This is a genomic window from Streptomyces sp. NPDC001068 (assembly GCF_042897315.1).
Lineage (GTDB): Bacteria > Actinomycetota > Actinomycetes > Streptomycetales > Streptomycetaceae > Streptomyces.
On record NZ_JBIAYD010000005.1, the window covers coordinates 23,560 to 137,737 of the forward strand.

Annotated in this window: 103 protein-coding genes (1 of these 103 cut by a window edge); 57 read left to right on the forward strand and 46 right to left on the reverse strand. The window is 72.5% G+C overall.

Annotation, left to right across the window (positions count from 1 at the left end; translation table 11 throughout):
• Positions 1-284: 284 nt before the first annotated feature.
• The gene (locus ACFY3I_RS15235; protein ID WP_390860924.1) at positions 285-1,610 is read left to right on the forward strand and encodes an MFS transporter; all 1,326 of its coding nucleotides are present in this window, start codon (positions 285-287) and stop codon (positions 1,608-1,610) included.
• 75 nt (positions 1,611-1,685) lie between these two features.
• On the opposite strand, the gene ACFY3I_RS15240 is transcribed toward ACFY3I_RS15235, so the two are convergent.
• Positions 1,686-2,462 carry a DUF2690 domain-containing protein gene (locus ACFY3I_RS15240; protein ID WP_390860925.1) on the reverse strand — a complete coding sequence of 259 codons (777 nt, stop codon included), beginning with the start codon at positions 2,460-2,462 and terminating at the stop codon, positions 1,686-1,688.
• Positions 2,463-2,655: 193 nt separating this feature from the next.
• Complete coding sequence (locus ACFY3I_RS15245; protein WP_390860926.1) at positions 2,656-3,063, reverse strand: SH3 domain-containing protein; 408 nt, start codon at positions 3,061-3,063, stop codon at positions 2,656-2,658.
• Between the two features lie 372 nt (positions 3,064-3,435).
• Between ACFY3I_RS15245 and ACFY3I_RS15250 the strand changes: the two genes are divergently transcribed.
• From ACFY3I_RS15250 to ACFY3I_RS15265, 4 genes are all read left to right on the forward strand, one after another.
• Positions 3,436-3,957, forward strand: coding sequence for a MarR family winged helix-turn-helix transcriptional regulator (locus tag ACFY3I_RS15250; RefSeq protein WP_390860927.1), 522 nt, complete (start codon positions 3,436-3,438; stop codon positions 3,955-3,957).
• Positions 3,958-4,041: 84 nt separating this feature from the next.
• On the forward strand, positions 4,042-4,431 hold the full coding sequence (locus tag ACFY3I_RS15255; RefSeq protein WP_390860928.1) for a hypothetical protein: 390 nt from the start codon (positions 4,042-4,044) through the stop codon (positions 4,429-4,431).
• The gene (locus ACFY3I_RS15260; protein WP_390860929.1) at positions 4,432-4,899 is read left to right on the forward strand and encodes a peroxiredoxin; all 468 of its coding nucleotides are present in this window, start codon (positions 4,432-4,434) and stop codon (positions 4,897-4,899) included.
• Positions 4,900-4,953: 54 nt separating this feature from the next.
• Positions 4,954-7,311, forward strand: a complete 2,358-nt coding sequence (locus ACFY3I_RS15265) for a SpoIIE family protein phosphatase (protein WP_390860930.1) — start codon at positions 4,954-4,956, stop codon at positions 7,309-7,311.
• 47 nt (positions 7,312-7,358) lie between these two features.
• Here the strand turns inward: ACFY3I_RS15265 and ACFY3I_RS15270 are convergent, their stop codons facing one another.
• Positions 7,359-8,234, reverse strand: a complete 876-nt coding sequence (locus ACFY3I_RS15270; RefSeq protein ID WP_390860931.1) for an oxidoreductase — start codon at positions 8,232-8,234, stop codon at positions 7,359-7,361.
• Positions 8,235-8,390: 156 nt separating this feature from the next.
• On the opposite strand from ACFY3I_RS15270, the gene ACFY3I_RS15275 reads away from it, so the two are divergent.
• Entirely contained in the window at positions 8,391-9,266 is an 876-nt protein-coding gene (locus ACFY3I_RS15275; RefSeq protein ID WP_390860932.1) for a helix-turn-helix domain-containing protein, read from the forward strand.
• Positions 9,267-9,312: 46 nt separating this feature from the next.
• Here the strand turns inward: ACFY3I_RS15275 and ACFY3I_RS15280 are convergent, their stop codons facing one another.
• Together ACFY3I_RS15280 and ACFY3I_RS15285 are read right to left on the reverse strand one after the other, a co-directional pair.
• A complete protein-coding gene (locus ACFY3I_RS15280; protein ID WP_390860933.1) occupies positions 9,313-11,136 on the reverse strand; it encodes a stealth conserved region 3 domain-containing protein in 1,824 nt (607 codons plus the stop codon).
• Positions 11,137-11,151: 15 nt separating this feature from the next.
• Entirely contained in the window at positions 11,152-12,849 is a 1,698-nt protein-coding gene (locus ACFY3I_RS15285) for a stealth family protein (protein WP_365294777.1), read from the reverse strand.
• Positions 12,850-13,231: 382 nt separating this feature from the next.
• Between ACFY3I_RS15285 and ACFY3I_RS15290 the strand changes: the two genes are divergently transcribed.
• Complete coding sequence (locus ACFY3I_RS15290) at positions 13,232-14,206, forward strand: TauD/TfdA dioxygenase family protein (RefSeq protein WP_390860934.1); 975 nt, start codon at positions 13,232-13,234, stop codon at positions 14,204-14,206.
• Between the two features lies 1 nt (position 14,207).
• Here ACFY3I_RS15290 and ACFY3I_RS15295 read toward each other — a convergent pair whose 3' ends face one another.
• The 3 genes from ACFY3I_RS15295 to ACFY3I_RS15305 form a co-directional block, all read right to left on the reverse strand.
• Positions 14,208-15,242 carry an LLM class flavin-dependent oxidoreductase gene (locus ACFY3I_RS15295; protein ID WP_390860935.1) on the reverse strand — a complete coding sequence of 345 codons (1,035 nt, stop codon included), beginning with the start codon at positions 15,240-15,242 and terminating at the stop codon, positions 14,208-14,210.
• Positions 15,243-15,319: 77 nt separating this feature from the next.
• Positions 15,320-16,822, reverse strand: a complete 1,503-nt coding sequence (locus tag ACFY3I_RS15300; RefSeq protein WP_390860936.1) for a metallophosphoesterase family protein — start codon at positions 16,820-16,822, stop codon at positions 15,320-15,322.
• A gap of 213 nt (positions 16,823-17,035) precedes the next feature.
• Positions 17,036-17,686, reverse strand: a complete 651-nt coding sequence (locus ACFY3I_RS15305) for an NADPH-dependent F420 reductase (RefSeq protein ID WP_390860937.1) — start codon at positions 17,684-17,686, stop codon at positions 17,036-17,038.
• A gap of 417 nt (positions 17,687-18,103) precedes the next feature.
• Here ACFY3I_RS15305 and ACFY3I_RS15310 point away from each other — a divergent pair, with 417 nt between their 5' ends.
• Positions 18,104-20,503 carry a M4 family metallopeptidase gene (locus ACFY3I_RS15310; RefSeq protein ID WP_390860938.1) on the forward strand — a complete coding sequence of 800 codons (2,400 nt, stop codon included), beginning with the start codon at positions 18,104-18,106 and terminating at the stop codon, positions 20,501-20,503.
• Between the two features lie 57 nt (positions 20,504-20,560).
• Here the strand turns inward: ACFY3I_RS15310 and ACFY3I_RS15315 are convergent, their stop codons facing one another.
• The 3 genes from ACFY3I_RS15315 to ACFY3I_RS15325 form a co-directional block, all read right to left on the reverse strand.
• Entirely contained in the window at positions 20,561-21,760 is a 1,200-nt protein-coding gene (locus ACFY3I_RS15315) for a glycoside hydrolase family 64 protein (RefSeq protein ID WP_390860939.1), read from the reverse strand.
• A 158-nt stretch (positions 21,761-21,918) separates the two neighbouring features.
• A complete protein-coding gene (locus ACFY3I_RS15320) occupies positions 21,919-22,674 on the reverse strand; it encodes a dienelactone hydrolase family protein (RefSeq protein WP_390860941.1) in 756 nt (251 codons plus the stop codon).
• A gap of 112 nt (positions 22,675-22,786) precedes the next feature.
• Positions 22,787-23,407, reverse strand: coding sequence for an L-threonylcarbamoyladenylate synthase (locus tag ACFY3I_RS15325; protein WP_390860942.1), 621 nt, complete (start codon positions 23,405-23,407; stop codon positions 22,787-22,789).
• A gap of 351 nt (positions 23,408-23,758) precedes the next feature.
• Between ACFY3I_RS15325 and ACFY3I_RS15330 the strand changes: the two genes are divergently transcribed.
• Positions 23,759-25,288: a helix-turn-helix domain-containing protein gene (locus ACFY3I_RS15330; protein ID WP_390860943.1), complete on the forward strand. Its 1,530-nt coding sequence runs from the start codon at positions 23,759-23,761 to the stop codon at positions 25,286-25,288.
• 136 nt (positions 25,289-25,424) lie between these two features.
• Here ACFY3I_RS15330 and ACFY3I_RS15335 read toward each other — a convergent pair whose 3' ends face one another.
• The 7 genes from ACFY3I_RS15335 to ACFY3I_RS15365 all read right to left on the reverse strand — a co-directional run bounded on the left by ACFY3I_RS15335 (position 25,425) and on the right by ACFY3I_RS15365 (position 31,428).
• Positions 25,425-26,657, reverse strand: coding sequence for a cytochrome P450 (locus ACFY3I_RS15335; protein WP_390860944.1), 1,233 nt, complete (start codon positions 26,655-26,657; stop codon positions 25,425-25,427).
• A complete protein-coding gene (locus ACFY3I_RS15340) occupies positions 26,654-27,880 on the reverse strand; it encodes a cytochrome P450 (RefSeq protein ID WP_390860945.1) in 1,227 nt (408 codons plus the stop codon). The genes ACFY3I_RS15335 and ACFY3I_RS15340 overlap by 4 nt, the downstream gene beginning before the upstream one ends.
• A complete protein-coding gene (locus ACFY3I_RS15345) occupies positions 27,877-28,500 on the reverse strand; it encodes an ATP/GTP-binding protein (protein ID WP_390860946.1) in 624 nt (207 codons plus the stop codon). The genes ACFY3I_RS15340 and ACFY3I_RS15345 overlap by 4 nt, the downstream gene beginning before the upstream one ends.
• Positions 28,472-28,834, reverse strand: coding sequence for a DUF742 domain-containing protein (locus ACFY3I_RS15350; RefSeq protein ID WP_365294799.1), 363 nt, complete (start codon positions 28,832-28,834; stop codon positions 28,472-28,474). The genes ACFY3I_RS15345 and ACFY3I_RS15350 overlap by 29 nt, the downstream gene beginning before the upstream one ends.
• Positions 28,831-29,253 carry a roadblock/LC7 domain-containing protein gene (locus tag ACFY3I_RS15355; protein WP_365294800.1) on the reverse strand — a complete coding sequence of 141 codons (423 nt, stop codon included), beginning with the start codon at positions 29,251-29,253 and terminating at the stop codon, positions 28,831-28,833. The genes ACFY3I_RS15350 and ACFY3I_RS15355 overlap by 4 nt, the downstream gene beginning before the upstream one ends.
• Complete coding sequence (locus ACFY3I_RS15360; RefSeq protein WP_390860947.1) at positions 29,250-30,722, reverse strand: ATP-binding protein; 1,473 nt, start codon at positions 30,720-30,722, stop codon at positions 29,250-29,252. The genes ACFY3I_RS15355 and ACFY3I_RS15360 overlap by 4 nt, the downstream gene beginning before the upstream one ends.
• 238 nt (positions 30,723-30,960) lie before the next feature.
• Positions 30,961-31,428 carry a hypothetical protein gene (locus tag ACFY3I_RS15365; protein WP_365294859.1) on the reverse strand — a complete coding sequence of 156 codons (468 nt, stop codon included), beginning with the start codon at positions 31,426-31,428 and terminating at the stop codon, positions 30,961-30,963.
• Between the two features lie 335 nt (positions 31,429-31,763).
• Here ACFY3I_RS15365 and ACFY3I_RS15370 point away from each other — a divergent pair, with 335 nt between their 5' ends.
• Entirely contained in the window at positions 31,764-33,113 is a 1,350-nt protein-coding gene (locus ACFY3I_RS15370; protein WP_390860948.1) for a transaminase, read from the forward strand.
• Between the two features lie 19 nt (positions 33,114-33,132).
• Positions 33,133-33,573, forward strand: a complete 441-nt coding sequence (locus ACFY3I_RS15375) for an Lrp/AsnC family transcriptional regulator (protein WP_365294861.1) — start codon at positions 33,133-33,135, stop codon at positions 33,571-33,573.
• A gap of 31 nt (positions 33,574-33,604) precedes the next feature.
• On the opposite strand, the gene ACFY3I_RS15380 is transcribed toward ACFY3I_RS15375, so the two are convergent.
• Positions 33,605-34,702 carry a PP2C family protein-serine/threonine phosphatase gene (locus ACFY3I_RS15380; protein WP_390860949.1) on the reverse strand — a complete coding sequence of 366 codons (1,098 nt, stop codon included), beginning with the start codon at positions 34,700-34,702 and terminating at the stop codon, positions 33,605-33,607.
• A 246-nt stretch (positions 34,703-34,948) separates the two neighbouring features.
• On the opposite strand from ACFY3I_RS15380, the gene ACFY3I_RS15385 reads away from it, so the two are divergent.
• Positions 34,949-35,875 (forward strand): GNAT family N-acetyltransferase, encoded by a 927-nt coding sequence (locus ACFY3I_RS15385; RefSeq protein WP_390860950.1) that lies wholly within the window; start codon positions 34,949-34,951, stop codon positions 35,873-35,875.
• Between the two features lie 103 nt (positions 35,876-35,978).
• Here ACFY3I_RS15385 and ACFY3I_RS15390 read toward each other — a convergent pair whose 3' ends face one another.
• From ACFY3I_RS15390 to ACFY3I_RS15415, 6 genes are all read right to left on the reverse strand, one after another.
• Positions 35,979-36,866, reverse strand: coding sequence for a Gfo/Idh/MocA family oxidoreductase (locus tag ACFY3I_RS15390; RefSeq protein ID WP_365294808.1), 888 nt, complete (start codon positions 36,864-36,866; stop codon positions 35,979-35,981).
• 47 nt (positions 36,867-36,913) lie between these two features.
• Positions 36,914-37,897, reverse strand: a complete 984-nt coding sequence (tgmB, locus tag ACFY3I_RS15395; RefSeq protein WP_365294809.1) for an ATP-grasp ribosomal peptide maturase — start codon at positions 37,895-37,897, stop codon at positions 36,914-36,916.
• Between the two features lie 15 nt (positions 37,898-37,912).
• The gene (gene tgmA / locus ACFY3I_RS15400) at positions 37,913-38,104 is read right to left on the reverse strand and encodes a putative ATP-grasp-modified RiPP (protein WP_133024031.1); all 192 of its coding nucleotides are present in this window, start codon (positions 38,102-38,104) and stop codon (positions 37,913-37,915) included.
• Between the two features lie 176 nt (positions 38,105-38,280).
• The gene (locus tag ACFY3I_RS15405; RefSeq protein ID WP_390860951.1) at positions 38,281-39,144 is read right to left on the reverse strand and encodes a fructosamine kinase family protein; all 864 of its coding nucleotides are present in this window, start codon (positions 39,142-39,144) and stop codon (positions 38,281-38,283) included.
• A gap of 27 nt (positions 39,145-39,171) precedes the next feature.
• Entirely contained in the window at positions 39,172-39,639 is a 468-nt protein-coding gene (locus tag ACFY3I_RS15410) for a hypothetical protein (protein ID WP_365294813.1), read from the reverse strand.
• A gap of 109 nt (positions 39,640-39,748) precedes the next feature.
• Positions 39,749-40,756 (reverse strand): hypothetical protein, encoded by a 1,008-nt coding sequence (locus ACFY3I_RS15415; protein ID WP_390860952.1) that lies wholly within the window; start codon positions 40,754-40,756, stop codon positions 39,749-39,751.
• A gap of 154 nt (positions 40,757-40,910) precedes the next feature.
• On the opposite strand from ACFY3I_RS15415, the gene ACFY3I_RS15420 reads away from it, so the two are divergent.
• The 3 genes from ACFY3I_RS15420 (at position 40,911) to ACFY3I_RS15430 (ending at position 42,760) form a co-directional block, all read left to right on the forward strand.
• Entirely contained in the window at positions 40,911-41,231 is a 321-nt protein-coding gene (locus tag ACFY3I_RS15420) for an AbfB domain-containing protein (RefSeq protein ID WP_390861355.1), read from the forward strand.
• A gap of 235 nt (positions 41,232-41,466) precedes the next feature.
• On the forward strand, positions 41,467-41,979 hold the full coding sequence (locus ACFY3I_RS15425; protein ID WP_390860953.1) for a hypothetical protein: 513 nt from the start codon (positions 41,467-41,469) through the stop codon (positions 41,977-41,979).
• A gap of 91 nt (positions 41,980-42,070) precedes the next feature.
• Positions 42,071-42,760 (forward strand): class F sortase, encoded by a 690-nt coding sequence (locus ACFY3I_RS15430; protein ID WP_390860954.1) that lies wholly within the window; start codon positions 42,071-42,073, stop codon positions 42,758-42,760.
• 30 nt (positions 42,761-42,790) lie between these two features.
• Here the strand turns inward: ACFY3I_RS15430 and ACFY3I_RS15435 are convergent, their stop codons facing one another.
• Both ACFY3I_RS15435 and ACFY3I_RS15440 read right to left on the reverse strand, forming a co-directional pair.
• Positions 42,791-44,236: a glyceraldehyde-3-phosphate dehydrogenase gene (locus ACFY3I_RS15435; protein ID WP_365294821.1), complete on the reverse strand. Its 1,446-nt coding sequence runs from the start codon at positions 44,234-44,236 to the stop codon at positions 42,791-42,793.
• A 196-nt stretch (positions 44,237-44,432) separates the two neighbouring features.
• Positions 44,433-44,747, reverse strand: a complete 315-nt coding sequence (locus ACFY3I_RS15440; RefSeq protein ID WP_390860955.1) for a hypothetical protein — start codon at positions 44,745-44,747, stop codon at positions 44,433-44,435.
• A 324-nt stretch (positions 44,748-45,071) separates the two neighbouring features.
• Here ACFY3I_RS15440 and ACFY3I_RS15445 point away from each other — a divergent pair, with 324 nt between their 5' ends.
• The 5 genes from ACFY3I_RS15445 to ACFY3I_RS15465 all read left to right on the forward strand — a co-directional run bounded on the left by ACFY3I_RS15445 (position 45,072) and on the right by ACFY3I_RS15465 (position 50,580).
• The gene (locus ACFY3I_RS15445) at positions 45,072-46,058 is read left to right on the forward strand and encodes a GNAT family N-acetyltransferase (RefSeq protein ID WP_390860956.1); all 987 of its coding nucleotides are present in this window, start codon (positions 45,072-45,074) and stop codon (positions 46,056-46,058) included.
• On the forward strand, positions 46,055-47,371 hold the full coding sequence (locus tag ACFY3I_RS15450) for an ABC transporter substrate-binding protein (protein WP_390860957.1): 1,317 nt from the start codon (positions 46,055-46,057) through the stop codon (positions 47,369-47,371). The genes ACFY3I_RS15445 and ACFY3I_RS15450 overlap by 4 nt, the downstream gene beginning before the upstream one ends.
• Entirely contained in the window at positions 47,365-48,330 is a 966-nt protein-coding gene (locus ACFY3I_RS15455; protein WP_390860958.1) for a carbohydrate ABC transporter permease, read from the forward strand. Before ACFY3I_RS15450 ends, ACFY3I_RS15455 begins: the two co-directional genes overlap by 7 nt.
• Positions 48,327-49,196, forward strand: coding sequence for a carbohydrate ABC transporter permease (locus ACFY3I_RS15460; RefSeq protein WP_390860959.1), 870 nt, complete (start codon positions 48,327-48,329; stop codon positions 49,194-49,196). Before ACFY3I_RS15455 ends, ACFY3I_RS15460 begins: the two co-directional genes overlap by 4 nt.
• A 139-nt stretch (positions 49,197-49,335) precedes the next feature.
• Positions 49,336-50,580 carry a ThuA domain-containing protein gene (locus ACFY3I_RS15465; protein ID WP_390860960.1) on the forward strand — a complete coding sequence of 415 codons (1,245 nt, stop codon included), beginning with the start codon at positions 49,336-49,338 and terminating at the stop codon, positions 50,578-50,580.
• Between the two features lie 61 nt (positions 50,581-50,641).
• Here ACFY3I_RS15465 and ACFY3I_RS15470 read toward each other — a convergent pair whose 3' ends face one another.
• Positions 50,642-51,583, reverse strand: a complete 942-nt coding sequence (locus tag ACFY3I_RS15470; protein WP_390860961.1) for a D-2-hydroxyacid dehydrogenase family protein — start codon at positions 51,581-51,583, stop codon at positions 50,642-50,644.
• A 255-nt stretch (positions 51,584-51,838) separates the two neighbouring features.
• Positions 51,839-52,444: a GPP34 family phosphoprotein gene (locus tag ACFY3I_RS15475; RefSeq protein ID WP_390860962.1), complete on the reverse strand. Its 606-nt coding sequence runs from the start codon at positions 52,442-52,444 to the stop codon at positions 51,839-51,841.
• A 276-nt stretch (positions 52,445-52,720) separates the two neighbouring features.
• Between ACFY3I_RS15475 and ACFY3I_RS15480 the strand changes: the two genes are divergently transcribed.
• The gene (locus ACFY3I_RS15480; protein WP_390860963.1) at positions 52,721-53,575 is read left to right on the forward strand and encodes a PaaX family transcriptional regulator C-terminal domain-containing protein; all 855 of its coding nucleotides are present in this window, start codon (positions 52,721-52,723) and stop codon (positions 53,573-53,575) included.
• A 182-nt stretch (positions 53,576-53,757) separates the two neighbouring features.
• On the opposite strand, the gene ACFY3I_RS15485 is transcribed toward ACFY3I_RS15480, so the two are convergent.
• Positions 53,758-54,171, reverse strand: coding sequence for a RidA family protein (locus ACFY3I_RS15485; protein ID WP_390860964.1), 414 nt, complete (start codon positions 54,169-54,171; stop codon positions 53,758-53,760).
• A 125-nt stretch (positions 54,172-54,296) separates the two neighbouring features.
• Here ACFY3I_RS15485 and ACFY3I_RS15490 point away from each other — a divergent pair, with 125 nt between their 5' ends.
• From ACFY3I_RS15490 to ACFY3I_RS15510, 5 genes are all read left to right on the forward strand, one after another.
• Positions 54,297-54,779 carry a cupin domain-containing protein gene (locus ACFY3I_RS15490; RefSeq protein WP_365294841.1) on the forward strand — a complete coding sequence of 161 codons (483 nt, stop codon included), beginning with the start codon at positions 54,297-54,299 and terminating at the stop codon, positions 54,777-54,779.
• On the forward strand, positions 54,776-55,675 hold the full coding sequence (locus tag ACFY3I_RS15495) for an acyl-CoA thioesterase (RefSeq protein WP_390860965.1): 900 nt from the start codon (positions 54,776-54,778) through the stop codon (positions 55,673-55,675). The genes ACFY3I_RS15490 and ACFY3I_RS15495 overlap by 4 nt, the downstream gene beginning before the upstream one ends.
• 45 nt (positions 55,676-55,720) lie before the next feature.
• The gene (locus ACFY3I_RS15500) at positions 55,721-57,361 is read left to right on the forward strand and encodes an AMP-binding protein (protein ID WP_390860966.1); all 1,641 of its coding nucleotides are present in this window, start codon (positions 55,721-55,723) and stop codon (positions 57,359-57,361) included.
• An 11-nt stretch (positions 57,362-57,372) separates the two neighbouring features.
• Positions 57,373-59,757, forward strand: coding sequence for a bifunctional salicylyl-CoA 5-hydroxylase/oxidoreductase (locus ACFY3I_RS15505; protein WP_390860967.1), 2,385 nt, complete (start codon positions 57,373-57,375; stop codon positions 59,755-59,757).
• Positions 59,758-60,165: 408 nt separating this feature from the next.
• Positions 60,166-60,672 carry a transglycosylase SLT domain-containing protein gene (locus ACFY3I_RS15510; protein ID WP_390861356.1) on the forward strand — a complete coding sequence of 169 codons (507 nt, stop codon included), beginning with the start codon at positions 60,166-60,168 and terminating at the stop codon, positions 60,670-60,672.
• A gap of 89 nt (positions 60,673-60,761) precedes the next feature.
• Here ACFY3I_RS15510 and ACFY3I_RS15515 read toward each other — a convergent pair whose 3' ends face one another.
• Positions 60,762-62,213, reverse strand: a complete 1,452-nt coding sequence (locus ACFY3I_RS15515) for a cytosine permease (protein WP_365294848.1) — start codon at positions 62,211-62,213, stop codon at positions 60,762-60,764.
• Positions 62,214-62,469: 256 nt separating this feature from the next.
• On the opposite strand from ACFY3I_RS15515, the gene ACFY3I_RS15520 reads away from it, so the two are divergent.
• Together ACFY3I_RS15520 and ACFY3I_RS15525 are read left to right on the forward strand one after the other, a co-directional pair.
• Positions 62,470-63,273, forward strand: a complete 804-nt coding sequence (locus tag ACFY3I_RS15520; RefSeq protein WP_390860968.1) for a serine hydrolase — start codon at positions 62,470-62,472, stop codon at positions 63,271-63,273.
• A 108-nt stretch (positions 63,274-63,381) separates the two neighbouring features.
• Positions 63,382-64,557: an AI-2E family transporter gene (locus ACFY3I_RS15525; protein WP_390860969.1), complete on the forward strand. Its 1,176-nt coding sequence runs from the start codon at positions 63,382-63,384 to the stop codon at positions 64,555-64,557.
• A 13-nt stretch (positions 64,558-64,570) separates the two neighbouring features.
• Here the strand turns inward: ACFY3I_RS15525 and ACFY3I_RS15530 are convergent, their stop codons facing one another.
• Positions 64,571-66,913, reverse strand: coding sequence for a nitrate- and nitrite sensing domain-containing protein (locus ACFY3I_RS15530; RefSeq protein ID WP_390860970.1), 2,343 nt, complete (start codon positions 66,911-66,913; stop codon positions 64,571-64,573).
• Positions 66,914-67,250: 337 nt separating this feature from the next.
• Here ACFY3I_RS15530 and ACFY3I_RS15535 point away from each other — a divergent pair, with 337 nt between their 5' ends.
• The gene (locus ACFY3I_RS15535; RefSeq protein WP_390860972.1) at positions 67,251-68,123 is read left to right on the forward strand and encodes a methylenetetrahydrofolate reductase; all 873 of its coding nucleotides are present in this window, start codon (positions 67,251-67,253) and stop codon (positions 68,121-68,123) included.
• Positions 68,124-68,168: 45 nt separating this feature from the next.
• Here ACFY3I_RS15535 and ACFY3I_RS15540 read toward each other — a convergent pair whose 3' ends face one another.
• Together ACFY3I_RS15540 and ACFY3I_RS15545 are read right to left on the reverse strand one after the other, a co-directional pair.
• Positions 68,169-68,654, reverse strand: coding sequence for a DUF5990 family protein (locus ACFY3I_RS15540; RefSeq protein WP_365291729.1), 486 nt, complete (start codon positions 68,652-68,654; stop codon positions 68,169-68,171).
• An 86-nt stretch (positions 68,655-68,740) separates the two neighbouring features.
• Complete coding sequence (locus ACFY3I_RS15545; RefSeq protein ID WP_390860973.1) at positions 68,741-70,078, reverse strand: jacalin-like lectin; 1,338 nt, start codon at positions 70,076-70,078, stop codon at positions 68,741-68,743.
• Positions 70,079-70,576: 498 nt separating this feature from the next.
• On the opposite strand from ACFY3I_RS15545, the gene ACFY3I_RS15550 reads away from it, so the two are divergent.
• Complete coding sequence (locus ACFY3I_RS15550) at positions 70,577-71,176, forward strand: lamin tail domain-containing protein (protein ID WP_390860974.1); 600 nt, start codon at positions 70,577-70,579, stop codon at positions 71,174-71,176.
• 61 nt (positions 71,177-71,237) lie between these two features.
• Here the strand turns inward: ACFY3I_RS15550 and ACFY3I_RS15555 are convergent, their stop codons facing one another.
• Entirely contained in the window at positions 71,238-72,191 is a 954-nt protein-coding gene (locus tag ACFY3I_RS15555) for a ScbA/BarX family gamma-butyrolactone biosynthesis protein (RefSeq protein WP_390860975.1), read from the reverse strand.
• A 391-nt stretch (positions 72,192-72,582) separates the two neighbouring features.
• Between ACFY3I_RS15555 and ACFY3I_RS15560 the strand changes: the two genes are divergently transcribed.
• The 5 genes from ACFY3I_RS15560 to ACFY3I_RS15580 all read left to right on the forward strand — a co-directional run bounded on the left by ACFY3I_RS15560 (position 72,583) and on the right by ACFY3I_RS15580 (position 76,695).
• Positions 72,583-73,314, forward strand: coding sequence for an HAD family phosphatase (locus tag ACFY3I_RS15560; protein WP_390860976.1), 732 nt, complete (start codon positions 72,583-72,585; stop codon positions 73,312-73,314).
• The gene (locus ACFY3I_RS15565; RefSeq protein WP_365291716.1) at positions 73,311-74,084 is read left to right on the forward strand and encodes a glucose 1-dehydrogenase; all 774 of its coding nucleotides are present in this window, start codon (positions 73,311-73,313) and stop codon (positions 74,082-74,084) included. Before ACFY3I_RS15560 ends, ACFY3I_RS15565 begins: the two co-directional genes overlap by 4 nt.
• Positions 74,085-74,225: 141 nt before the next feature.
• Positions 74,226-74,891 carry a ScbR family autoregulator-binding transcription factor gene (locus ACFY3I_RS15570; RefSeq protein ID WP_365291714.1) on the forward strand — a complete coding sequence of 222 codons (666 nt, stop codon included), beginning with the start codon at positions 74,226-74,228 and terminating at the stop codon, positions 74,889-74,891.
• A 230-nt stretch (positions 74,892-75,121) separates the two neighbouring features.
• Positions 75,122-75,736, forward strand: a complete 615-nt coding sequence (locus ACFY3I_RS15575; protein ID WP_390860977.1) for a ScbR family autoregulator-binding transcription factor — start codon at positions 75,122-75,124, stop codon at positions 75,734-75,736.
• Between the two features lie 122 nt (positions 75,737-75,858).
• A complete protein-coding gene (locus tag ACFY3I_RS15580) occupies positions 75,859-76,695 on the forward strand; it encodes a BTAD domain-containing putative transcriptional regulator (protein ID WP_390860978.1) in 837 nt (278 codons plus the stop codon).
• Between the two features lie 157 nt (positions 76,696-76,852).
• Here ACFY3I_RS15580 and ACFY3I_RS15585 read toward each other — a convergent pair whose 3' ends face one another.
• Together ACFY3I_RS15585 and ACFY3I_RS15590 are read right to left on the reverse strand one after the other, a co-directional pair.
• A complete protein-coding gene (locus ACFY3I_RS15585; protein ID WP_390860979.1) occupies positions 76,853-78,124 on the reverse strand; it encodes an FAD-dependent oxidoreductase in 1,272 nt (423 codons plus the stop codon).
• A 319-nt stretch (positions 78,125-78,443) separates the two neighbouring features.
• The gene (locus tag ACFY3I_RS15590; RefSeq protein WP_390860980.1) at positions 78,444-78,899 is read right to left on the reverse strand and encodes a DUF4279 domain-containing protein; all 456 of its coding nucleotides are present in this window, start codon (positions 78,897-78,899) and stop codon (positions 78,444-78,446) included.
• A 416-nt stretch (positions 78,900-79,315) separates the two neighbouring features.
• On the opposite strand from ACFY3I_RS15590, the gene ACFY3I_RS15595 reads away from it, so the two are divergent.
• Entirely contained in the window at positions 79,316-80,170 is an 855-nt protein-coding gene (locus ACFY3I_RS15595) for a BTAD domain-containing putative transcriptional regulator (RefSeq protein ID WP_390860981.1), read from the forward strand.
• Positions 80,171-80,286: 116 nt separating this feature from the next.
• On the opposite strand, the gene ACFY3I_RS15600 is transcribed toward ACFY3I_RS15595, so the two are convergent.
• Both ACFY3I_RS15600 and ACFY3I_RS15605 read right to left on the reverse strand, forming a co-directional pair.
• Positions 80,287-82,200: a glycoside hydrolase family 5 protein gene (locus ACFY3I_RS15600; RefSeq protein ID WP_390860982.1), complete on the reverse strand. Its 1,914-nt coding sequence runs from the start codon at positions 82,198-82,200 to the stop codon at positions 80,287-80,289.
• Positions 82,201-82,256: 56 nt separating this feature from the next.
• Positions 82,257-83,021 carry an alpha/beta family hydrolase gene (locus tag ACFY3I_RS15605; protein ID WP_390860983.1) on the reverse strand — a complete coding sequence of 255 codons (765 nt, stop codon included), beginning with the start codon at positions 83,019-83,021 and terminating at the stop codon, positions 82,257-82,259.
• A gap of 191 nt (positions 83,022-83,212) precedes the next feature.
• On the opposite strand from ACFY3I_RS15605, the gene ACFY3I_RS15610 reads away from it, so the two are divergent.
• Entirely contained in the window at positions 83,213-83,902 is a 690-nt protein-coding gene (locus ACFY3I_RS15610; RefSeq protein ID WP_390860984.1) for a DUF6215 domain-containing protein, read from the forward strand.
• 81 nt (positions 83,903-83,983) lie between these two features.
• Here the strand turns inward: ACFY3I_RS15610 and ACFY3I_RS15615 are convergent, their stop codons facing one another.
• Entirely contained in the window at positions 83,984-84,550 is a 567-nt protein-coding gene (locus tag ACFY3I_RS15615; RefSeq protein ID WP_390860985.1) for a hypothetical protein, read from the reverse strand.
• Positions 84,551-84,977: 427 nt separating this feature from the next.
• Positions 84,978-87,011 (reverse strand): NAD(+) synthase, encoded by a 2,034-nt coding sequence (locus tag ACFY3I_RS15620; RefSeq protein WP_390861357.1) that lies wholly within the window; start codon positions 87,009-87,011, stop codon positions 84,978-84,980.
• 343 nt (positions 87,012-87,354) lie between these two features.
• Between ACFY3I_RS15620 and ACFY3I_RS15625 the strand changes: the two genes are divergently transcribed.
• The 3 genes from ACFY3I_RS15625 to ACFY3I_RS15635 all read left to right on the forward strand — a co-directional run bounded on the left by ACFY3I_RS15625 (position 87,355) and on the right by ACFY3I_RS15635 (position 93,223).
• Complete coding sequence (locus ACFY3I_RS15625; RefSeq protein ID WP_390860987.1) at positions 87,355-90,144, forward strand: hypothetical protein; 2,790 nt, start codon at positions 87,355-87,357, stop codon at positions 90,142-90,144.
• A 98-nt stretch (positions 90,145-90,242) separates the two neighbouring features.
• Positions 90,243-92,612 (forward strand): ATP-binding cassette domain-containing protein, encoded by a 2,370-nt coding sequence (locus ACFY3I_RS15630; RefSeq protein WP_390860988.1) that lies wholly within the window; start codon positions 90,243-90,245, stop codon positions 92,610-92,612.
• A gap of 104 nt (positions 92,613-92,716) precedes the next feature.
• On the forward strand, positions 92,717-93,223 hold the full coding sequence (locus ACFY3I_RS15635) for a MarR family winged helix-turn-helix transcriptional regulator (RefSeq protein WP_390860989.1): 507 nt from the start codon (positions 92,717-92,719) through the stop codon (positions 93,221-93,223).
• Positions 93,224-93,261: 38 nt separating this feature from the next.
• On the opposite strand, the gene ACFY3I_RS15640 is transcribed toward ACFY3I_RS15635, so the two are convergent.
• Positions 93,262-93,699, reverse strand: coding sequence for a universal stress protein (locus tag ACFY3I_RS15640; RefSeq protein WP_390860990.1), 438 nt, complete (start codon positions 93,697-93,699; stop codon positions 93,262-93,264).
• Positions 93,700-93,925: 226 nt separating this feature from the next.
• The gene (locus tag ACFY3I_RS15645) at positions 93,926-95,152 is read right to left on the reverse strand and encodes a glycoside hydrolase family 88 protein (protein WP_390860991.1); all 1,227 of its coding nucleotides are present in this window, start codon (positions 95,150-95,152) and stop codon (positions 93,926-93,928) included.
• 308 nt (positions 95,153-95,460) lie between these two features.
• Between ACFY3I_RS15645 and ACFY3I_RS15650 the strand changes: the two genes are divergently transcribed.
• Together ACFY3I_RS15650 and ACFY3I_RS15655 are read left to right on the forward strand one after the other, a co-directional pair.
• On the forward strand, positions 95,461-96,873 hold the full coding sequence (locus ACFY3I_RS15650) for a DEAD/DEAH box helicase (RefSeq protein ID WP_390860993.1): 1,413 nt from the start codon (positions 95,461-95,463) through the stop codon (positions 96,871-96,873).
• 67 nt (positions 96,874-96,940) lie between these two features.
• A complete protein-coding gene (locus ACFY3I_RS15655; RefSeq protein WP_390860995.1) occupies positions 96,941-97,222 on the forward strand; it encodes a DUF5302 domain-containing protein in 282 nt (93 codons plus the stop codon).
• A 122-nt stretch (positions 97,223-97,344) separates the two neighbouring features.
• Here ACFY3I_RS15655 and ACFY3I_RS15660 read toward each other — a convergent pair whose 3' ends face one another.
• The 3 genes from ACFY3I_RS15660 to ACFY3I_RS15670 form a co-directional block, all read right to left on the reverse strand.
• On the reverse strand, positions 97,345-97,638 hold the full coding sequence (locus ACFY3I_RS15660) for a hypothetical protein (RefSeq protein ID WP_390860996.1): 294 nt from the start codon (positions 97,636-97,638) through the stop codon (positions 97,345-97,347).
• Positions 97,639-97,653: 15 nt separating this feature from the next.
• Positions 97,654-98,679 (reverse strand): glycoside hydrolase family 25 protein, encoded by a 1,026-nt coding sequence (locus ACFY3I_RS15665; RefSeq protein ID WP_390860997.1) that lies wholly within the window; start codon positions 98,677-98,679, stop codon positions 97,654-97,656.
• A gap of 131 nt (positions 98,680-98,810) precedes the next feature.
• The gene (locus tag ACFY3I_RS15670) at positions 98,811-99,644 is read right to left on the reverse strand and encodes a BTAD domain-containing putative transcriptional regulator (protein WP_390860998.1); all 834 of its coding nucleotides are present in this window, start codon (positions 99,642-99,644) and stop codon (positions 98,811-98,813) included.
• A 225-nt stretch (positions 99,645-99,869) separates the two neighbouring features.
• Between ACFY3I_RS15670 and ACFY3I_RS15675 the strand changes: the two genes are divergently transcribed.
• The 15 genes from ACFY3I_RS15675 to ACFY3I_RS15745 all read left to right on the forward strand — a co-directional run.
• Positions 99,870-100,646, forward strand: coding sequence for a LuxR C-terminal-related transcriptional regulator (locus ACFY3I_RS15675; RefSeq protein ID WP_390860999.1), 777 nt, complete (start codon positions 99,870-99,872; stop codon positions 100,644-100,646).
• A 240-nt stretch (positions 100,647-100,886) separates the two neighbouring features.
• Entirely contained in the window at positions 100,887-101,159 is a 273-nt protein-coding gene (locus tag ACFY3I_RS15680; protein WP_390861000.1) for a hypothetical protein, read from the forward strand.
• Positions 101,160-101,199: 40 nt separating this feature from the next.
• Positions 101,200-103,143 (forward strand): phage tail sheath family protein, encoded by a 1,944-nt coding sequence (locus tag ACFY3I_RS15685; protein WP_390861001.1) that lies wholly within the window; start codon positions 101,200-101,202, stop codon positions 103,141-103,143.
• A 31-nt stretch (positions 103,144-103,174) separates the two neighbouring features.
• Positions 103,175-103,675 (forward strand): phage tail protein, encoded by a 501-nt coding sequence (locus tag ACFY3I_RS15690; RefSeq protein WP_365291670.1) that lies wholly within the window; start codon positions 103,175-103,177, stop codon positions 103,673-103,675.
• 10 nt (positions 103,676-103,685) lie between these two features.
• Entirely contained in the window at positions 103,686-104,546 is an 861-nt protein-coding gene (locus ACFY3I_RS15695; RefSeq protein WP_390861002.1) for a hypothetical protein, read from the forward strand.
• Positions 104,536-105,777 (forward strand): hypothetical protein, encoded by a 1,242-nt coding sequence (locus ACFY3I_RS15700; RefSeq protein WP_390861003.1) that lies wholly within the window; start codon positions 104,536-104,538, stop codon positions 105,775-105,777. Before ACFY3I_RS15695 ends, ACFY3I_RS15700 begins: the two co-directional genes overlap by 11 nt.
• Positions 105,778-105,790: 13 nt before the next feature.
• Positions 105,791-106,630 carry a DUF4255 domain-containing protein gene (locus ACFY3I_RS15705; RefSeq protein WP_390861004.1) on the forward strand — a complete coding sequence of 280 codons (840 nt, stop codon included), beginning with the start codon at positions 105,791-105,793 and terminating at the stop codon, positions 106,628-106,630.
• Entirely contained in the window at positions 106,627-108,777 is a 2,151-nt protein-coding gene (locus tag ACFY3I_RS15710; protein WP_390861005.1) for an ATP-binding protein, read from the forward strand. Before ACFY3I_RS15705 ends, ACFY3I_RS15710 begins: the two co-directional genes overlap by 4 nt.
• Positions 108,774-109,493, forward strand: coding sequence for a hypothetical protein (locus tag ACFY3I_RS15715; RefSeq protein ID WP_390861006.1), 720 nt, complete (start codon positions 108,774-108,776; stop codon positions 109,491-109,493). The genes ACFY3I_RS15710 and ACFY3I_RS15715 overlap by 4 nt, the downstream gene beginning before the upstream one ends.
• A gap of 6 nt (positions 109,494-109,499) precedes the next feature.
• Positions 109,500-110,060 (forward strand): hypothetical protein, encoded by a 561-nt coding sequence (locus tag ACFY3I_RS15720; RefSeq protein WP_390861007.1) that lies wholly within the window; start codon positions 109,500-109,502, stop codon positions 110,058-110,060.
• 11 nt (positions 110,061-110,071) lie between these two features.
• On the forward strand, positions 110,072-111,154 hold the full coding sequence (locus tag ACFY3I_RS15725) for a phage late control D family protein (protein WP_390861008.1): 1,083 nt from the start codon (positions 110,072-110,074) through the stop codon (positions 111,152-111,154).
• On the forward strand, positions 111,151-111,798 hold the full coding sequence (locus ACFY3I_RS15730) for a phage baseplate assembly protein V (protein ID WP_390861009.1): 648 nt from the start codon (positions 111,151-111,153) through the stop codon (positions 111,796-111,798). Before ACFY3I_RS15725 ends, ACFY3I_RS15730 begins: the two co-directional genes overlap by 4 nt.
• 3 nt (positions 111,799-111,801) lie before the next feature.
• Complete coding sequence (locus ACFY3I_RS15735; protein WP_390861010.1) at positions 111,802-112,308, forward strand: hypothetical protein; 507 nt, start codon at positions 111,802-111,804, stop codon at positions 112,306-112,308.
• Between the two features lie 12 nt (positions 112,309-112,320).
• The gene (locus ACFY3I_RS15740) at positions 112,321-112,680 is read left to right on the forward strand and encodes a GPW/gp25 family protein (RefSeq protein ID WP_365291654.1); all 360 of its coding nucleotides are present in this window, start codon (positions 112,321-112,323) and stop codon (positions 112,678-112,680) included.
• 10 nt (positions 112,681-112,690) lie between these two features.
• On the forward strand, positions 112,691-114,178 hold the 5' portion of the coding sequence (locus ACFY3I_RS15745) for a baseplate J/gp47 family protein (RefSeq protein ID WP_390861011.1). Its footprint extends 75 nt past the window's final position; only the first 1,488 of its 1,563 coding nucleotides appear in the window; the start codon lies at positions 112,691-112,693; its stop codon lies off the right edge, out of view.

Below are 114,178 nucleotides of genomic sequence, written 5' to 3' on the forward strand. Positions count from 1 at the left end.
GGCCGGGGTTGGCCGTGCCGCCCCGGGGGGCGCCCCACGCCCGGGGGGGGGGGCGGGACCCCACCCCCGCCCCCCCCCCGGGGGGGGGGGCGCCGGGCCGCCGCCCCCCCCCCACCCCCTCACCGTCCGCCGCCCCTTGCCCGACAAGATTGTTGACAAAAACGTTGACATATTTGGCTTCCGGTCCCTAGCGTCTACGCACCACGGGTCCGCCGCACGAGCCGCGTCGACCCCTTCACCGCTTCCCCTCCAGGGAACGCCTCCTGGACGAGAGGAAAACGACGATGTCCTCCTCCCCCTCCCGGTCCGCCCGCGGCCGCAGACTGGCCCTGCTGGTCGTCGCCCTGTGCTGGCTGGCCGTGCTCTTCGACGGCCTCGACATGTTCATCTACGGCTCGGTGCTGCCCCACCTGCTGGAGACCAGGACCTTCGGTCTCACCGCCGACCAGGCCGGCGACCTCGGCTCCTACGCCACCTTCGGCATGCTGGTGGGCGCCCTGACCGCGGGCACCGTGGCCGACCGGATCGGCCGCAGGCGGCTGGTGGTCGGCTGCGTCACGCTGTTCTCGCTCGCCTCCGGCGTCTGCGCGGTCTCGGGCGGCGTCGCCGTCTTCGGCCTCGGCCGCACCCTGGCCGGCGTCGGACTCGGCGGCCTGCTGCCGACCGCGATCAGCATGGTCTCGGACTACGCCGGGGGCGGCCGGGTGGCGGTCACCATCGGCCTGCTGATGACCGCCCACCACGCGGGCGGCATCCTCTCCGCCTACGTCGCCAAGTGGCTTGTCGAACCGGTCGGCTGGCGCGCCGCCTTCTGGGTCTGCGTGCTTCCGCTGCTGTTCGTGCCCGTGCTGCTGAGGTTCCTGCCGGAGTCGCTGAGCTTCCTGGTGGCCAAGGGCCGCGGCGAGGAGGCCCGCGCGCTGGCCGAGCGCCATGACGTCGAACTGCCCGCCGCCACCGGCAGGGAGACCGCCGCCGACCGCTGGGACGCGCTGCTCGGCCTGTTCCGCGGCGGCGAGTGGATCCAGACCCTGCTGTACTGGGCGGCCTCCTTCGGCGGCCTGCTGCTGGTCTACGGCGTCGCCACCTGGCTGCCCACGCTGATGCGCGGCGAGGGCTACGAACTGGGCAGCGCACTGACCTTCGTCGTCGTCTTCAACCTCGGCGGCATCGTGGGCATGCTGGCCGCCGGCCGGGCCGCAGACCGCTTCGGGGCCCCGCGCATCTCCGCCGTCTGGTTCGCCCTGACCGCCGCCGGTGTCTACCTGCTGAGCGTCCACATGGCCACCGGCGTGACCATGGTGGTCGTCTTCCTCACCGGCGTCTTCCTCAACAGCGCCCAGACGATGATCTACGCGACCGTCTCGATCCGCTCCACCCCGGACAACCGGGCCACCGCCGTCGGCTGGACCTCGGGCGTGGGCCGCTTCGGCGCCGTCTTCGGTCCCTGGCTCGGCGGGCAGCTGCTCGCCGCGGGCGACGGCGACCGGGGCTTCACCGCCTTCGCGCTGGCCGGGGTCTCCTCCGCGGTGTTCATCGGCGCCGCCGCCCTGCGCTCCGCCCGGCAGCCGCGGCCGGACGCCGACCGGGAGGACCTGGCGGTCGCCCACTGACCCGCGACGCCGACGCCGACGGCATGGCACGGCACGGCACGGCGCCGCGCTCCCGCCACGGGCGCGGCGCCCTCCTCACTCCTCCAGGTCGCCGGGCTCCGCCTCCAGCCCGGTGCACGCCAGCTTCCCCTCGACGTCGGCGCACGCCTCCACCCCCCGGGGCGTCGGCACGGTGAGCATCGGGCTGGTGTAGCCGACGGAGTCCGCCGCGGGGTAGCTCGCGGAGAGCACGTCCTGGCCGGCCCGGACCGAGACCTCGCGGGCGTGCGGCGCGTGCATCCGTACCTCCGACCAGGCCGTGCCGCAGGCGGGGGAGTAGCGCAGCCGGACGTCGTAGGCGGAGCCGGTGACCCGGCTCTTGGTCTGCGCGTCCCGGGAGCACGCGGAGGTGTCGGGCAACTCGCCCTGGCAGGCCCGTCCGTGACAGCTCGGCGCCCCCGACACCGGTTGCGCGCCCTGGGCGGCCCGCCGGTCGGACACGCTCACGGCGGCCGCCGTCACCCCCGCCACGGCGAGCAGCGCGACCGCCGTCAGCGGCAGCCGCCAGAGCCGCCTAGTCCGTGGTGGGCGTGGTGTACCCGGCGCGGTCGCCGTGGCCGGCTGTTCCCCGGTGGCCTCGCACAGTGCCAGTACGGCCGCCGGGTCCACGCCGGCGAGCCGGGCCAGGGCCTCCACGGCCGGCCGTGGCGGTCGCTTGGCGCCGCTGAGATAGCGGTGCCAGGCGGACTTGCTGTACGGGGTGCGGGCGGCCAGCGCCGCCAGGCTCAGTCCCGTACGCTCCTTCAGCTCGCGCAGGTTCGCCGCCGGCGACTCGTGGGGTGGGCTGGTGGTCGCTCCTTCGGAGTGCCGCATGGTGCGTGCCTCAACTTCATTACGCTATGGGCGTTTCGCCCCTGTTGTCGGAATGGCTTCCCATGGATACCGGGGTCGCAATCGGAGAACCGGTGTGAAGACGGTGAATCAGGGGGTGCATGCCGAAGGCCTGTTCGGGAACCGGTTCCCGAACAGGCCTTCGGCGGTCAGGCGGTACGGCGGGACGGAACCGTCAGCACCACGGAACCGCGTGGCCGACCCGGACGTAGTGGGCGGAGATGTAGCCCTTGCGGTGCGGGAGCCGGTACCAGGTGTGGTTGCCGCGCACCGAACCGCCGTACGACTTGCAGGCCACCGGGACCAGCCGGTTGCTGTGCCGGTGGCCGACCACGCGGTAGCGGGTGCTCGGGCCGGAGCGGACGTTGAGGCGGACGTGGCGCGTGGTCACCCGGCCGAGGGTGCGGTAGTAGTGGTGACGCTGGGCCGCGGGGGCGGGCAGGACGGTGTACTCGAAGTTCTGGACGACGCCCTGCGGCGCGGGGACCGTGGCGGCGCTCGCGGTGGCGGCCCCGGCCGTGGGGAGGAACGCGAAGACCGCGACCGTGGCCAGCAGGCCGCTCTTCAGGATCCGACGGGACATGGAAACCTCCGTGCTGTCGTGCTCTCGACCACGAAACGTGATCACGATTCGGAGGATTGCCGCGGCCGGGTGCCGTCATGTCGTCCCCGCGTGCCCCGGGACGTGTGGGACGTCCCCGGGGACGGGGCCCGGTTCGGCCGGTCGTCGGCGCCGGGGTGTTCGATCGCCCTGCCCGTACCGGTGAAGGTCCGGCCGGCATGTCCCGACGGCCGCGCCCACGGGATCCCGGTGGGGTGTCCCCGGTGCCGTGGCACGGGCGGGGGCGGGGGGCGGGACGCCGGTGGTGTCGAACCGCTCCGGTCGTGCCGCAGCGTCCATGGCGCCCGCGGCGATTTACTTGAGTTACGCAATGAGATGCGTAAACTGGCCGGTATGTCCACGGAACCCCTGCCGGCCGCCCCCGCCGCCACACCGGAGGTCGTCGAGATCGAACGCGCGCTGACGCGCATCACCTATCTGAGCACCCGGGCCCGGCAGCACGAGCGGCTGATGGCCCTCGCCGGAGTCCCGCTGGACCGGGCCGCGGTGGCCCTCCTGCGCCAGGTCGCCGACTCCGAGCCGCTGCGCCCCGGGGAGCTCGCCCACCGGCTCGGCGTGGAGGCGTCCCACGTGACACGCACGGTGCAGCAGCTCCAGCGTTCGGGCCACGTCACCCGGGTCCCCGACCCCGACGACCGCCGCGCCCAGCGGATCGAACTCACCGACGCCGGACGGGAGGCCGTCGCCCGGGTCCGGGACGCCGGCGCACGCGGGATGCAGCTGGCCCTCCGCGACTGGGAGCCCGGGGAACTGCACCAGCTGGCCACGCTCTTCCACCGCATGGTCGACGACTTCCTGGCCCACTCCGTCGAGGACGAGCCCGGCGACACGGCGACCGCCGGCCGCGCGCTGTGACGGGCCGGCGGTACGCACGCCCCGGCGCCGAACGGACCGGTACCGCCCGGTAATATGCGGCGCCAGGTCTTCAGAGGAGGCGGCGTGGCCCGGTCCCAACGTTCACCCCTGCTGCTGGCGGGGCTGCTGGCCACCGCCGGAGTGGCCCACTTCGCAGTACCGAAGCCGTTCGACGCCACGATCCCGAAGGCACTGCCGGGCCCGCCCCGCAGCTGGACGTACGGCAGCGGGGCGGTGGAACTGGCGCTGGCCGCCGGGATCGCCCTGCCGCTCACCCGCAGGGCGGCGGCCCGGGCGGCGGCCGCCTTCTTCGTCGGCGTGTTCCCCGCCAACGTGCAGATGGCCGTCGACTGGCGGCGGCGGCCCGAGCCCCTCAGGAGCGCGGCACTGGTCCGCCTGCCGCTCCAGATCCCCCTGGTGCTGTGGGCGCGCGGTGTCGCGCACCACGCCGTCCGCGACGAGGAGGGCCGATAGATGGCGGGAACCGTGCAGGTCGGAGACACGGTCGAGGACTTCGCGCTGCCGGACGAGACCGGCACGACGCGCACGCTCACGGAACTGCTCGCCGACGGGCCGGTGGTCCTCTTCTTCTACCCGGCCGCCCTGTCGCCCGGCTGCACCACCGAGGCCTGCCACTTCAGGGATCTCGCCGCCGAGTTCGCCGCGGCGGGCGCCCGGCCGATCGGGATCAGCGGGGACAGCGTCGAGCGGCAGCAGGAGTTCGCCGGGAAGCACACGCTCGGCATGCCGCTGCTCTCCGACGTCGACGGCACCGTCCGCGAGCGGTTCGGTGTCAAACGCGGCATCGCGCTCGTCCCCACCAAACGGGCCACCTTCGTCATCGGCCGGGATCGCACCGTCCTGGAGGTGGTCCGCAGCGAGCTGCGCATGAACACGCACGCCGACCGGGCGCTCGCCGCGCTCCGCGCCCACCAGGGCTGAGACGGGCCCGCCCCGCGTTTGATGCGGTGGGGCACAGGTCCCATCCTGGGGCGTATGGAGCGTGTCGCGGCCGCGGCGATCGTCGACGCCCTGGGCAGGGTGACGGGGTGGAGCGAGGGTGCGCGGCTGCTCACCGGGCGCCCGGCGGAGCAGGTGGTGGGCCGGCCCGCCGCCGGACTGCTGGCCGAGACGGTCCCCGCGGCGGTGCTCGCCGCCCGCTCCGGGACCGTCGCCCTGCGTCACGCCGACGGCCACCGGACGGAGATCGCGCTGACCGCGTGCCCGGTCCTCGGCCCCGACGGCGAGGTCACCGGGTACGTCGTCACCGCCGACCCGCCGCCGGCCGCGCCCACCCTGGCCGAACAGGCCTTCCAGCAGGCCTCCATGCCCATGTCGGTCTTCGACGTCCGGCAGCGCTACCTCCGCGTCAACGACGAGGTCTGTCAGGCCATGGGGGTCTCCGAGGATGAGCTGCGCGGCCGTTTCCTCCTGGACACCGTCGAGAACGTCCCGCGCAGCCATGGCTTCCTGCGCCACCTCCGCCAGGTCGTCGAGACCGGCCGCCCCACCCGCTACGAAAGCCTCACCGGCGCCCCGGCCCTGAGCCGGGAGCACCACTGGAGCATCGAGATGTGGCCCCTGCACGACCCCGGGGGCGAGCTGACCGCCGTGGCCCTCGCCGCCTTCGACAGCACCGAGCAGTACCTGGCCCGGCTCCGGCTCGACCTGCTCAACGAGGCCGCCACCTCCATCGGCACCACCCTGGACGTGGTGCGCACCGCCGAGGAGGTCGTCGAGCTGATCGTCCCGCGCTACGCCGACTTCGCCAGCGTCGACCTGCTCGACTGGGTGCTCTCCGCCGAGGAACTGCCCACCCTCCCGAGGGGGGACATCGTGCTGCGGCGCGTCGCCCACGGGTCGGCCAACGAGGGCACCCCCGAAGCGGCGGTGAGTCTGGGTGAGACGGAAGTGCACCTGCCGTGGTCACCGCCGGCCCGGGCGCTGCGGGAAGGACGCGCGGTGGTCAGCCAGGCCGGCGAACCGGAGCTGCGCCGCTGGGTGGCGGAGCGCAACGCCCGTTCGCCCCGGGGACGCACGTACCGGCAGGGCGTCCACTCCATGATCGCCGTACCGCTGGCGGCCCGGGGCGTGCTGCTGGGCGTCGCCGTCGGCGTGCGCATGCGCCACCCCGACGACTACGCCGTCGACGACACCGTGTTCGCCGAGGAACTCGGCAGCCGCGCGGCCGTATGCATCGACAACGCCCGCCGCTTCGCCCGCGAGCGTTCCACGGCCCTCGCCCTCCAGCACAGCCTGCTGCCCAGCGACCTGCCGGGACAGGCCGCCGTCGAGGTGGTGCACCGCTATCTGCCCTGCGGATCGCTGGCCGGCATCGGCGGCGACTGGTTCGACGTGATCCCGCTCTCCGGCAGCCGGGTCGGCCTGGTCGTCGGCGACGTCGTCGGCCACGGCATCAGGTCCTCCGCGACCATGGGCCGGCTCCGCACGGCCGTGCGCACCCTCGCGGACGTCGACCTGCCGCCCGACGAACTCCTCACCCACCTCGACGACCTGGTCACCCACCTGGCCAGGGACGGCAGCGGCGAGGAGGTCGCCGAACTGGGCGCCACCTGCCTGTACGCCGTCTACGACCCCGTCTCCCGGCACCTGGCCCTCGCCGCCGCCGGTCATCCGGCGCCCGCCGTGGTGCTGCCCGGCGGCCGGGCCGAACTGATCCCGATGACCGCGGGACCGCCGCTCGGCGTCGGCGGTCTGCCCTTCGAGGCGGCGGAGCTCGACCTGCCCGAGGGCGCGGTCGTCGCCCTCTACACGGACGGCCTGATCGAGGACCGGGCGCGGGACGTGGACCGCACCACCGAGGAGATGTGCCGGGCGCTGAGCGAACCCGCCGACTCGCTGGACGACCTCGGCGACAACGTGCTCAGGGCGGTCCTGCCGGAACAGCCCGCCGACGACGTCGCCCTGCTGCTGGTCCGCACCCGCGCGCTCGGCGCCGACCGGGTCGCCACCTGGGACGTGCCGCCCGACCCCGCCGAGGTCGCGCGCTTCCGGCAGGAGGCCACCGAACGCCTCACCGCCTGGGGCCTGGACGAGGCCGCCTTCGTCACCGAACTCGTCGTCAGCGAACTCGTCACCAACGCCATCCGGTACGGCGAACCACCCGTCAGACTGCGCCTGATCCGCGACCGCGCCCTCATCTGCGAGGTGTCCGACGGCAGTTCCACCTCACCGCACCTGCGGCGCGCGCACGCCTTCGACGAGGGCGGCCGCGGTCTCCTCCTGGTCGCCCAGCTCACCCAGCGCTGGGGCAGCCGCCAGACCGGTGACGGCAAGACCATCTGGGCCGAACAGCCGCTGCCCGAAGGGCCGTTGCCGGTCGCCGAGGCCTGAAGGGCACCACGAGCGCGCGACGGCCCGGCCACCCGGCGCGCGTCGGGTCAGTCCACCGCGTGCTTCCCGATCCCGTCCAGTTCGGCGACCGCGTCCGCCGGCAGCACCAGGGAGGCGGCGGCGATGTTCTCCCGCAGGTGCTCCGGCGAGGAGGTGCCCGGGATCAGCGCGATGTTCGGGGACCGCTGGAGCAGCCAGGCCAGTGCCACCTGCTGCGCCGAGGCACCGAGCCGCTCCGCCACCTTCGCCAGCGCCTCCGACTGGAACGGGCTGAAGCCGCCCAGCGGGAAGTACGGCACGAAGGCGATGCCCTGGGCCGCGGTCCGCTCCACCAGTGTGTCGTCCCGGCGGTCGGCCAGGTTGTACAGGTTCTGCACGGTGACCACGGGGGCGATCGCCTGCGCCTCGGCCAGCTGCCCCGGCGTCACGCAGCTGAGCCCGAGGTGCCGGATCAGCCCCGCCTCGCGCAGCTCGGCCAGCGCCCCGAACTGGTCGGCGACCGGGTCCTCGTTCGGTGCCTCGGCGGTGCCCAGCCGCAGATTGACCACGTCCAGGGCGTCCACGCCCAGGTTCCGCAGGTTGTCGTACACCTGTGCCTTCAGGTCCTCGGGGTGCCGCATCATGACCCAGTCGCCCCCGGCGTCGCGCCGGGCGCCCACCTTGGTGACGATGTGCAGATCCGCCGGATAGGGGTGGAGGGCCTGCCTGATGAGTTCGTTGACGACCACCGGGCCGTAGAAGTCGGCGGTGTCGATGTGGGTGATGCCCGCGTCCACCGCGGCGCGCAGCACGGCGACGGCCCGCGCGCGGTCCCTCGGCGGGCCGAAGACGTGCGGGCCGGCCAGCTGCATGGCGCCGTAGCCGACGCGGGTCAGGGTCAGGCCGTCCGCCGGGGTCAGGGTCCCGGCGAGCTCTGCGGTCATGTCGTACCTCTCGGAAAGTCCCGGGGACACCGGTCCGCCCGGTGTCTCCTCCTCGGTGTCCACTGTGCGGCGACCGGACGGGAAGTGTCTGGGCCCCCGTGTTCCTGGGAGTGACGGGACCAGGAACGGGCCGGGGCCGGACCGTAGGCTGGGGGTGTGGACGGTTCGAACGCGCTCGGTGAGTTCCTGCGGGCCCGCCGGGCGCTGGTGCGGCCCGAGGACGTGGGGCTGCCCGGCGGTGGTCTGCGCCGGGTGCCTGGGCTGCGCCGCGAGGAGGTCGCGCTGCTCGCCGGCATCAGCTCGGACTACTACCTGCGGCTGGAGCAGGGCCGCGACCGCAACCCCTCGACCCAGGTCCTGGAAGCCCTGGCCCGGGTGCTCGGCCTGGACCGGGACGCCACCAGGTACCTCCTCGCCCTGACCCAGGACCGCCCCGCCGAGGTACGGCACGCGCGGCGCGACCGGGTCCCGCACGAGCCCGAGCAGGTGCCCGCGAGCATCCTCCAGCTGATCAGCGGCTGGCCCCGCAACCCCGCCTATGTCCAGAACCGCTACACCGACATCCTGGCCGTGAACGCGCTGTGCGCGGCTCTTTCCCCGAACTACGCCCCCGGGGTCAACCTGATGCGGGCCGTCTTCCTCGACCCGGCGGAGCGGGAACTGCGCCGCGACTGGGAGGACCTCACCGAGGAGGGGGTGGCCGCGCTGCGCGCCTACGCCGGCCCCGACAGCGACGACCCGAGGCTGCGGGACCTGGTCGGCGACCTGTCACTGCGCAGCGAGAGGTTCCGCACCCTGTGGGCCCGGCACGAGGTGCGGCCCCGGCGCGGCCGGACGAACCACCTGACCCATCCGCTGGTCGGAGACCTCGAACTGCGCTCCGACAAACTGTCCATGGACGCCACCGACGGCCTCACCCTGGTGGTCTGCCACGCGGAGCCCGGCAGCCGCAGCGCCGAACTGCTCGACATCCTCGGCAGCCTGTCCGCGACCGGTGCGCAGCGGACGGCTGCCGAGGAGCGGGAGGACTAGTGCTGCGACCGGCAAGGTTCACCGGCAGACCTTCCCGGTCGCAGCACTAGCGGGCCTTCGTGACGGTCCGGGGCCGGTGACGGGTCCGGTCGGCCGGCCCGCCGTGCGAGGGTGCCTCGAAGCGGCTCGGGAACGGGTACCTGCGTTCCAGGAAGGCGTGGATCGCGGCCTGGGCGGCCGCTCTGGCCTCCGCGGGCGTGTCCACGTCGTTGAGGCAGAAGAAGTCGACGTCCTCGCCGGCCGCGAGCCGGGCCAGGCGGCGGCGCATGTCCGGGGTGCCCAGCTGGACGTAGCGGAAACGGTAGTCGGCGGGGACGGCCCGGCCGGTCGCCATCGCCCAGTGGTGATGGAGCGTGGACGCGGGAGCCACGTCGGAGGTGGAACGGAACCGCGAGTAGGCGGTCCGTTCGAGCTCCTCGATTTCGAGGCTCTCCATCTCCCGCATCACGGACAGCAGTTGGGGATGCGGGGTGTGCAGTGACTTGTGGGTGATGTGCCTGCCGTGGAAGCGCCTGATCACCTCGCGGGTGTTCTTTCCTGCCGAGTTCGGGGCCGGTTCGAGGGGGTGCGGGGCGCCGACGCCGAGCTTCAGGGGGGACAGCGGGATCCGGGCGATCCCGTTGCCGTGGAAGAAGTGCCCTGGTCCGACCGGGCGGTTGATGAAGACGTCGTCGTTGAAGTAGAGGTAGTGCTCCGAAAGCCCGGGGATGCGGTGCAGGGCGCTTTCTATGGCGTGCGAGTTGAAGACGGGCAGCGCGTCGGCCGGGAGGATGTCCCGGTGGTCGACCACCGTCAGGCCCTGCGCGTCCGGGTCCAGCCAGTCGGGGATCTGGGAGTCGGTCACGAGATGGACGCGCCGCACGAACCCGGCGTACATCTCCAGGGAGCGCAGCGCGTACCGCAGTTCGTCGTGGCTGGTGTACCGGGAGGCGCCCGTCTCGCGCGGCGCGATGGCGTTGTCGCAGAGATCCTGGTGGGCGCGGCGCTTCTCGGTCATCGCCGGGTCGTCCCCGTCGACCCAGGTGTACACGGCGTCGACGGGGAACAGGACGTCGTCGATGCCCGGCTCGGAGAACGGGGCGAACGTCGGGACGGCCGGCCGGCGGCCCGCCGCCGGCTGCCGCGCGGCCACCGGCAGCACCTCCGTCACGGGGTTGCGGCGCGGGGCGACCAGCGCCGGACCGAAGACGTCCGGCAGCCGGCTGCCGGGCACGGTGAGCCAGGCGGGATCGGTGCCCGCCGCCGTACCGGGAGCGGTGCCCGCCGCCCTGTCCGGGACGGCGCCGAAGTCCCGGCCGAGCCGCCAGAACTCGATGTCGCACCCCGTTTCGAGGCCGCTGAGCACCTGCGCCTGCGGGCCGAGGCGCAGCACACCGGTACGGAGCACCGGGGCCCGCCGCAGGGCCCGCGGCAGCCTGCCGTCGGCCCACAGCACCGTGGCCGACACGGTGCCGTCCGCCCCGACGGCGCCGACGTACCCGCAGGTGCCCGCGAGTCGCCGGGCGGCGCCGGCGAGGACGGCGTCGCGGTACCGCTCCTCGACGCCCACCGCACTGCGCGGGGCGCCGTGCCCGTGGTCGGTGGGCACCAGGAAGTACGGGACGTGCAGGCCCTCCAGGAGGGTGCGGACGCGTTCGAGATCGGCTTCGACGGCGTCCGAGACGGTGTACGCGGCGACCGTACGGCCGTACAGCCGGGCCGGCCCGAGGGCGATCGCCCGCGCGCCGGGGTCGGCGGCCCGCAGGCGTCGCCTGGCCCGGGCCGCGCGCAGTGCCCTGAGCCTGGCCGAGACCCAGGTCCACAGGTGTGCCAGCAGCCTCCCGGCGGCGCGCAGTCCCGCGGGCGCCGTGCGGAGGTGACGGATGTCCATGCCCCCGGTCCCCCGTCAGTTCTGCTTCTCGAAGGGGCTGGGGAAGGGGAAGTAGTCCTCCAGGAACTCGTTCATCCGGGAGCCGACCTGTTCCCGCTCCTCGGGCGGGACGTCGACGTCGTTGAGGCAGAAGAAGTCGAAACGCCGGGTGCGGCGGAGATCGGCCAGGCGGGCCCCGGCGTCCGGACGGCTGATGTTGACGTAGCGGTATCCGAACCGGCTCGGCACGCCGTGGCCGGTCATCAGCGCGTACTGGTAGAGCAGCGGGGCGGTCACGGCGATGTCCTCGGGGGACCGGAAGCGGGACGCCGTGGTGCGGCGGATGTCGTCCGGGAAGAGCTCCTCCAGGGTCCGCAGCGTCTCCCGTCGCTGCGGCAGCGGAGTGTGCATGAAGTTGTTCGTGGTCATCCGCCCGAACCGCTCCAGCAGCAGCCGTCGGACGTTCTTGCTGGCGGAGTTGGTGGCCGTCTCCTCGGCGTGCGGCTTGCCGACGCCGATCTTGAGCGGGGACACCGGGATCTTCATCAGTCCGCTGCCGTGGAAGAAGTGCTCCGCGGTGACCCGGCGGCCCACGAACACGTCGTCGTTGAAGTAGAGGTAGTGGTCCGACAGGCCCGGGATGTGGTGCAGCCGGGTCTCGATGGCGTGCGAGTTGAACACCGGCAGGACGTCCGCGGGGAAGATGTCGCGGTGGTCGACGACCGTGATCCCCGGGACGCTGTCGTCGAGCCAGTGCGGCTTCTGGCCGTCGGTCACGAGGTAGATGTGGCGGACGAAGTCGGCGTACATGGCGAGCGAGCGCAGGGAGTACTTCAGCTCGTCGTGGCTGGTGTAGCGGGAGGCGTTGGTCTCCTTGTCCAGGATCTCGGCGGTGCCGCGCTCCTGGTACCGGGCGCGCTTGGCGCGCATCCGGGGCTCCTCGCCGTCCACCCAGGTGTAGACGACGTCGACCGGGAAGGTCACGTCGTTCACGGTGGGCCGGGTGAGCGCGTCGAAGCTCGGCAGCTCCCGTTCGCCGACCCGCACCACGGACGGCGTCTGCTCGGACGCAGGCAGGACGTCGGTGATGCCGTTGTTCCGCGGCGCGACCAGGGACTCCGCGAAGACGTCCTCGGACGCCTGCGGCTGGACTCCGGCCAGGCGCCGGGGGCCGTCGGCGGAGGCGAGGAGCGCCGCCCCGTCCTCCCAGAACTCGACGTCGCAGGCGAGCTCCGGGCCGGCGAGCAGCTGTCCCGCGGGGCCCAGGTGGTTCTCCCCGACGCGCAGGACCGGGGCCGTGCGCAGCGCGGCCGGCAGGACACCGTCCATGAACAGGGCGGGGTGCTTGAGCTTGCCGCCGGGCAGTGGTCTGCCGATGAAGACCGCCTTGCCCGCGTTGAGGCTCTCCAGGGCGGTGAGGAACCGCTCCCGGTCGAGGGCGTTCACGCCGACGACGTGCCGGGTGCGCGAGGCCGGCACCAGGAAGTGGGGGATGCCCTCCTGTTCCAGCGCCGCGAGGACCAGACCGAGGTTGGCGGCGGCGGCCTCGGCGGCGGTGAACCGGGTCACGACCCGTCCGTAGAGCTGCTGGCCGCGCACCGCGACCGGGCGGAGCACCGGGTCGGTGACCGCTGCCCTGCGGCGGCGGCGCAGGGTACGCAGCTGCCACACCTTCTCGGCGGCCTTCCGCTCGACTCGCGGTCGCACCCGCCGGGCAAAGGAACGTACGGTCACCTTCTGAGCTCCTCTGAGTAAACCTCTGTACACCCTGGTGTTAACCAGACAGACACCTAGGGTGAATGGTTGTAGAAGTTTTCGCGGAGAATTAAGGAAAACCTGATCTTGCACATGACCTGCGCTTACATGCGTGTGCTACAGGATCCGGACCGCGATGTCAGGGCGGGGGACCCGCGGCGCCGCGGATGACCGGATGCGGCGGCCGGGCGCGCCGACCACCGTCCGGGCGCGGCCCCCCACCCGTCCACCGCCGAAATCCGAGGTCCGCACACCGCGCCCGACGCCGGCCGGCGCCTCCGGTGAAGGTGGCGTCTGTCGCCGCGCGCCCCGGGCTGTCACGATCTTGGGGAGAGCGGTACCGGCGAGCATCGGAGCACGCATGACGACGGACAGGGGCACGGCGGAGCGGGCGGAGCACGTCACGGGGGCCGAGGTGAGACCGGCCGCCGGGCACATCGGGGCCGAGATCACGGGCGTCGACCTCGGCGGGGACCTCGACGACACGGTGGTCGCGCTGATCCGGGAGGCGGTGCTGCGCTGGAAGGTGGTCTTCTTCCGCGACCAGCGGCTCGACCACGCCGGCCATGTCGCCTTCGCCCGGCGGTTCGGCGAGCCGGTCGTGCTGCGACGGCGGGGCGGCGCGTCACCCGCCGGCTTCCCCGAGGTGGAGACCACCGCCGACCGACTGGAGCTGGGCGGCCGCTTCGGCATGGAACAGGAGGAGTGGCTCCGGCGGCGCCGGCACACCCTGCTGCGCGGCTGGCACTGCGACCACGGCGCGCGCGTCGACCCGCCCGCCGCGACCATCCTGCGCGCCGAGACCGTCCCGCCGTACGGCGGCGACACCACCTGGGCCAACCTCGCCGCCGCCTACGAGGGGCTCTCCGCGCCGGTGCGCGCCTTCGTCGACGGACTGCGCGCCGAACACCGCCTGGGCGTCGGCTACCAGGCACGGTCAGGCGACGACTCCTACCTCCGTCATCTCCTCGACCACCAGGTCGCCTCGGAGCACCCGCTGGTGCGCGTCCACCCGGAGACCGGCGAGCGGGTGCTGTACGTCAACGGCTACTACGTCGAGCAGATCAGCGGCGTCTCCCGGCCGGAGAGCGCCGCGCTCCTGGAGATGCTGCTCGAACAGGCGGTACGGCCCGAGTACACGGTCCGCTTCCGCTGGGAGCCCGGCAGCGTCGCCTTCTGGGACAACCGGGCCACCATCCATCTGGCGCCGAGCGACAACGCCCACCTGGACTTCCCGCGGGTCATGCACCGGGTGATGCTGCACGGCGAGGTGCCGGTCGGGGTGGACGGCAGGCCGTCGGAGCCGGTGACCGGCACGGAGGCGGGCCGCTGGTGACTCAGGCGGCGGTTCCCGGCCGCCAGCCGAGCGCGGGACCGAGGCTGGTGGCCATGTCCGTGAGGATCTGCACGTAGTCCTCGTGCCCGAACGTGAACGGCAGCGCGAAGGCCACCTCGTCGACCTCCCGGAACCCGGCGTGCGCGTGCAGCCGCTCGGCCAGCTCGGCGGAGGTGCCCACCAGGTCCGGCGCGAACAGCAGCCGTGCCGGCCCCTGCGGGCTCGTGGTGCGGGGCAGCCGCTGGGCCGCGTACGCCTCGTACCTGGCGCGCTGTTCGGGCGTGGCGGAGTCGGTGGGGATGACGACCAGGCCCTGGGAGACCCGGGCCGCCTCGCCGTCGGGGTGGTGGGCGCGGAACTCGCGGATGTGGGACTGCTGGATCTCCGCGAAGTCGTACGTGTCCCGCGGGTCGCCGGCCCGTACGACACTGCTGGTCAGGAAGTTCATGCCGTGCTCGCCCGCCCAGCGCGCCGAGCCGAGACTGCCGCCGCCGTACCAGAGCCGCCGGCCGAGGCCCGGGGAGTGCGGCTGGACGACGTCCGCGAACACCTCGAAGCCCTCGACGCCGCTGAAGTCGGTGGCGGGCTTGCCCCGTACCAGGTCCAGCAGCCGCCGCACGCGCTCGTAGCTGAAGTCCTCGGCGTCCGCGGTGTCCGGGTAGAGGGCCTCCTTGACCTGCTCGTAGTGCATGGGCGGGCCCACGCTCACGCCCGGGTTGAGGCGGCCGCCGGACAGTACGTCGACGGTCGCCAGGTCCTCGGCGAGCCGCAGCGGGTTCTCCCAGCCCAGCGGGATCACGGCGGTGCCCAGCTCGATGCGGCTGGTGCGCTGCGAGGCCGCCGCGAGGACGGCCACCGGGGAGGAGATGCCGTACTGGAGGTGCCGGTGGCGCACCCAGGCGCTGTCGAAGCCGAGCCGCTCGCCCAGCTCGATGATCTCCAGCGTGGACTCGTGTCCCTTGCCCGGATCCGCGCCGTCGAACAGGCCGATGGTGAGGAAGCCCAGTCTGCGCAGCGGGCGGGGGGTGGACGGCACGGGTCCTCCAGCGGTCGTACGTCAGTTCTGCCCCGATTGTCGCACCGGAATGTTGCGGGAGTGTGATCGGTTCCGGATCAGGTCAGCGGGATGGTGATCTCGTCCTCGACCGGCGGATCCAGTTCCTGCGGCCGGTTCCCGGTCGCCGCGAAACAGCGCAGCCGCACCGCCTGAGCGGTCACGTCCAGGCGCAGGAAGCACTTGAAGAAGGGCGGGCTGTAGGTGGCCGAGCCCGGGGAGAACAGCTGCGTGTAGATCTTCTTCACCGGCAGCCGGAAGCGCGAGGTGCGGTCCGGGCGGCCGCCGGCGCCGAGCAGGCTCGCGACCAGCCGGGTCCGGCGGGTGACCCGTGTGCCGGCGCCGGGCTCGCGGCTGGGCCTGATGCCGAGGCGTTCGGCGATCACGGCCGTCGCCTCCGCCGCGGTCAGCGTGAAGAACCGGGGCATGCGCAGCCGGCGGCCGTAGAGCCGGCTGTAGAAGGCCAGGGAGTCGCCGCGCAGCGGGTAGCAGCGGAAGTCGTCCTCGGTGACGTCGGCGACGGAGACCCGGGGGATGGTGTGGGTGGCGTGCATGAAGGCACCGCCGCCGCCCGCGACCACGTACTGGATGGTGCGGCCGTGCACGTCGACCGGGTAGCGCTGGTAGTTGTGGATGTCGCCGCCGATCGCCGCCACGTAGTGGTGGGCCGGGTCGCGGACGATGTCGTCGACCGTGCCGCCGCCGTCGATGGGGCACGGGTGGTGCTCGCCGTCCACGTACAGCGGGGACCCGGTGACCAGGATCTTCGGGCGCGGCCCCTGAGACACCTCCCGCAGCCAGGCGCCCTGTTCGGCGTCGAGGGTGCCGAGCAGGCCGGTGTCGATGCCGACGATCCGGACCGGGCCGGCGTCCATGGCCCAGTAGGGGCCGGGCTGCACGGCCCGCTGCTCCGGCGCCGACCGCAACGTCCGGGCCTGCGCGAGGAGTTGCTCGTCCGTGTGGCTCGGCCGGTGCCACAGCAGGGTGCGCCACCACGCGCGGGAGAGCGGCCGCGGCCTCGGCCCGGGCGGCAGCGGCGGGGCGTCGTCGCAGAAGACCCGCATGAACGCGCCGAGATCCTCGTACCAGTCGTGGTTGCCGGGTATCGCGTAGATCGGCGCGGGATAGTCCTGGTACGGGCGGAAGAACTTGGTGCCGTAGTCGTCGGCGGCGCCGACCGGGTAGATGACGTCGCTCGTGATCACGGCGAAGTCGGTGCCCTGACTCTCCTTCAGGAAGCCTGGCACGACCGCGTACTGGGAGTCGTCGCCCTCTCCGGTGTCGCCGATCACCATGAACGAGAACGCGTCGGCCGTCTCCCGCCGGATCACCTTGTCGGCCGGGGCCCCCGCGGCCGCCCGCTGTGCCACCCAGCGGCCGCGGGTCCGGCCGGTCGGATCGCCGAACCAGGACGCCAGAACGCCGTTGCGGGCGGCCCACATCGTCCTGGGGTCGAACCAGAACAGCTTCTCGACATGGCCGGGCATCAGTCGGCGGTAGGCGCCGCGTTCGGCCCCGCCCCAGCCGGCGCCTTCTGCGGTCTCGCGTGAGGAGTCAGACACGCGGGCACCGTAGCAACGATCAACGACGGAGCGCCGGGCAGGGGTTGGCGTCCTCGGCCGCGACTCACCACTCACAGGGGTTCGAAGGGGCACCGTACGGGCCCTCGCGGGAGCGCGACTCCCCGCAGGGTCACGGCTGTTGCGGGGAGGGGGCGAGGCACTGCGGGCGGGTCACCGGGTTTTCGGCCGCCCCGCGGGAGCCGCGGGCGGGGGTCAGGGGCCGACGATCTTGACCGCGCTCATCCAGCCGTGCCCGCCGGGACGGTTCTGCAGCGCCATGTGCAGCAGCTGGATGCCCTCCAGTTCACGGGCGTGGCGCAGTCCGCCGACCACCACCGGGTTGAGCCCGCCGGACGCGGCCAGCTCGGCCACCTGGTCGCGGGCCGCCGGGTCGTCACCCGCGATGAACACGTCCAGCGGCAGGCCGCCCGCCTCGCCCGCGACCAGCGGGCCCGCGAACGTGGTGTTGAAGGCCTTCACCACCCGGGCGCCCGGCGCGGCCGCCTCCGCGATCCGCTGGGCGCCCGAGCTGTCGGCGGGCACGGTGAGGGAGTCGAAGGTGGCGAAGTCCACCGGATTGGAGATGTCGACGACGGTCTTCCCCACGAGGTGGTCCCCGTACTCGACCACCACCTGCCTGGCCGCGTCGAACGGAACGGCCAGCACCACCACGTCCGCCGACCCCACCGCGTCCGGCACGGCGGGTGCCACGTCGGCGCCGGCGACGCGCTCGGCCAGGGCGTCGGCGAGGGTGGCGGCCTTGGCCGGATCGGTGCCGACCAGCCGGACCGTGTGCCCGCCCGCCAGCGCCCGGGTCGCGATACCGCCCGCCATGTTCCCCGTGCCGACGATGAAGACCTTCATGGGTGACCCCTTTCCAGGGGGGAGCCACAGTCCGAATAAACATGATAAATCGGTCGACCGGTCCCGGCTCGGGCTGGTCGTCGGGGCGCACCGCGCCGGGTGCCGGCCGGTCCGGGTACCGGGTGGGCGTGTACACGGTGCGCGTGCCGTCCCCGTGAGCCCCGCCGGACATCAACCGCCCCATGGAGCATAGGGAAAACCCTCGATTGACCTCGACGTGAATGACATGCGCGGGTCAAAGCTGGAATCCTCGCTCAGCACACGCTTTCTCCACGGCGTGCCCACGGATCACGGACCCCGTACGCCGGTCCCGCCGATCCCGGTCCCCGCACAGCTCAGCTCGTCCCGGACAGCACACCCCCGTCTGCCCGGTCTGTCACCGGCCGCGACCCGGCGGCCGCAGCAGGAGGAGTTCGAGTGAGACGTCTTCCCCACAGACGCGCCACGGTCGGAGCCGCCCTGGTCTCCACCGTGGCGTTGTTCGCCGTCGGCATCCAGTCGGTCCCGGCGAACGCCAGGCCCGCCGCCCCCCACCCCAGCCCCCTCCGCACCGGCGGCCTGGAGGCCGAACTCAGCCCGGCCCAGCACACGGCGCTGATGAAGAGCGCCCAGCAGCAGACCACCGCGACCGCCCGCACGATCGGCCTCGGCGCCAAGGAGAAGCTGGTCGTCAAGGACGTCGTCAAGGACAACGACGGTACCCTGCACACCCGTTACGAGCGCACCTACGCCGGTCTGCCGGTCCTCGGCGGCGACCTGGTCGTGCACACCCCGCCCGCGTCCCTGGCGGCCGGCACGGTCAGCACCACCTTCAACAACCAGCACGCCATCAAGGTGGCCTCCACCACCCCGGCGGTCGCCAGGTCCGCCGCCCAGGCCTCGGCGCTCAAGACCGCCAAGTCGCTGGCCGCCGAGAAGCCGGCCGCCGACAGCGCGCGCAAGGTGATCTGGGCCGGCAACGGCACCCCGAAGCTCGCCTGGGAGACCGTGGTCGGCGGCTTCCAGGACGACGGTACCCCGAGCCAGCTGCACGTCGTCACGGACGCCACCACCGGCAAGGAGCTGTACCGCTACCAGGCGGTCAAGTCCGGCACCGGCAACACCCAGTACAGCGGCACGGTCACGCTGAACACGACCCTGTCGGGTTCGACGTACCAGCTGTACGACACCACGCGCGGCGGCCACAAGACGTACAGCCTCAACAACGGCACGTCGGGCACCGGCACCCTGATGACCGACGCCGACGACGTCTGGGGCACCGGAGCCGGCTCCAACACCCAGACCGCCGGCGCCGACGCGGCCTACGGCGCCCAGGAGACCTGGGACTTCTACAAGAACACCTTCGGCCGCAGCGGCATCAAGAACAACGGCGTCGCGGCCTACTCCCGGGTCCACTACAGCAGCGGCTACGTCAACGCGTTCTGGGACGACTCCTGCTTCTGCATGACCTACGGCGACGGCTCCGGCAACACCCACGCCCTCACCTCGCTGGACGTGGCCGGCCACGAGATGAGCCACGGCGTCACCTCCAACACCGCGGGCCTCAACTACACGGGTGAGTCGGGTGGGTTGAACGAGGCGACCTCCGACATCTTCGGCACCGGCGTGGAGTTCTACGCCAACAACTCCTCCGACGTCGGTGACTACCTCATCGGCGAGAAGATCAACATCAACGGCGACGGCACGCCGCTGCGCTACATGGACAAGCCCAGCAAGGACGGCGGTTCGGCGGACAGCTGGTACTCCGGTGTCGGCAACCTCGACGTGCACTACTCGTCGGGCCCCGCGAACCACATGTTCTACCTGCTCTCCGAGGGCAGCGGCACCAAGACCATCAACGGCGTCACCTACAACAGCACCACCTCCGACGGCGTGGCCGTCGCCGGCATCGGCCGGGCCGCGGCGCTGCAGATCTGGTACAAGGCGCTGACGACGTACATGACGTCCAGCACCAACTACGCGGCCGCCAGGACCGCCGCGCTCAACGCCGCGACCGCGCTGTACGGCGCGAGCTCCGCCCAGTACGCGGGCGTGGCCAACGCCTTCGCGGGCATCAACGTCGGCAGCCACGTCACCCCGCCGACCTCGGGTGTCACGGTCACCAACCCGGGCAGCCAGTCCTCGACCGTGGGCACCGCGGTCAGCCTGCAGATCTCGGCCAGCAGCACCAACAGCGGCTCGCTGAGCTACGCGGCGACCGGACTGCCCGCCGGCCTGTCGATCAACGGCTCCACCGGCGCCGTCACCGGCACCCCGACGACGGCCGGTACCTACAGCACGACCGTCACGGTGACCGACTCCACCGGCGCCACCGGCACCGCTTCCTTCACCTGGACCGTCGGTTCCGGTGGCGGCGGCACCTGCACCGCAACCCAGCTCCTCGGCAACGCGGGCTTCGAGTCCGGCAACACCACCTGGACCGCCACCAGCGGGGTCATCACCACCGACACCGGTGAGGCGGCCCACGCGGGCTCGTACAAGGCGTGGCTGGACGGCTACGGATCGACCCACACCGACACGCTGTCCCAGTCGGTGACGATCCCGAGCGGCTGCACCAGCACCACGTTCACGTTCTACCTGCACATCGACACCGCCGAGACCACCAGCAGCACCGCCTACGACAAGCTGACGGTCACCGCCGGTTCGACCACCCTGGCCACCTACTCCAACCTCAACAAGGCCACCGGGTACGTGCAGAAGTCCTTCAGCCTCGGCTCCTTCGCGGGCAGCACCGTGACGCTGAAGTTCTCCGGCGTCGAGGACTCCTCGCTGCAGACCAGCTTCGTCGTCGACGACACCGCCGTGACGACCGGCTGAGACACCGTAAGTTGAGCGGCCCGTACCCGGACTCCGGGTACGGGCCGCTCGCGTGGGTCAGCTCAGCGGGTCCAGGGTGAGGTACGCCTGCTGCGGGCTGCCGTCGTTGACCAGCGACTCCTGGTTGCCGACGTCGTCGAAGGCGAAGGCGTAGGCCTTGCCGTCGGCCATCTGCGCGTGCACGGCGCGCGCGTACTGGTTGGTCACCGCGTCCTTGTAGAAGTCGGCCGGGTTGGTGTCCGGCTGGTTCGCGCTGGTGAGCAGCGTGGACCGGTTGAAGCCCGCGCACAGGGTGCGCGAGATCGGGCCGCGCACCTGGTCGTTGGGCGCGTCCAGCAGGTTGTGGCAGCCGAAGACGCTGCCCGAGTCGGGCTTCTGGAAGCTGGTCACCACCGCTCCCGCGGAGTTGGTGAAGTTCATGACGTTGCCCGAGACCCGGCCGAAGTACCTGGTGTTCGGCTGGTCGGCGAACGGCGTCACGGTCAGGGTCGTGGACGCGTACTTCGTCCAGACCCGGTTGACGTAGTCGCTCAGGACGCTGGCGGGCAGCGCCCCGGTCTCCACGCCGTACAGCGGGGAGAGCGCGCGGAGCACGGTGCCGTCCGACCGGGTCTGCACCAGGTTCGCCCAGCCGCCCGACTGTCCGCGCAGCGCGTTGAAGACCCCGTTGTAGCCGCCGGACCTGAGGTGCCCGGTGGTGGCCACCGAGCCGTCGGAGCGCTGCACCCCGACCGCGTACGGCGCCGAGAACATGTCGACCTGGGTGCTGTTGATCCACAGGCCCGCGTCGTTGAGCGTGTACTCGGACCAGTTGAAGAGGATGTTGCGGTTGGGGTCGCTCGGGTTCTGCACGGCGGGCTGCACCAGGCCGCCGGTGGTCAGCCGGAAGTCGAGCTTCTGGCCGTAGGAGAAGTAGATCCGGCCGGAGAACTTGGGGATCCGGATCGTCGCCGACTGTCCGGCCGCCGGGCCCGCGATCGAGGCGTCCGGCGCGGGCGTCGGCGGGTTGCCGCCGGCCGGCCAGGCGTGGAAGGTGCCGTTCGCGTCGGCCCAGCCCTGGCGGCCGGTGGAGAGCTGGGTGCCGAGGTCGTAGACGTACACCCGGTCGCCGCGGCCGGAGTTGTTGGTGATCTTGAGGGGGATGGTGTCCGGCACCGCCGCGTGGGCCGGCTGGGGGGCGCCCAGCGTGAGCGCCCCGCCGATCAGCGCCGCGGCGGCCGTCAGGGGCAGCGTCCGGCGTGCGAGTCCTGTGCGCACTCTCCACCTCCGTGTGGGGTCGGGGTCGTACGGATATTGGTCCGTACCAGCTTGAGAGCGCTCTCAGGTTGCCGTTGGGGCGCGTTCATGTCAATGAGTGGGACGGAATCGGGGGCCCGCCGGTGAACGGGCCCCCGGACCCCCGGAACGAGCCCGGATCAGAAGGTGCGCTTCAGCAGCCCCAGCAGCGCGTCCCAGTGCCGCTCGGCGGCCTCGGCGGAGTACGCGGGCGTGTCGGCCTGGGTGTAACCGTGCTCGGCGCCCGGGTAGACCTCGCAGGTGTTGCGGACACCGGCGGCGGTGAGCGCGGCCTCGAAGGTGCGGATCTGCTCCTCGGTCATCGACTGGTCCTGGTCCGCGAAGCCGAAGTAGAGCTCCGCCGTGATCCGGTCGGCCAGCAGGTGCGGGCTGTCCGCGTCCTCGGTGACCAGCCGGCCGCCGTGGAAGCCGCCCGCGGCCGCGACCCGGTCCGGGAACGCGGCCGCGGTCCGCACGGCCAGCCGGGCGCCCAGGCAGTAACCGGTGATCGCCACCGGCCCGTCCGCCACCAGCGGGCTCTTCTCGAACCAGTCCAGGTAGGCGGCCGAGTCCCGGTCGCTGAGCGCGGGCGTCAGCGACGACATGACCGGCATGATGCGCTGCCAGATCGTCGGGTCCTGGGACGGGTCGATGAACTCGGGGAGGTCGACGACCGGCGTGCGGCCACTGCGGTGGAAGACGTTCGGGAGCAGCACCGTGTAGCCCTCGCCGGCGAGCCGGTCCGCCATCGCCTTCAGGTGCGGACGGATGCCGTAGGCGTCCTGGTAGAAGAGCACACCCGGGTGGGGGAGGCCGTCGGCGGGGTGGGCCAGGTAGGCGTCGGCGACGCCGTCCTCGGTGGTGATGTCCACGTCGGATCCCTGTACGGCGGTCATGGCGCAGTGCCTCTCTGTGGAGTCGGCGTCGGGTCGGAGGGGGCCCGGCGCGGCATGTCACGATCATCGTGGCACGCGAAGGTGAGAGGAGGGTTCCGCGGGGACCCGGCCGTCACTCGAAGCGCGAGGTGTCTCCCGCGCCCCGCCGCACGATCACCGCCTCGCCGTCGGAGAAGTCGATGACCGTGGTCGGCTCGGTGCCGCACTCCCCGGAGTCGACCACGGCGTCCACCTGGTGGTCGAGGCGGTCCTTGATCTCCCAGCCCTGGGTGAGCGGCTCCTTCTCGTCCGGCAGCAGCAGGGTGCTGGACAGCAGCGGCTCGCCCAGCTCCGCCAGCAGTGCCTGGGTCACCACATGGTCCGGGATGCGTACCCCGACGGTCTTCTTCTTGGGGTGCAGCAGCTTGCGCGGCACCTCACGGGTCGCCGGGAGGATGAAGGTGTAGCTGCCGGGGGTCGACGCCTTCACGGCCCGGAACACGTCGTTGTCGACGCGCACGAACTGGCCCAGCTGGGCGAAGTCGCGGCACATCAGGGTGAAGTGGTGCCGGTCGTCCAGGTGCCGGATGGAGCGGATCCGGTCGATGCCGTCCCGGCTGCCCAGCTGACAGCCCAGCGCGTAGCAGGAGTCGGTCGGGTATGCGATGAGCGCCCCCGAACGCACCGCGTCGGTGATCTGGGAGATGCTGCGGGGCTGCGGGTTGTCAGGGTGCACGTCGAAGTACTTCGCCATTCACCGAGCTTATGCCGTACGGGCGCGGACGGCCGCGCGGGCTCGGCGCAACGGGCCCCGACGGCCGCTCCCCGCGGCAGCGGTGGCGGGTTCCCGGCAGGCCGGGCGGGGGCCTCGCCGGACCGGTCGCGGGCCTCGGGAAAACTGGTGTGCATGCCCGTGGGAATCCGGGGAACCCGACTGTCAGCCGCCCGAGGGCCCTCCCCCCGGCCCCGGGTGAGGCGTTCTTCGCCGGCGGTCCTTCCCCCGAGGGCCGCCGGCGAAGTTGTACCGGGCGGTCGGGACCTGCCCAGGTCCATCGGGTAACGTCCACAGGCCGAGGTCGACGCTACGGACGAGGAGCTGGGCGAGATGGCTGGCCGGGCAGACGATGGCCCGCACACCCCGAGACCCCGGACCGACGACGTCTGGGCGCAGCAACTCCTCGACCACCTGCGCCCCGGCGCCCGCGACCCGCGCCGCGTGGTCGCCTGGCTCGCCGACGCCGTCCAGGCCACGGTCTGCCTCCAGGACGCCGACGGCACCGTGCTCGCCGGGGAACGCCTGCCCCTCGACGACGGGCTCGTCGCCCAGGTGGCCGCCGGCCGGATCTCCGCGGCCGCCGTGCAGGACGGCGACCGGCACCTGCGTCTGGTCTCCGTGCACGCCCCGAGCCCGCGCCCGGCGGCCACCGCGATGCTCGCCGTGGCCCGCGCCGCGCCGTTCGACCGGCGTGCCGCCGAGATCGTCACGCACACCGCCGGCGTGGTCGAACTCCTGCTGCGCGAACGCGAGTCGACGAACGCCTCGCGCCGCCTCCGGCAGGCCACCGCCGACCTGCGCCTGGCCATCCTGCAACTGCTGATGGTCGAGGACACCGTCTCCGCCCGCCGGGTCGCAGCCGGGCTGTGGCCCGGCCTCCTCGACACCGACAGCGCCCGGGTGTTCGTCGTCGAGGGGAACCCGGCGGAGCGCGACGGCCTCGCCGAGGACTGCCTCGACATCACCCGCGGCCAGGCCCTGGTGGTGCGCTGTCCCGCGGTCGACGGCCATGTCATCGTCGTCAGCCCCGCGCCCACGGCGGGGCAGTGGCTGCGCTCGCTGGTCGACGGTCGCCCCGGCACCTTCCTCGGCGGCAGCGTCCGGCAGAGCCTCGCCCGCACCGCGACCGCCTACGGCCAGGCCATCAGCGCTCTGGCCGTCGCCCACTTCCGTCCCGACCAGGCCGCCGTCTACGCCGAACGCACCCACCCGGAGCGGCTGATGGACCCGGCCGCGCTGCACGCCTGGTCCGCCGCCGTGCTCCGCCCGCTGGACGTCCTGCCCCACCACACCCGCGCGGAACTCCTCGCCACCACCCGCCTCGGCCTGGAGTTCACCGCCGTCAGCGCGGCCAAGGTCCTCGGCGTCAGCCGCAACACCGTCCGCGCCCGGATGGACCGCGTCGAGGCCCTGCTGGACGCCGACTTCTCCGACCTGGCCGTCCGCGCCACCGCCCATCTCGCCCTGAACACCGAGGCGTCCCGGACGGAGGAACTCGGCGGCCGGGCGCAGCTCGCCGGCGCACGCCTCGGAGACCTGCTGGCCGGACCCGGGCTGCGCGCCTGGGCACACGACCTGCTGGACCGGCTGCCCCGCGACGGCCGCGACGTGCGCGGTACCCTGCGGGCCTGGATCGCCGCCGGCGGCAACGCCGAACGCGCCGCCCAGGACCTGGGCGTGCACGCCCAGACCGTCCGGGACCACGTCCGGGGTGCCGAGCCCGTGCTGGAGCGTCAACTGCTGGCCGCCGGCACGGACCTGTACGAGGTCGTGCTGGCCCACCTCGCCCTCGGTGACCTCACCGCCCCCGTCCTGCTGCGGGCGAATCCGGGCCAACCGGACTCGGCTGTGCACGGGTGAGTCCTCCGGATGTCCGACCGGGCACCGCCGCGATACCCAACGGCCCGATCCGCACGTAAGTTCACCTCCCGCGGGGGCACGACCGGAACGGGGGACCGGTCGCGGCCCCCGCGACCTCTCGCCCGCGGCCCGGGGTTCACGGCCACAGGCGTACCGGGATCCGCTGCCAGCCGAAGGCGATGAACGACGGCACCTGCCGCAGCTCCTTTGCCGCCACGGCCAGCCGCAGTCCCGGGAAGCGGTCGAACAGGGCGGGCAGCGCGGCGAGCGCCTCCGCCCGGGCCAGTGGCGCGCCGATGCAACGGTGCACGCCGAGCCCGAAGGAGAGATGGTCCCCGGCCCCGCGCGCCGCGTCGAACACGTCCGCGTCCGAACCGTAGTGCGCCGGATCCAGCCCCGCCGCCGCGTACGTCGTGATGATCGCGTCCCCGGCCGGCACGACGACGCCGGCCACCTTCAGGTCGGTCACCGCGAACCGCAGCGGCAGCGCGGCGATCGACGGGTGCACCCGCAGCGTCTCGTCGACCACCGCGTCCCAGCCCACCGCGCCGGCCCGCACCGCCGCCAGCTGTGCCGGACGGGACAGCAGCGCCACCACCGCGTTGCCGATCAGGTTGACCGTGGTCTCGAAACCCGCGCCGATCACGAGCAGCAGCGTGCAGAGGAGTTCCTCCTCGCCGAGCCGGTCGCCGTCCTCGTCGCGGACCCGGATCAGCTCCGTGGTCATGTCGTCGCCCGGATGCGTGGCCTTGTACGTGATCAGACCGCCGAGGACCGTGCCGATCCGCTCCTGCACGAACGCCGCGTGCTCCGGGGTGGGGTCGGAGGTGTCCATGATGGCCGCGATCAGCTCACCGGTGTCGTCCCGCAACCCGTCGGGCACACCGAACAGTTCGCAGATCATCCGCATCGGCAGCGGATGGGCCAGCTCGGCCCGCAGGTCCACGACCGAGCCGTCGGCGCCCGCGGCCGCCACCGCGTCCAGCAGTTCCCCGGTGATGGCCGCGACCCGGGGCAGCATCGCCTCGGTGCGCCGGTGCGTGAAGCTCGGCGCCACCAGCCTGCGCAGCCGGGTGTGGTCGGAACCGTAGGCGGAGAGCATGTTGACCACGCCGACCCAGCCCAGCAGCCAGCCCCAGGAGGGGTGTTCGCCGATCTCCGGCCACAACCGCCAGTGCCTGCGCGGGTCCTTGCTGACCCGCGGGTCGAGGATCAGTTCCCTGAGGACGTCGTAGCCGGTGGGAGCCCACGCCGGTATGCCGCCGGGCAGTTCGACGGGGACCAGGGGGCCGAGGGCGCGCAACCGTGCGCTCTCCGCGGGGATGTCGGAGCCGAACGGGTCGAGAGCGATGCGGTCGGTGACGGTCACGGCGACTCTCCGGGCTGGTCGGGGGAGCGGGGGCTGAAGCGGACGGGCAACGACGTCAGCGAGCGGTGGAAGGGGCCGGGCCGCCAGCTGAGCCGCTCGCGGGGCAGCACCGGGTCGAGGTCGGGCAGCCACAGGGTGAGCCGCTCGATCGCCTCGGTCGCCACGAGCAGCGCGTGGTGCCGGACCGGGCAGGCGTGCGGGCCCGCGCCCCACGACAGGTGTGAGGCGTCCCCGGCCCGCCGTCCACCGGTGACCTCGCGTTCGGCGAACAGCCCGAGGGCACCGAAGGAGACGACGACCGGGATCGCCGGCCTGACCCGGGTCCCGTGCAGCGAGACGGGCCGACGGGCGTAGTAGATCCCGTAGTTGGCCAGCGGGGTCTCGTGGTGCAGCACCTCCACCACCGCGTCCATGACCGGGCGGGCGCCGCTGGTCAGCGTCGAGTAGTAGGCGGCGTTGCCGAGGATCCGGGACAGCGCGTTGGACACCAGGTTGGTGGTCGGCTCGTAGCCCGCGCCGAGGGTGAGGAACACCTGCCAGGTGACCTCCTCGGGAGTCAGCCCGGCGGGATGGTCCAGGAGCATGCTCGGCAGGTCCTCGCCGCGCTCGGCGACCTTGGCGGCGACCAGCCGCAGCACGTACCCGGCGTACTCCTCCTCGCCCCGGGCCGCCTGCGCGCCGCCCTCCATCATCTTCAGGAGACCCTCGTTCAGCCGGTCGCCCTGGCTGTCCGGCAGCCCGAAGAGGTTGTTGAAGACCAGCGCCATCAGCGGCCGGGTGAAGTCGGTGACGAGATCGGCCTCGCCGCGCGGCCCGAACCGGTCCACCAGCAGCCGTACCGCCCGGTGCACCAGCGCGCGCAGGTCGTGCGGTTCGATCAGGTCGAACACGTCGATGAGGCTGGTCCGGTAGCGGATGTGGGGGTCGGCGTCGGCGAACAGCGCGTTGGGCCGCCAGCGCATCATGCCGAGCAGCGGGGAGTCCCCGGGGACGGTGGCCTCCCAGTCCCGCGGGTCGTGCGAGAAGGTCTCCACGTCCCGCAGCACGTCGAGGGCGGCGCGCCGCTCGGTGACCACGTACGCCGGCGTGCCCGGCGCGAGTTCGGCCCAGCCGACCGGGCCCTGGGCGCGCAGAGCCGCGTAGTAGCCGTGCGGGTTGCGGGCGAAGCCGTCCTCCCACAGGCGCACCTGTCCGGAGACGGTGAAGGACTGCCGCACGGTCATCGGGCCTCCGCCGGCCGGTCGTCGATCAGATGCTGTACGAGGGCGAGCAGCGCGTCGACCGAGGACTCCCGGTCCCGGGCGTCGCAGGTCACCATCGGGGTGCCCGGCTCCAGGTCCAGGGCGGCGCGCAGCTGTTCGTCCGAGTGGTGGCCCGGCGCGTCGGGGAACGCGTTGAAGGCGACCGCGTACGGCAGCCCCGCCTCCTCCACGAGTCCCAGCACGTCGAAGGAGGCGTCGATCCGCCGGCTGTCCACCAGTACCAGGGCGCCGAGCGCGCCGTAGGAGATGTCGTCCCACAGCGTCCGGAACCGCTGCTGCCCCGGCGTCCCGAACAGGTAGAGCACGATGCCGCCGGCCAGACCGACCCGCCCGAAGTCGATCGCGACGGTCGTCGTCTCCTTCTCCCGCGCCCCGGCCAGGTCGTCGACCTGGGCGGAGGCCTCGGTGAGGTGTTCCTCGGTGTGCAGCGGCCGGATCTCCGAGACCGCGTCGATCAGGGTCGTCTTGCCCACCCCGAACGGTCCGGTGACCAGGATCTTGACCAGGTCGCGGGCGGTGTCGGGAAGATGCGTGCCGCCCGTGCGGGGCAGCTCACCGGTGCTTGAGGGCACGGAGGCCATCGGCGACTCTCTTCAGCAGGTCGGGGTCGAACCGTTCGGCGGGCGGGATCGGCGCGCGGGCCCGGACCAGGTCCCGGTCGACGAGGTCGGCGGCCAGCACCCGGACGGCGGAGACCGGCAGCCGCAGCAGCGCCGCCGCCTCCACCAGCGTCAGCGCGCCGCCGGACAGCAGTTCCAGCAGGGCCTGTTCGGCCGCGGGCAGACCGGCGGGCGGCGGTGCCGGGTCGCGGGTGAGCACCGTGAGCCGTTCCAGATGCGGACGGCTGGGCCGGGCCAGTCCGCCGGTCGAGAGGTACGCGGGGACCAGGGGACGGCCGCCGCGGCGGCCGGTCATGCCGGCGCGCCGCCGTCGGAGCCTCTGGGCGCCGCCGCCATCGCCTTCCCGCCGAGCCTGGCCACCTGCGAGTGCACCCGGTGCGCCAGCAGGTCCAGGCGTACCTCCGGGTCGCCGTGGGCCGCCACGCAGGTGCCGTGGTCGGTCGGCACGATCAGCACGTACCCGTGGTCCGACTCGACGACCACCTGCCGCACCTCCGCCCGGTCCCGGTCCGCGAACGCGGCGGCCGCGGCCCGGCAGGCGCCCTGCACGGTACTGGTGATCGCGGCCACCCGTTCGGCGGTCGCCTGGGACAGGGCGTCGGTGTGTCCCGTCACGAGGCCGTCCCGGGTGAGCAGGACGGCGGCCAGGACATGCGGTACCTGCAGGATCGGATCCAGCACCCATGCCGTCTCGCCCGCGTCGCGGCTGGTCATCTGGCCGTTCCTCCTTCGTCGTCGGTCCGTTGGGGATCGGGGGTGTCGGCCCGCTTGGGGGCCCGTGCGGCCGCGGTGCCGTACTGCAGGGCGGCGAGCGCGGCGGCCGCCTCCGCGGGGCGCCGGGCGTCGGCCGGCCGCCGCGGCGGTTCCTCGGGGGCTTCGGGACGGGTACGGCGCCGCCGTTGCGGCAGACCGCCGAGGCCGCCGGAGTCCTGCTGCCCGGGGGCGCGCTCGTGCTCGGCTCCGGTGCCGGCCTCGGCGGGCGCCGGAACCGGTGGAGCCGCCTCGGCCGCGGGTGCCGGTACCGGTGGAGCCGCCGGGGTCCGGGGCCCGGTCGGCGGCGGCTCGGGTGCGGACGGTCGGCGGGCCCGTTCCGGGCGTACGGCCGTGCGCTCCCGTGTCGAACGCGGTGCGCTGGCGGACGGCGGCCGCAGGGCCGGGTCGATCCGGGCGAGCAGGTGGGTGTCGACCCGCAGCACCGCGCGCACCCCGCCGTACGGCGAGGGCGAGGACAGGTCGACGTTCAGGTCGAACTGGCGGGTGAGCTGGCCGACCGCGGCCAGGCCCATCCGCGGTGGATCGCCCAGGTCCGTCAGCAGGATCGGGTCGTCGCCCGCCACCAGCCGCTGGGCGCGCGCCCGTTCGTCCTGCGTCATGCCGAGACCCGCGTCGTCGACGGTCACGCAGACACCGTGGTGGACGTGCTCCAGGTTGACCACGACGTCGGTGTCGGGCGCCGAGTGGCGCAGTGCGTTGTCGAGGAGTTCGGCGACGATGATGGCGACCGGCTCGGCCGCGTGCGACACCAGGGCGGTGCCCGGCTCCAGATGGTTGTGGACCGTGACCCGGTGGTAGCCGGCGAGCCGGGCCTGTCCGCCGGTCACCGCGTCCACCACGTGGGACTCCTCGCGGGCCAGCCCCACCCAGGCCCCGCACACCACCGCGGCGACCTGTGCCCGTCGCAGCGACTGCTCGTTCTCGTGGTCCAGCGCGAACAGGGTCTGTGCCAACTCGGGTTCGTCGTAGCGCTGCTGGAGCCCGCGCAGGGCGTCCTGGAGGCGGTACAGGGCGGCCTGGATCTCCCGGGTGGCGCCGCGCAGACCGGCCTGTGCGGCCGCGTCGATCCTGGTGCGCTGTGCGGTCAGTTCCTCGCGCAGCGCGGTGAGCACGTACTCCAGGGCGATCCCCGTGGGGGTCCCGGGCGTCTGCCGCCCGACCGGGCCGGGCATCTTGAGGTGCGGATGCGTGAGCTGCGCGGCCGCCGCGGGCATCCGCCGGGCGGCGAGGTGCTCGACCTCGGCGACGAACGCGCCCTCGGCGCCCGCCAGTCGGGTCCGCAACTCCGTCACCTCGACCCGCAGTGCCGCCTGCCGGCGCCGGGCCCGGAGCAGGCCGCCACCGAGGAGGAGCGCGGAGAGCGTGCCGGCGGCGAGACCACCGGCCACCAGTTCCGGTAATTCGATCATGGATCGTTTCCAGGGGGGTAGGGCAGCAGTGGGCACGGGGAGCCCAGGGCCCTCCCATGTGGCGCTCGCAGCACAGTACACACCGTCATCGACCGGCCCCGCACGGTGAATCGCCACATCGATTCGAATCTGCTCGATGAGTGTTCGCTTCTGTGTCAACTGTCGGAAATGCCTTGTGCGGAGCAGGAGTTGGCTGCGAGATGTCGTGTTCCCGCCGCTGCCGGCCCGCCCCGGCGTGCTACTCGTCGTACATCGGGGACAGCACCGCCAGGGTGCCGTTGGCCTCCCGCAGGGCCAGTTCCAGCGTGCCGGGCGGATGCAGCGTGCCGCTGCCGTCCGGTGGCACCAGCCACTCCAGGTGCCGCGCGGGCCGGTACGGCGGCGGTACGGCGACCCACGCGCCCTTGGTCGCGCAGCGCAGGCCTGAGCCGATCCAGCCGCCGGACGGATCGGGCGGCAGGAAGAAGCCGATCCGCCCCGACGCGCTGTCCGCCAGCGTCGGCCCGGGCACCGGCAGCGAGGGCCGCCACAACAGGTCCAGCGTGAGCAGGCCGAGACGGTCCGGGACGCTCAGTACGTCCCAGTAGCGGCCCGCCTCCAGGAGCGCGACGCCTTCGCCGTGGTCCCACTCCCATTTGCACGCCCGTGGGTCCGCCGCGGCCGCCGCGAGCCATTCCACACCCTGCATCCACATCGCGTTCGTCATGTACTGCTCCGGGGGATCACCGCTCGTCTGTTCCGGGGCGCGGGCGATGACCGACATCGGGCACTCGGTGTGTGCGCACGCCAACCCGGCATATGCATGCTCGTAGATATTTCTACGTGGCGGAAGGGGTGGCGAACCCTGGCGTTTTGGGGCGGTTGTTCGAACATGGCAGATTCGTGCGACTGGCGATCGGTGTGACGGATCTTTCCCGATGTCCTCCGGCGTTCGATTCGTTCGTCTGAACGCTCGAATCAAGTGCCAGATCTTGATGAGGTGCGACTATCGGCCGTACGCTCGCGTCAATTGACCGTCACCGCTCCCGAGCTGGGGGACCCATGGACCGCACCCGACTGCACGCCCTGCTGGCCCGGGAGAGCGCCGAGGCCGAGCGGCGCAACCCCCGCTCCCGGGCGGCATATGCCGATGCCGGTCATCTCTTCGGCCGGGTCCCGATGACCTGGATGAACAAGACCGCCGGTGCCTTCCCGCGCTACCTGGCCACCGCGCGCGGCGCCCGGGTCACCGACGTCGACGGACACACGTACGTCGACTTCTGCCTCGGCGACACCGGCGCGATGGCGGGCCACTCCCCGGCCGCGGTGACCGACGCGGTGCACCGCCGGTTCGCCGAGCTGGGCGGCGCCACCGCGATGCTGCCGACCGAGGACGCGGAGTGGGTGGGCGCGGAGCTGACCCGCCGCTTCGGGCTCGCCCGCTGGAGCTTCTCGCTGACCGCGACCGACGCCAACCGGTGGGCGATCCGGCTCGCCCGGGCCGTCACCGGCCGCCCGAAGATCCTCGTGAACAGCTACAGCTACCACGGCAGCGTCGACGAGTCCCTCATCGTCGTGGGCCCCGACGGCGAGGGCGCGCCCCGCCCCGGGAACGTCGGCGCGCCCTGCGACGTCACCCTCACCAGCCGGGTCGCCGAGTTCAACGACCTGGCGCGGCTGGAGCGCGAACTCGCCCATGGCGACGTGGCCGCCGTCCTCATGGAACCCGCGCTCACCAACATCGGCATCGTGCTGCCCGAACCCGGCTACCTGGCCGGCGTGCGCGCCCTGACCAGGCAGTACGGCACGCTGCTCATCAACGACGAGACGCACACCTTCTCCGCGGGACCCGGCGGCTGCACCGCCGCCTGGGACCTGGAGCCCGACCTGCTGACCATCGGCAAGGCCATCGGCGGCGGCATCCCGGCCGGCGCCTACGGGCTCTCCGCCGACCTCGCCGAGCGCCTGCTGGCCCGCACCGACCTGGACCTGGTCGACATGGGCGGGGTCGGCGGCACCCTCGCGGGCAACGCGCTCTCGGTCGCCGCCACCCGGGCCACCCTGGAGCACGTCCTCACCGACGAGGCGTTCGCCCGCATGGACCGGCTCTCCGCCCGCTTCGAGGCCGGTGTCCGCCAGGCCGTCGAGACGCACGGTCTGCCCTGGTCGGTCAGCCGGCTGGGGGCCCGCACCGAGTACCGCTTCGCCGCCCCGGCCCCGCGCACCGGCGCCGAGTCCGAGGCCGCCGCCGACCCCGGGCTGGAGGACTACCTGCACCTCTACCTCGCGAACCGGGGCATCCTGCTCACCCCGTTCCACAACATGGCCCTGATGTGCCCCGACACCACCGAGCAGGACGTCGACACCCACACCGCGGTGTTCGGCGCCGCCCTGCTCGAACTCGCCGGCTGAGGAGGCGGGCCGGATGCACATGGACGACATCGACCGGGCCATCCTGCGCGAACTGCAGGCCGACGGCCGGATCGCCTACGCGGACCTCGGCCCCCGGGTGGGCCTGTCGGCCTCCGCGGCCCGGCAGCGGCTGCAGCGACTGCTGGACTCCCGGGCCGTGCAGGTCGTCGGCGTCACCGACCCGATGGCCATGGGCGGCCAGGCGATGGCGCTGCTCGGCATCGGCGTGGACGGCGATCCCCGCGCCGTCGCCGACGCCCTCGCCGCGCACCCGGAAGTGGTGTACTCGGTGTTCACCTCGGGCGGGTTCGACCTGTTCGCCGAGGTGGTCACGCCCGGCCCCAAGGAACTGCTCGACTTCGTCAACGACGTCGTCCGGCCCGTCGAGGGCGTACGCGAGGTCAGCTCGTTCCCGTACTTCGGCATCCACACCCACCGCTTCCTGTGGGACGTGGGCTGAGCCGGGAGCCCTACGGGGACGCGGACCGGCCTCAGCCGATGTCCGGTGCCAGGATCAGCATGGTGGCGTCGTCCCGCACCTCGTGGTGCCGGACCAGGTCGGCCCACACCCGCTCGGTGAGCTCGGCCGGCTCCGCGCCGGCGAACCCGGCCAGGCGCTCGGGGAGCGGATAGAAGCCCCCCGTCCGGTCCCGCGCCTCCCAGACCCCGTCGGAGGCGATGAACAGCCGGTCGCCCGGTCCCAGCTCGACGGTGACCTCCTTCGGCGGTTCCACCCCCGAAAGGGCGAGCCCCACCGGTGCCCCCGGCGCGACGGCCAGCTCCTGGGCCAGACCGTCGCGGAGCAGCACCGGCGCCGGATGGCCGCAGGCCACCACCCGTACCGACCGCAGATCGGCGGAGAACTCCAGCAGCAGCGCCGTCGCGAACAGCTCCCCGTTCGGCACGTCGGCCGAGTCCACCGTCAGCCGGCGGTCCATCCGCGCCGCCACCGACTCCAGGTCCGGCTCGTCGAGGACCGCCTCCCGGAACGCGCCGAGCAGCGACACCACGGTGGAGACGGCGGCCAGCCCGTGCCCGCGTACGTCCCCCATCACCGCCCGGACGCCGTACGGCCCGTCCCGCACGTCGAAGAAGTCACCGCCGACCAGCGTGCCGTGCTGCGCCGCCCGGTACAGCCCTGTGCACCCCACCGACCCGACCCGCTCCGGCAGCGGCGGCAGCACGGCACGCTGCACCGCCTCGCCCACCGCCCGCTCGGTCACCAGCTGCGCGTCCCGGTGACTGCGCACGTACGACACGAACACGCTCAGCAGCGCGACGAACGTGACCGTGAGCAGGTCGGTGTCGCCGGGATGGTTGAGATGGGTGGCCGGCACGTTCAGCAGGAGGACGACCAGGCAGCTGAGCACGGCGGTCGCCAGCGGGCCGTAGGACAGCACGGCCAGCGGCGGGATGGCCCCGAGCAGGAAGCCGAAGTCGTGCCCGTCGGGGCTGACGAGTGTCGCCACGGCCACCACCGCGAGCAGCAGCACGGGCAGCACCCGAACCCAGCGTGGCGGTGGTGCACCCTGCAGCCAGCCACGGCCGTCCCCGTAGTCGCGCGACCACCTGCCGCGCACCGAAGTCACATCCCCAAGTTACGCCCGTGCCCGCGCACCCGGCACGCCTGCGGATCTTGGCACGCCCCGGCGGAAATTCCGTGGACGTGTCCATGGCGTAGCTCTACGGTGTGATCCGTACCCCCAGGACCGGACGGAAGGAGGCGAGTGCGATGTCCGACTCATCGATCCCGCGCTCCCTCCCCGACGTCCTGGCGTGACAGGTCCGAGCCGACCTCGGGAGCGCTCCGCGCAGCACACCTCCCGGAGGAATCCGTGACCGATCCGGTCATCCGTACGCTCGACGACAGCACCGCCCACCTCTTCGACGCCCTGCCCGACCCCCTGCGGCTGAGCGAGACACACCGGCGCACCCGCTACCGCAACGACTGGAAACGAGTCGCCCTGCGCGACGGCCGGGTGGTCGCCCGGGCCGCCTGGTGGGGCCGGCCCGAGGACACCGAGCCGCTCCTGGTCAACTGGCTCGACGTGGCCGAGGGCGAGGAGGCGGCCGGCGCCGAACTGCTGCGCAGCGCGCCCTGGCGCGCCGACGAACTGGAACTCGACCTGCCCTCCGGCTGGCGGGACGTCCCCGCCCTGCGCGCGGCCGCCGAGACCCGCTTCGGCGCCGCCCGCGAGGCGGGCTACGAACTGCTGGTGGAGCGCTTCAACTACCGGTGGACCCCGGAGTGCGGCCTGCCGGAACCGCCCGGCCGGCTCGTCTTCACCCCCGAACCCGACGACTCGGTCTTCCTCGGCATCCTGCGCGACATCAGTACCGCGACCCTCGACGCCCACGCCCGTCGCGCCGTCGCCAAGGGCGGCGTCGAACTCGCGGCGCGGGAGGACCTGGAGATATTCCACTGGTTCCCCTCCCCACGGGAGTGGTGGCGGATCGCCCGCACGCCCGAGGGGGACCCGGTCGGCATCCACGTCCCGGCCCGCAACCCGTCCGGGCCGTGCGTCGCGTACATCGGCGTCCTGCCCGGTCAGCGCGGGCACGGCTACGCCTACGACCTGCTCGTGGAGTGCACCCGCTTCCTGGCCGAACAGGGCGCGCGGACCATCGGCGCCGCCACCGACCAGGGCAACTTCCCGATGGCCGCGCACTTCACCAGGGCGGGCTACCCGGTCGTCCGGGAGCGGGTGAACTTCTGGGCGGCGGGTTCGTCGGTGCCGGACGACACGGTGACGACGCGCTGACCGAGGACCGACGAGATCCGGCGGCGCACGCCGTCGGTCCCACCGGACGGCCCGGTCCCCGCGCACCCCCTGCCCGCCGGGGCACCGGGCCCCTCGGGGACCGCTAGTCGACGTCCTTGCCCAGCAGGGTCTCCGCCTCCGTGAGGAGTTCGGTGACGCGCAGGGCGAACGCCGCGTCGCAGGGGTGCGGGCGGCCCGTGCGGGCGGCGGTGACGAGGGCCTCGGCGGCCCGGGACAGGGCCGGGACCGCTCCCTCCGCACTCCTCGGCAGCAGCGCCACCCCGGCCGCGCCCCGCAGCTCCACGTCGGCCCCGGCGGCCGCCGGGGGAGCGGTCAGGCTCAGGGTCACCGTGCTCGACGCCCCGGTGGCGTGGTCGAGGACGAGATGCACGGTGTCCGCGGGACCGTGCACGGCGGCCGCCACCCGCCGTACGTCGCCGAGCACCGGCAGCAGCACGGACAGGGCGTGCGGGCCCACGTCCCACAGCGCGCCCTTCTCCCGCCGCCACGGCGACGCCGCGAAGGGACTGTCGTCGGTGAACACCGAGCCCAGCCACTGCGCCCGCGCCGTGAACCAGCCTCCCGTGCCCGCCTGCTCGCCGATCCACGCCTCCGGCTCGCGCTGGAAGCGGGTGGTGAAGAACACCACCGAGGCGACCTGGGCCCGCTCGGCCGCCTCCACCACCGCCCGCCCCTCGGCGACCCCGAGCGCCAGGGGCTTGTCCAGCAGCAGATGCCGGCCCGCCACCGCGGCCCGCACCGCCAGGTCCGCCTGGACGGCCGGCGGCAGCGCCACGGCCACCGCGTCGACGTCGGCGATCAGCGCGTCCACGTCGTCGTACGCCCGGACCCCGTACTCCCCGGCCAGCTCCGCCGCCGCCTGCGGACGGCGGCCCCACACCCCCGTGAACTCCAGCGATCCGTGCCCCGCCAACGCGGGGGCGTACGCCGTCCGTGCCCAGGGGCCCGTCCCCAGCAGTCCGATGCGCATGTCCCGTTCCCTTCTCCGTGCCCGGCCCCGCCCCGTCGCCCAGACCCTCAAGGCGTCGTCCGCCGCCCGCCGCCCACGTACGGCCGGTACTGCTCCGTGCCGTGCGCCAGCCAGCCGGCGATGGTCTCGGCGATCGGCTGACCGGTGTCCATCTCGACGAAACCGAACTGGCCCGACTGGTTGCACTCCAGGAACCACCAGATGCCGTCGGCGTCCTCCGCGAAGTCGAAGGCACCGTAGGCCAGCTCGGCGTCCTTCATATACGTGTGGACGGCCTCCGCGACTCGGGGCGGCACCTCGGCGGCCTGCCAGGGAGAGACGGACGGGGCGAAACGTACGTCCACGTCGTCGGGGTGCGCGTCCGGGCTCACCGGCTTGCGGGCCGCCAGCAGCCGCTCGCCGACCACCGTCAGCCGGATGTCGGCGCGCTTGGCCACCCGCCGCTGCAGCAGCGTCGGCCCGAACGCCACCGCCGAGAAGTCGGCGTCCGGCGCCACCCGGCTGGTCGGTACCGCCCGCGGCGGCTCCTGCGGATGCGCGCCGGACACCGGCTTCACCACCAGGTCCGGGAAGCGCTCGGCGAACTCCCTGGCCGCCTGCGGGAACGTGGTGATCAGCGTGGCGGGCACGGCGAGCCCGCTGCGCTGGGCCAGTCGCAGCTGCCACGGCTTGTGGCGGGCCCGGCGGGCCGCGTCCGGATGGTTCATCCAGCGCGCGTCGGTCCCGCGCAGCATGCCGTACAGCGCCTGTTCGGACTCCTCGGTCAGCCAGGCGGAGGGCTGGGCGGCCCGGGAGGCCGCCGCTCCGGGCCTGCGCACCCAGACGGAGCGGAGGCCGTGCATGCTCACCAGGCGCCCGTTCACGGACAGGTGTCCGCGACTCGCGCCCTGCACGAACTCGCCCGACAGGGCCACACCACTGGTCAGATCGGCGGGATCGAGGCGGACGACGGGCACTCCGGCCTCGTGCAGCCGGAGGACCACCATGTCCGCCGTCACGTCCTCGTCACTGGTCAGGATGAGCACGGTCATCGTCGGGGTCCGTGATCAGTCGTCGAAGTGCGTCTTGGAGCCCGCGGTCGAGGTCGTCGTCCCCAAGGCTCTGAGCGTTGCGTGATCGGTGGCTGCGATCCGGCCATCGAGGAGAACGTTCAACTGCAGTCCGGAGTCATACGCGTACGGAGTGGTGACGTCCAACTGCACTGCGGGGCGTGCGTAGTTGAGCGCGAACGGTTGCATGGTCTCTCCCTGTTTCGTTCTTCCATGCACTTATACGATTCGAACGCGTGGTTGGTTTCCTTACTCTGCGTAATCTCAGTCCTAATTAAGGGCTCGTTAAGGAACCAGCCGGAAATCAGCGGCGAATCGTCCCCGCCCGTGGCCGATTTCACATGCCCGTCCGGCATGTGACGGCGTCAGATGCCCACGATGGTCCGGGATGTCTCCAGGGTCTGTTCGGCGTAGCCCCGTCCGAAGAGCACGGTATGCACCAACAGGGGGAACAACTGGTGCACGCCCACGCGCTCCGCCCAGCCGGCGGCCAGGGGGGCGACTTCCTGGTACCCCGCCAGAACCAGGTCAAGGTAGGGGCAGCCGAACAGGCGGAGCATCGCGAGATCGGTCTCGCGGTGCCCGCCGTGCGCCGCGGGGTCGATCAGCCGGACCGCGCCGTCCGCGCCCCACAGGACGTTGCCGTTCCGCAGGTCTCCGTGCAGCCGGGACGGCACCTCGGGCGGGCCCGCCAACTCCGGCAGCCGCTCGCAGACATGCTCGACCACCGCGGCCTCCCCGGGCCGCAGTGTCCCGCGGTCGACCGCCGTCCGCAGATACGGCAGTACGCGGTGCTCGGCGTACCAACTCGGCCAGTCGGTGCCCGGTTCGTCGCGCATCGGGGCGAGACCGATCCACGCGTCGCGCGGGCCGCCGGGCGGCGCCGCCCCGAAAGCCGGTGCCCCGGCCGCGTGCAGGGCGGCGAGGGACCTGCCGAAGCCCGTCGCGGCCTCGGCGTCCGGGCGTCCGGCGGGCACCAGTTCGGTCACCAGCCACCGCTCGTCCCGCCCCAGCACCTGGGGTACCGCGACCGTCCCGGCGGCGGCCAGCCAGCGCAGCCCGGCCGCCTCGGCGGACGTGGCGCCGGGCCCGCCGCCACGCTTGGCCATCACCGTGCGGCCGCCCGCGAGCGTCACCTCCGCGAGGCCGCCCGACCGGGCCCGCACGGCCGAGACCGGCCGCCCGGTGAGCCGGGCGACCGCCGCGCCGGGGCCTTCGTTCCCGGTCACGGCCACCAGACCGGAGGCGGCCCGGGCTCAGGAGCCCCAGGTGCCCTGGTCGACGGCGCAGTTCCACCCGGTGCCGTGCAGGGCGAACTTCACCTTGTACGTGTGGGTGTTCAGCAGGTGCGTCTGCACCTTCACGCCGAGGCTGGTCTTCTTCTTCAGTGTCGTCGTGTACACCGACACCGTCTTGGACGTCTTGTGGCTGACCTTGCCGCCCTTGGCCGTGGCGGTGCCGAAACGGATGTTCTTCACGTCCGTGACGGTGAACGTGACCTTCTTGAAGCTCTTGCTCGCGCTGGTGTTCTTCACCGCGAAGGTCAGGCCGCCGTTGGTGACCCATCCGCTCGAGTTCACGTAGAAGCGGCTCGGATAGACGATGTTCACCGGGCAGCCGGTGCTCCGTGCCGCCCCGGCCTGCGCGGACGCGCCGGTGGCGAGGCCGAGTTGGGCGGCGGTGACGACGCCGGCGGCCGCCAGGACGCCGAAAGACGTGCGCATGCGGTTCACTGTGGTGATACCTCCCCCTGCGGTACTCAACGGACCGTAGAGGAGAATCCCACCTCCCCGGCCGGAAAGCACGCGCATTTCCGCCGTGCCACCCGCCTTGTTACGAAGGCCCGCGGCCGGGCTCCGACCGGTCCGGGGCGATCCGCCCGATCGCGTTGCCCAGCAGCTCGGTGAACCACACGGTGCCGTCCGGGGCGGTCGTCAGCCGGAAGGGCGACTTGTCCGGCCCGGCCGGCACCGGTACGAGGCCGAACGCGCCGTCCGCCGACACCCGGCCGACGCGGCCGGACCGGTCGGTGAACCACACCCGGCCGTCCGGCCCCACCGCGATCCCGCCGGGGTCGCCGTCCGGTCCCGGCAGCGGGAACCGGGTGACACGGCCGGTGCCGTCGATGCGGTCGACGGAGGCCGCCCCGGACGCGGTGAACCACATCCCGCCGGGCCCGGCGACGATGTCCTCGGGGAAGTCCGCGCGGCTCGGCAACGGGAACTCGGTGATCCGGCCGTCGGTGCCGATCCGCCCGATCCGGCCGCCGGACAGTTCGGTGAACCACAGGGCGCCGTCGGCACCGGCCGCGATGCCGTACGGGAGGGCGGCGGCGGTGGGCAGCGCGAACTCGGTGATCCCGCCCGCCGTCGTGATCCGGCCGATCCGGTCGGCCCCCGGTTCGGTGAACCACAGGGCGCCGTCGGGTCCGGGGGTGATGCCGGCGGGTGCGCTCGCGGCCCGGGGCAGGGCGAACTCGGTGACCGTGCCGGAGGTGGTGATCCGTCCGATGCGTCCGGCGGCCTGTTCGGTGAACCAGAGGGCGCGGTCCGGCCCGGCGGTGATGGCGAAGGGGGCGCTGCCCGGGGTCGGGGTGCGGTGGTCGGTGACCGTGCCGTCCGCCGCGATGCGCCCGATCCGGGCGGCGCCGGACTGGGTGAACCACAGCGCCCCGTCCGGCCCCGCGGCGATCCCCGCGGGGAGGCTGTCGGCGGTGGTGGTGATCGGATACTCCGTCACATCGCCGTCGGCCCCGGCACGGGCGGGCGCCGCGACGGCACTCACGCCGGTCAGGGCGCCGAGCAGCAGGGCGAGCACACGTCGGGGGAGTCGGCACGGCATACGGCGTCCTGATCCTGGTCGGACGTACTGTCAGCCCGACGCTAGCGGTGCCGACTCCGGCGTACGACCGGACCGCTCCGGACGGGGGAGAGCCGGCCGTCCCCGACGGCACGGGCGGATCGGCGCGCACGCCCTCGCGCCGTACCCCGACGGCATCCGCAAGCCCGTCCCGGGCCTCGCCGACAGCGGTGGCGTGTCCTTCCGGTCGGTCAACTGCCCGACCCGCCACCCGTGTCACCACGGCCACCGGCTCAGCCCCGACGAGAACGACGACGCGACGCCGTCCGCCCAGGACACGACGTTCCACCGGACGGCCGGTCCCGCCGACCCCGCCCGGTCCCGCCGAATTCGCCCGGTCCTCGTTCCGCACAACTGCCCGACGCGCCACATCCGCCACCGCGTCCGACTGCCGCGCCTCGACCCCGTCGCCACGAGCGCGGCGCTCGCCGACGCCACGTTCCCCCTCGGCTGCTGACGACGCGACGGGTCCGCCGTGCGCGACACGCCGAGGCGGTCCCGAAATGCCCCCGAATGGTCCTGTGCCGTCGGACGTGATTGAGCCGGCCGAGGGGTGTTGGGCGTGTCGTTGCCACGGATGGGCGGCCTGGATGGTGCCGGGCGTGGCGCTGGCTGACGGTGGTTCATGTCGAGGCCGGGTCGTATCAGCCGATGGAGTATCCGCTGCCCGGCAACGGCGGAAGGACATCGAGATGCGTTCTGCCCGCATGATCCTCACGACGACGGCCGCCACCGCAGCCCTCGCCTTCGCGGCACCCGGCGCCCAGGCCGCGGTCGCGGGGGACCGGGACGACGGAGGCCGTGACAACTCTGCCTACAGCAAGGAGCTCCACCTCGACAGCGGCCACGCCGTACTCGCCGTGGCGAAGCTGAGCGACGACTGGGAATCGGACAGCGGAAACGACAGCAAGTTCGACCCCGAGACCTACAAGGACAAGGGAGACGGCCAGGGGGGCAAGGGCGACGACGAGGGAGGCAAGAGCGACCAGGGCGGCAAGGGCGACCGGGGAAGCGGCTCGGGCCGTGACGAGGGCGGCTCCTGGGGCGACGACGAGGACAACGAGAAGCCGCACGGCGGCATGCACACCGGCGGCGGCGGTCTCGCCACGTCCGGGGTGACGACCGGCGGACTGGCCGTCCTCGGCGTGGCCGCGGCCGGCGCCTACGCGCTGCGCCGCAGGAGGGCCACCGGGTCCGCGTCCTGACGGGCCCGCGCACACGGGAGCCGCGGCCGCAGACCCGTCAGGGTCGCGGCCCCGTGCCCCTCCCGCCGCCTTGCCCAGAAAGGTGACCCCTATGGCAGCCGGCACCTCCCGCCCGAACCCCGACGACCCCGATGCCGACACCCCTGACCGCGAGGACCCGGACGGCACCCGGCGCGCCGGGCGGCTGCCCCTGTGGTGCGCCGCCGCCCTGCTCCTGGCCGTGGCACTGCTCGGCGGACACGGCAGGGCCACCGACGCCACGGGCGACACGCCGGCCGGTACCGCCGACGCCGCCCCCTCGGGCCGCGCCCGTTCGACCGGTGAGGCACTGCCCCGGTCCGCGCCCACCCGGCTGCTCATCCCGAAGATCGCCGTCGACGCCCCGTTCACCACGCTCACCCTCGCCGCGTCGGGCCAGCTGGAGCCGCCGCCCGCCGCCGACACCAACCTCGTCGGCTGGTACGCCGAGGGTCCGGCGCCCGGCGAGTCGGGCACCGCGATCATCGCCGGGCACGTGGACACCAAGACCTCCGCGGCCGTCTTCGTCCGGCTGGACGAACTGGAGCCCGGCGACGGCTTCACCGTGCAGCGCGCCGACGGCACGAAGGCGGACTTCGTGGTCGACAGCGCCGACACCTTCGCGAAGGACGACTTCCCGAGCGACCGCGTCTACGCGGACACCAGCCGCCCCGAGGTGCGCCTGATCACCTGCGCCGGCGACTACGACCACGACGTGAAGGACTACACCGAGAACCTCGTCGTCTTCGCCCACCTCGTCTGACCCGCCGGGACCCGCGTGCGCGCGAGGAGGTCAGACCGCCGGCGCCGGGAACGTCGGGTACTCGACACCGGAGACGTGCTGGACGACCCGGACCACCTGGCAGGAGTAGCCGAACTCGTTGTCGTACCAGAGGTAGAGGATCGCGTTGTCGCCCTCCACCTTCAGGGCGCCCGCGTCGACGATCGACGCGTGGCGCGAGCCGATGAAGTCGCTGGAGACCGCGTCCGGGGCGGTGATGAAGTCGATCTGGCGCTTGAGCGGCGAGGTCAGCGACACCTCGCGGAGGTGGTCCAGGACCTCCTCGCGGGACGCCTCGCGGGCCAGCTGGAGGTTGAGGATCGCGATGGACACGTCCGGCACCGGGACCCGGATCGAGCTGCCGGTGATCCGTGCCTTCAGGTCGGGCAGCGCCTTCGCGACGGCGGACGCGGCACCCGTCTCGGTGATCACCATGTTGAGCGGCGCGGACCGGCCGCGACGCTCCGACTTGTGGTAATTGTCCAGCAGGTTCTGGTCGTTGGTGAACGAGTGCACGGTCTCGACGTGCCCGCGCAGCACCCCGTACTCGTCGGCCATCGCCTTGAGCGGCGGCACGATCGCGTTGGTGGTGCAGGACGCGCAGGACAGGATCTGCTCGTCCGGCTTGATGGTGTCGTGGTTGACGCCGTGCACGATGTTCGGGACGTCGCCCTTGCCGGGCGCGGTCAGCACGACCTTCTCGATGCCGGGGCGCAGGTGCGCGGACAGACCCTCGCGGTCCCGCCACTTGCCCGTGTTGTCGATGAGGATCGCGTCCCGGATGCCGTACTCCGTGTAGTCCACCTGGGACGGGTCGTCGGCGTAGATCACCTTGATCTCGTTGCCGTTGGCGAGGATCGTGCTGCTCTCCTCGTCGACGGTGATCGTGCCCTGGAACTGGCCGTGGATCGAGTCCCGGCGCAGCAGCGAGGCGCGCTTGACGATGTCCTCGCCGCCCGCGCCGCGCACCACGACGGCCCGCAGCCGCAGGCCGTTGCCGGAGCCCGCCTTCTCGATCAGCAGCCGGGCGACCAGGCGGCCGATGCGGCCGAAGCCGTACAGGACGACGTCCCGCGGCTCGCGCCGCTCGATCCTGTCCGCGCCGGTGGCCCCGGCGACCGCCTCGGCGGTGAACGCCTGGACGCCGAGGCCGCGGTCGTCGGCGCGGTAGGTCGCGGCGAGCATGCCGATGTCGATCTGGGAGGGGCCGAGGTCGAGCGTGGTCAGTGCCTGCAGGAAGGGCATCGTCTCGGTGACGGACAGCTCGGCGCCGGCTATCTGACGGGCGAACCGGTGCGTCTTGAGGATGCTGACCACTGACTTGTTCACCAAGGAGCGGCTGTGGAGGAGGACGGTCACGTCCCGCTCCCGGTGCAGCTTCCCGATGATCGGGATCATCGACTCCGCGATCTCCTCGCGGTTCTTCCAGTTGGTGAACGAGTCGTCGTTGACAGTCACAGATCTACTCTCGATCGAGCTAGGTGGCGCTCATATGCTAAACCGGCCGGTCAGTGATCGATCAAGGGGGTCACGGTGTGATGCCGGTCGCGAGGCGCGGAAGGGTTCCCCGGCCCGGAAAAGACCGGTGGCGCCGACCACCGTGCGGTGATCGGCGCCACCGGTCCGGCCCTGGCCGACGGTCGCGTGCCGGGCCCTACCGCGGGTTGAAGACCACGCTCGCGAAGTGGGTGCCGGCGGGCGCGGAGTGACCGGCGGCGACCCGGAGCGCGGTGCCCTTGCACTTCTTCTTGCCGTAGACGACGAGCGCCTTCTTCGTGGAGTTCTGCGGGGCACGCGCCTCCTGCGCCATGTCCAGGCACCTGCGCTCCGGCGGGTTCTCGACGGCGTAGGCCTTGCCCTTGGGCCCCACCCAGACGAACGTCCCGTCGGCCGCGGCGGCGGGGCCGACGGCGATGGCGGTGAGGGCGAGCCCGCCGAGAACTGCGGCGAGCGGACGGCTGAAACGCATCGTGATGTCCTTCGTGAGCGATGAGAGCGATGAGAGCGATGAGAGCGCTGAGAACGATGAGTACGGTGACCCGTCACCATCACACACCGTCACCGCACCCGGACGCTCCGGCGACACGGAAACGTCCCACGTCCGAGGGATGCCCGTCAGCGTGTCGTGACGCTCCGGTCCGGAGGGCAAGTGCGCGGACCGTGACGACGGTTGATCCGCGCCGGTCACCCGTCCGTGTCCGGCGGTCGGCGATTCATCGCCACCGAAGACGGGACATAAGAGTAGATTCCCGACCATCGCTCGCGAGAGGTGTCACGGCGGACGGGGCGGGAGATGGGCAAGGACGACGGCGGCGCGGTGACGACCGGGATCCGCGGCTTCCGCGCGGGCGACGGGCCCCGCGTGGTGGAGGCCTGGCGCCGCAGTGTGCCCGCCGACCCCATCACCGCGGACCGCTTCCGCACCCTGGTCCTGCTCGACCCCAACTTCGATCCGGAGGGGCTGCGGGTCGCCGTCGACGGCGAGCACGTGGTCGGTGCCGCCTACGCGGTACGGCGGCTGACCCCCATGGCCGGCACCGACCTGGAGCCGGAGCAGGGCTGGATCCCCTTCTTCTTCGTCACACCCGAAGCCCGCGGGCGCGGTGTCGGCCGCCGGCTGCTCACCGAGGCCCTCGACTGGCTGCACCGGCACGGCCGTACCCGGGTGGACTTCTCGTCGTACACCCCGAACTACGTCTTCCCCGGCCTGGACGCCGAGGCCTACCCGGAGGCGGCCGGACTGCTGGAGTCGCTGGGATTCCGGCCGCTGTACGAGGCGGCCGCGATGGACCGCGGCCTGGTCGGCTACCGCCGCCCGGACGAGGTCACCCACCGCCTGGAGCAACTGACCGGCCGGGGCTACCGGTTCGCCACCCCGGCCGACGACGACCTGGTGGACCTGCTCGCGCTCGCCGGGCGCCACTTCGGTCCGGACTGGGCGTGCACGATCCGGGCGTGCCTGACCGCGGGCACCCCGCTCGACCGGATCGTCGCCGCCCGCGACCCGGACGGCCGCATGGTCGGCTGGGCGATGCACGGCGCGTTCGACGCGGTGGACGAACGGTTCGGCCCCATCGGGGTGCTGGAGGAGATGCGCGGCACCGGACTCGGCGAGGTCCTCCTCCACCTGGTCCTGGAACGGATGCGGGCGCTGCGCGCGCACTCCGCGTGGTTCCTGTGGACGGGCGCGCAGTCCCCGGCCGGCCACCTCTACCGGAAGACCGGCTTCACCACCACCCGGGTGTTCCGCGTGCTGCGCCGGGAGGCGGCCCCGCGATGACGGAGACCCGTTCCGGCGGCCGGCTGACCCGCCGCCGCCTCGCGCTCGCGCTGCCCCCGGCGCTGCTCGGCACCGGTTGTGCCGCGCCCCGCCTGGGCACCGGGCGGCCCGGTGAGCCGGTCGTCCTCACCCTGCTCTCCCACTACGCGAGCGGCGAGCTGAAAGCCGCCCTGCAGGGCCCGGTGGACGAGTGGAACGCCACCCACGACCGGGTCCGGGTGGCGACCAAGGCCGTCGAGTTCACCGACCTGCTCACCACGTTCATGGTCCGCCAGGCCGCGGGCCAGGGGGCCGACATCCTCCAGCCGTACTGCCTGTGGAACGGCCAACTGGTCCGGGCCGGCGTGCTGCGGCCGGCCCCGGCCCGACACGCCGAGGAGATCAGGCGCGGTTACGGCGCCGCCGCGGTCGGCTCCTCGTCGGTGGCGGGCCGGGTCTACGGCTATCCCACCGAGACGCAGACGTACGCCCTCTACTACAACAAGCGGCTGCTGCGCGAGGCCGGCGTCGACCGGCCCCCGGGCACCTGGCGGGAGCTGGAGCGGACGGCCTACCGCACGGCCCGGCGCGACGGCTACGGCAACACCCTGGTCCAGGGGTTCGGGCTGTCCACCTACGACGACTCCACGACCGTCGGCCAGACCCTGGCGCTGCTGAACGCCGCCGGCGGACGGTTCGTCACCGCGGACGGCCGAGGCACCGCCATCGACTCACCGGCCGGCCGGGCCGTGCTCGACCTCCAGCACCGCCTCGTCGCGAAGGGCGCCAGCGACCCGGGCGTCAACGTCTACAAGGCGTTCGCCTCCGGGCAGGTCGCGATGGTGATCAGCGCCGGCTGGTGGACGGCGAACCTCAAGTCCCTGATGGGCGACGCCTACCGTGATGTCGGCGTGGCCCCCGTGCCGCTGCCCGAGGCGGACGGCCGCCACGCCACGCTCTCCACGGGCTTCATGCTCGGCGTCAACACCGCCAGCCGGCACCCCGAAGAAGCATGGGAGTTCCTGCGCTGGCTCAACACCGAGAAGGTGCGCGGCGCCACCCGGATGAGCGCCCTGCAGGCATCGGTGGGCTCCCTGACCGGCCGCGCCGACGACATGCGGACCCTGCTCGGCACGGGCGGCGACCCGAACCTGCGGCCGTTCCTGGACGCGCTCGGCTACGCGGTACCCGAGCCGAACGGGCCGGGTGCCCAGCAGGCCAAGTCCCTGCTGCGCAAGAACATCGAGGCGCTGTGGACCGGCCGGCAGTCCGTCGACGAGGCCCTGCGCACCACCCGCCGCCAGGTCGACCAGGAGGTGTCGCGCTCATGGTGAACGCCACCCTGACGGCGGAGCCCGCCGAGCAGGCGGCCCGCCACCCGTCCGCCGTCGGCGTCCGCCGCGGCGGACGCGAGGGACAACGCCGTCGCCAGGCCCTCGTCGCCTACCTCTTCCTGGCCCCCACGCTGCTGTTCTACGCCGTCTTCCTGGCCCTCCCGCTCGGCTTCGCGCTGCTGCTGTCCATGTCCCGCTGGGCGGGCTTCGACCTCGGCGACATCGACCCGGTCGGACCGGACAACTTCGCCCGCCTGTTCGCGGACGGGGCGACGTTCCTGACCCCGGTCCTCACCAACACGCTGCTGTTCGCCCTCGGCACCGTGGCCCTCGCGCTGGCGGGATCCGTGCTCGTCGCCACCTGCATCGACAAGCTCCGGTTCCAGGGACTGTGGCGCACCCTGTACTTCCTGCCGATCGTCACGACCGTCGTGGCCGTCGGCAACGTCTGGAAGTACATGTACGAACCCGGCGGCCTCGTCAACGGCGTCCTCAACGGCCTCGGCCTCGGCTCGGTGGCCTTCCTCCAGGACCCGGACACCGCGCTGCCCGCGGTCGTCGTCGTCCAGGCCTGGGCCTCGGTCGGCTCGGCGATCCTCGTCCTGACCGCCGGACTGAAGTCCGTCCCCCAGTCCTACTACGAGGCCGCCGCGCTCGACGGCGCCGGTCCCGTCACCGTCTTCTGGCGGATCACGCTGCCCCTGCTGCGGCCGTCCCTGCTGTTCGTCTGCATCACCCAGTTCCTCACCGGCCTCCAGTCGTTCGCGCTGATCATCGTCATGACCAAGGGCGGCCCCGGCGACGCCACCGACGTGGCCGCCCTGGAGATGTACCGGCAGGCCTTCTCCTACGGCGACTGGGGCACCGCGAGCGCCGCCGCCTTCGTGCTCTTCGCGGTCGTCCTCGCGGTCACGCTCGTCCAGTTGTGGCTCTTCCGGCGCCGGGGGGAGGACGCGTGATCCGCAGGCGGTTCCCCTGGCTGTCGTACCTGCTCGTCGTCACCGGCGCCGTGCTCACCGTGGTGCCGTTCCTCGACATGGTGATGACGTCCTTCAAGGGCGCCGACGAGGCCGGCCGGCTGCCGTACCGGTTCCTGCCCGACGCGTTCGATTTGTCCAACTACCGTGCGGCTGTGCACCAGTTGGACCTGCCGGTGCTCTTCCGCAACAGCGTCGTCGCCACGGGCCTGATCAGCGGCTCGGTGCTGGTCACCTCGTCGCTGGCCGGCTACGCGCTGGCCAAACTCCGCTTCCGGGGACGGGACTTCGTCTTCCGCCTGGTGCTGTCGACGATGATGTTCCCGCCGTTCCTCTTCCTCGTCCCGCACTTCCTGATCCTGGTGCACTGGCCGCTGGCGGGCGGCAACGACCTCTTCGGGCGCGGCGGCGCCGGCCTGACCGTCAGTATCGCCGCGCTCGCCATGCCGTTCCTCGTCAGCGGCTTCGGGATCTTCCTGATGCGCCAGTTCATGATCTCCATCCCGGACGAGGTGCTGGAGGCCGCCCGCGTCGACGGCGCCGGGGAGTTCACCGTGTGGTGGCGGATCGTCGTCCCGCAGACCAAGCCGGTCCTCGTCACCCTGGGACTGCTGACGTTCGTCGACGCCTGGAACGAGTACATCTGGGCGCTGCTCGTCTCGACCGCGAACCCCGACGTGATGACGCTGCCCGTCGGCATCCAGCTGCTCCAGGACTACGTCGACCCGACCCGCACCACGCCGATCGTGATGGCCGGTCTGGTCCTGAGCACCCTGCCGGTCCTGGTGCTCTTCCTCCTGCTCCAGAAGCACTACATCCGCGGTGTGATGCTCAGCGGCCTCAAGTGAACCGCCGATCCCCGCCGTCGACCGCCTCCGCGTCAGGGAGTGGTTTGGTCTGAACCATTGACATGTCCACGGACCAGGGTTTTCAATGCGGCACGTCTACGTATGTCTTCCGACGTTCACGTATGAGGAAGGTCCTGGCATGACGACCCCCCACCCGGGCACAGCCCTGCCCCGCACCCTGTTGAGACTCCTCGCCCTGTTCGCCGTGGTGCTCGGCGTCCAGGCCGCACCCGTCCACACCGCCCGGGCCGCCACGCCCGTCAACGTGATCGCCTTCTACGACGGCACCTACGACGCCGCGCACATCAGCTTCGACCACGAGGCCGCCACCTGGTTCCCGCAGGCCGGCGCCCAGAACGGCTTCACCTACACCCAGACCACGGACTGGAGCCGCCTCAACACCGCGACGCTCGCCAACTACCAGGTGGTCATGTTCCTCGACGACTACCCGCACACCGCGTCGCAGCAGTCCGCCTTCCAGAACTACGTCGCGGGCGGCGGCGGATTCATCGGCTTCCACGTCTCGGCGTACAACGACAACACCAGCGACTGGCCCTGGTACCACAACACGTTCCTCGGCACCGGCACCTTCAAGAGCAACAGCTGGGGCCCCACCGCGGAGACGCTCCAGATCGAGGACCGCTCCCACCCCGCGACCGCGAACCTGCCGGCCACCATCACGTCCTCGGTCAGCGAGTGGTACAGCTGGCAGAACGACCTGCGGCAGAACCCGAACATCGACATCCTGGCCTCGATGGCGCAGTCGACCTTCCCGATCGGCACCGACCCCAACCAGACCTGGTACAGCGGCTACTACCCGATCGTCTGGTCCAACCGCAGCTACAAGATGGTCTACAACAACTTCGGCCACAACGCGATGAACTACGACACCAACACCGCCCTGTCGTCGACCTTCGGCAGCGCCCAGCAGAACCAGCTCCTGCTCCAGGAGATCAAGTGGGCGTCCGGCCAGTCCGGTCCGGTCACCCCGCCCACCGACAAGACCGGCCCCATCCACGGCTACGGCGGCAAGTGCGTGGACGTGGCGGGCGCGTCCAGCGCCAACGGCACCGCCGTACAGCTCTACGACTGCAACGGCACCGGCGCGCAGAACTGGACGGTCTCCTCGTCCGGGACCATCGGCGCGCTCGGCAAGTGCATGGACGTGACCTCGGCGTCCACCACCAACGGCGCCAAGGTGCAGCTCTACGACTGCAACGGCACCGGATCGCAGGTCTGGCAGCCCGGTGCGAACGGCTCGCTGGTCAACCCGCAGTCCGGCAAGTGCCTCGACGCGACCGGGCCCAGCTCGGCCAACGGCACCCGGCTGCAGATCTGGACCTGCGGGGGTTCCGCCAACCAGAGCTGGACACTGCCCTCCTGAACCGTCCTGCGGTACCGGGCCGGGACGCCTCCCCACGGCGTCCCGGCCCGGGCACCCGGACTCAGAACAGGGTGCGCACGGGCGTACCGGCGCTCCAGGCCGCGATGTCCTCGACCGCGTCCCGGTAGAAGACCTCGTACAGGTCCCGGCTCACATACCCGACGTGCGGGGTGACCACGGCGTTCGGCAGGGTGCGCAGCGGATGGCCGGCCGGCAGCGGTTCCCGGTCGAAGACGTCCAGCGCCGCCGACGCGATCCGCCCCTCGGTCAACGCGCCGATCAGCGCGGCCTCGTCGACCAGCGGCCCGCGTGAGGTGTTCACCAGGATCGCCGTCGGCTTCATGAGGCTCAGTTCACGCTCGCCGACCAGTCCCCGGGTGCGATCGCTGAGGACGAGGTGGATGCTCAGCACGTCGGAGCCGGCGAAGAGTTCGTCCCGCGAGACGTGTTCCGCCCCCTTCGCCTGCGCGTCGGCGGGCGTCAGGTTCCGGCTCCAGGCGATGGTCCGCATGCCGAAGGCGCGCCCGATCGCGGCGACCTCGGTCCCGAGCCGGCCGAGCCCGAGCACCCCGAGGGTGGCGCCCCGCAGGCTGGTCCCCAGGCCCTGCTGCCAGCCGCCCCGGCGCACCGAGTCCACCTGCTGCGGGATCAGCCGTGCCGCGGCGAGGATCAGCGCCCAGGTGAGCTCGACCGTCGGGTGCCCGAAGTACCCGGTGCCGCAGACGGTGATCCCGGCCCGGCGCGCCGCGTCCAGGTCGATCGCCGCGTTGACCGGCCCGGTGGTCACGAGCAGTTTCAGCTCCGGCAGTCCGCCGAGCGTCGAGGCCGGGAAGGGCGTCCGCTCGCGCATGGCGACGACCACGTCGAACCCGGCGAGCGCGGCCACGACCGCGTCCTCGTCCTCGAAGGGGTCCTGGAAGACCCGCACGTCGGCCCGGAGCGCATCCCAGTCGGCCAGGCTCAGCGCCACGCCCTGGTAGTCGTCCAGGATCGCGATCCTCATACGGGTTCCTCTCGGTCTCGGCGGACGGGCAACGCGTCCCGGACGAGGGTACGGCGATGGACTCCGGGCGGCCGCGCGACGCGTGCGGCCAGCGGCCGAAGCAGCCCTGGTCCGCCGACCGGCCGATCCGCCGACCGGCCGATCCGCGCGAGGATCCCTTCCGTCAGGTCCGCGTTGCTCGGCGCCGTCTCCGCGCCGGCCTCCGGGCTGCCGGCGAGGGGAGGGTCCCGGATCGGCGGCCCCGTCCGGTGCCCGTCACAGTCCGCGCCACACGTTGTCGAAGGCCGCGTCCTCGATTTCCCGCCGCTGCCGGACGGCGGCCAGTTCCGTCACCGCGCCGTCGACGGCGGCGACCACCGTCACCGTCGCGTCCGGGACGACACTCGCGAGGTTCTCGGGCGTCTCGTCCTGGATGCCGACGGCGGCCGCGAAGGCGGCGAGCACCGGTTCGCCCGACGTCCAGCGCTCCCGCGCCCCGGCGTGCTCGGGGGATTCGGCGGCAGTCGTCCGCCCGGACGGCAGCGGCAGCCAGCGGCGCCGCTCGCGGGTGACCGTCCCCTCTTCCTCCAGTTCGGCCAGGTAGGCGGCGGACAGGCCACGCCCGCGGCGCCACAGCCAGTCCTCGACCGACTCGTACGGCGTGTCGCGCCGCAGCGCCGCCTGCGCCCGATCGAGGAGCCGGTCGCCGGTCTCGCCCCGGGTACCGGGCACGACGAGCTCGTCGTCGAGGGTGACCGCCCCGGCGCCGAGGAGATCGACCAGCTCGGCTCCCGCGAGCGCCAGCGAGAGGTCACCCTGTTCGACGGACCGGCCTGCGGCGTCGTACACGGTGACGATGAACAGGTCCCGGGGTGTGGTCATGTCGGACTCCCCAACAGAGGTGGTGGCAGCGGTATCTGAGGCAATGGTGACGCGGAGGAACGCGTGGCCCGGTGTGGGCGCCACGCAGTCTCTCGTGCTTCGCCCGCGCAGGTGGCTCTTTCCGCCCGGACGCGGCACGTGGCGTGCCGTGGAGGATCCGTGGAGTCGTGGGCCGCGGAGGCCGTGAGCGGGCGTCCGGGGTGCGGGCCGGGTCCCGTGCGCGCGGTAGGCTCGCCTGGCGATCAGCAGGGTGACCGTCGGCGGAGGTGGGTGGGGATGACAGCGGGGGCCGAGCCGTCGTCCGCCGCCGGCGCGGGGGGCCGGGACAGCCGGCTGGGCCCACTGATCATCACCCTCTTCGGACTGTACGCGCGTGGTGAGCGCAACTGGCTCTCCGTGGCCTCGGTGATCCGCCTCATGGCCGACCTCGGCGTCGAGGACCAGGCCGTCCGCTCGGCCGTCTCCCGGCTGAAGCGGCGCGGGATGCTGCGGAGCGAGCGCCACGAGGGCGCGGCCGGGTACGCGGTCGCCGATTCCGCGCTTGAGGTGCTGGCGGAGGGCGACATCCGCATCTTCGAGCGGAACCGGGCGGCGGCCGGCGACGGCTGGCTCCTCGTCGTCTTCTCGGTTCCCGAGTCCGAGCGGGACAAGCGGCACGCGCTGCGCACCGCCCTGACCCGGCTCGGCTTCGGCACCGCGGCCCCCGGCGTGTGGGTGGCCCCCGGCATCCTCGGCGACGAGACCCGCCGCACCCTGCGACGCCTCGGACTGACGCCGTACGTCGACATCTTCACCGGCGACCACTTCGCCTTCGGCGACCTGTCGGCCAAGGTGCGCGCGTGGTGGGACCTGGACGAACTCGGCGCGCTCTACGCGGACTTCCTCGCGCGGTACGCGCCGGTGCGCGAGCGGGTCGCAGCGGGGCCGGTCACGCCGCGGGAGGCGTTCGGGATCTATCTGCCGATGCTCACCGAGTGGCGGCGGCTGCCGTACCGGGACCCGGGTCTGCCGCTGTCCCTGCTGCCGCCGGGCTGGGGCGGCGAGAGCGCGGGCGCGCTCTTCGAGGAACTCGACGGGACGCTGCGCGCACCCGCCCGCGACCACGCCCTGGCGGTCATCCACACGGCCTGAGGGCTGTCCCGTGACCCCCGGCGGGCGCACGACGACAGCTGCGGCACCTCGCAGCGTTGTCGGGTCGCCCGAACACGCCCCCCGGTATGAGGGCGGCCCTGCGCCTTGCGACGCACCGCATCCGACGCCGTGCGCCGACCCACCCGAGGATTGACCGGGGATTACGGGACAGCCCTTGGACGTCAGGGCCTGACCAGCCGCTCCGGCGGGATCACCGCCACCCCGAGGATCTCGATCATCGCCTCCGGCTGCCACAGGGCGGTGCAGCCGATGCCCGCCATCGCCGGGTACACCGGGCCCGCAAGCTCCCGCCACACCTTGCCGATCTCCTTGCCGTGGGCCTGGTAGTCGGCGATGTCGGTGAGGTAGATCGTGACGCTCACCAGGTCCGCGGGCTCACCGCCCGCCGCGCGCAGGGTGGTGAGCACGTTGCCGAACGCCTGGCGGAACTGTTCGACGATTCCACCCGGCACGATCCTCATGTCGGCGTCGAGCGCGGTCTGGCCGCCCAGATGGAGCGTGTTCCCCGCGAGGGTTCCGTGCGAGTAGCCGCTGGGGGCGGGGAGTTCGGGCGGGTTCACGGCGACGGGAGTCATGAGGCCTCCGGTTCGGTGGTGTCCGGCTCCGACCGCACGGCCGGGTGTATTGACAATAAATGACGGCCGTGAAAAATACGAGATAGAGCGTGGTCCTCTCAAGTCCACGGAAACGGAGCCGTTCCATGGAGCCCGACCTCAGCAAGTACCGACTCGAAGGCGACAGCGAGATGTACCGGCTGCCCAGCGGCATCGTCGCGCCCGTCGTCACCAGGGCCGGTCAGGAGGACGTGAACACCGCCGACTCGGGCGGCGCCGTCCGCGTGTCGGGCGTCAGCAGCGGCCACACCCCGGCGCGCCGGCTCTGGTACGGCAAGGTCAGCAACGAACCCGGCTACCGCTCGGTCACCCACCATCACGGCGAGGCCGAGACCGGCGGATACGTCCTGTCGGGCCGGGCCCGGATCTACTTCGGCGAGAAGTTCGAGGACTACGTCGACATGGCGGAGGGCGACTGGGTCTTCGTCCCGCCCTTCATGCCGCACGTCGAGTGCAACCTCTCCCGCAACAGGCCGCTGGTGTGGATGACGACCCGGACCCCGGAGAACATCGTGGTGAACCTGCCCGACGTGGCCGACGCCGACCTGCGCGACTGGCTGAACCGATGACGGCCGCCCCGACCTCCGCGATCGTCACCGCGGCCCTCACCCTCAAGCCCGCCGCACCCGAGCACTTCGACCTGGCGTTCACCGCCACCACCCAGCCCTGCCCGTGGCCCAAGGCCTACGGCGGCGACCTCGTCGCCCAGGCCGCCGCGGCCGCGATCCGCTCGGTGACCGACGGCAAGTCCCTGCACTCCATGCACAGTTACTTCCTGCGCCCGGCCGACATCGGAGCCGAGGTCCGCTACGAGGTGGAGGCGGTGCGCGACGGCCGCGGCTACAGCACCCGCCAGGTGCGCGGCTACCAGAACGGCAAGGTGCTCTACGTCTGCCTCGCCAACTTCGCGGCGGGGGAGCCGGGCGGCTCCTTCCACGCCCGGCCCGACGACGAGATCCCCGCCCCCGAGACGCTGCCCAGTTCGGCCGAGTACCTCGCGGAGCGCGCCGGCGGCACCATGACCGCAGAGTCCAGGGCCTACTGGCGCGGCGGCCGCGGTTTCGACATGCGCCACGTCCCGGGCCCCGTCTACCTCGCGGTCGAGGGCGAGCGACTGCCCCATCAGGCGGTCTGGCTGCGGCCGTTCGACGCGCTGCGGCCCGTCGAGGGGCTCACCGACACCCAGCGCGACCTCGCCGCCCTCGCCTACGTCTGCGACTACACGATCCTCGAGCCGGTGCTGCGGGTCCTCGGGCTGGCCTGGGCCGATCCGGGCCTGGTCACCGCCAGCCTCGACCACGCCATGTGGTTCCACCGCCCCGCACCGATGTCCGACTGGCTGCTGTACGCCCAGGAAGCGGTGGCCGCCGACGCGGGCCGCGGCCTCGGCACCGGACGGTTCTTCACCCGCGACCGCCGTCACCTCGCCACCGTCGTCCAGGAGGGCATGATCCGCCCTGCCTGACCGCCCGCCGCACGCCACCGGCGGGCTCCCGGAAGGAACCCCACGTTGGCTCTTCCGCTCTCACCGACCTCGCACCTGGACACCTTCGCCCGGGACCATCTGCCGCCCGCCGAACTGTGGCCCACGATCGAGTTCAGCACGCCCGAACTGCACTACCCGGACCGCCTCAACGCGGCCACCGAACTCATCGACGCGGCCGTCGAACGCCACGGCCCCGACCGGCCCGCCCTGCGCACCCCGGCCGGCGAGACCTGGACCTACGGCGAACTGCTGGTCCGGGCCAACCAGGTCGCCCAGGTGCTGACCGAGGACCTGGACCTGGTACCCGGCAACCGCGTCCTGCTGCGCGCGCCCAACACCCCCTGGACGGTGGCCTGCTGGCTCGGAGTCCTGAAGGCCGGCGGGGTCGTGGTCACCACCATGGCGGCGCTGCGGGCCCGGGAGATCGCCCCGATAGCCGAACGCACCCGGCCCGCCGTGGCCCTGGTCGACCACCGCTACACCGAAGAGATCCGCACCGTGCTGCCCGGCCTGACCTCAGTCGAGTTCGGCGGCCCCGGCCCCGACGACCTGGTGGTCCGGTGCGCCGCCAAGTCCGGCCGGTTCCGGGACGTGCCGACCGCCGCCGACGACGTGGCGCTCCTCGGTCCCACCTCCGGCAGCACCGGCGTCCCGAAGATCACGATGCACTTCCACCGGGACGTCCTGTCCATCGACAACACCTTCGGACGCCATCTGCTCGGGCTGCGCGAGGACGACCTGGTCGCCTGCACCGCGCCCTTCGCCTTCACCTTCGGCCTCGGCATGCTGATCGTCTTCCCGCTGCGGGCCGGTGCCTGCGCCCTGCTCACCGAGACGGCGACCCCGGGCCAGGTCGCCGACCTGGTCGAGAAACACGGTGTCACCGTCCTCGCGACCGCCCCCACCGCCTACCGGGCGATCGTCCGCGAAGGCAGGGTGCGGCAGCTGAGCGGCGTCCGGGTGGGGGTGTCGGCGGGCGAGCACATCCCGCTCGCCACCTGGCGGGAACTGCGGGACGGCATCGGCCTCGAGGTGGTCGACGGCATCGGCGCGACCGAACTGCTGCACATATTCATCTCCGCCGCCGGCGCCGACATCCGGCCCGGCGCCACCGGACGCCCCGTCCCCGGCTACCGCGCCGCGATCCTGGACGTCGACGGCACCGAACTCGGCCCGGGGGTTCCGGGGCGTCTCGGCGTCATCGGGCCGGTCGGCTGCCGCTACCTCGACGACGGACGCCAGCAGGACTACGTGGTGGGCGGCTGGAACGTCACCGGCGACGTCTTCCACCGCGACGAGGACGGCTACTTCCACTACCACGCCCGCAGCGACAACATGATCGTCTCCTCCGGGTACAACATCGGCGGGCCCGAGGTGGAGGCCGCCATCGACACCCACCCGGACGTCATCGAGTCCGCCGTGGTGGCCCGTCCCGACCCGGAGCGCGGCTCGGTCGTCTGCGCCTTCGTCGTCCTGCGCGAGGGCGTCACCGGGGACCCGGCCAAGGCCAGGGAGATCCAGGACCACGTCAAACGGATCCTGGCGCCCTACAAGTACCCCCGTGACGTCCGCTTCCACGACGTCCTGCCGCGCAACACCAGCGGAAAACTGCAGCGGTTCGCGCTCCGCGAGATCGTCGAAGCCGAAGCGGTCGCCGGGCGGTGAGAGGAACTCCCATGAGAATCGCGATCATCGGCGGTGGTCCCGGCGGGCTCTACCTCGCGGCGCTGCTGAAGCAGCTGGACCCCGCCCACGAGATCACCGTGTGGGAGCGCAACGCACCGGACGACACCTTCGGCTTCGGCGTGGTGTTCTCCGACGAGACACTCGGCGGCATCGAGAACGCCGACACGGTCTTCTCCGAGGCGATGACCCGGCGTTTCGCGCGCTGGACGGACATCGACATCCACTACCGGGGCGAGAGCCACACCGTCGGCGGCCAGGGCTTCGCCGCCATGAGCCGCAAGGAGCTGCTGCACCTGCTGCAGGAGCGCTGCCGCCAGCTGGGCGTCGCCCTGCACTTCTCGACCCCGGCACCGGCGGTCGCCGAACTGCGCGCCGGGCACGACCTCGTCGTCGGCGCGGACGGCGTCAACTCCGGTGTGCGCACGGCCCACGCGGACGCCTTCCGGCCGTCCCTGGACCGGCGCCGCAGCAAGTACATGTGGCTGGGCACGGACCGGGTCTTCGAGGCGTTCCAGTTCTTCGTCAAGGAGACGGAGTGGGGGGTGGTGCAGGTGCACGGCTACCCCTACTCGGACACCGGCTCGACGTTCATCGTGGAGATGCACGAGGACGTCTGGCGCCGGGCCGGCTTCGACGCCACCGAGGACGCGGTGTTCGCGCCGGGCGACTCCGACGAGCGGGCCGTGGCCCGGATCCGGGAGCTGTTCGCCGACGAACTGGGCGGGCACCGGGTGTTCGCCAACAACTCCCGGTGGCTGAACTTCACCACCGTCCGCAACGAGCGCTGGCACCACGGCAACCTCGTCCTCATCGGCGACGCCGCCCACACCGCGCACTTCTCCATCGGTTCCGGGACCAAGCTGGCCATGGAGGACGCTTTCGCTCTCGCCGCCTGCCTGCACGAACACCCCGACACATCCGCTGCGTTGAGTGCCTACGAGAGTGAGCGCCGTCCGGTGGTGGAGTCCACCCAGCGGGCCGCGCAGGCCTCGCTGGAGTGGTTCGAGAACATCGGCATGTACGCGGGCCAGGAAGCCACCCAGTTCTGCTTCAACCTGCTGACCCGTTCACGCCGCATCACCTACGACAACCTGCGCACCCGGGACCGGGAGTTCGCCGACCGCGTCGACGCGGCCTTCGCCGCGGCACAGGGACGGGACACCCGGGCCCCCGCGATGTTCCAGCCGGTCCGCATCGGAGCGCTGGAGCTGAAGAACCGTGTGGTCGTCTCCCCGATGGACATGTACTCCGCCGTCGACGGCGTGCCGGACGACTTCCACCTGGTCCACCTGGGTTCCAAGGCGATGGGCGGGGCGGGGCTGGTGATGACGGAGATGGTCTGCGTCTCGCCCGAGGGCCGGATCACCCCCGGCTGCACCGGCCTGTGGACCGACGAACAGCTCGTTTCCTGGCGGCGGGTCGTCTCCTTCGTCCACGACCGCAGCACCGCCCGCATCGGCCTCCAGCTCGGCCACTCCGGCCGCAAGGGCTCCACCCGCCTGATGTGGGAGGGCATGGACGAACCGCTCCCCGACGGCAACTGGCAGGTGGTGGGCCCGTCCCCACTGCCGTACGGCCCCGGATCGCCCGTCCCCCGCGCCCTCACCCGCTCCGACCTCGACGCCGTCACCGGCGAGTTCGTCGCGGCGGCCCGGCGCGGCGCCGAGGCCGGCTTCGACCTGCTGGAACTCCACTGCGCCCACGGCTACCTCCTCTCCTCCTTCCTCTCGCCGCTCGCCAACCGGCGCACCGACGAGTACGGCGGCCCGCTGCACAACCGGCTGCGCTACCCCCTGGAGGTCTTCGACGCGGTCCGGGAGGTCTGGCCCGCCGAGCGGCCGGTGACCGTGCGGATCTCCGCGACCGACTGGGCGCCGGACGGCAACACCGAACACGACGCCGTGGAGATCGCGCGCGCCTTCGTCGCGCACGGGGCGGCCGCCATCGACGTCTCCACCGGCCAGGTCACCCAGGACGAGCGCCCGGCCTACGGCCGTTCCTACCAGACGCCCTTCGCCGACCGGATCAGGCACGAGGTGGCCGCCGGCAGCGGTGCGGCGGTGATCGCGGTCGGTGCCATCGCCTCCTACGACGACGTGAACTCCATCCTGCTGGCCGGCCGCGCCGATCTGTGCGCCGTGGGCCGCACCCATCTGTACGACCCGCACTGGACCCTGCACGCGGCAGCCGACCAGGACTACCGGGGTCCGGCGGCCTCATGGCCGCCGCAGTTCGAGGCCGGCCGTCGCAAGCCGCCCACCGCGCGCACCGACGCCGTCCGCCCCCGGCTGTCCCTGCTGCGGGAGGACCCGGCGGGGGAGAGCGTGCATCTGAGGTGGAAGCCGCTGGGTGAGGGGCTGCCGGTGGTGGGGTGAGGGCGGCCCGGCGGGGGACCGGGCGTCCGCCCGGTCCTCGTCTCCCGCCGGGCAGCGCGGACCGATCGGTTTTCACCGCCGCGAGGGCCCCGGACGCGTGACGCCACCCATAGGAGCCAGGTCACATCCTATCGGGGGTCGTAGACACGGAACGCGCTGGACGGCACCCAGTCCCGTCCAAAAGGTGCATTTGGTCGCTTTATACGATGTTCCGTAGTACGTCACATCATTGCGCTCGGCTTCGGCGGCCGCTAACCATTGCTCTCGTCGCCGGGAGACGGGCGATGGACCGAGCGGATCCCCGCCGGGTCCGCCCACTCCCGCCGGTTGTACGGGGCTCCGCCCCACGCCGCCGCACCCTGCGGCCGGCGCCGACGCCGTCCCCACCGGAGATTCGCTCACATGACCATGACCACCCGCACCCGCACCCGCATCGCTCGCCTCCGCACCCTCGGCCTCACCGGCCTCGCCACCACCGGCGCCGCGGCGGCAGCCCTCACCCTCATCCCGACGACCGCGCAGGCCGCCGAAATGACGCAGGCGCACACCACCGCGGTCACGGCCTCCAGCAGCGACAGCCAGAAGTCGGGCTACGGGAACAACCTCGACGGCTGGATCAAGCAGTCCCTGCAGATCATGAAGTCCAAGGGCATCCCGGGCAGCTACGACGGCCTCAAGCGCAACATCATGCGCGAGTCCGGCGGCAACCCCTCCGCTCAGAACAACTGGGACGTCAACGCCCAGAAGGGCACCCCTTCCAAGGGCCTGCTCCAGGTGATCGACCCCACCTTCAACGCGTACCACGTCAAGGGCACCGCGAACAGCGTCACCGACCCGGTGGCCAACATCACGGCGGCCGCCAACTACGCCGCCCACCGCTACGGCTCGATCGACAACGTCAACTCCGCGTACTGAGCGCGGCGGTGACTCATCGGGCCGGTTCCCGGCCCGACACGCCGCACCAGGGGCGTGTCGGTCGGGGCGCCGGCGCGCGGCGCTGAACCCTAGGGTTCCCGGTGCTCGTGCGCCGCCTGCTCCAGCGCCACGGCCTCCGCCTCGGCCACGCGGGTCTCCGCCTCGACGTCGATCGAGCGGGTCAGCCACCAGTAGAGCAGCGCCGAGACCGGCAGCCCTACGAACAGCGAGATGTCGGCTCCGTCGAGGGCCTTCGCGGCGGGACCCACGAAGAGCGTGCCCACGGAGAAGAACGGGATCATGACCGCGAACCCGACCAGGTAGGAGATGATCCCCTGCCAGCCCCATCGGCCGTAGATCCCGTCCGGTTTGAAGATCTCGGCGATCGCGTAGTGGCCGCGGCGCACCACGTAGTAGTCCATCAGGTTGACCGACGTCCACGGGATGAACAGGTACAGCACCAGCAGCAGGAAGTTGTTGAAGTTCGTCAGGAAGTTCGTGGTCGCCGCCAGCGCCCCGATCAGGGACAGCACCGCGGTCAGGCCGATGGTGATCAGACGCACGCCGAGCGTCGGCCGTACCCGTTTGAACGAGTCGATGGCGCTGATCAGTGTCAGTGAACCCCCGTACATGTTCAGCGCGGTGACCGAGACCAGGCCCAGGGCGGCGAACAGCAGCACGATCGCGCCGAAGCCGTCGAAGACCTTGTCGCCGGCGGCGTTGATCGAGGGGATCGTGTCGAAGCTGTCACCGGCCCAGGCGGCCAGCAGCGTGCCGAGCACCATCAGCCAGATGCCGCCGAGCGCCGAGCCGAAGTAGGTCCAGTAGAACGTCTTGCGGACCGTCACGTCCGGCGGCAGGTAGCGGGAGTAGTCCGAGACGTAGATGGCCCAGCTGATCTGGTAGCCGGCCACCACGCCGAACTGCGCGAGGAACGGCGTCCACTTGAAGCCGCCGAGGTCGAAGGAGCCGGCCGGGTAGTGCAGGGTGACCAGCACACCGACGGTGAAGATCCCGAAGATGACCAGGAACGTGTAGGTCAGGAACCGCTCGGCCTTGTGGATGATGTCGTAACCCACCAGCGCGATGACGAACGCGACGACGGTGACCACGACCACCCACAGTTTCACCCCGCCGTGGATCGTGGAGTCCAGCGCCTCACCGGCCAGGCTGGTGTTGAACACGTTGAACCCCGCGTACTGCACATACGCGAACAGCCACACCAGCAGCGCTCCGACATAGCCGAACTGCGGCCGCGACTGGATCATCTGCGGCAGCCCCAGCTGCGGCCCCTGCGCCGAGTGGAAGGCCATGAAGAAGGTGCCGATCACGGTGCCCGCGACGATCGCCAGCAGCGACCAGATCAGGTTGCCGCCCTCCGTGATGCTGATCAGCCCCACGGCCAGGGTGGCGATCTGCGCGTTCGACATGAACCACAGCGGCCCCAGGTGCCACAGCTTTCCGTGCCGCTCGTCCAGCGGCACGTAGTCGATGGACCGGACCTCCAGACCGCTCACCCGCGGTTCCGCCGATGTGCTCATGGCACCTCCCAGGGGTCTGTCCGCCACTCTGATCACATTCTTCCCCCGAAAGAGCCCGGATGAGGCCTCAGAGCCCGGATGAGGCCTCGGAATCCGTGGCCGCCACTTCGGACGCCCTCGTGGCCCACGCCCTGTTGCCCTGCTCACAAAATGCCCGGAACCGCCCGATTCGTGGCGGTGGTCACGTCGCCGACCGGGCATTTTGTCTATGTTCGCAGTTCTGTGTCCCTCCGACCTGAACTGCCGAGGCACCCGCATGCTCAACCGCACCCTCGCCGTCGTGGCCACGGCGGCGACCCTGCTGGCCGGCGCCGCACCGGCGGCCCTGGCGGCCACCTCCGGGTCGAACCCCGCGACCTTCCGCACCACCGTGCGGGCCCCGGCCGGGGCGCACGTGAGTGCCGCCGTCCTCGACCTGGACGGCGGCGGCCGGGCACCCGCGGTCTACGGCGACGACACGCCCTACGACACGGCCAGCATCGTCAAGGTCGACATACTCGCCTCGCTGCTGCTCCACGCGCGTGACCACCGCCGCGCCCTGACCCCCCGGGAGAGCGCCCTGGCGCAGGTGATGATCCGGCACAGCGACAACAACGCGGCCGACGCCCTGTGGCACTCCATCGGCGGCGCCCCCGGCCTCGCGTCGGCGAACAAGCGACTGGGCCTGACCTCGACGACACCCGGAACCAGGGGCCGCTGGGGGCTCACCAGGACCACCGCCGGGGACCAGATACGACTGCTCCGGGCGGTCTTCGGCTCCGGCCCCACCGCGCTGGACACGGCGTCCCGCGACCGCATCGCCACCCTGATGACCGAGATATCCGCCGACCAGTCCTGGGGTGTCTCGGCCGCCGCCGACGCCGGCTGGGCGCTGAAGAACGGCTGGCTCATGCGCAGCACCACCGACCTGTGGGACATCAACAGCGTCGGACGCGTCACGGCCGGCGGTCACCACTACCTCGTCGCGGTCCTCTCCAACGGCAACGCCTCCATGCCGGACGGCGTGAATCTCGTCGAACGGGCCGCCCGTACGGCCGTCACCGCGACGGCGGCCCACTGACCCCCTTGGCCCAGCGCACCCCGCCCACCGCCCGGATTGCCCCTAACGTGCACTAGGGGTGCCCTTGCACGCACCCGACGTGACGGAGGGCCGGCGACGGGAGCAACGGTGACGGGTGCGGACGGACCGGCGGCCGCGCGGGGCCGGCCGTCCCGCGCGCGGGACGCGGTGCGGGGCGGCCGCGCCGGCCGCGGACCGGGCATCCCCCGGCGGGCCCGGGATCCGCGGGCCGCCGCCTCCGCCGGCGCCGTCGTCGTCCCCGCCCTGCGGATCGCCGCCGCCTACGCCTGGCGGCTCATCGTGGTCGGCATCGTCGTCTACGGCGTGTTCATGCTCCTGGGCCGCTTCCAGCTGATCGCCGTCGCCCTCTTCCTGGGGCTGGTCATCACGTCGGTGCTGCGTCCGTTCGCCGACCTGCTGAGCCGGCTGCTGCCAAGACCCCTTGCGGTGGCCGTGAGCCTGGTCGGCAGCATCTGCGTGTTCTTCGGGCTGCTGGCGCTGGTCGGCAACGCGGTCGCCCAGGAGTCGGCGACGCTCGCCGACGAGTTCCGCGGCGGCATCCACCGCATCGAGGTCTGGCTCCAGCGGCCGCCCTTCCGGCTCGGGCCCGGCGCGCTCTCGCATCTCCAGCAGCAGATCGTGGACTACATCCAGGCCCACCGTTCCAACCTGGCCAGCAGGGCGCTCAGCGGCTTCGGCACCCTCGTCGAACTGGTCACCGGCGGCGCGCTCGCCCTCTTCGCCTCCGTCTTCTTCATCTACTCCGGCGAACGGCTGTGGGCCTGGACCAGCCGCGAGCTGCTGCCCGCCGGCGCCCGGGACCCGTGGAACCGGGCAGGCCACGCCGCCTGGCGGACGTTCGCCGGGTACACCCGGGGCATCATCATCGTGGCCGCCGCCAACGCCGTACTCGTCGGCATCGCCCTGGTGGTGCTGCGGGTGCCGCTCGCGCTGCCGCTGACCCTGCTGGAGTTCTTCGCCGCGTTCGTCCCGCTGGTCGGCTCGCCGGTCGCCCTGGGCGTGGCCACCGTGGTCGCGCTGGCGGGCCGCGGGCCGCTCACCGCCGTGGGAGTGCTCGTGCTGATCGTCGTCATCGGTCAGCTGGAGGGGCACGTGCTGCATCCGCTGGTGATGAGCTGGGCGGTGCGCCTGCACCCCCTCGTGGTGGCGGTCTCCGTCATCGCGGGCAGCATCGTGGCGGGGGTGATCGGCGCCGTCGTGGCCGTGCCGTTCATCTCCGTCGTCTGGGCCGTGGTGCGGGCCCTGCGGACCGCACCACCCTGACCGCGCCGTCGGGTCAGCCGTCCTCGCCGGTGCGGCGGGTGAGCCGCGGGACCCGGCGGGCCCGGTGGGAGTGGTGGGAGTGGGCCGACGAGCCCGGGGAGGTCGAGGGGGCGGGCGGCTCGGGCGGCCCCGCGGCACGCCCGGTCCTCCTGCCGGGCCCGGTCCGGCCGGTGGGCTCGGACGGGCCGGTGGACCCGGGCGCCGGAATGCCGTCCCCCCATGCCTCGTGTCCGTCGAACGGGTCGGCGGCTCCGGCGGCGGCCGCTCCGCCGGCGAGCGGCGCCCCGCCGTCCGCACCGGACCGGGCGCGTGCCCGGACCGGGGCCGGGGGCGCGACCGAGGCCGGCGAGTCCGCCTCGGGACGGCCGCCGTCGCGCCACAGGACGGTGCCCGGCAGCATCACCAGCGAGGTCGTACCGGTCTCCGCGGCGGCCGGCCGCAGCTGGACCCGGACCCCGTGCCGGTCGGCCAGCCTGCCCACCACGAACAGGCCCATGTGCTGGTAGACGCCGACGTCCACGGTCGGCGGGTTCACCAGCTTGTGGTTGATCCGGGCGAAGTCCTCGGGCATCAGGCCGATGCCCTGGTCATGGATCTCGACCAGGGTCTGCGCGTCGGGCAGCCGGGACGCCGTGACGCGGACCGGGGAGCGCGGCGAGGAGAACGCCGTGGCGTTCTCCAGCAGCTCGGCGAGCAGATGGACCAGATCGGTGACGGCCCGGCCGTGGATCTCGGCCTCGGGCACACCCGACAGCTCTATCCGCTCGTACTGCTCGACCTCGGAGGCCGCCGCCCGGATGACGTCGACCAGGGGGAGCGGACGGTCCCACCGCCGGGTGGGCCGTTCACCGCCGAGCACCAGGAGGTTCTCGCCGTTGCGCCGCACCCGTGTGGCCAGGTGGTCCAGCCTGAACAGGTTCGCCAGCTGCTCGGGGTCGGTCTCGTTGCCCTCCAGCTCGGTCAGCAGGGCGAGCTGACGCTCCACCAGTGACTGGTTGCGGCCGGACAGGTTGGTGAAGACCGTGTTGATGTTGCCCCGTAGCAGGGCCTGTTCGGTGGCGAGCCGGACCGCCTCCCGGTGCACGTGGTCGAAGGCCCGGGCCACCTCGCCGATCTCGTCCGTGGTGGTGATCGGGATCGGTGTGACCCTGGTGTCCGGCCGGCCGGGCACGGCCCGGGAGAGCCGGGTGATCACCGCCGGCAGCCGCTGCTCGGCGATCTCGATCGCCGATGCGCTCAGCCGGCGCATGCCCCGGCTCATCGAGCGGGCCACCCAGGCCGCCAGGAGCACCGACGCGAGGACGGCGCCGAGCGCGAGCGACCCGGTGACGATCGCGTCCTGCCTCGCGTCGGCGGCGACGGTGCGGGCGTCGGCGAGCGCGGTGTCGGTGAGACGTACCTCGATCCCGCGGTAGGTGTCGAACGCGAGGGTGGACGCGGCGAAGAACGACTCGGGCGTGATGCCCTCGGCGGCCAGCTGTTCGACGGGTTTCCCGCCGGCGATCTCGCTGATCATCACCGACAGCTTCGGTGGTGCCACGAACGCCAGCCCGGCCGCCTTCGCCTCCCGCGCCGCCTTCGCGGTCCGCTGCGCGCCTTTGCGCTCGGCGTCCGCCAGCGCCGCCCGGAGCCGGGTCATGTCCCGCGCGGTCCCGGCGCCCGCGTACTCCTGGAGCGCGACCTGTTCCAGGTAGGCGTACGAGCTGAACGAGCCGAGCTGGACCGGAAGTTCGCCCTCGGCCAGGGCGGTGCGGTCCTCGACCAGCAGATGGGTGCCGATGGACCGGATCAGGGACTCCGCCGCCTGGGTCAGGGAGATGGCGTACAGGGTGCGTCCGAAACTGGCCTGGTTGCTGCTGCCGAAGCCCAGTTCGTTGGAGAGTTCCATCAGCGGGTGCTGGACGGCGTGGTAGCTCTCCTCGGTCCGCACCCCGGTCAGCCGGCCCGTGAACGCGTCGGCCCGTACCGTCGGCAGTCGCCTCTCGCCGGCCCGGACCAGGGCGATCCGCCGGGCGAGGCCCGCGGTCCTGGGCGCGCGGGCCACCGCCCGGTCGAACGCCTCGGCGTCCGCGTCGGTCGCTCTGCGGGCCGCCAGCACCGCGGGCGCGTTCCGCTCGCCCTTCAGCAACGGGATCACGGACACGTCCCGTTCGTCGATCGCGTCACTGGCGTAGGCGTTCGCGGCCCGCACCAACTCCGCCACGCGCACCGCGTCCTCGGCTTTCCCCAGGGTGTCGGCCGAGTTCTTCACCCGGACACCGCCGAGGCCGAGCGCGACCAGTACGGGGATGAGCAGAATGGCCTGGAGGCGCCTCGCGACGGGCCAGTTGCCGGTCAGGGATCTGGACTTGGGCACGGTCGTTCCACTTCACAACGGGGAGGGTGCGCCGGTCCGTTCACGGTCCGACGTTCTGTGGCCAAGTTCTAACACCCGGCGATCGGGTCTGACCGGTGTTTCGGTGAAGCGGTTTCCATGGAAGCGGCACAAAGGGCGATCAAAACCATCGGTGGTCAACGCACGTACCAAGGGGCCGGCAGTCCTGCGTGCCGGGATGCACGGAGCGGGATGTTGGCAGCGCTTTCCCACCCGCCGGGAGTGCTGGTCCCCGCGCTGGGCGAGGCGCCCGGGTCGGCGGAATACCGGCGTGCCCGTCGCTGTTGAGAGCGGGGTTCCACGTTCGGCAAGGAGCACGATGACCACCCTCGACACGGCACCGGCGTCGGTGAGCACCGCACTGCTGGAGGACTTCTCCCTGGAGATGACCGGCAAGGACGTCCCCGCACTGGAGGAGGCGCGCGCCACCATTCCACCGGGCACCCGCGTCCACGTCACCTTCCTCGGCAACGAGGACCTGCCGACGCGGCTGGCGGCGGCCCGCGCGGTCAAGCGGCTCGGCTTCGTGCCCGTGCCGCACCTCTCCGCGCGGCGGCTCGCTTCCCGCGCCGACTTCGAGCGGTTCCTCGCCGGGCTGCGGGCGGACGGCCTCTGCGAGAACGTCCTCGCCGTCGGCGGCGACCCGGCGAGCCCCGAGGGCCCCTACGAGGACTCCCTCTCCCTGATCGACTCCGGGCTGCTCCGGGACCACGGTGTCCGGCACGTCGGCATCAGCGGCTACCCGGAGGGCCATCCGGCCATCCCCGGCGACGTGCTGTGGTCCGTGCTGCGCGACAAGAGCGCCGCACTCGCCGCGCAGGGCCTGGAGGGCGGGGTCGTCACCCAGTTCGGTTTCGACGTCGATCCCGTTCTCGCCTGGATCGAACGGCTCCGGGACGAGGGCATCGCACTCCCGGTCCGCATCGGTGTCCCCGGCCCGGCCGGCGTGCGCCGCCTGCTGGGCTACGCGGCCCGGTTCGGCGTCGCCACCAGCGCGGGCATCGCCAGGAAGTACGGCCTCTCGCTCACGAACCTGATGGGCACCGCGGGACCGGACCGGTTCCTGCACGCCCTGGCGGAGGGCTACGACCCGGCCCGGCACGGCCAGGTGAAGATCCACTTCTATACGTTCGGCGGACTGCGGGCCACATCCGAATGGGTCGCCGGGTTCAGGACGGCCCGGCCCGCCTGAGGACGCCGAGGGGGACCGGCCGGCGCCGGGGGACGGCCTCGCCGGTCACCGGTCCGTGCCCGGCCGGGAACCGCTCCCGGCACTCCAGACGACGACCGGCGGCAGGACGCGCGCGCACCGGGGCATCCCGCGGGCGTCGGTCAGCCCGAGCCTGCCCACCAGCAGCCCGTCCAGGACCGCTGCCCGCGCGACGGCGTCCGGAACGGCGTCGAGCATCAGCTTGGCCCGGCGGAACATGGTGAAACCGCCGCCGGTGTCTACGGTCCCCCAGGACAGGTAGAGGAACCGGCCGCCCGGGCCGCCCTGGACGTAGGGTCCCTTGAAGTCGACGCCGGTGTCCGAGGCCGCCGCGGTGCAGGGCAGCGTCCAGGTCGCGAGGTCGGCGTCGCCCGGCTGCGGGTCGAGCAGTTCGGCGGGGCGGTCGCGGCGTTGCACGGCCACGTGAATGCCGTCGTACACGGGGGAGGCGGTGCCCTCGGGCGCGGGGCAGGACCGTCCCGGCAGGTCGGTCGCGTCGATGCGGATGTGCATGACGGCCATCATCACCGATGCGGCCGGCCGTGCCCCACGGCCGGCCGGTGAACCCTTCGTGGTGGTCGCCGGCCGGCCGGGCGGGGTCAGCGCCTGGTGTAGATGAAGCCCACCTTGTCGAGTTCGTCACCGGAGCGGCCGTGGAAACCGGCGATCTGCCGGCCCGACGGCGCGGTGCGGGTCACGCAGTCCGAGGTCGTCGTACCGCCGGCGAGGGTGCGGCCCAGGCTGGTGGTGAACCTGGCGTAGAAGATCCGTGTGGTGCCGTTGTACTTGCCCTCGCACAGATACGCCGTCGTCAGGTACTCGTCGCTGCCCAGTGTCAGCGAGGACGCCGTGCCGCCGGCGCCGCCGTGGGCGAGCGTGGTCCCGTTGTCCAGCGTGATGCCGACCTGGTCGACGCGGGAGCCCGCGCGCAGCGACACGCGGGTGGCGCGGGCGGCGGCCGGGACGGCGGTAAGGTCCTGGTAGTAGTCGCCGTGCGGGCCGCCGAACTGGTCGCTGAGCTGGAAGTCCGGGTTCCGCGACCAGGAGAAGCCGACCGCGACCGGGTCGTGGTCGGAGAGCATCAGCCCGGCTGAGTCGAGGAATCCGGCGTGCTCGTTGTCGTACGAGGTCGCGTCGAGCGTGACCAGCTTGCTGCCGCGGTACAGGACCTTGTCCACGACCTCGCAGGTGTCGGGCACGGTCGCCCCCGTCTGGTCGCAGACCAGGGCGTCGCTGCCCTTGGCCGGTGCGCTGCCGCCACGGACCAGTTGCACCCAGGCGTCGGTGAGCCCGTTGGCGGAGGCGAACTCCGCGATGGTGTCGGCGGCTCGGGTGTAACGGGTGTTGGTGTCTCCCATGACGACGACGGCGTTCCCGGCCGAGTGGGCGGAGATGAACGACGTCAGCTGGTCGAGGTTGTCGGCCCGGGACGCCTCGTCGCCGTCGTTCGTCCCCGCGTTGGTGTGCAGGTTGTAGAAGTCGACGTAGACGCCCTCGGCGAGGCGCTCGCGCATGAAGGTGAAGCCCTTGGGGGTCAGGCAGTCGCCCGAGTCGACCTGGCAGGAGTTCCAGCGGACGCGCTCGAAGTCGTCGCCGTCCCAGGCGTGGTCGGAGACGGTGTTGAGCCCGCTGCCGATGCCGGCGCCGCCGCTGGTCGCGGTGCGGTACGGGTGGGTGTCCGTGGAGTACAGGTAGGCGTGGTAGTTGAAGTCCTCCTGGACGTTGACGATGTCGTACGGAGCGATCCGCCTGCCGATCTCGGTGGTGCTGGTGTCGCGCGGTGTGGACGCGCTGGACAGCCACTCCGGAAGCCCGGCGACGTTGTACGTGAGCACGCTGAAGGTGCCCGAGTCGGCCGCCGCGGCCGGAGCCGCCGTCGCCGTGAGCCCGCCGAGGGCGGCGACCGCGGCCGCCAGGCAGGCAACGAGTCTGCGCATGAGGGTTTCTCCTACGGGGAGGTGGCGCGGGGAGGATGTGGACATGCCAAATGGCACGCCAAAACGTAGTGGAAAACGCTTTCTCCCGGCCACTGTCACGACCGGCCAATCGAGGAATTCCGTATGACGACCGGGAAATCATGCTGGTGGCACCCCGGTTGGCTCTGACTGTTACTCACTTTCGGGTGAGGGAACCCTGTTCGCGGAGTCGACCCACGCGCCGGAGGGCGGTCGTGGGGCCGCTGTTTGCACGGCTCGCGGGATTCAAGGCGGTACGAATCGGTTCATTCACTTGATAAATGGACGTTACATTCGAGAGTCATGGCAAGGCGAAGGATCTGTAATGGGGATGGTTCGCGCCACACGTGCGCCGCCGAGCCGTTGCAAGGTGTGGCTGCGCGGCCGCCCGGCCGTCGTCTCGCACCACACGCCCCCTCGCGGGTCGCGGTCCCGAACCGCACGCGAAGGGGCGTGCCCAACCCCGTAAAGGGGGACCTCGTGTCCGTTTCCGTCATCGCGACCGCCCGTCGTCTCGGTTCCGTCACCGCCGTCGCGGCCGCCCTGGTGGGCGCCGTGACGCTGCCCGCCGCGGCCGCCGCCTCGCATCCGCACGGGCATCGCGACGCGGTCGTCATCAGCGCCGTGCAGCACGACCTCCGGGGGCGCGCGGTCCACTACGGCCGCGCCCTGAACCGGGAGTGGGTGGACGTCACCAACACCGCCCGCAGGGACGTGAACCTGAGCGGCTGGACCCTGTCGGACGCCGACGGCCACACCTACACCTTCCGGCACTACCGGCTGGCCGGCCACGCCACGGTCCGGGTGCACACCGGGGAGGGCCGGGACTCCATGAGGGACCTCTACCAGGACCGCGACCGCTCGGTGCTGAACCACGACGCCGACACCGTCACCCTGCGCAACGACCACGGGCGCTACGTCGACTCGGCCTCCTGGGGTCTGCACCGCCGTGACGGCGGTGACCGGCACGTCGGTGGCGACCGGCACGTGGGCGGTGACCGGCACCACGGTGGCGACCGGCACGTGGGCGGTGACCGTCACCCCGGTGGTGAGCGGCGCGCCGGTGGGCACGGGCACTGACGACCGGACGGCCGCTGCCGGGTCCCGAACCGGGGCCCGGCGGCGGCCGTTTCACGGCTCCTCAGCCGGTGACCGGACCGCGCACGGTGGAGGTGAAGACGGTCTCGCCGTTCTGCCGGCCGACGACCCGCACGGTCACCGTGCCGTCGTCCCCGGCGGCCACCTCGGTCACGTCCACCCAGCAGGGGCTGTCGAGTTCGACGTAGCGGTCGAAGGTCGTGGACGTGCTCACCGGTATCAGCGCCCGGGGGGCCAGCCGGGCGCAGGCGGCCTGGCGGGCGCCCTCCAGCAGGACCATGCCGGGCAGGTGGTCACCGTCGTGGTCGAACAGGATCGGATGGGCGAGGTCCGGGGTGAGCAGCCACCGGCCGGGCGCGTCCGTGGGCGTCAGCACCACGTCGGCGGGGGAGGTGCGGCCCACCGCGGCCGGCTCCATCCGGTCCGCCGCCACCGAAGGATCCGTCGAAGTCGTCCGCTGCGTCGGCCGGTTGGCCCGCAGACGCGCGTAGACGGACGGCGTGACGATCGAGTACAGCCCGTCCCCGTGGGCCACCGGCCGGCCGTCCCGGCGCAGCGCGAACCTGATCCCCATCCGGCGCGCCGACGGCCTGCCCCGCACCGCGGTGTCCGGGCAGGTCACCTCGAGCTCGAAGTCGGTCGGCCGGGATCCGATGCGCAGTTGGCCCGGATCGGTGTGGCAGCTCAGCGACCACAGCACGAAGTGATGCCCGAGCGGCACCCCGTGTTCGGCGTGCGTCACGAACATGCCGGCCTGCCGAAACGTCTCCGCGGCCTGCAGCGGGTCATGGCTGGAGCCGTCGGCGCTGTTGAAGAACGTGTGGGCGCGCGGCCACTGTCCGGTGAGGGAGAACCGCAGCCCGTCGTCCTGCGCGGTACAGCCACTGAGGAACACCTCGGCCAGGGACGCCCGGTGGACGTACTCCTTGGGCACCGTGGTGGTCAGTCGGGGCAGTACGGGCAGACCGGCTCCGATCTCGCTGGCGGACAGGCTCATCGACAACCCCCCGTCGGAAAGCTCTTCGCTGGCTGAAGCTCTGTTCGACGCCTATAAGATACGGACCTACCGGTTTTCTCGGGTCGGCCGCAAAGTAAAGGATTCGCCAAGTGTGGTGGGACTCGATCCATGCATGACTCCGCTCAGTGGTGGTTTGGCCAAGTATTTTTGCGCTCAATCAGGTTGAGGGCACGTCGAAAAACGGACCAACCGGCCGATGTCGGCGGCCGATTATCGCGGGTGACCGGTCCCGCGCGGGTGGACCGAAACCTGTACCGCGGTCTTTTTCGGCCATCGCTGCGGGGAGTTCACCGTCCGCGGGCCCACCCGGGCCGCAACCGGTCCCGACGGCCGCTGGATGATGTCCGGACGGCCTGCGAGAGGAGACCCGATGGAACAACTGCGCACCCTGCGGCTCGCCGCCGTCAACATCGACGGCGTCCTGCTCAACGACAGTTTCAGTCCCGTCCTGCACCGCCTCGTCCTCAAGTACGGCGGTGAGTACACCCGGGAGTTGGAGCAGCGGCTCTTCTCACAGTCCCGCCTCGCCGCCGCCCGGGTACTGCTGGCGGAGACCGGCGCCGACGTGAGCGAACAGGAGGCCATCGCCGACTACTTCGCCGAACGCGAGCGGTATCTGCGCGACCGTCCCGTGCACACCCTCGACGGCGCCGAGGAACTCCTGCACCGGCTGCGCGCCGCCGGCCTGGAGGTCGTCTGCTACGGCGGGCTCCACGAGGACCACTTCCACCGCCATCTCGGCGCCTGGAAGGAGCTGTTCACCGCTCCGCACTACATCTGCACCGACGGCTTCCGCCCCGGCATCCGGGAGATAACCGAGGACCACTTCGGACTGGACCGCCACCAGGTGGTGTTCGTCGACGACGTGGCCCGCTTCGCAGGTCACGCCAGGGAGCTGGACGTCCCGTTCGTCGGTCACCCCAGCACCTTCGAGCACGGCTTCCAGCGTCAGCTGATGCGTGAACTCGGCGTCCGGCACCTGGTCGGCGGCCTCGCCGAGATCGACGACGAACGCCTGCGCACGCTCGACCGCGAGGCCGGGCTCGACGTCTTCTGGCACGACGCCGACTCCCTGGCGACCACCGCCGGGGTGAGCGCGTGACCGCGGCGGACGGGGCCGCGCTCGCGGGCCGGGTCGTCCTCGTCACCGGCGCCAGCAGTGGCATCGGCGCGGCCGCCGCGCGGGTGTTCGCGCGCCAGGGCGCCACCGTCGTCCTGACCGCCCGCCGCGAGGAGAAGCTGCGCGACCTCGTGGGCGAACTGCGCGCCGGGGGCGCCGAGGCGAGTCACCGCGCCCTGGACGTGCGCGACGGGGAGGAGGTGCGCCGGGCCGTGGAGTTCACCGTCGCGCGCCACGGACGTCTCGACGCCGCCTTCAACAACGCGGGTGTCGCGTTGCCCAGGACCCCGATGCACCTCATCGACGACGCCGACTACGAACGGGTCACCGAGACCAACGTGCGCGGCGTGTGGAACTGCCTGCGCCACGAGATCACGGCCATGCTGGAGACAGGCGGCGGCTCCATCGTCAACACCAGCAGCGTGGGCGGCCTGGTGGCCTCCTCGACGGCCGCCCCCTACATCGCCTCCAAGCACGCGGTGATCGGACTGACCAAGGCGGCCGCCGTCGAGTACGCTGCCCACCACATCCGTGTGAACGCCATCGCCCCGGGCCTGACCCGCTCGGAGATGATCGACGACTGGTTCGCCAAGTCGCCCGAGAACGAGGCACGGGCCTACCGCTCCGCCCCGCAGGCGCGCGCCGCCGATCCCGAGGAGGTCGCGGAGGCCGCCGCCTGGCTGTGCAGCGACCGGGCGAGCTTCGTCACGGGTGCCACGTTGACCGTGGACGGCGGGCGCACCGCCTGGTGAACCGCCCACCGGACCCCGTGCCGGCGCCTCGGCGCCGACGCGGGGCCGACCGGGAATCGGCCCCGCGCGGCCGAAATACCGACCCCCGATTGGGGTAAGGTACGTCACGTCCGGTTTTGTTTTGACCGAGGAGGGGTCCCCATGGCGCGTCAGGAGCGTGCGATTCGGACCCGCCGTGCTGTTGTCGAGGCCGCGGCCGGAGTCTTCGCGGAGCGTGGGTACACGGCGGCGACGATCGCCGAGATCCTCGAGCGGGCCGGAGTGACCAAGGGCGCGCTGTACTTCCACTTCGACTCCAAGGAAGCCCTCGCGCGGGGCGTGATCAACGCCCAGATCAGCGACGACTACTGGGTGCCGCGCGAGCTGAAGCTCCAGGAGTGGGTGGACATCGGCATGACGCTGGCCCACCGCATCCCCAAGGAGGTCATCCTGCTCGCCGGCATACGGCTGTCGGCGGATCTCCAGGGCCGTTCACTGTTCGGCAGCGCCTGGCCGGCCTGGACCGAGGTGGTGACGGAGAAGCTGGTCGAGGCCAAGGAGCGCGGCGAGGTGCTGCCGCACGTCACTCCCCAGGAGACCGCGGAGTGCTTCCTCGGGGCCTGGATCGGCACCCAGTTCATGTCCGAGGTCGTCTCCGACTGGACGGATCTCAACGACCGTATCTCGGTCCTCTACAACCACGTACTGCCGGCCATCGCCACTCCCGCGGCACTGATCCGACTGGACACCGCGCCCGACCGGGGTGCCCGGGTCGTGGAGGAAGTGGAGCGCCGCCGGCAGGAATCACCGGTGGCCGCCGAGGCCTGACCCGCCTGCGGTCCGGACCACCTGCCCGGTTCGTCGTCCGCGGAGTGTGTTCGCCCGCCGATGCGGAGCGGCGTTGCGCCGTCCCGCGGGTGCGTACCGCCCATACTCCGTACATCGGGAAAACCTACCAAGTGTGCTGTTTGCTAGGGTTCTCGAATCGGAATGTTGCAGGCCCAGGGGGAATCGGACCATCCAATTCCGGATTCGCCCGGATCAACAGGGGGATCGCGATGGTCAAGCAGCTCCGGGCGGCCAGAACCCGTCAGGCACTCGTGCGTGCCGCGGCCGAGACCTTCGCGGACGACGGATACGCGCTGTCCTCGCTGCCCGCGATCAGCCGCCGGGCCGGGGTGAGCGCCGGCGCGCTGCACTTCCACTTTCCCAGCAAGGACGCCCTGGCGGTCGAGGTGGAGGACGCCGCCCGCCGGGCCGTCGAGCAGATGGCCGCCGACCGGCGCCCGTCGGCCGCCTCCGCCCTGCACCTGCTGGTCACGGTCACCCGGGAACTGCTGGTCATGGTCGCCGCCGATGTCGTCGTGCGCGCGGGGTTCAAGCTGAGCGTGGATCCCTCCCGCAAGAACGGCGTGGGCTTCGACCGCTGGTGGCGTGCGTGGGTGAGCGAACAGCTCGCGTGCGCCCAGCGGGAGGGCGAGCTGGCGGAGGGGGTGTCGCCGGACCGGGTCGCGGCGGTGATAGTCGCCGCGACGGTCGGGTTCGAGGTGCTGGGCGCGGCCGACCGTGACCGGATCTCGCCCCAGCACGTCGAGCAGTTCTGGTCACTGGTGCTTCCGCAACTGACGGCGCGCGGTGACGAGTTCGCGGGTGCGGTGCGGGCCGAGTCCTGACCGTAAGTCAAGACACGACAAAGGGAGCGGAGTTCGGTTTGACAAACCGTCCATGCCGTTTTTGACTCGGGTGCCCGGGACTCGCCTCGGAGCACCGAGTGGCGGACGGGCAGGGAGACGGTGTGGACATCGGCATACTCGGCACGCTCGACGTGCGCGAGCGGGGCGTGTCCGTCACGCCGACCGCGGCCAAACCGCGTCAGGTGCTCGCGCTGCTCGCCCTGCACGCCGACCAGCCGGTGACCGTCGCGACGCTCACCGAGGAGGTCTGGGGCCGGCGGCCCCCGCGCAGCGCGCGGCCCACCCTGCAGACCTACGTGATGCACCTGCGTGAACTCATCGACAGGGCGTCCGCGGCGCCGGACGGTCGCACGGGCGGGCGCACGGGCGGGCGCACCTCGAAACAGGTGCTGCGCACCGTACCCGGCGGCTATCTGCTCGACACCGGTGAAGGCACCAACGACGTACGGGAGTTCGGGGAGCTCAGCGGGAACGGATACCGGGCGATGGAGGCGGGGGACCATCGAGGGGCGGCCCGGCTGCTGCGCACCGCGCTCGACCTGTGGACCGGGCCGGCCCTGGCCGGCGTCCGTGCCGGAGACCGGCTGCGCGCCGAGATCCGGGGGCTGGAGGAGAGCAGGCTCTGCGCGCTGGACCGGCGCATCGAGTGCGATCTGCGGCTGGGCCGGCACCGCGAACTGATCGCCGAACTCACCGTGCTGGTCAGCCGGCATCCCACGCACGAGAGCCTGTGCGGGCAGTTGATGATCGCTCTGCAGCGCTCGGGCCGCCGCGGCGAGGCCCTCGCCGCCTACCAGCGCCTGCGCACCACCCTCGTGCACGACTTCGGCCTGGAACCCTCGGCCGTGCTCGGCAGGATACGGCAGTCCGTCCTGACCGCCGGCGAGGACGGCACACCGGCCCCCGATCAGGCGGGCCCCCTCACCCAGGTCGTCTGACCCTGCCGAGCCGCCGAGCCGCCGAGCCGCCGAGCCGCCGAGCCGCCGAGCCGCCGAGGGGCACGGCCCGAGCCGCCGGGCGGCACCGGCCCGGGCCGCCGGGCCGGCCGGCGCGTCCGCACGGTGCCGGTCCCGCGGTCCGCGCCCGCTCCGCCGCTCAGCGGGTTCCGAGGTGCCGGGCGATCCGGACGGCGGCGAACCTGGTGCCCGCCACGAACCGCATCATCGGGCCGAACATCGGTGCCGCCAGCGAGCCGGTGAAGTACAACCCCGGCACCGACGACTCGAACGTGGCCCGCAGCGCGGGAGCCCTCGAACCCGGGACGCACGCCACGGCGCGGCGCACCGTGGGGGACAGGAAGGGCAGTGCCGCCAGATCCAGCCGGTAACCGGTGGCGGCCAGCACGTGATCGACGGTGAGGGACTCGCGCGCGCTCCCGGGACCGGCGACGTCCAGGCGCACCACCGGCCCGGTGAGCGCCGCACCGGTGACCCGGCGCGAGGTGCGCACCGGCACGACGCCCTCCACCCGCTCCCGCAGCCACCAGCCGCCCGAGGGGCCGAGTGCCCGCCGGAACAGCAGCAGCCGGGCGGCCGCCGGAAACCACCGCACACCGCCCGGCGCCGCGCAGACCCCGGCCAGTATCCAGCCCGTGCCCAGCGGCGAGGCGGGCCTGGCCAGCCGCTGTGTCCACGGCCTGGCCAGGTCCGGGACCATGCCCCACAGCACCTTCCGCTCGCGCACCAGCACCTGCGCCTCCGCGCCGGCCTCGTGCAGCAGCGCGGCACTCTCCAGGGCGGACTGGCCACCGCCGACGACCGCGACGCGGTGGCCCGCGTACCGGGACAGGTCGGTGTGGTGGCTGGTGTGCGACACCGGCGCGCCGGGGCCCGGCCCTTCGGGGGCGAGGTGCCGCAACTCCTCGGGGACATGGGCGAGTCCGTTGAGTCCGGTCGCCACCACGACGGCGGAGGCCGCCGTCTCCTGTCCGTCGTCGGCCCGGACCACGAAGCCGGATCCGGACGCGGGCCGCTCGACCGCGGTCACCCGGGCCGGCTCCACCTCGCCGACGTACCGCTTGCGGAACCACTGCCCGTACCGTACGAAGACGTCGCACGGGATCGGGGTGAGTTCGGTCAGCTCCGGTTCGCCGTGCTCGCGCCGGAAGTCCGCCAGCCGGCCACCGGGCTCCGGCGCCGACAGGTCGGTCGCCGCCGGTGTCGACTTCAGGAACATCCCGGTGGCCATGGCATGCCGCCAACTGCCCATCACGTCACCGAAGACGCGGACCGGCGTCCCCGCCGCCCGTAAGTGGGCGGCCACCGACAGTCCGTACGGTCCGGCACCGACCACGACGACCGGTGGCCGTGCGCGGCCGGTGAACGCCTGCTCCTGGGCAGGGCGTTGCCCGGGAAGCGACTGCGTCATGGATCCCTCCGCTGGTCATTTCGCCGCCCTCCCCAGGGCGCCGCGACACTGCGGGATGGCACGCCCGGCGTGACCCGGTCGTGCTCGTCCCCCCTCCGCGGGTGAGTCTGTCCCACACGCCCGATTCGGGAAACGACATCTACCCACGTTGGCGAAAAATTGGTCGAATCATACGACAAGTGGACTCGGTGGGGTCGTCGGCGTGCGGAGCGGGGCCGCGGGCGATCACGGACCCGTCAGGACCGGTCGGCCGCGTTCCCGGTACGCCGGGTGTCCCGAGACGGGGACCGGCGGACCGCGTCACCGGCGGCCCGACTGCTCACCTGGTGTCCGCGGCTTCGGACATGTCGTACTCGTCGATGTCGACCTCGGCGCCGGTGGCGCGGAGGAAGTCCAGGACTTCGCGGTCCAGGTGCCAGCCGAGGAGATCGGGGGCGTCCGTGCCCGGACACGTCCGGCCGGTGTCGTTGAAGTAGCGCACGATCTGAAGCACTGCTCCGCCGCCGGTGCGGGCCGGCTGCCCGGTGAGATCACCGATGCGGTCCGTGTGGGGCCGGAGTCTGTCGAGAACGCGGGTGATCTGCTCGTCGACGCGCAGACCCGACTCCCGGCAGACAACCATCCACGAGTGGTCGACCGGAACCACCGCCGGCTCGGTGAACCGGCTGCCGCGCACCGTCACCTCGTCAGGGGCGATGCCCAGCCGGGAGGTCATGTCGTCTGCCGAGGTGTGCCGGCTGAACAGCGCGAAGTAGGCGTACTGGCGAAGTGGCATCCCCTGGAGGATAGCCGCGCGGGAGATCGGCCGACCGTGACCGTGCGTGCCCTGCGGTCAGGCGGCGGCTTCGGCCCCCGGCCGTGCGGGTCGAACGGAAGGGCCAGGAGGACGGTCCCCGGTGCCGGGCGGTGACCGTTCCATCGTCAAGTAACCGACCGGATGACGTCGTTCTGGCTGTTCTCCGGGTCGGGATCCCGTGGAGGTCACGCCCCGGTGCGAACCGTCCGGTCGGTGTCGGGGTGGCCCGTGGAATGCCGGGAATCCGGCTCGGAGCTGCCGATCCGGCGTTTTCCGGAGGCGGTGCGGCAAGGGGTGGGTGACGGGAGTACCGGGCTGACGGACGGTCTGTTGACAGACCGGTTGCGCTGTTTTCTACTGGCTGGGTGTCAGGTGTGAGGACCAGGGAGACGTGTGTGGACATCGGGCTGCTGGGTGCTCTGAACGTGCGGACGAACGGGGTCTCCGTCGCCCCGACCGCGCCGAAGCCCCGCCAGGTGCTGGCCCTGCTGGCCCTGCGCGCCGACCAGGTGGTGCCCGTCGCGGCCCTGGTCGAGGAGGTCTGGGCCGGTGCCCCGCCGCGCAGCGCCCGCACCACCCTGCAGACCTACGTGCTGCAGATCAGGGAGCACATCACGGCGGCCCTCCGCCGTGACGCGGACCCCGACGGCACGGACGCGGTGTCCGCGAAGGACGTCCTCACCACCCTGCCGGGCGGCTACCTGCTGGCGTCCGGGGGCGGCGGCAGCGACATCCGTGAGTTCGAGCGGCTCCGCGAACTGGGCTGCCGGGCCATGGACGGCGAGGACTTCGCGGGCGCCTCCCGAGTCCTTCGGCAGTCGCTGGACCTGTGGACCGGCCCGCCCTTCGCCGACGTCCGCACCGGAGTCCACCTGGCCATGGAGGCCAGACGGCTGGAGGAGGGCCGGCTGTGCGCCCTGGACCAGCGCATCGAGGCGGATCTGCGGCTCGGCCGGCACCGCGAACTGCTCGCCGAACTCACCGTTCTGACCAGCCGTCACCGCACCCACGAGAACCTGCACGCCCAGTTCATGCTCGCCCTGTACCGCTCGGGCCGGCGCGGTGAGGCGCTCCATGTCTACCAGCAGTTGCGCGCCCTCCTCGTCAGGGACCTCGGCCTGGAACCCTCGGCGCGCCTGCGCCGCCTCCAGCAGTCCATCCTCACCGCCGGTGCCGACAGCGCCGATGGCTCCGCGCACGACGATCCGGCCTTGCCGGCCCAGGGCGGCGGCCTGACCCGCGTCCCCTGAGCGGATCCGCGAGGCGGCGGATCCGCGGCAGGACCGGTCCGGTACGGGGCCCGGACGCGCTGAGCGCCCGGGCCCCGTCCGAGGTGGTGGCGGCGGGAGTCCGCCGACTGGTCAGGTCAGGACGGCAGCGGCGCGCACAGCACGGCGGCCGGTCCCTGCGCACTGCCCACCCGGGTGGTGAAGGCGACGCCCGCGATGTACTCGGTGGCCGCGCACTGCCCCTTGTAGGAGCCGGACGCGAAGTCGTCGCCCGCCCCGTCGGCGGGGCGGTTGTCGGACCGGTCGAACCACACCGTCCGGCCGGACGTGCCGAGCGAGGCACGCGCGGGCGCGCACAGGGCCGCCGACACCCGCTCCCCGCGCCGGCTGTAGCCGATGACGAACTGGCCCGCCGGGCACTGGAACTTGGTGTACCCGGACGCCCAGTCGCCGCCCGCCGGGACGTACCGCTCGTCCGTGACGACCGTCTGGGCGTTGCCCGCCGCCCGCAGGTCACCGGTGCCCGCGTCGGTGCACAGACCGCGTCCCCCGGAGTGCGCGAGGCCGATCAGCCGCAGACCGTCCGGGCAGACGGCCTTGTAGGCGCCCGAGTCCCAGTCGCCGCCCGCCCGCACCCGCAGCGACTCGACCTGGTCGCCGTGGTCGGTGGAGAGCATCCGCCAGGTCGTCCCCTGCTCGACGTACCCGGTGCGGCCGGGCGTGTTCATGAGGTGGTCCCACGCGGTGGCCCGCCAGTCCCCGCCGTCCAGGATGCCGGAACGGTGCCCGGCGCTGTCGTAGCGCAGCAGTGCCCAGTCGTCGTGACCCTCCCAGCCGACCAGCGGCCAGTAGGCGAAGTCGGCGTCGTGGTCGGCGAAGTAGTCGGTGATGTTGGCGAACCAGGTGCGGGCCGCCGTGCCCGTCTCGCCGGAGCCGATGCCGAACTCGCTGACCCACACGGGCGCGGTGTAGTGCCTGCCCTCGGTGGTGACGAAGAACGCCTCGTCGGCGAGGGCCTGGTACAGGTCGTCGCGGCTCAGGTCCTGGTAACGGGGGTCGCTGGTCTCGCCGATGCCGGTGGCGCCGCTGTGGTGGGGGCCGGTGTAGCCGTAGAAGTGGGCCGAGTAGACGAGTTTGTGGGCGTCGACGAGGGTGTTCGAGAGGGTGCGGACGGGGGTGAGGGTGGGCCGGCCGTGCGCGAACCCGTCGACGGGCAGGCCGGTCCAGTTGATGCCCTCGATGACGATGAGGAGGTTCGGGTTCGCCTCGGTGAGGATGCGGTCGGCGGCGAGCTGGGCGGCCGCGTACCAGTCGTGGTCGTCGCCCAGGCCCCAGTTGGGGTCGTCGAGCACGTTGCGGCGTACCTCGTTGTAGAGGTCGGCGCCCACGACGCGGGGGTTGCCGGCGTAGCGGCGGGCCATGGAGACCCAGTCGTCGGCCCACCGCTGGGTCGACTGACCGGTGTTCCAGCGTTCGTTGCCGTCGATGCCGCAGCACCAACGGGACGTGTTGGTGTGGTTGTTGAGGATGACCGCGAAACCCGCGCCGGTGAGCGCGGTCACCACGGCGTCGTAGACCTCCAGGGGGGTCTTGCCGCGCAGCTGCGGGTTGGCCGTCACCGCCGCGTCCGGTACGGGGGTGGTCGTGTGGATCATCTCGTTGGAGAACGGCAGCCGGATGCTGTTGATGCCCAGTGCCTGGAAGTCCGAGAGGAGTTGGGACAGGGGGGCGCGGTCCAGGCCCAGCGGGATGCCGTAGGAGTCCTGGCCTGCGTGGTGGTCGGCGGGGTCGTCGATGCTGCCGCTGCCGTTCCAGGAGCCCTGGGCGCCGTCCCAGTTGGCGGCCTTGAGGCGGAAGCGGTCGCCGGTGGCGTCGACGATGTAGCGGCCCCGGGTGGACAGCGGGGGCTGCCAGGTGCCGGTGGCGGAGGCGGCCGGGGCCGGGTCGGCGGACCGGGCCGCGGCGGCCGCCGGGGTGGTGCCGGACAGGGCGAGTATCAGGAGCAGAGGTGTCAGGTACGTGACAAATGTGGCGAACTTGTTGATCGACATCAGCCGTCCTCGGAGTGGATGCCGCGTGGGGGCGCGGCACTTTATCAGGACGGGCATCAACGCAGAAGCGGCTCCTCGGCCGCACAGGCCTCGGCCGTCCAGCCCTCCAGATCGCGTTCGGGACGCAGCAGCCGGCGGATGGCGGCGGCCGACGCCCGGTGCCAGTCGTGGCCGCGGCGGAGCATCGCGTGATCCCCGCCCCTGAGCAGCACCATTCCGGCCTGCGCACCGGCCTCGCGAGCCTGCCGCACGAACGCCGCCGACCCGGCGGGCGCGGTGACCCTGTCACGGTCGCCGTGCAGGACGACGATCCGCGTCCCGGCGAGATCGTCCACGGGGTCGCCGGGCGGACACCAGGGAGCCAGCGCGAGCACGCCGCGCACCGACGGATCGGTCGCCGCCCGCAGCGCGGCCCGGCCGCCCCTTGAGTGGCCGACCAGCACCACGGACACGTCCCCGGCCCGGCCGCGCAGCTCGTCGAGGGCGCGCAGGGTGTCCTGGAGCGGGTCGGCGTCGTCGTTCCAGCCGCGGTACCGGTAGCGCACCCGGCCGACCAGGACGTCACGGGGCGAGGAGACCGACGCGGCGGCGCTCACGAAGGGGCGCATCCGCAGCGCCGCGGGCTGCCACGGGTGCGCCGGGCGACGCCCGTTCTCCTGCCCGCCGTGCAGGACCAGCACCGCCGCGCGCGTCCGGTCCCGGGGCGCGCGACGCACCACCAGAGCGCTTCCGCCCGCCTCGACGACCCGTCCTTGCGCCACCGCGTCCCCCTCCGCCTTCCCCGGCTCCGCCGCCGCCGGGCCGGTGCGTGCTGCCGACATCAAACACCGCCGGGGGAAGTCGCGGCCACCGGGAAGGACTGAGCGGCCCGTGCCGTCCGCGTGAACATCAGTGCCGTGGACGCGAGTGCCGCGAACGCCGGTGCGGTCGACGCCGATGCGGTGAACATCCGTACGGCGGAGTTCGGTTAGGCTCCACGGGCGCACCGGGGACGTACAACGGGGGTGGGGGCATGACCGAGGTTCCGAGCGGGTCGGAGAGAGAAGGCAGACCCGTGGTCCAGGCGATCGCGGCGGTGGCCGTGATCCTGGGCGTGATCGGCGTCCTGTGGGCGCAGAGGGAGATCTTCCCCCCGCAGGACGCGAGCGGCGCACCGGCGGCCTGCTCGAAGTCGACCGACCGGCTGCCGGCCCGCTACGTCTCGGGAGCACGGCTGTGCGAGGCGCTGAACCGCCCGGACCTGCCGGCCCTGCTGGGCACACCGGGGGAACAGGCCGAGACCGCGAGCGGCAGCGGGGACTGGATCACGATGGCCGGGGGCACGAAGATCCCCGCACCCGACGCCACCGTGACCCTGAGGACGTACTCCGTGAAGCTGTCGGCGTCCTACGACCGTCTGACCGTCGGGCAGGTGCGCGGCCTGACGGACGGGGCGCGCAGGACGACCGTGCTGGGACACCCCGCCGTCGTCTACTCCAGCCCGACCGTCTCCATCGGCTTCGACCTGGGCGGCGGCAAGGCGAGCACCGGGCCCGGCGGCACGGCGCGCTGCCTCCTGGTCTCGCGGCACGCGAAGGACGACGGCAAGGGCACGTTCGAGATCGCGATCTGGCGGCAGGACGACGTGCTGCCCGACGACACGGCTCTCGAACGGGTCGCCGAGCAGGTGGCGCCGACGGTCCCGGGCTGGGACGGGAACTGACCCGGCCGGTCCGGCCGGCACCGGGACGGCCCGTCCGTCACCGGCAGGCCCGGCCGTCGCCGGGACCGCTGGGCAGCGTCCTCAGGACCCGGCGGGCAGGGACGGCAGCGCGGGCGCGGCACCCAGCAGACCGGTGACCGCCGCCAGGACGGGCGCGAGCAGCCCGGTGACGGCGCTCAGCACCCCGCCCAGGTCGAGCGAGGTCAGCGAGGCGAGCAGCTTGCTCACGGCGGCCTGGACGGCGTTCACCAGGTCCGAGACGGGGTCGGCCGCCCGGGTCGAGCCGCCGGTGCCGGCGGCCCGCGCCTCCTCGAGCCGCTTGTGGAGGGCCGCGCTCCACTCCTGTACCTCCTTGGCGTACGCGGCGGCCCGGGCCGGGTCGAGCGTGCTGCCGTCGGCGGCGGTCAGGCCGGGCAGCGTGTCCAGCAGCGGGGCCAGGGCGCTGTCGTAGCGGGTCGTGTCCATCGCCTCGGCGCGGGCCAGCAGTCCGGCGACGTCGGTACCGGGCTGTACGGTCTGGGCGACGCCGCTCGTGGCGGCTTCCGGGCCGGCGTCGGCGGCCGCGGCGGTGGCGGCGGCCGGGCCGAAGACCAGGGCGGCACAGACCAGGGGCGACACGAGGAGGCCTCGGGAGGCTAGGGCGCGCATGGGGTTCCTTTCGGGGCTGCTGTCCTTTCGCCCACCGTGGGAAGCCGGGCGGGGCCCCGCAACCGCTGGCCCCGGCGCCGCCCTGACCGCCGCCGCACCGAGTCTTCCCTGACCAGGTGCTTTGCCCCGCGTCAAGACTCCTTCCGGGTGGTGGCGGAAGGTTCGCCCGTCAGGGTGCCCGCGACCGGCACCGGGAGCGGCGCGAACACCCGCCCGGACATGCGAAGAGCCCCACCCCCGGCAACGGCGGGGGTGGGGCTCTTCGGACGGAGCGCCAGGCAGGCCTTGCACCTGCATCTCCCCACAGGAAGCGGGGCGTCTTTCCTTGGACCACCAACGCATCGCGCATCACCCGGATTTGGAGCGCCGCGCGCAAGATCGACCATAACCCGGCCACCCGGCGGACACCAAATCGCGGGCCGGCGCGCTACGCCTCCGGGACGCGGCCCAGGTCGTGCAGCCAGGCCTTCGCCGAGCCGTCCGACGGGGCGCGCCAGTCGCCTCGGGGCGACAGCGAGCCACCCGCCGAGACCTTCGGGCCGTTCGGCATCGCCGAGCGCTTGAACTGGGCGAAGGCGAAGAACCGGCGGCAGAAGTAGTCGAGCCAGTGCCGGATCGCCGCCAGGTCGTACGCCTTGCGATCGGCCTCGGGGAAACCGGGCGGCCAGGCGCCCGCGTCCCGGTCGTGCCAGGCGTGCCAGGCCAGGAAGGCGATCTTCGACGGCCGGAACCCGTGCCTGAGCACCTGGTAGAGGGTGAAGTCGTGCAGCGCGTACGGGCCGATCTTGGACTCGGTGGACTGCAGCTCCTCGCCCGGCACCAGCTCGGGGCTGATCTCCGTGTCGAGGATCGCGGTGAGCGTCTCGCCGGTCTCCGGGTCGAACTGCCCACTGCTGACGACCCAGCGGATCAGATGCTGGATCAGCGTCTTCGGCACACCGGAGTTGACGTTGTAGTGGCTCATCTGGTCGCCGACACCGTAGGTGCACCAGCCCAGCGCCAGCTCCGAGAGGTCACCGGTGCCCAGCACGATGCCGCCGCGCTGGTTGGCGAGCCGGAACAGGTAGTCGGTGCGCAGCCCGGCCTGCACGTTCTCGAAGGTGATGTCGTACACCGGCTCGTCGGCCGCGAACGGGTGGTCCATCTCCTTGAGCATGAGCCGCGCGGTCGGGGTGATGTCCAGCTCGGCCGCGGTCACGCCGAGCGAGGCCATCAGCCGGTGGGCGTTGCCCTTGGTGTGCTCACCGGTGGCGAAGCCCGGGAGGGTGAAGGCGAGGATGTCGGTGCGCGGGCGGCCCATCCGGTCCATCGCACGGGCCGCGACGATCAGCGCGTGCGTGGAGTCGAGACCGCCGGACACCCCGATGACCACCTTCGGGCCACCGATCGCCGTCAGCCGCTGGTGGAGCGCCGCGACCTGGATGTTGTACGCCTCGTAGCAGTCCAGGGCGAGCCGCTCGGGGTCGGCGGGCACGAACGGGAAGCGTTCGACCCGGCGGCGCAGGCCCAGGTCGGCGGCCGGCGCGTCGAGCCGGAAGGACACGGTCCTGAAGTCGCCGGTGCGGGCCGCGTGGGTGCGCCGGTTGTCGTCGAACGAGCCCATCCTGGCCCGCTCCTGGCGCAGCAGGTCGAGGTCCACGTCGGCCACCGCGTACTGGTCGTCCAGCGGGAAGCGGTCCGTCTCGGCGAGCAGCGCGCCGTTCTCGTAGATCATCGTCTGGCCGTCCCAGGACAGGTCCGTGGACGACTCGCCGAGGCCGGCCGCCGCGTAGACGTACGCGGCCAGGCAGCGCTGGGACGCCGAGCGGCACAGCAGCTCGCGGTCCTCGGCACGGCCGACCGTGATCGGGCTGCCCGAGAGGTTCAGCAGCACCGTCGCGCCGGCCAGCGCGGCCTCCGCGCTCGGCGGCACCGGCACCCACATGTCCTCGCAGACCTCGGCGTGCAGCACCAGACCGGGGAGGTCCTCCGCGGCGAACAGCAGGTCCACTCCGAACGGTACGGACTCGCCGCCGATCCGGATGGTGCCGCCCCGCTCGTCGTCGCCCGAGGCGATCTGCCGGCGCTCGTAGAACTCCCGGTAGTTCGGCGGGTACGACTTCGGCGCCACCCCGAGGACGCGGCCGCGGTGCACGAACACCGCGCAGTTGTAGATCCGGTTGCGATGACGCAGCGGCGCGCCGACGACGAGGACCGGCAGCAGCCCGGCCGAGCCGGCCGCCACCGTGGCGAGGGCCTCCTCGACCTGGTCGAGCACCACGTCCTGGAGGAGCAGGTCCTCGATCGAGTAACCGGTCAGACCCAGCTCGGGGAAGACGGCCACGGCGACACCGTCCTCGGCGCAGCGGCGGGCCTGCCGCAGGACCGCCTCGGCGTTGGCACGGGGGTCGGCGATGACGGTGTGACCGGTGCACGCGGCGACACGCGCGAAGCCGTGCTCATAGATCGACCAGAAGTTCAACGGGGCTTCCTCGGGAGAGACGGACACGGTGGTGATGCCGGACGAGGAGTGTCGCCGCGGACGGGCACCCGCTCCCTCTCCTGCTACGGTCCGGCGAACCTCCTGCTCCCAGAAGCATAGATCGGTACCGACCGCTGCTGACCAGGGGATTCCGGGCGCGCCGCGAGAGCGCGGGATCCCCGTGGCGGGACCGGACGGAGCCGGACCGGACGGAACCCGGCCGAGCCGGACGGCAGGGCGGGGCGGGCGTCGCCGCTCGACGGCCGCGAGAGCGGGGAACCATACCCGTGTGCGAGCGGATCCGAGCGGTGGTCATCTCCGGAATCTCCAAGGGAGCGGTCAAGTGACGTCACCTCATCCCACCAGCCGTACGGTGCACGCGCTGGACCGTCACGGCTTCGTACGGGACTGGCTGATCAGCCCCGCCTGGCGCAGCGGCTGCGACGACCTCGCGCACGTACTGTCCGCCACCGGCAGCCCATGGGGCGACGACGGACGCTGGGTGCTCACCAACGGGCCCGACGCCGCGCCCCTCAAACGCCGCCTGTACAGGCTGCACCCGCTGCTCACCGACCAGCCGCTGCCCGGCCTCGCCGAGGGCGCGGCCTTCGACTGGACCCGCTCGGCGGGCGACGCCCCCTCCTCGGCGCGGTGGCGGCGGGAACACACGGGGGAGGACGGCCTGCTCGACTGGAGCGAGTTCTGCTTCACCCCCGAGTACCGGCACGCCCTCGCCGGCGCCGTCCTGGAGGTGGACCAGGGGGAGTACCGCGACCTCGAGGTCGGCTGCACCGGCCCCTTCGTGCTCTTCGTCGACGGCCGGCCGGTGCTCACCGGCACCGAGTTCGCGTACATGGAACCGCGCCCCCGGCACGTCCGCGTCCGGCTTCGCTCCGGGGTGACGACCGTCCACCTCGCCACCTGGCAGGTCGCCTTCCGCGAGGTCCGCCATGTGGCGAGACTGCGTGTCGGGGGACTCCCGGTCCGCGTGGTCCTGCCGTCGCCCGGAGCCGACGAGTACCGCGCACGCGCCGCCGAACAGCTCCTGGAGTCACTGGCGGTGGGCCCGTGGGCCTGCGCCGACGGCCGTACCGGGATCTCCGGGCCGGCCGGCGGCCGGCTGCTGGTCTCGGTGGACGGCCGTCCCGCCGAACCGGTCGTGCTGCCGGACCGGGGAACCGCCCCGGTCGCCCTCGCCGGGCGCGCCCCGGAGACCGAGAACACCGCGTCGATGCTGGCCACCGGGGAGAACGTCCTGCGCATCACCGCCGACGACCCACGGTCCCCGGTGTTCCGGACGGCCCGGGTCGCCACCCTGCCCCCACGGCGCCGCGCGGAACCGGTCGGCGACCGGACCGCATGGCGTGCCGAACTGCTCGACCACGCCGGCCGGGCCGTCCCCGGCGCCGCCCGGGCCCTGGCCCGGCACGCCCTGGCACCGGACGCGCCACTTGACCCCGCCGACCTGGACGGGCCGCTGACCATGCTCGCCGACCGGGCCGACTGCGCGGACTTCGAGGCCGTCGGCCTCGTCCACCTGTGGCACCGCATCCCCCGGCCGCACTGGCCCCCGGGACGGCGGGAGGCGGTGCGCGAGGCGCTGACCGGGTTCAAGTACTGGATCGACCAGCCCGGCCTGGACGCGATGTGCTACTTCACCGAGAACCACCAGTTCGTCTGGCACACCGCCGAACTCCTGGCCGGTGAACTCCTCCCCGACGAGGAGTTCACCAACACCGGCTGGCCCGGACACCGGCACGCCGCACACGCCGGGCCTCTCGCCGAGGAGTGGATGCGACGCAAACTCACCGGGGGCTTCAGCGAGTTCGACTCCAACGCCTACCTGGCCATCGACACCCTCGCGCTGGTCTCGCTGGTCGAGTTCGCGTCCTCGGACCCACTGCGCCGGCTCGCCGAGGCGCTGCTCGACAAGGTGCTGCTCACCCTGGCCTGCAACTCCTGGCGCGGGGTGCACGGCGCCGCCCACGGCCGCTCCTACACCCCCACCCTGCGCTCCTCCCGTTTCGAGGAGACCGCGCCCGTGATGTGGCTGCTCTGGGGCGTCGGCTCCCTGAACGGCGCCGTGCTCCCCGCCACCGCCCTGGCGACCGCCGAGCACTACCGGGTCCCGCCCGTGATCCCCGCGATCGCGGCCGACCTCCCGGACGAATGGGACGGCCGCCAGGTCTACCGGGGTCACTACCGGCTCCACCACGACCTGCTGAGCCGCCCCTACGACTCCGACCTGCGCGTCTGGCGCACCCCCGACGCCATGCTGTCCAGCGTCCAGGACTACCGGGCCGGCCTGCCGGGACTCCAGGAACACGTCTGGGGCGCCACCCTCGGCTCCGAGGTCCAGGTCTTCGCCACCCACCCGGCCGCCGCCACCATCGGCTCCTCGGCCCGCCCGAACGCCTGGGCCGGTCAGCGCGTCCTGCCGCGCGCCCGCCAGCACCGCGACACCGTCGTCGTACTGCACCGCCTGCCCGAGGCCGCCGAAGCCACCGAGGCCACTCATCTGTGGTTCCCGGCGGATCTGTGCGACGAGTGGCGGGAGCAGGGCTGCTGGCTCGCCGGACGCGTCGGTGACGGGTACGCCGCGGTGGCCACGGCGGGCGGGTTCCGGCCGGACACCACCGGCGACGAGGCCCGGCAGGCCTGGACCCCGTTCGGAGACGGCCGTGCCTTCGTGGCGACCGTGGGCCGGCGGGCGACGGACGGCTCCTTCGCCGACTTCACGCGATCCCTGGCCGCTCCCGGCTTCGGCCGCGACCGGCACGGCGACCCCGAGGTGTCCTGGACGGCCCGGGACGGCCGCCGGCTGCACCTCTCCTGGAGCGGCGCGTTCACCGTCGACGGCGCGCTGCCCGATCCGGACCCCGCCCCGCCGCACCTCGACAGTCCGGCCTGCCGGCAGGAGTTCGGCGCCAGGGAACTCCGGGCCGCCCTGCGGGACGCCGAACTGGTGCTGGACCTCGACACGGGCCGCCGCGTGACACCGGCCAGCGGCATCCCACCGACCGGGCAGGACGGGGACTCCCGCGGCCGGGCGGCACCGGTGGGGCGGGACGACGACGAAGACCCGGCGCCGCCGTCGGCGGGCGGAGCGACCGATCGGCGATCCGGTCACTGACGATCCGGTCAGTAATGGAGAAGCGCCGGAGTTCCGCCCCGGCTAGCGTGGCGGCCGTCGGCGGAGGTCCCGCGCAGCGGATGGAGACGGGTTTGAGCATGGCCGGAAAGACCGAGACGCACGTGGCGGACAGCCACGACCTGATCCGTGTGCACGGCGCGCGCGAGAACAATCTCAAGGACGTCAGCATCGAGATCCCGAAGCGCCGCCTGACGGTCTTCACCGGAGTCTCCGGCTCGGGCAAGAGCTCGCTGGTGTTCGACACCATCGCCGCCGAGTCCCAGCGTCTGATCAACGAGACCTACCCCGCCTTCGTGCAGGGTTTCATGCCCAACCTGGCCCGCCCCGAGGTCGACGTCCTCGACGGACTGACCACCGCGATCATCGTCGACCAGCAGCGGATGGGCGGCGACCCGCGTTCCACCGTCGGCACCGCCACCGACGCCAACGCCCTGCTGCGGATCCTCTTCAGCAGGCTCGGCAAGCCGCACATCGGCTCGCCCAAGGCGTTCTCCTTCAACATCGCCTCCATCAGCGGGGCGGGTGCCGTCACGATCGAACGCGCCGGCGGGCAGGTCAAGGAACGCCGCAGCTTCAGCATCACCGGCGGCATGTGCCCGCGCTGCGAGGGCCGCGGCTCCGTCACCGACCTCGACCTCGGCCGGCTGTACGACGACACCAAGTCCCTCAACGACGGCGCGATCACCGTGCCCGGCTACAAGGGCGGCGGCTGGAACTCCCGCCTCTACGCGGAGTCCGGCTTCTTCGACCCGGACAAGCCGATCCGCAGGTTCACCAAGAAGGAACTGCAGGACTTCCTGTACCGCGAGCCGACCCGGATGAAGATCGCGGGCATCAACATGACCTACGAGGGTCTGGTCCCGCGCATCCAGAAGTCGATGCTCTCCAAGGACAAGGAGTCGATGCAGCCGCACATCCGCGAGTTCGTGGAACGCGCGGTCACCTTCGCCACCTGCCCCGACTGCGAGGGCACCCGCCTGAACGAGGGCGCCCGGTCCTCCAAGGTCGCGGGGATCAGCATCGCCGACGCCTGCGCGATGCAGATCAGCGACCTGGCCGCGTGGGTCGGGGGCCTGGACGAGCCGTCGGTCGCCCCGCTCCTCGGGACGCTCCGCGACACCCTGGAGTCGTTCGTGGAGATCGGCCTCGGCTACCTTTCGCTGGACCGGCCCGCGGGCACGCTGTCCGGCGGCGAGGCCCAGCGCACCAGGATGATCCGCCACCTCGGCTCCTCGCTCACCGACGCCACCTACGTCTTCGACGAGCCCACCACCGGCCTGCACCCGCACGACATCCAGCGCATGAACGGCCTTCTGCTGCGACTGCGTGACAAGGGCAACACCGTCCTGGTCGTCGAGCACAAGCCGGAGGTCATCGCGATCGCCGACCACGTCGTCGACCTCGGCCCGGGTGCCGGCGCCGAGGGCGGCGCCATCTGTTTCGAGGGCACCGTCGAGGGCCTGCGCAAGGCCGGGACCGTCACCGGGCGGCACATCGACGACCGGGCCACCCTCAAGGAGAGCGTCCGCAAGCCCACCGGGGTGCTGGAGATCCGTGGCGCGAGCACCCACAACCTCCAGGGTGTCGACGTCGACGTCCCGCTCGGGGTGCTGACCGTCGTCACCGGCGTGGCGGGCTCCGGGAAGAGCTCCCTGGTGCACGGCTCCATCCCGGCGGGCGCCGGGGTGGTCTCCGTCGACCAGGGCGCCATCCGCGGCTCCCGGCGCAGCAACCCGGCGACCTACACCGGTCTCCTGGAACCGATCCGCAAGGCCTTCGCCAAGGAGAACGGCGTCAAGCCGGCCGTGTTCAGCCCCAACTCCGAGGGCGCCTGCCCCACCTGCAACGGCGCCGGTGTCATCTACACCGACCTGGCGATGATGGCCGGCGTCGCCACGACCTGCGAGGACTGCGAGGGGAAGCGGTTCGACAGGTCGGTGCTGGAGTACGCCCTGCACGGCCGTGACATCAGCGAGGTGCTCGGCCTGTCGGTGAACGAGGCCGTCACCTACTTCGGGGCGGACGAGGCGAACGTCCCGGCGGCCCAGCGGATCGCCCGGCGGCTCCAGGACGTCGGTCTCGGCTACCTCACCGTCGGGCAGCCGCTGACCACCCTGTCCGGCGGCGAACGCCAGCGCCTCAAGCTGGCCACGCACATGGCCGACAAGGGCGGCGTCTACGTCCTCGACGAGCCGACCGCGGGCCTGCACCTCGCGGACGTGGAGCAGCTCCTCGGTCTGCTCGACCGGCTGGTCGACGCCGGCAAGTCGGTCATCGTGGTCGAGCACCACCAGGCGGTGATGGCGCACGCCGACTGGATCATCGACCTCGGGCCCGGCGCCGGCCACGACGGCGGCCGGATCGTCTTCGAGGGCACTCCGGCCGACCTGGTCGCCGGCCGCGGGACCCTCACCGCCGAGCACCTCGCGGAGTACGTGGGCGCCTGACGCCCGGGCCGCCGCGGGGCGCGGGAACCGGTCCGCCGACGGTTCCCGCGCCCTGGCGGCCGGATATGTTTGAACTATCAAACATGGCTGGTTACAGTGCGCCCATGACCACCACGCCGCGTTGGCTCACCCCCGAGGAACGGCGGGCGTGGCTCGCCTACGTCCAGTTCTCCACGCATCTGTCCGACCACCTCAACCGCCAGCTGCGGCGCGACGCGGGCATGACCCACGCCGACTACTCCCTGCTCGCGCACCTGTCGTCGGTCGAGGAGCACAGTCTGACCATGTCCGACCTCGCCGAGCGTCTGAAGATCACCCGGAGCCGGCTCACGCACGCCGTGACCCGCCTCCAGGAGGCCGGCTACGTCGACCGGCGCGACGACCCGGGCAATCGCCGCAACCAGTTCGCCGTGCTGACCGAGGACGGCACACGCCTGCTGGAGCGCGCGGCCCCCGGCCATGTGGAGGCGGTCCGCCGCGCCGTCTTCGACGCCCTGACGCCCGAGCAGGTGACGCAGTTCGCCGCCATCGGCGAGGCGGTCAACGCCGCGCTCCAGCGCGTGGACGCCGACGGCGCCGAACAGGACGCCCTGCCCTGGCGTCGGCGCTAGGGCAGGGCGTCCTGTCCGGGGCCAGGGCTGGGCTCGGGTCAGTCCTGGCCCGGGGACTCCGGGGCGAGCAGGATCGCGGTGTTGGTGTGGTGGGCGACCGCGTCGCTGACCCGCGGGTCGAACAGTGCCTGCGCGGCGCTGCGGTGGTGGGGGCTGAGGACGATGAGGTCGGCGCCGAACTCCTCGGCGGTCTCCGAGATGGCGGCGGCGACCTGGGTGGTGAGGCCGCGCAGGAGGGTGCCCTCGGCCTTGACGCCCTCGCCGCGCAGGGCGGTGAGCGCCTCGTCGAGGACGGCCTGGGCCTCGGTGTCCTCCTCCAGCGGGACGATCGCCGTGACGGAGGCGGCGGAGGCGATGACGTGGACGACGCGGACCTCGGCCCCGGCGAGCTTCGCCACCTCACCGGCCAGCCGTACGGCGGAGCGGCGGGCGGGGCTGGGGTCGACGGCGACGAGGATGCGCTGGAAGACGGACACGGTACTTACCCTTCCGGGGCGCGGAAGGTCCACTCGGTGGTCTGGGACGCCGGGTGCCGGCGTGACGGCTCGGCGCGTCCGGCGCCGAACGAGTTCTTCCGCCCCCACGGTTTGATCATCTCACCACCGTTCGGCGAGGACGACAGCGGTCCGTGCAACAGCCACTGAACTTCGGAAGCCGGCCGGCGGCGGCGCCCGCGGTCGCCGCCGCCACGTGCCGTCGAGGTCAGGGCCCGCTCAGGTCGATGGCGCGGTCCAGGGCCTCGGGGTGCAGGATGCGGTGGATGCCCTCCAGGAGGTAGTAGTCGGCGTAGGGGAGGGAGACCTCGATGCCGTCCTCGGCGGGCCGGTTGCGGGTGCAGCGGGCGACCACCGCGTCCGCCCGGGTCGACGCCCTGGTCAGGCAGGTCTGTGCCAGCGCCGTGAGCATCCGCAGGGCGACGGCGCGGTACTTCTCCTGGCCGGTCGCGGCGGCCAGGTCGAGGAGTCCGCAGGCCATGACGGCCCCGGCGGACGCGTCCTTGACGTCGTTCGGGTGCTGGGGCGCCCGGTAGTCCCACACGGGCACGTGGTCGGGGGTGAGCACGCCGATGGCGTACTCGGCCAGACGCGTGGCGGTGGTGAGGAACCTGCGGTCGGCGGTCCGGCGGTACATCGTGGTGAATCCGTAGATCCCCCAGGCCTGGCCGCGGGACCAGCAGGAGGTGGGGCTGTACCCCTGGACGGTGCCGGGGCCGATGGCGGCGCCGGTGGCCGGGTCGAGATCGAAGACGTGCGGGGTGGAACCGTCGGCCCGCGGGAAGAGGCGCTGGGCGGTCTCGGCGTGGGCGACGGCGATGTCGCGGTAGGCCGGGTCGCCGGTCTGCCGCGAGGCGAAGACGAGCAGGTCGAGGTTCATCATCGTGTCGATGATGACGCGACCGGCGTTTGCCGTGTCGTTCAGCGCGCCCCAGGCGCGCAGGAACCGGCCGCGCGGGTTGTAGCGCCGGCTGAGCGAGTCGGCCGCCTGCACGGCGCCGGTCCGCCACTCGTCGTCCCCGGTCAGACGCCAGGCGGTCACCCACGAAGGGGTGAACAGGAAGCCGAGGTCGTGGGTGGTGGTGTCGGTGCGCCGGGGGGCCAGCTTGCGGGCGGAGTCGAGGGCGAGGGTGCGGAACCGCTCGTCGCCGGTGTGCAGCCAGCACATCCACAGGGTGCCGGGCCAGAACCCGCCCACCCAGTCCCCGTTCTGGGAGTAGGTCCACTTCTCGAATCTGGTCGAGACGGGGAAGCCGGTGACTCCGGGTGCGACGGCGCCGACCTTCTCGACCGCGTAGTCGGCGGCGGCTCTGAGGATCCGTGTGGTGGCGGCCGGCACGTTCCCGGCCGCGGCGTGAGCCGGCACAGGTGCGCCGGCATAGGCGACCGCGGCACCGCCGGCCGTGGTCAGCACTGCTCGCCGGGAGATGGACATGACTGCCTGCCTCTCCAACTCGACTGTGATGCGTGGGAGTTGAAGGAGTGTGGCACGCAGGTTCAGACCAAGTACACCCATGTGCATGATGTTCAGATACGTGAACTTCGACGGGGTCGGCGGACACCGACGGGAGAGCCGCGATCACGTCGCGCCGTACGGGAGCGATCGCCGCGCCGTACGGCAGCGGTCTTCGGGCAGGACGGGCGAGGCTGTGCCCTGTGCTAATGTCGCATCTTTGCGTGGTCGTCGCGGTGGTCGGTCCTGCCGGGCCTTCCTCGGTACGTTCCCCCTGCGGAAGGCTCTTCATGAAGCATCCCGACGACTCCGGCACCCATCACGGCGATTCCGGCCGGCCCGGGGCCACGACGCCGCCCCCCGCCCCCTCCTTCGCCGCCCTGCACCTGCCTGCGGCGGTGCTTCGGACACTGGGCGAACTCGGGGTGCGCGAACCCTTTCCCATCCAGGCCGCGACCCTGCCCGACGCCCTGGAGGGACGCGACGTCCTGGGACGCGGGCGTACCGGCTCGGGCAAGACGCTCGCCTTCGGGCTGCCGCTGCTGACCCGCACCGCCGGCCGGCGCGCCGAACCCAAGCAGCCCCTCGCCCTGGTCCTCGTGCCCACCCGAGAGCTGGCCCAGCAGGTCACCGAGGCACTGACGCCCTACGCCGAGGCACTGGGGCTGCGCATGGCCACGGTCGTCGGCGGCGTGTCGATCGGCCGCCAGGTCGCCGCGCTGCGCCAGGGAGCCGAGGTGGTCGTCGCCACCCCCGGACGCCTGCACGACCTGGTCGAGCGCGGCGCCTGCCGCCTGGGACGGGTGAGGATCACCGTGCTGGACGAGGCCGACCAGATGTGCGACCTCGGATTCCTGCCGCAGGTCGTCGACGTCCTCGACCAGGTGCGCCCCGACGGTCAGCGGATGCTGTTCTCGGCCACTCTGGACGGCGACGTCGATCAGCTGGTCGGCCGCTATCTCGACGACCCCGTCGTCCACTCGGCCGACTCGCCGACGGGCACGGTCTCGACGATGGAGCACCACGTCCTGGTCGTCCACGGCCCCGACCGCTACGCCGTCACCACGGAGATCGCCGCCCGCGACGGCCGCGTCCTGCTCTTCCTCGACACGAAACACGGCGTCGACCAGCTCACCCGGCACCTGCGGGCCAACGGGGTGCAAGCGGGAGCACTGCACAGCGGCAAGTCCCAGCCGCAGCGCACCCGCACCCTGGCGCAGTTCAGGAGCGGCCTGCTCACCGTGCTGGTGGCGACCAACGTGGCGGCCCGCGGCCTGCACGTCGACGACCTCGATCTCGTCGTCAACGTCGACCCGCCCACCGACCCCAAGGACTACGTCCACCGGGCCGGCCGCACCGCCCGCGCCGGCGAGTCGGGGAGCGTCATCACGCTCGTGCTGTCGGGCCAGCGCCGTGAGACGAGCCTGATGATGGCCGGGGCCGGCATCGAGCCGACCGTCACCAAGGTGCGCTCGGGCGAGGCCGAACTGAGCCGGATCACCGGGGCCAGGACTCCCTCCGGGATCGCGCTCGACGGCACGGCCGCCGTTCCCCGGCCCAAGAACGGCAACGCTCCCTTCCGCGGGCTCGGCACCAGCAAGGACGCCTCCCGCGGCACCGGCGGCAAGTCCCGGAAGGCCGGGGAGGCCCGCAAGCTCGCCGAGGCCCGCAAGGCCGCCCTCGTGCGGCGCAACGGCCGGTAGCCGCTGCCCCGCACCGCGCTCCGCATGACAAGCTGTGCCTGCCCGTCCCCGAACCCAGGAGGTCACCGTGACCGCAGAGCCCGCATCCACGGAAGGTTCGGAGCCGGCCGCCCCGGCCGCGGAACCCGCGGAGGGTTCGGAGCCGGCCGCCCCGGAGGCGTCCTCCGTGACGCCGGACGGCGACGGCAACTACGACCTCAAGCGCAAGTTCCGCGAAGCCCTGGCGCGCAAGCGCGGCGCACAGGCGGAAGCCGCTGACAACGCCGCGAACGCCGGCGCGTCGAAGGTCCGTGCGGCGCACGGACCGGCCGCGAGCCAGCGGTCGTTCAGGCGCAAGAGCGGCGGCTGAGCCGATCGGCCCCACACCGGTCCGTGCGCACGGGCAGGCGATGCCGCGTGCGCACGGCCCGGTGGTGGCAGGCCCGCTCGGGCCCTGCCGAGCCCGGGCAGGTACCGCTCCCGACGGCGGGGTCAGGGACTCCGCGGGACGGCGGGCCGCGCCTGGCGCGTGGCACCCGGGTAGTCGGGCGGCGCGGCCCAGCCGAGGAGGATCCCGGCGACGGTCGCGAGCGGACGGGAGCGGATCCGCACGGCGAGGTTCTCGAGCAGCCGGAACGCCGTGTAGTACGCGCCGGTGAGGACCGTGGTGACCACGCTCGCCACCGAAGCCGAGTCGAAGTCCACGCCGATGCGGACCAGCAGGGTGAGCAGGAGCCCGGCGACGACCGGTACGAACGTGCGCATGAAGCTGGCGAAGAGGTTCACGGGACAGCTCCCGGTTCAGGACGTGGGGTCGAGGTGGATGACGACCTTGCCCACGGCCGTCTCGATCGCCGTGGTGATGGACGCGACGAGCGCGGCGGGGTCGATGTTCTTGTCGAACGTCGCGAGGGCGGCGGCGAGTTGCGCGATGACCGCGCTCTGGGCCGCCTCGGTCGCCTGGACCAGCCGGATCCGGGCGTTGGTGTCCTTGATGTAGGACTGCAGGGCCCAGTAGGGGTTGGTCCGCACGTCCGGGGCGTCGGCGGGAGCCTTGATCACCCCGTCCATGGTGAGGACCGCCTTCGCCGCGGCGGACGCGACGTGCGTGACGTCCGCCGTCTCCAGCACACCGCCGCCGGCGACGAGCTTCTCGACGACCGCGGCGGCGACCTTGTTGATGTCGTCCGTGGTGAGCGCCATGTCTTCGGTTTCCTCTCCGGCGGCCCAGGCGCGCAGCGCCGACTCGCTCAGATAGCAGATGGATCGGTCCAGGGGAGTCGAGGTGAACTGCCAGAACAGCGGAGTCCTGCCGGAGGGGACCGGCTTGGGACGCGCCTCCGCCTGTGCGTAGGCCGCCGCGCCCGACCAGGGATAGGCGGGGTACCAGAGCGGGACGGCGGCGGGCGCGTGGCCGGCCGCCAGGTCACTGCCGGACGTGTAGATCCCGACCCGCTGGTGGGGGAACGCGGCCTGCACCCTGGCGATCCAGGCCGTCGCGTAGGCACGGATCCCGGCCGCCGTGACCCCCGCGTAGTTGGCGCCGTCGGACCTGCGTTCCAGGTCCAGCCAGTGCACGAAACCCGGGCCGGCGTACGGTTTCACGGCGGCGACGTAGTTGGCCGCCTCCGCGCCGGCGTCCTGGTTGGGCCAGCCGAAGTGGTAGGCGCCGGGGACGAGCCCGGCGCCGGTGATCCCCGTGATGTGCAGGGTGAAGTGCGCGTCCCGGGTGTGCTCGCCCTCGGTGGCCTTGGCGAAGGCGAAGACGACGCCCTCCGCCTCGCGGGCCTTCCAGTCCTGGGCTCCCTGGAAGACCGAGAGATCCACTCCCCGGCATGTGGCCACGTCGGCCGCCCCCTCTGCTTCTCGTCGGACCCCTGTCCTGCCGGACAGGAACTGCCCCGGTGCGGGCACGGCGACGATGGCAGGCCTCCCGTGACCGGCGCGTCACAGCCGCGTCACCTCCTGCGGACGCCGCCCCCGACCGGGCACGGCACCATGCCGGCCAGGCGGGCCGAGGGCTCGATGCCGAGTTCCTCGCGAAGCAGCCGCCGGAACGCCTCGTAGTGCCGGATCGCCTCCACGACGTTGTGCTCGGCCAGGTGCACGGCCAGCACCGCGCAGTGCGCGCTCTCCCGCAGCGGCTCGATCGCCACGCACCTGAGGGCCGCCTCCAGCGCGAGCGCGTAGCAGCCGCGCACGGTGAGCCGGACGCTCAGTGACTCAAGTGCGTGCAGGCGCAGTTGGCGCAGCCGCTCGCGCTCCGGACGGATCCACTCCTCGTCCCAGCCGGGGAGCAGTTCCCCGCTCTCCAGGAGCACGAGCGGGGCCGGCGCGTCGACACAGGCCCGCGAGGACCCGGTCAACCTGAGCGCCGCCCGGGTGAAGTCGTCCACGTCCACGGACACGCCGTCCGTCAGGCACAGGCTGTCGCCGTCGACGCGCACCGCGGGCTGCCCCATCCGGCGCAGCCGCCACAGCACCGTACGCAGACTGCCGAGGGCGTGCTCCTCGGCGACATCGGGCCACAGCGTCCCGGCCACGACCGAGCGGGGCGCGTGCCCGTGCAGGCCGAGGTAGGCCAGCAGCCGCTGGGCGCTCGCCGGCACGGCCACCGGCCCGTCCGGTCCCTCCAGGCGGAAGGCGTCGAACAGGCGCAGCGCGGCCGGCTCCCGCGTCCGGGCCGCCGTACGGTCTCTTCGCGGCTCCGCCGTCAACTCGTCCGAGATCATCACCAGTCGCCGTTCCCCCGTGTCGCGGCCGCCGCCCGGGCGGCCGGTGCCGTGTTCCATGCCGTCCGCAGGCACCCGAGACGGTCAGCGTGGAGAGCCCGCGGCCGTCTGTCATGCCGCTTTCCGCTGAGCGGACCACGCGGCCGCGACCCGGGCCGGCCGGTCCGGTCACCGGAACGGCCCGTGACAGCGGGGACCGCGCGGAGCAGCCTGATGGGCCAACAGGGCGCCGGGCGGGCGCCGGTACGCATCGGGGGATGTACTCGTATGGGCCGTACGGATCGTGTGGAAGACAGAGCGAACAGCGGTACGACAGTGGCGCAGGTGATCCGGGTGGCCGTGATCTCACCGGTGCGCATCCATCTCCAGGGCCTGGCACACCTGCTGGAACTGGAGGAAGGGGTCCGGCTGGTGGGGACGGCGCCCGCGGTGGGGGCCGCTCAGCCGCTCCTGGCGGGGGCCGTGGCCGACGTGGTGCTCCTCGACATGACCGGGGACATGGCCGGTGAGCCGGGCCTCGACGCGCTGTACCGGCTGGCGGAGCGCACCGACGTCCCGTGCGTGGTGCTCGGCGTCTCCGACCGGCCCGACGCCGTGGTGGCGTGCGCGGAGGCGGGCATCGCCGGATACGTCACCCACGGGAGCTCCTTCACCGACCTGGTGGACACCCTGCGGTCGGCGACCCGCGGCGAGTTCAGCTGCCAGGCCGGGGTCGTCGCGGGACTCGTGGGACGGCTGGCCGCGCTGGCCAGGGTGCACCGGGGAGAGCGGGCCCCCAAACTGACCACCCGGGAGCTGCAGATCGTGGCGCTGATCGAGTCCGGACACGCCAACAAGGAGATCGCCCGGCTGCTGCACATCCAGTTGACCACCGTGAAGAACCACGTGCACAACGTCCTGGAGAAGCTCGGCGTGGACAGCAGGGGTGAAGTGGCGGCGGCCGTCCGCAGGTTCCGGCTGCCACTGCCCGCGCCGGTCCCCGGATCCGGATCCCGCACCGCTCCCTACGCGGATCGCGCGGATTCGTTCGCCTTCGAGAGGGTCTCGGCGCAGTCGCCCTGACACCCCTTTCGCACGAAGGGCCGGTACCGGATCCGGATCCCGGGCCAGACCCTTTCCGGGCCCCGGGGATTCATGCCGCACACCGGGTGCTCCACAAGACTCGTGGGCACCGCGAGCCGCGCACATCGGCGTGGCGCATCGCCGTACCGCCACCGGACGGGGCGCTCGCCACGGCGCACGCGGAGCGGGAGGACCCACCGAGGGGCGGCTGTTCGCCGGCGGCCCCGGGAGGAGAAGCACATGACCGTACGCATCAGGAGTCTGCTGGCATCGGGCCCGGTCCTGGTCCCGCTGAACAGCGGACGCACCGTCCGGCTGTCGCCCGGCCGGTGGTCGGCCGAACTGCGCGACACCGAGGTGGCGGACAACGCGAAGGTCGACACCCTGCGCAGGCGCGGCGACATCGAGGTCGAGGAGGCCGGCGACCGGCCCGAGACCCCCGCCGCCCAGGAGGCGGGCGCGGGCGCGGCGAAGGACCGGCGCCCCAGGAAACCCGCCGACCCCGCCGGATGACGGCGGCCACCCCAGGCTTCGACTCACCAAGGAGACGACCATGCCGACCCCGAGCTATCCGGGTGTCTATGTCCAGGAGGTGGCAGGCGGCGTCAGGCCGCTGGACACCGCCAGCACGTCGACGGCCGCGTTCGTCGGCCTCAGTGAGATGGGTCCGGACACCGGCGCCGGCCTGGTCACCAACTGGACGGACTTCCAGCGCGTCCACGGCTCGTTCATCGCGGACAGCTACCTCGCCCACGCCGTGTTCCAGTACTTCGCCAACGGCGGACGCCAGTGCTACGTCGTGCGCGTCACCCGCTCGGACGCCGCCGTCGCCAGTGTCACGGTGAACAACCGCGCGGCCGTCGCCGCGGAGGGGATGACCTTCTCGGCGAAGAACAAGGGCGACTGGGGCAACAGCCTGCTGCTCCAGATCGAGGACGCCACCCTGGACCCCGGCAACCTCTTCAGACTGACGGTCCGCCGGCAGACCGAGGCCGCCGTACTGCCGGACAGCCCGCAGGACCTGCCCGCGCTCGAGATCTTCGACAACCTCAGCATGGACCCGGCGTCTCCCGCCTACGTCGTCGACGTCGTCGGACAGACGTCGGGGCTGATCGACGCCGAGGTGCTGTCCACCAACAACGGCACCCAGCGCGGCGTCCACCGCGGCGGCCCGGGCCCGACCCTGCCGCTCGGCACCGACCTCGCCTTCCGGATCTCCCTGGACGGCGACGGCTACCAGCCGGTCACCCTGCCCACGGCGACGGGCACGGTCACCACGCTCACCGATGTGGCCGCCGCCGTCCAGACCGCGGTCCGCGCGCTGGTCAAGAGGAAGGCCTCGACCGACACGGCGGCCTTCTCCGGGTTCTCCTGCACCGCGGAGACCGTGGGGTCCCAGTCCCGGCTGGTGCTCCAGTCGGGCACCACCGCGGTCACCTCCTCCGTACGCGTACAGCCGGCGACGGCGCACGACGCCACCGCACTGCTCAGGCTCGGCGACGCCGCCGGCGGCCGCTCCGAGGACGGCATCGCGCCCCGCCGCCCCGCCGCCGTCCAGCTGCTCCAGGTCGGCGACGCCGGGATCGCGGCACCCGTCACGAGGACCACCCGCGGCTCGGACGGCGTCGCGGACCTGACCGAGTCCTCGTTCGCGGCCGCCTTCCCGCGCCTCGACCACGTCACCGACTTCAGCCTGCTGGCCGTGCCGGGGGAGAGCTCGCCCGCCATGGCCGATCTGGGCATGGCCTACTGCGCCGGCCGACCGCTCCAGGACGTCTTCTACATCGCCGAGACCGGCCGCACCGACGACACCGTCGCCGACGCGACCGCCTTCCGCTCCAGGCTCACCACCTCCAACTCCTACGGCGCCCTGTACTTCCCGTGGGTCAAGTCACCCGACCCCACAGGCCGTTCGGCGGACCCGGTACTGCTGCCGCCGGCCGGCTGCGTGGCCGGTCTCTACGCCCGCATCGACGCCGCCCGCGGCGTGTGGAAGGCACCGGCCGGCACCGAGGCCGGGCTCAACGGGGTCGTCGGCCTCGGCGCGGAACTGAGCGACGTCGACCACGGCAACCTCAACCCGCGGGGCATCGACGTCATCCGCCGCTTCCCCGGCGTCGGCGTGGTGGCCTTCGGCGCCCGTACCGTCACCGCCGACCCGCAGTGGCGGTACGTGCCGGTACGCCGCACCGCGATCATGCTCCGGGTCAGCATCTACAACGGCCTCCAGTGGGCCGTGTTCGAACCGAACGACGAGCCCCTGTGGGCGCAACTACGGCTGTCCATCGGCTCCTTCATGACCACCCTGTTCCGCCAGGGGGCGTTCCAGGGCGCCACCCCCGCTCAGGCCTTCTTCGTCAAGTGCGACGCCGAGACGACCACGCAGGCCGACATCGACGCCGGGGTGGTCAACGTCCTCGTGGGCTTCGCACCGCTGAAGCCCGCCGAGTTCGTCGTCGTGAAGATCAGCCAGCAGGCCGGCCTGGCGTCCGGGTGACCGCGGACGAACAACATAAGGAGCAGGGCCGATGCCCAAGTTCACTGTCAACAGCAACCGGTTCGACCCGTACCTGGGGTTCCGGTTCAAGATCAAGATAGACGGCCAGTACGTGGCGGGCCTCAACAAGTGCAGCCCCCTGAAACGGACCACCGAGGTCACCTCCTGGTACGAGGGCGGCGACGCCAGCGGACCGCACCAGATACCCGGCAAGACCCAGCACGCCCAGATCACCCTGGAGGCCGGCGTCACCCACGACACCACCTTCGAGGACTGGGCGAACAAGGTGAACAACTTCCAGGGGGACGCGGCGATCTCCCTGGCCACCTTCCGCAAGGACATCGCGATCGAGGTCTACAACCTCGGCGGCCAGAAGGTGCTGGCGTACAACGTCTACCGCTGCTGGGTCTCCGAGTACCAGGCGCTGCCCGAACTCGACGCGGGCGGCAACGCCGTGATGATCAGCTCCATCCGGCTGGAGAACGAGGGCTGGGCCCGGGACACCTCGGTGACCGAGCTCAAGGAGAGCTGAGGGGTTCCCCATGGGCGTGCTTCCCGGCGGCTACTGGGACCGGGCCGGACGGCTGCACCGCGAGTTCGAACTGGCCACCCTGACCGGCCGCGAGGAGGAACTGCTCGCCGGCGCCCACGCCGCGCACCCGGCGGCGCTGGTGACCGAGGTGCTCAGCCGCTGCCTGGCCCGCCTCGGCGACATCAGTCCCGTACCGCCGGAGGTGACCCGGCAGTTGCTGGTGGCCGACCGGCAGTACCTGCTGCTGCGCCTGCGCAGGGCCACCTTCGGCGACCGGGTGGCGGCCGACCTGGTCTGCCCCTGGCCGGACTGCGGGCGGCGGGTGTCGATCGGCTTCTCGATCGACGGCGTGCCGGTGGAGGAGGCGCGGGAGCGGGCGCCGGCCCACACCATCACGGCGTCGGACGGCACCGAGATCGCCTTCCGGCTGCCCACGGGCGCCGACCAGGAGGAGCTCTCGGACCACCTGGCGGTCAACGAGGCCGAGACGCTGACCGGGCTGCTCGCCAGGTGTGTCCTGCGGATCGGCGGGCAGGACGGCCCGCCCGGCCGCGAGGCGGTGGCCGCGCTCCCCGTGGCCGTCCGGGCCGAGGTCGAGCAGGCCATGCGGGAGCGGGCGCCCTCGGTCGAGCAGACGCTGGAGGCCGAGTGCCCCGAGTGCGGCCGTACCTTCCTGGCCCCCTTCGACGTCCACCGCTTCTTCTTCGGCGAACTGCGCACCGACGCCGGCGCGCTGTACCGCGAAGTCCACTACCTGGCCTACCACTACCACTGGAGCGAGACCGAGATCATGGCCATGACCCGCGACAGACGGCACACGTACATCGACGTGCTCGCCGACGCGATCGAGGTGCTCAACGGTGGCACCTGACGACTACGCGTACGCGGTACTGGCCGACGGCGCCCGCCCCTTCCGGCACCGCGCCGGCGTCCGCGTCCTGCTCGGACTGCCCGAGGACACGGGCGTACGGGTGAGCTTCGCACCGCCGGAGCAGCGGCGCTCCTTCCGCTACGTCCACGAGCACGCGGCCGATCCGACGGCCCCCTCGGGCTGGGACGACCTGCTGGGCCGGCCCGGCGCCGAGTACGACGCCCCCGCGCAGACCATGGGCGGGGACCCGGTCGGGCCGGCCGGGTCCGCTGACCCGCTCCGTGCTCCGAGGCGGGCGAGGGCGGCGACCGCGGCGCCCTCGGAGGCCACGACGACCGCCGCGCCCCTGGAGGTCACGGCGGCCACGGCGCCCCCGGAGGCCATGAGGACCGCGGCGGCCGCCGCCTCCACGGCGCCCGAGGACGCGGTGGCGACAACCGCGCGCTCCCGTGCGCCGGTTGGACCGGTCGTCACCGACCTCGTCATCCCCGGGGGCAGTCGGCCTCCGGCCGCCTCCGGCTCCCGGAACCAGCCGGGACCGGTTCGACAGCACCCCGCGTCGGCGGCCGCCGCGCGAACCGAGGAGAGCCGCCCGCCGACACCGGCGGCTCCACTCCTCGGACCACACCGCCCGCCGTCGCCCGCACCCCGGCATCACCTCCACGCACCGCAGGGCCCGGCCACCGCATCGGCCCCCGAGGTGCCTGAGGCGACGGAAGCGCGCGCACCCTCCGAACAGCCCGAAGCCCTCGCACCGGCACCGGACCCGCGCCCCCGCACTCCGCGGGCCGCACCCAGGCCCGGCGCCCGCCGGACGGCGGCCCAGCCCCCGACGCACGGCCCGCGTGACGAACCGCCGGTGCCCGGCCGGGCGGTGCGCGCCCCCTCCCGCGCGCTGCCCGACCGCCGGCCGGTCGCGACCACCGCCCCGGCCCAGGCGGCGCCCCGACGCAACGGCGACGAGGACGCGTCCGGGCCCTGGCCCGAGTCACCCCGGCACCGAACCGAGCCGCCGTACCGCAGGACCGGCACCCCGTCCGCCGCGCCCCCTCGGCCGCAACCCGCCGACCCCGCCCCCGCCGTCCCCGCGCCCCCGCCTGCCGCGGCGACCGCCGCCGCCCCCGCCCCGCCGCAGGTCCTGGTGGTCCGCGCCCCGGCAGCGCCGGCCGACGAGGCGGCCTTCTGGCAGCGCCGGCACCTCGGCCGGCTGCTGAACGGAGTCGTGCGATGAACGGAGTCGTGCGATGAGCGCCTCCACCGCGCTCGGCATGGTCAGCGCGTCCCTGCGCAACCTGCTGATCGGCGAGATGCGGCTGAGCCCCGCCCCCGACGTCACGATCCTCGCGCCGGACGAGCAGAGCGGCACCCGCCGGATCAACCTCTTCCTCTACAAGGTCGCCGAGAACCCCTACCTGAAGAACCAGGACTTCACCGTCCGCCCCGGCACCCCCAACCAACTCGTCCCGGCGCCCCTGTCGCTCACCATGTCCTACCTGCTGACCCCCTACGCGCCCAACGACCCGCAGGAGGGCAACGCCGCCGCACACCAACTCCTGGGCGAGGCCATGCGGGTGCTCTACGAGAACGCCGTCGTGCCCTCCGGCTACCTGGACCCGGGACTCACCGACGCCCGCGAACGGCTCCAGATCGCCGGCGACACCCTGGACCCCGAGGAACTGAGCCGGATCTGGACCACGTTCTCGCAGCCGTTCCGGCTCTCCGTCCTCTACCAGGTGTCCACCGTGCAGCTGGACCGGCTGCCCGCCGCCCGGCAGCCGCTGCCCGGCCGGGTGCGCCAGGTGGGCGTCCCCCAGGTCGGCGCCCCGCTCGACCTGCCCGAGGTCACCGCCATGACCCCGGCCGCGGGCCCGGCCGGCACCACGCTCGCCTTCACCGGTGTCCACCTCGCCCGGCGGGCCGCCACCGTGCAGGTCGGCGACCGCACCGTGTCCTCCGGTGCCGCCCTGCCCGGCGACACCTTCACCGCCGTGGTCCCGGACGACCTGCTGCCCGGCCTGTACGAGGTGCGGGTGGACGTCGCCCGGCTGTACCGGCGCACCTTCCTCTACGAGGTGACGCCGTGACCGCCTACCAGGACACCTTCGAACACCTCGCGGACGAACTCCGCCGGCTCGACCTGCTGATCGCCCTGCGGCTGAGGACGGCCGACCTGCAGAACGAGGCGTACCCGCGGGCCCAGCTGGACCGGACCGTCTACATCACCCGCGCGGAGGTCGACCTGCTGCTCACCGACGGCTTCGACGCCGGGAGCGGCGCGGGGGCCGCGGCCGACGCTCTCGCCCTGAAGCTGCTCTCCGCCGGGATCGACTCCAGAGTCCGGGACAGCGTCCGGGAGGGCGCCGAACCGCCCCTGGCCGCTCTCGGCAGGATCTTCGGTCTCTCGCCCGTGGAACTCGGTGCCGTCGTCGTCTGTCTGGCGCCCGAACTGCGCCGCAGGTACGACCGGTTGTACGCCTACCTCCAGGACGACATCACGCGCCGCAGGCCCAGCGTCGACCTGGTCCTCGACCTGCTGTGCGCGAGCGAGCGGGAGCGCTGGATCCGCGGCGGTACCTTCTCGGCCGGCGCCCCCCTGACGCGGTACGGCATCCTGCGCACCGTCGACGACCCGGGAAGTCCCTCGGGCTCGTCGGATCTCGCCCGGTTCCTGGTCCTCGATCCGCGGATCCGCGCGTTCCTGCTGGGCTCCGACGAGCCGGACGCCCGGCTGACCGGCCACGTCACCGTGTCCGGGCCGGACGAGCCGGACGAGGCGCCCGCTCACGCACCGGACGAGGCGCTCGCCGGCCGTCTGCTGCGGCTGGCCGCCCACCGCCGGGAGCCCGGCGTGCCGCCCCTGGTCTGCCATCTGCACGGGCCGGACGAAGAGGGCCGGGTCGACCTGGTCCGGCACGTCGGCGCCCGGCTGGAGCGTCCGCTGGTCAGCGCCGACACCGCGACCCTGACCGGACCGGACGGATCCGGGCTGCTGCGACTGGTCTTCCGCGAAGCCCTGTTGCGGGGCGCTGCCGTACATCTCGCCCACGCCGAGGCCCTGTTGTCCAAGGAGAACCGCACGCTGCTGCGGACGCTCACCGACGCGGTCGCCGACCACGGGCTGCCGGTCTTCCTCACCGGCGGATCCCGTTGGCCCGTGCGGGCGACACCGCTGCCCGTGCACTCGCTGGAGGTACCGCTGCCGGACCTGCCGCGCAGCACCGCGCTCTGGCGGGAGAGCCTCGCCGCGCACACCGGGCAGGCCGCCGACTGGGCGGCCGAACTGGCCGGCCGCCACCGGCTGCCCGCCGCGCGGATCGCCGCCGCCGTCCGCCTGGCCGACGACCGGCGGCGGATGGAGCCGGCCGCCCGCCCGCTGACCCTCGCCGACGTCTTCGCGGCCTGCCGGAGCCAGGCGCGGCACGCGCTCGGGCCCATGGCCGGCCGGACGGCCGCCCGCCGCGGCTGGGACGACCTGGTCCTGCCCGCCGACCGGATCACCCAGCTCCGGGACATCTGCGACCAGGTCCGCTTCCGCCGACTGGTGCTGCAGGACTGGGGGTTCGGCGCCCGCATGGGTCATGGGACCGGACTCAGCGCGCTGTTCAGCGGCCCGCCCGGAACCGGCAAGACCATGGCCGCGGAGGTGCTGGCGCACGAACTCGACGTCGACCTCCACCGGATCGACCTGTCCGGGGTGGTCAGCAAGTACATCGGCGAGACGGAGAAGAACCTCGCGCGGATCTTCGCCGAGGCGAGCACCGGCAACTCCATCCTCTTCTTCGACGAGGCCGACGCCCTGTTCGGCAAGCGCACCGAGGTGTCCGACGCGCACGACCGGTACGCCAACATCGAGACCAGCTACCTGCTCCAGCGGATCGAGGAGTACGAGGGCGTCGTCGTCCTCGCCACCAACCTGCGGCAGAACATCGACGACGCCTTCACCCGCCGGATCCGGTTCGTCGTGGAGTTCCCCTTCCCCGAGGCGGACGACCGCCACCGGATCTGGCGGACGCTGCTGCCGTCCACGGCCCCGCTGGCCGCGGACGTCGATCTCGCCCGGCTGGCGAGGGAGTTCGCGGTGACCGGCGCGAACATCAGGAACATCGTGCTCCAGGCCGCGTTCCTGGCCGCGGCCGAGGGGACCGGCATCGGGCGGCCGCACATCCTGCGGGCCACCCGCAGGGAGTTCGACAAGATCGGCAAGCTCTGGGCGGAGACGAGGGAGTCATGACCGACGGTTTTCCGAACAAGCCCCGGATCCTGCGGGGCGCCTTCGTGGAGTTCGGGCTGAGCGTGCCACCGCTGACCGTGGTGTTCCAGTTCAACCCCGTACAGCTGACCCGCAACCACGCGCTGACCTACGCGTTCCCCGGGGTACCCGCCGCGGCCCCGGCCGGTGCCGCGCCGGCCGCCGTGCCCCAGCGCACCCTGCGCCAGTGCCGCGGCGACTTCTCCGACCTGCTGGAGCTCCAGCGGCAGCAGCTGGTGAACGTCCAGGACCAGACCATCGCCTTCGACCTGCGCCTGGACGCCACCGACAGGCTCGACGACCGGGACGCGGTGGCCGAGCGGTTCGGCATCGCCCCGCAGATCTCCACCCTCGAACTGATGGTGTACCCGAAGGACGAGAGCCTGCTGGGCCGGGCCGCCGACGCGCTGCTGGGCAGATCCGAGGGGTTCAGCTTCAGCAGGAGCCCCAACCCGCCGCTGGTCCTCTTCGTCTTCGGCCGCAAGCGGGTGCTCCCGGTGAACATCACCGCGATGAACATCACCGAGACGGAGTTCAGCGCCGGCCTCGACCCGGTGCGGGCCACGGTGTCGGTGAACCTGACCGTCATCGAGGGGAACAGCGTGCCCTACCTGTACTCCAAGGCCATGGTCGAGGCGATGTCGGCGCTCAACGTCGCCAACGCCACCGCCGCCGCCAACGTCGTGGTCCCGGGGTGAGGCGGCGTGTTCGGCAGACTCTCCCGTTATCTCGCGGTGCCCGACATCGCGGTGGACGACGCGCGCGGCCGGGTGGTGGCGGCCAAGGACTTCCGGCCGCCGGCCCGGGCCACCGGCACCTTCACCCACACCGTCGACAGCGGCGACCGGCTGGACCAGCTGGCGTTCGCCTACTACCGCCGGCCCCTGTGGTACTGGCAGATCTGCGACGCCAACCCGGACTTCCTCTCCCCCCTGGACCTGCTGGACGGCGGACCGCTGGTGACCCACCGCTTCCCTCTCACCGCGGGCCCCGGAGACCCGCCCTGGGCCCTGCTGATCGACACCCTGAGCAGGACGGTGGGGGTGGACGACGTGACCGTGGTCGACGACGTGGCGCTCGTGCCGCAACCCGGCGGCGCGGTGCTGGAACAGGCCGAGCGGGCCGTGGTGGTGACGCATGTGCGGGCGGGCGTCGACGCGCCGGCGCTGTCCGAGGTGATCAGGTCCACCGGGTTCGCCGTCGGCGCCCCGGTGGAACAGGGACGGCTCGGCCGGCCCGTCGTCGTCCCGCCACCGGTGAGCTGAGGGGGCCGGCCGTGCAGAACGACCACCTGCTGATCGAGATCGACGGCGCCGAGGCCTCCGACCTCAAGTGCGACCTGATCGGCCTCGACATCGAACTCGACGACGAACTGGCCGGCCTGTTCCGGATGACCGTGGCGCTGCGCCCGAACGCGGACGGTTCGTGGACCCACCTGGACGACGGACGGTTCGCCCTGTGGCACGAGGTCGCCGTCACCGCCGGACTCGAGGACGACGCGCGGAAGCTGCTGACCGGCCACATCACCCACATCCGCCCCGAGTTCGGCCCGGGCATGGAGCAGTGCCGGCTGGAGGTGTGGGGGATGGACGCGAGCGTGCTCATGGACCGGACGGACGTGCTGAAGGCCTGGCCGAACATGAAGGACAGCGACATCGCCACCCTGGTCTTCCAGCAGGCGCGCCTGATCCCGCAGGTGGCCGACACCTCGGTGGTGCACCACGAGGAGACCTCGACCATCGTCCAGCGCGAGACCGACATCCGGTTCCTGCGCCGGCTCGCCCTGCGCAACGGCTACGAGTGCTTCGTGGACGGCGACACCGGCTACTTCCGGCCGCCCGAACTCGGGGAGCCCGTACAGGATCCGCTCAACGTGCACGCCGGCCCCCGGACGAACGTCGACCGGTTCAGCCTGGAGATCGAAGCGCTCACCCCGGCGGACGTGAACATGTCCCAACTGGACCACACCACCGGCGAGTTGCTGCAGGCCCGGTCCACGCCGGGCCGCGAGCGGGCCCTCGGCGTCCGGCGGCCCGCCGACCTCCTGCCCCCCGGTCTGACGCCCGGCCAGGTGACCGTCGCCCGCGCCGTCGCCACGGGCGCCCCCGAGATGGAGGCGATCTGCCAGTCCCTGCACGACCGCGGCGAGTGGTTCGTCACCGGCGAGGGCGAGGTCGCCGCCAACCGGTACGGCAGCGTGCTGCTGCCGCGCCGCACCGTCGTCGTCAACGGCGTCGGCAGGACCCACAGCGGCACCTACTTCGTCACCCATGTCACCCACCGCTTCCGCGAGGACAGCTACACCCAGCACTTCCGGGTCGGACGCAACGCCCTCGGCGGCCCGGCGGGTGTGTCATGACGGCGGAACTGGAGCGGGTGGTGGCCGACCTCGCCGACAAGGTCGAGCGCCGCTTCTACGGCAAGTACCGGGGCATCGTGCGCGACAACGAGGACCCCTCCCGGCTGGGCCGCCTCAAGGTCAGCGTGCCCAGCGTGCTCGGCCCCGACGTCGTCACCGGCTGGGCCGCCCCCTGCGCGCCCTACGGCGGCGCCGCCGGCCAGGGGTTCCTCTTCGTGCCCGAGGTTCTGGCCGGGGTGTGGGTGGAGTTCGAGGAGGGCGACCCGGAGTTCCCGATCTGGGCCGGCTCCTACTGGACCGCGCCGGACGCGGTCAGCGGACTGCCCAGGCCGCAGAACACCGACGGCACCGAGCAGTCCGACGTCCAGGACCCGCCCACCCGGAAGATCATCAAGACCCTCAAGGGACACACCCTCCAGTTCGAGGACAAGGACGGCGCGGAGTCGGTCGTCGTCCGGGAGGGCGGCAAGGGCCATCTGATCACCCTCACCGCGGACGGCGTCCGGATCACCGACGCCACCGGCAACCGGATCGAGCTCACGGACAGCGCGATGACCCTGCACGCCGCCGTGCCGTTCACCATCGACGCTCCCGGACAGCCCGTCCGGATCGTCTGCGACAGCATCGACTTCACGAAGGGCTGAGCCATGGGACACCTCCTCGTCGTCAAGGGCGACCCGGTACGGGGCACGGACCGGCACCACGTCCAGGGCCTGGGACCCAACCCCGCCCCGCCACCGCCCACCGCCCCCTACACCGGCACCGGCGACTACGCGTACCGCGGCTCGGTCACCGAGGCGCTCAGCACGTTCGTCACGATCGGCGGGTTACCGGTGGCCCTGGTCACCAGCCGCAGCGGCCTCGATCCCGGCGAGGACGCGCCGGGCGGCGGACACGCGGGCCCCGCGGGCGGCGACTTCGTGCCCGGCCCCGGCACGGTCGCCGTCACCCCCACCCCGGCCACCCTCCAGATCACCGACACGCCGCTGGGCACCGGCGTCCCCAACAGCGCGGCCGGCAGCGCCCTGCTCACCGTCGGCGGTGTCCGGGTGCTCCTCGACGGCGACGCCGTCGACACCTGCGACGGCCTCGGCACCCCCGCCGGCTCGACGGTCGCCGCCAACGGCCAGGACTTCGTGACGTGTTCCGGGTGAGGGAGGAAACACATGGCGACGGGATTCGGATTCCCGCTCGGTGTCGACGCCTCGGGAGCGATCCGGCCCGCCGGGGAGGACGCGGAGCTGCGCGGCAAGGTGATCCAGGTGCTGTTCACCGCACCGGGGGAGCGGGTGAACCAACCCGAGTTCGGCTGCGGCCTGTTCAACCTCGTCTTCGACCCCGCCGACCCGATCACGGCCGCCGCCGTGGAGTTCTCCGTCAGTGCGGCGCTCACCCGCTGGCTGGGGGACCTGCTCGTGGTCGGCGGAGTGGACGTCAGCTCCGACGAGGAGGCCCTGACCGTGGAAGTGGCCTACGTACGACGCAAGGACCTGGCTCCGCAGGCGCTCCGGGTCCACTTCAGGTAAGGGCGACACGATGGTGGAAATAGCGCAGGTGAACGGCCAGCCGGTCATCGACTACATGGCCCGCGACTACGAGAGCCTGCTCCAGGCCATGCGCGACCAGATCCCGCGCAAGCTCGCCCAGTGGACGGACTTCACCGACGAGGCCGACTTCGGGAACGTGCTGCTGCAACTCTTCGCGCACATCGGCGACATCCTCAGCTACTACCAGGACCGGGTGGCCAACGAGAGCTTCCTGAGCACCGCGCGGACCCGCCGCAGCGTCATCGACCACCTGCGGCTGATCGGCTACGAACTCGACACCGCGGCTCCCGCGGCGACCGAACTGACCGTGTCCGTACCCGGATCGGTCGCCTCGGTCGTCACGATCGCCAAGGGCGACGCGTTCGCCACCAGGAGCCGGAAGGACCGGCCGGGCGTCCGCTTCGAGTACACCGGCGAGGCGCCCCTGACCATCGACTTCGGCGCACTGACCGCCGACGCGGCGACCGGCCGCAAGACCTTCGGCGGCCTGCCCGTGCAGGAGGGACGGCTGATCGCCGACGAGGTGCTCGGCATCTCCGACGGCACGCCCGACCAGCGTTTCCCGCTGGCCCGCCCCCGGGCCGTGCTCGGCCGGCCGGCCGCGACCGGGACCGCCGACACGGACGTCCTGCTGCTGACGAGCCTCTCGGGGACCGTCGACCGGTGGACGCGCCGCGAGAGCCTCGCCTTCAGCCAGGCCGGGCAGAACGACTACGTCATCGAGGTCGACGAGAACGACCGCGCCACCGTGGTCTTCGGCGACGGCGCCTTCGGCTCGGTACCGCGCCAGGGCGCCCGGATCACGGCGACCTACCGGGTGGGCGGCGGATCGGCGGGCAACGTGGCCGCGGCAGCCGTGGACACGATCGCCGACGCTCCGCAACTCGCCCTGCTGGGCGCGCAGATCACCAACCCGCTGCCCGCCACCGGCGGCGCCGAACGCGAGGACATCGCGCACGCGGTCCGGCAGGCACCGGCCGTCTTCCGCTCGCTGCGCCGGGCCGTCACGGCACCCGACTTCGAGGCGCTCGCGCTCAGTTACAAGGGCGTCGGCAAGGTGCGCGCGGCCGCCACCGGCTGGAACGAGATCACCCTCTACGTCGCCCCCGAGGGCGGCGGCAAGGTCAGCGACGTCCTGGCGGCCGGCCTCACCGGCTACTTCGAGGACAAGCGGATGCTCAGCCAGATCGTCGAGATCGCCGACGTCGACTACGTTCCCGTCTTCGTCACGGCCGAGATCGCGGTGCAGAGCTTCCACGTCCCCGCCGACGTCGTCGCCGCGGTCCAGCGGGCCGCCGCCGACCTGCTCGCCTTCGACCGGGTCGACTTCCAGCAGAGCGTCTACCTCAGCCGCTTCTACGAGGACAGCCAGAGCGTGCCGGGCGTGGTCTTCGTCAACATCACCGAGTTCCGCCGCGGCGACCGCCCCCTCCCCGCCGTGGAACCGCACGGCACCATCACCCTCGGCCCCAACGAG

Coding starts and splice junctions, on each gene's coding strand:
- ACFY3I_RS15560 (WP_390860976.1), top strand. CDS start 72,583: ATGGAACAACTGCGCACCCTGCGGCTCGCCGCCGTCAACATCGACGGC.
- ACFY3I_RS15235 (WP_390860924.1), top strand. CDS start 285: ATGTCCTCCTCCCCCTCCCGGTCCGCCCGCGGCCGCAGACTGGCCCTG.
- ACFY3I_RS15605 (WP_390860983.1), bottom strand. CDS start 83,021: ATGTCGGCAGCACGCACCGGCCCGGCGGCGGCGGAGCCGGGGAAGGCG.
- ACFY3I_RS15240 (WP_390860925.1), bottom strand. CDS start 2,462: ATGCGGCACTCCGAAGGAGCGACCACCAGCCCACCCCACGAGTCGCCG.
- ACFY3I_RS15355 (WP_365294800.1), bottom strand. CDS start 29,253: ATGACCAGCCGCGACGCGGGCGAGACGGCATGGGTGCTGGATCCGATC.
- ACFY3I_RS15410 (WP_365294813.1), bottom strand. CDS start 39,639: ATGCGCACGTCTTTCGGCGTCCTGGCGGCCGCCGGCGTCGTCACCGCC.
- ACFY3I_RS15585 (WP_390860979.1), bottom strand. CDS start 78,124: ATGACGCAGTCGCTTCCCGGGCAACGCCCTGCCCAGGAGCAGGCGTTC.
- ACFY3I_RS15445 (WP_390860956.1), top strand. CDS start 45,072: ATGGGCAAGGACGACGGCGGCGCGGTGACGACCGGGATCCGCGGCTTC.
- ACFY3I_RS15425 (WP_390860953.1), top strand. CDS start 41,467: ATGCGTTCTGCCCGCATGATCCTCACGACGACGGCCGCCACCGCAGCC.
- ACFY3I_RS15740 (WP_365291654.1), top strand. CDS start 112,321: ATGGCGACGGGATTCGGATTCCCGCTCGGTGTCGACGCCTCGGGAGCG.
- ACFY3I_RS15375 (WP_365294861.1), top strand. CDS start 33,133: ATGGACGACATCGACCGGGCCATCCTGCGCGAACTGCAGGCCGACGGC.
- ACFY3I_RS15290 (WP_390860934.1), top strand. CDS start 13,232: ATGACGACGGACAGGGGCACGGCGGAGCGGGCGGAGCACGTCACGGGG.
- ACFY3I_RS15480 (WP_390860963.1), top strand. CDS start 52,721: ATGACAGCGGGGGCCGAGCCGTCGTCCGCCGCCGGCGCGGGGGGCCGG.
- ACFY3I_RS15670 (WP_390860998.1), bottom strand. CDS start 99,644: ATGGAACACGGCACCGGCCGCCCGGGCGGCGGCCGCGACACGGGGGAA.
- ACFY3I_RS15615 (WP_390860985.1), bottom strand. CDS start 84,550: ATGCGCGCCCTAGCCTCCCGAGGCCTCCTCGTGTCGCCCCTGGTCTGT.
- ACFY3I_RS15260 (WP_390860929.1), top strand. CDS start 4,432: ATGGCGGGAACCGTGCAGGTCGGAGACACGGTCGAGGACTTCGCGCTG.
- ACFY3I_RS15575 (WP_390860977.1), top strand. CDS start 75,122: ATGGTCAAGCAGCTCCGGGCGGCCAGAACCCGTCAGGCACTCGTGCGT.
- ACFY3I_RS15265 (WP_390860930.1), top strand. CDS start 4,954: ATGGAGCGTGTCGCGGCCGCGGCGATCGTCGACGCCCTGGGCAGGGTG.
- ACFY3I_RS15495 (WP_390860965.1), top strand. CDS start 54,776: ATGACGGCCGCCCCGACCTCCGCGATCGTCACCGCGGCCCTCACCCTC.
- ACFY3I_RS15475 (WP_390860962.1), bottom strand. CDS start 52,444: ATGACCACACCCCGGGACCTGTTCATCGTCACCGTGTACGACGCCGCA.
- ACFY3I_RS15650 (WP_390860993.1), top strand. CDS start 95,461: ATGAAGCATCCCGACGACTCCGGCACCCATCACGGCGATTCCGGCCGG.
- ACFY3I_RS15635 (WP_390860989.1), top strand. CDS start 92,717: ATGACCACCACGCCGCGTTGGCTCACCCCCGAGGAACGGCGGGCGTGG.
- ACFY3I_RS15245 (WP_390860926.1), bottom strand. CDS start 3,063: ATGTCCCGTCGGATCCTGAAGAGCGGCCTGCTGGCCACGGTCGCGGTC.
- ACFY3I_RS15305 (WP_390860937.1), bottom strand. CDS start 17,686: ATGAAGGTCTTCATCGTCGGCACGGGGAACATGGCGGGCGGTATCGCG.
- ACFY3I_RS15325 (WP_390860942.1), bottom strand. CDS start 23,407: ATGGCGAAGTACTTCGACGTGCACCCTGACAACCCGCAGCCCCGCAGC.
- ACFY3I_RS15610 (WP_390860984.1), top strand. CDS start 83,213: ATGACCGAGGTTCCGAGCGGGTCGGAGAGAGAAGGCAGACCCGTGGTC.
- ACFY3I_RS15515 (WP_365294848.1), bottom strand. CDS start 62,213: ATGAGCACATCGGCGGAACCGCGGGTGAGCGGTCTGGAGGTCCGGTCC.
- ACFY3I_RS15450 (WP_390860957.1), top strand. CDS start 46,055: ATGACGGAGACCCGTTCCGGCGGCCGGCTGACCCGCCGCCGCCTCGCG.
- ACFY3I_RS15330 (WP_390860943.1), top strand. CDS start 23,759: ATGGCTGGCCGGGCAGACGATGGCCCGCACACCCCGAGACCCCGGACC.
- ACFY3I_RS15540 (WP_365291729.1), bottom strand. CDS start 68,654: ATGCACATCCGCATCGACGCGACCGACCTGCCGGGACGGTCCTGCCCC.
- ACFY3I_RS15345 (WP_390860946.1), bottom strand. CDS start 28,500: ATGGCCTCCGTGCCCTCAAGCACCGGTGAGCTGCCCCGCACGGGCGGC.
- ACFY3I_RS15465 (WP_390860960.1), top strand. CDS start 49,336: ATGACGACCCCCCACCCGGGCACAGCCCTGCCCCGCACCCTGTTGAGA.
- ACFY3I_RS15570 (WP_365291714.1), top strand. CDS start 74,226: ATGGCGCGTCAGGAGCGTGCGATTCGGACCCGCCGTGCTGTTGTCGAG.
- ACFY3I_RS15250 (WP_390860927.1), top strand. CDS start 3,436: ATGTCCACGGAACCCCTGCCGGCCGCCCCCGCCGCCACACCGGAGGTC.
- ACFY3I_RS15485 (WP_390860964.1), bottom strand. CDS start 54,171: ATGACTCCCGTCGCCGTGAACCCGCCCGAACTCCCCGCCCCCAGCGGC.
- tgmB (WP_365294809.1), bottom strand. CDS start 37,897: ATGACCGTGCTCATCCTGACCAGTGACGAGGACGTGACGGCGGACATG.
- ACFY3I_RS15370 (WP_390860948.1), top strand. CDS start 31,764: ATGGACCGCACCCGACTGCACGCCCTGCTGGCCCGGGAGAGCGCCGAG.
- ACFY3I_RS15505 (WP_390860967.1), top strand. CDS start 57,373: ATGAGAATCGCGATCATCGGCGGTGGTCCCGGCGGGCTCTACCTCGCG.
- ACFY3I_RS15520 (WP_390860968.1), top strand. CDS start 62,470: ATGCTCAACCGCACCCTCGCCGTCGTGGCCACGGCGGCGACCCTGCTG.
- ACFY3I_RS15600 (WP_390860982.1), bottom strand. CDS start 82,200: ATGTCGATCAACAAGTTCGCCACATTTGTCACGTACCTGACACCTCTG.
- ACFY3I_RS15715 (WP_390861006.1), top strand. CDS start 108,774: ATGACCGACGGTTTTCCGAACAAGCCCCGGATCCTGCGGGGCGCCTTC.
- ACFY3I_RS15555 (WP_390860975.1), bottom strand. CDS start 72,191: ATGAGCCTGTCCGCCAGCGAGATCGGAGCCGGTCTGCCCGTACTGCCC.
- ACFY3I_RS15350 (WP_365294799.1), bottom strand. CDS start 28,834: ATGACCGGCCGCCGCGGCGGCCGTCCCCTGGTCCCCGCGTACCTCTCG.
- ACFY3I_RS15320 (WP_390860941.1), bottom strand. CDS start 22,674: ATGACCGCCGTACAGGGATCCGACGTGGACATCACCACCGAGGACGGC.
- ACFY3I_RS15390 (WP_365294808.1), bottom strand. CDS start 36,866: ATGCGCATCGGACTGCTGGGGACGGGCCCCTGGGCACGGACGGCGTAC.
- ACFY3I_RS15630 (WP_390860988.1), top strand. CDS start 90,243: ATGGCCGGAAAGACCGAGACGCACGTGGCGGACAGCCACGACCTGATC.
- ACFY3I_RS15470 (WP_390860961.1), bottom strand. CDS start 51,583: ATGAGGATCGCGATCCTGGACGACTACCAGGGCGTGGCGCTGAGCCTG.
- ACFY3I_RS15685 (WP_390861001.1), top strand. CDS start 101,200: ATGCCGACCCCGAGCTATCCGGGTGTCTATGTCCAGGAGGTGGCAGGC.
- ACFY3I_RS15695 (WP_390861002.1), top strand. CDS start 103,686: ATGGGCGTGCTTCCCGGCGGCTACTGGGACCGGGCCGGACGGCTGCAC.
- ACFY3I_RS15735 (WP_390861010.1), top strand. CDS start 111,802: ATGGGACACCTCCTCGTCGTCAAGGGCGACCCGGTACGGGGCACGGAC.
- ACFY3I_RS15680 (WP_390861000.1), top strand. CDS start 100,887: ATGACCGTACGCATCAGGAGTCTGCTGGCATCGGGCCCGGTCCTGGTC.
- ACFY3I_RS15490 (WP_365294841.1), top strand. CDS start 54,297: ATGGAGCCCGACCTCAGCAAGTACCGACTCGAAGGCGACAGCGAGATG.
- ACFY3I_RS15430 (WP_390860954.1), top strand. CDS start 42,071: ATGGCAGCCGGCACCTCCCGCCCGAACCCCGACGACCCCGATGCCGAC.
- ACFY3I_RS15590 (WP_390860980.1), bottom strand. CDS start 78,899: ATGCCACTTCGCCAGTACGCCTACTTCGCGCTGTTCAGCCGGCACACC.
- ACFY3I_RS15645 (WP_390860991.1), bottom strand. CDS start 95,152: ATGTCCATCTCCCGGCGAGCAGTGCTGACCACGGCCGGCGGTGCCGCG.
- ACFY3I_RS15510 (WP_390861356.1), top strand. CDS start 60,166: ATGACCACCCGCACCCGCACCCGCATCGCTCGCCTCCGCACCCTCGGC.
- ACFY3I_RS15360 (WP_390860947.1), bottom strand. CDS start 30,722: ATGATCGAATTACCGGAACTGGTGGCCGGTGGTCTCGCCGCCGGCACG.
- ACFY3I_RS15705 (WP_390861004.1), top strand. CDS start 105,791: ATGAGCGCCTCCACCGCGCTCGGCATGGTCAGCGCGTCCCTGCGCAAC.
- ACFY3I_RS15455 (WP_390860958.1), top strand. CDS start 47,365: ATGGTGAACGCCACCCTGACGGCGGAGCCCGCCGAGCAGGCGGCCCGC.
- ACFY3I_RS15730 (WP_390861009.1), top strand. CDS start 111,151: ATGACGGCGGAACTGGAGCGGGTGGTGGCCGACCTCGCCGACAAGGTC.
- ACFY3I_RS15440 (WP_390860955.1), bottom strand. CDS start 44,747: ATGCGTTTCAGCCGTCCGCTCGCCGCAGTTCTCGGCGGGCTCGCCCTC.
- ACFY3I_RS15415 (WP_390860952.1), bottom strand. CDS start 40,756: ATGCCGTGCCGACTCCCCCGACGTGTGCTCGCCCTGCTGCTCGGCGCC.
- tgmA (WP_133024031.1), bottom strand. CDS start 38,104: ATGCAACCGTTCGCGCTCAACTACGCACGCCCCGCAGTGCAGTTGGAC.
- ACFY3I_RS15270 (WP_390860931.1), bottom strand. CDS start 8,234: ATGACCGCAGAGCTCGCCGGGACCCTGACCCCGGCGGACGGCCTGACC.
- ACFY3I_RS15340 (WP_390860945.1), bottom strand. CDS start 27,880: ATGACCGTGCGGCAGTCCTTCACCGTCTCCGGACAGGTGCGCCTGTGG.
- ACFY3I_RS15535 (WP_390860972.1), top strand. CDS start 67,251: ATGACCACCCTCGACACGGCACCGGCGTCGGTGAGCACCGCACTGCTG.
- ACFY3I_RS15365 (WP_365294859.1), bottom strand. CDS start 31,428: ATGACGAACGCGATGTGGATGCAGGGTGTGGAATGGCTCGCGGCGGCC.
- ACFY3I_RS15690 (WP_365291670.1), top strand. CDS start 103,175: ATGCCCAAGTTCACTGTCAACAGCAACCGGTTCGACCCGTACCTGGGG.
- ACFY3I_RS15280 (WP_390860933.1), bottom strand. CDS start 11,136: ATGGACATCCGTCACCTCCGCACGGCGCCCGCGGGACTGCGCGCCGCC.
- ACFY3I_RS15545 (WP_390860973.1), bottom strand. CDS start 70,078: ATGCGCAGACTCGTTGCCTGCCTGGCGGCCGCGGTCGCCGCCCTCGGC.